Below are 115343 nucleotides of genomic sequence, written 5' to 3'. Positions count from 1 at the left end.
CCCGCCAGCCCCGGGTCGCCAGACGGCGTGCCGTTCGCGCCCAGGAGTGCCGGGTCTGGCCGCCCCCGTGCAGCAGCAGCACCGTGCCCCGCGGATCATCGGGCTGCCATCGGTCGGCGGCGATACGGATGCCCTGGGCACCGTCGAACGTGATCTGGTCGCGCAGGGCGAAGCCTGAATCGGTCACGGGCGTTCCTCTCGGCTGTTGGCACCGTTGACACCGTCGGCAGCCGAGCGTAGCTTGCCATAGGTCGGAATAGCGACATGCAGTTCGCATATACGAAACAGAACGGGTGTCGGGACGACATCCGGTGCATCACCAACTGCCGGACGAAAGCTGCCTTCTTGGCGTCCGGAGCCCCGCGGCCGATGGCCGGCGGTAAGTCATTCATCGCGTGCAGCCCGCGGATGTCCGGACCCGGCACGACCGGGCCGTCGAGACGCGCGTCGCACAGACAGGAGTGTGTCCGGTGATCGAACGCGACCAGATCTTCGTCAACGGCAAGTGGGTGGCTTCCTCCGGTGACGGTGTCATCTCGGTGACCAGCCCGGTCACCGAGGAGACAGTGGCGACGATTCCGGCCGGCTCGGCCGAGGACGTGGACCTGGCCGCCCGGGCCGCGGCGGGCGCCTTCCCCGCCTGGTCGCGGACGTCGGTCGACGAGCGCGTGGACATGCTCCACAAGATGGCCGAGCTGACCGACGCGCGCAGTGAGGAGATCGCTCGCGCCGTTGTCAGCGAGATCGGCCAGCCCCTGGAGATCGCGCGGGAATCGCAGGGGGCCGCAGCGGTCGAGGACCTCCGGAGCATCGCCGAGAGCCTGGCCGGCATCACCTGGGAAGAGCGGGTCGGACCCACCGTGGTGGCCCGTGAGGCGGCGGGTGTGGTCGGTGCGATCACGCCGTGGAACGGACCGATGCGCATGGTGTGCATGAAGGCCGGCGCGGCGATCGCCGCCGGATGCACGGTCGTGCTCAAGGGCACGGAGGTGGCACCACTGAGCTCCTTCATCTTCGCCGAGATCGTCGCCGAGGCCGGCCTGCCCGACGGAGTCTTCAACCTCGTCTCCGGCACGGGCCCGGACGTCGGCGAGGCCCTGGTCACCCACCCACTCGTCGACATGGTCTCCCTCACGGGTTCCGTCCGCGCCGGACGCCGCGTCATGGAGCTTGCCGCGCAGTCCATCAAGAAGGTCGCCCTGGAACTCGGCGGCAAGTCGGCCAACGTCATCCTGGAGGACGCCGACCTCGAAAGGGCCGTGAACGTGGGCATCGAGGACGCGTTCCGCAACTCGGGACAGGTCTGCGGCGGCCTCTCCAGGATGCTCGTGCCGCGCTCCCGGCTCGCCGAGGCGGAGGAACTGGCCGTACGCAAGGCCGAGAGCTACGTGCTCGGAGACCCCTACGACCCCGCGACCACCCTCGGACCCGTGGCCAACGCCACCCAGCAGCAGCGCGTGCGGGACTACATCCGCTCCGGCCTGGAGCAGGGAGTCCGCCTGCTCACCGGTGGCCCCGAGGCCCCGGAGGGCCTGGAGCGCGGCTACTTCGTACGGCCGACGATCTTCTCCGGCGACAACTCCTCGCGGATCGCACGCGAGGAGATCTTCGGGCCCGTCGTGGTGATCATCCCCTTCGACAGCGAGGAGGAGGCCTTCCACATCGCCAACGACACGCAGTACGGCCTCGCCGGCGCGATCTGGGCCGGCGACCCGGACCGGGCGAAGGCCCTGGCCCGCAACCTGCGCGCGGGGCGCATCCGTATCAACGGGTCCCCCGTCAACCAGCGTGCTCCGCACGGCGGATTCAAACTGTCCGGCATCGGCCGGGAGTTCGGGCGCTACGGCATCGAGGAGTTCCTCGAGTACAAGTCCATCGGCTGACCAGGACGAGGAGAGCAATGATCACCGTCAACGCACGCTCCACGGCCGGCCCGGGCGAGCCGTTCAAAGCGACCGCCATCGACCGGCGCGACGTCGGCCCGACGGACGTCCTCATCGACATCGTCTACTGCGGGGTGTGCCACACCGACGTCAGCCGCGCGCGCGGTGAGTTCGGGACGACCACGTATCCACTGGTACCAGGACACGAGATCGCCGGTGTGGTCTCGGCCGCGGGTCCTGACGTGACCCGGTTCTCGGTCGGAGACCGGGTGGGAGTCGGCTGCATGGTCGACTCCTGCCGGGAGTGCGACCACTGCCGGGCCGGCCTGGAGCCCTACTGCCGTTTTGGACACGTAAGGACGTACAACGACACCGGCCGCGACGGGCAGCCCACCCTCGGCGGATACAGCGAGAAGATCGTTGTCGACGAGGCCTATGCGGTCCGCATCCCCGACTCCCTCCCGCTGCACACCGCCGCGCCGTTGCTCTGCGCCGGTATCACGATGTACTCCCCGCTGCGGCACTGGAAGGCCGGACCGGACAAGCGGGTCGCGATCGTCGGATTCGGCGGCCTCGGGCACGTCGGCGTGCCGATCGCGGCGGCGCTCGGGGCACCTCCGACCGTGCTGGACCTGACACCGGACCGACGTGACGACGCACTGCGGCGGGGAGCCCGCGACTACCGGGTCACGACCGACCCCACGACGTTCACCGACCTCGCGGGAGCCTTCGACCTGATCGTTTCGACCGCCCCGGCCAACCTGGACTACGAGGCCTACCTCCAACTGCTCGCACTGGACGGCACGTTCGTCAACCTCGGCGTGCCGAAGAATCCGATCAGCCTCGATGCCTTCTCGCTCTTCCACAACCGGCGGTCGATGGCGGGCACGCTGGTCGGCGGCATCGAGGAGACACAGGAAATGCTCGACTTCTGCGCCGAGCACCACATCGAGGCCGAGGTCGAGGTCATCCCGGCCGACCAGATCGACACGGCTTTCGACAGGCTCGCGGCCGGCGACGTCCGCTACCGGTTCGTCATCGACATCAGCACGCTGGGGGCCGACTGACCGAGCAGCGGACGCCGACTCAGGTCTGCCCCGCACCGTCCCGTCGGCCACCGGGACGGTGTACCGGTGGAACTGGAATGACCCGGACCTCGCACATGAGCAGGATGACACCCGCGACGCGTTCACCGCGGCCTTCCCCGACATCGAGCTGAACATGATCGTGGACTACAGCAAGTATCACGACGGCCCCGGTGACGGTCCGGCCGACCCGCAGAACCTGGTCGATCCCGAGAGGAAGGGCCAGATCCTGTCGTCACCGCGGCACCAACAGCCCTGGCGAGGCCGTGGACACCGGCGTCAAGCGGATCGGGCCGGCCGGTGCCGAGACCGGTGGCGCGGACTCCACCGTGTGGGGCACCCCGGACGACGACCACCCGTTCCTTGCCTGGGGGCAGCGAGCCGCACTGCTCAAGGGTGCCCGGCATCCCGCGGCCGCCAAGTCGTACCTGAACTGGCTGCTGACGCCCGAATGGCAAGGCGCGGGGCAGCACGGCTGGGGCGCGCGCACCGACGTCACCCCGACCGGCACCGGCGTCTGGGACCTCCCCAACGCCCACAGTGCCGACTTCGTCGCCTTCATGGCCGACCGCGCCGCCGTGAAGCGTTGGCGGCAGACGATGGTGCGGTACTTCGGCGAGGCCGACAGCCCGCCCACCCCCGGCTGGTTGGGCTTGGCGCCCACCGTCCACGTGTGACATTGCCGTCGCGGCGCATTACCCGCGACGGCCCGCTGGAAACCGAGGCCCCGGCTTTCGCCGGGGCGCTCGGTTCAGCTGTCCAGACGTCGCGCGCTGAGCCACTTGACGATCTCCGGGTCGTGGTGATCGAAGAACAGCGAGGCTCCGGTGTCCAGGGTGGCGACGGACGCCATCTCGGTGTCGGTGAGCGCGAAGTCGAAGACGTCGAGGTTCTCCGCCATCCGCTCGGGACGTACCGACTTCGGGATCGAGGCGACGCCGCGCTGGACCGCCCAGCGCAGTACCACCTGGCCGACCGACTTCCCGTACTTCTTGCCGATCTCGCTCAGCACCGGGTTGGTGAACAGATCGTTCTTGCCCTCCGCGAAGCCGCCCCACGCCTGGAGCTGCACGCCCTGCTCGCGCATCAGCTCCTGGTAGTCGGCACGCTGGAAGAAGGGGTGGGTCTCGATCTGGTTGACGGCGGGCGTGACCTCGTTGTTGATGATCAGGTCCAGGAGGCGGTCGGGGTAGAAGTTGGAGACGCCGATGGCCTTGGCGCGGCCCTGCCGGTTCAGCTCCTCCATGGCCCGCCACTGGCCGTACACGTCGCCGTAGGGCTGGTGCATCAGGTACAGGTCCAGGTAGTCGAGCCCGAGCTTGGTCAGCGATGCCTCGAAGGCACGCTTGGTGTTCTCCTCACCGGGTGTGTCCTGGACGTACAGCTTGGTGGTGATGAAGAGTTCCTCGCGCGGGATGCCGCTGTTCTTGATCGCACGGCCGACGGACTCCTCGTTGCCGTACGAGGCCGCCGTGTCGAGCAGCCGGTAACCGGCCGCGAGGGCCTCGGTGACCACCTGTTCGGTCTCGTCGGCCGGGATCTGGAAGACGCCGAAGCCGAGGATCGGCATCTCTACGCCGTTGTTCAGGGTGACGTTCTGCATGGGTTCTTTCCTTCGGTGCGGGAGGATCAGCGTTCGAGCATCTTCAGCTGGGCCTCGGTATGGGTGGCTCCGGCCGCGGGAGGCAGGCTCGTCAAGCGGTCGAGCTGGTCCGCGGTGAGCCGGACGGCGTCGGCGCCGGCGTTCTCTTCCAGGCGGTGGACGCGCTTGGTGCCGGGGATGGGGGCGATGTCGTCGCCCTGCGCGAGCAGCCAGGCGATGGCGACCTGGGCCGCGCTCACGTCGGCTTCGGCGGCGACTGCCTGGACCTCGTCGGCCAGACGCAGGTTGAGCTGGAAGTTCTCGCCGGTGAAGCGCGGGTTGTCCCGCCGGAAGTCGTCCTCGGCGAAGCCTTCGGTGGAACGGATCGCGCCGGTGAGGAAGCCACGGCCCAGTGGCGAGAAGGGGACGAAGCCGATGCCGAGCTCGCGCAGCGTCGGCAGCACCCGTGCCTCCGGATCGCGCGTGAAGAGGGAGTACTCGGACTGGACGGCGGTGACCGGTGTGACGGCGTTCGCGCGGCGGATGGTGTCGGGTCCGGCCTCGGACAGCCCGAACGCGCGGACCTTGCCCTCGGCGATCAGCTCGCCCACGGCGCCCGCCGTCTCCTCGATGGGCACGTTCGGGTCGACCCGGTGCTGGTAGTACAGATCGATGTGGTCCGTGCCGAGACGCCCCAGCGAGCCCTCGACGGCGGTGCGGATGTTGGCGGGGCTGGAGTCCAGGTTCCCCGGCCCGCCGCCCGCGTGGGAGACCAGGCCGAACTTCGTCGCCAGCACCACCTGGTCGCGGCGTCCCTTGAGGGCCCGTCCGAGCAGTTCCTCGTTGGCGTACGGACCGTAGATCTCGGCGGTGTCGATGAAGGTGACGCCCAGCTCCAGGGCGCGATGCACGGTACGGATGGACTCCGCCTCGTCGGTCCCCGCGCCGGTGTACCCCTGGGACATGCCCATCGCGCCGAGACCGATCCGGGAAACATCCAGGTCACGCAGGTGAATGTGGTGCATCAGTGCTCTCCGCTCCGTTGTCTTCGGGCCGGCTCTTTGCGTTGCCCTGGCCGGTTTCACTCTGGCCCAGGCGTCCGGCTTCCGCTGTCGCGTGCCTCGGCGCACGGTGGCAGGGCCGGACCGGGCACGGCACCACGCGCCGTACGGCACTGTGGTTGCGGGGGCTCGTGAGCAGCGTACGGGCGGGGCGTACCCATCTTGGTGCCTGAGAGCTTCTGGTGACGGGCCGAGTTGTTCAGGGGAATGACAGGTCCCCCCACCGCACTCCTGGGCACGCTGCACCCGCCGTTCGCCGCGAGTTCGTCGATGGAGAGGGATTTACCAACCGCATCCGCTCCGCGTAACGTCCTTATCCGCGAATCTTGGATCGCATATATGAACTGTGTAGGGTGGGCTGTGAGTGCATGGGGGAGCCCGGCGGCCCGAGGACGCTGATGGCCGCCTCGGTCGGGGGCACCGACACGGCGAGCCGTGTCTTGGCGCCGAGCGCCACTTGCTCCGCGACCGCGGATGATGTCCACCGCCCAGGGGGCTGATGTTGCCGCAGAGGAGGTCGATGAGCCCGACGCGCCGCTGGCTCACGGACCCGGCCAGGTCTCCATCCCCACCCTGTCCAAGGTCATCAACGGCCGGTCCGAAGTCGCTCCGCGCCGCGATCACGCGCCGAATCCGTCCTCAAGGAACACGGTTGTGTCCGTCCGGCGCCGCGCGAGCCCGGCGTACTCCGCCAAGGGCCGCGCGAGCATGATCGTCTGGAGCAGGGTGCGGACCCAGACACGGCGGCCCCAGGGGCAGGGGGCGAAGTCGGGGAACGTGCGTCCAGGCCGGCAGGACGGTGCGCTACCTGACTCTGCCGGACGTCAGCAGCGGCACCCTCTCCGGGCTCTCGATGCAATCGAACGCGCACCGCCAGTCGCGGCCGCCGTCGGCTACTCAGGGAGGGCGGCGGTGGATCGGCGCGGCACCAGCGCGGGCGACAGCTTGACCTGGACCGTGGGTTTGTCGCGGTCGGCGATCCGCTCGAGCAGGAGGCGGGCGGCGTTGTCGCCGATCGCGCCGCCGGCCTGGTCGACACTGGTCAGTGAGATGGGACCGAACGCGGCGAAGGTGGTGTTGTCGTAGCCGGCCACGGAGATGTCGCTCGGCACGGAGATGCCCGCGTCGCCGAAAGCCTCCAGGACACCCATGGCGACGATGTCCGCCCCGGCGAAGACGGCGGTGGGCCGGCGAGAGCGCGCCAGCAGTTCTCGGGCACCTTGGAATCCGCCCTCCTGGGTGTAACTGGTGGAGACGACGTCGATCTCCTCGCCGAGGCCACGGGACCGCATGGCACGTCGATATCCCTCGGCACGCTGGGCGTTGGGCATCTCCGCGATGCGCGTGGGATCGGTCTCGTGGTGCTCGATGTGAGCGATCCTGCGGTGCCCGAGGTCGGCGAGATGGCTGACGACCAAGGAGGCTCCGGCCACGTCATCGTCCGTGACGGTGTCGTAGGACCGGGAGTGTCCATGGCGACCGACGACCACGGTGGGTACGAGGGAGGCGATGCGCTCCAGCCGGGAGCGCGGTGACACGGGCGCGACAAGGATCAGGCCGTCCATACGCCGGTCGATCATCGCATCGGTGACGCGTGCCTCCTCCTTCTCCCCGTTGCAGCCCGGCCCCAGAAAGACCTGGTAGTCGGTGTCCTCGAGGCGGCCGGTGACGCCGTCGAGGATCTCGGGGAAGAAGGGGTTGCGGATGTCGGGCAGCATCACCCCGATGGTGTACGTCCGGCCGCGCAGCCCCCTGGCGGCGGCGAGGGGTCGGTAGCCGAGTTCGTCGATCGCGCGGCGCACCTTGGCGCGCATCTCGGGGCTGGCCCCGTAGGCGTTGTTGAGCACCTTGGACACGGCGGTCGTGGACACCTGGGCGTGTCGTGCGACGTCGACGATGGTGATGCGGCGGCGCGATGCAGGCGGCTCCATCCGGTTCCTTTCCGGCAACCCGGGAAACGTTCCCGGAAAGTGTACGGACGAAGTCCTGGTCGTAGTAGGTGTCGACGGGTCTGCCCGCGGCCCGCTCGCCGTAACAAGCACGCAGTGTGCGCGGCATCTTGACGTCACCCGGGAGCCTATCTAGGGTCTGGCAGCACGCTTTGAGAAACGTTCCCCATCCAGACCTGGGTCCGCTGACCGCGGCCCGGGCCACACACCCCCGGACACCGAGTCGGCACGATGCGAGAGTCCCTTGCGTCGGGCTGCCCCCCTTGAGTCGGCACTCGCGCTGAAACGTTTCAAGGAAGGTTCGCCTGTGACCCTCGCTCCCCATGGCCGGCTCTCGGACCACCACCGGCCGCCCAGTCCCGTTTCGGTCGCCCGTGTCCGGCGTGCGCGCACGGCACCGCCCTGGTGGTTCGCGTTGCCCGCCCTGTCGCTGTTCGCCTTCGTCGTCCTGGTGCCGAGCGCCCGCGGCGTGTACTACGCGTTCACCGACTGGGACGGGCTCGATCCCCACTACTCCCTGGTGGGCCTGGGCAACTTCGCCGACATGTTCCATGACGCGGACGCGGTCCAGGCCATCTGGCACACGCTGTTGATCGCCGTGTCGATCACGGTCGTGCAGAACGCGGTAGGCCTGCTGCTGGCGCTCGGAGTCAATTCGGCCATCAAGTCCCGCAATCTGCTGAGGGTGCTGCTGTTCGCCCCGGCTGTGATCACCCCGATCGTGACCGCGTACCTGTGGCGGAATCTGCTCGGTCCCGAGGGCGCGGTGAACAGCCTGTTGGGCGCGGTCGGGCTGGACGGCTGGCGGCAGGACTGGCTGGGCAGCCCGAACGTGGCCCTCTGGGCGGTGGTCGGAGTGATCGTGTGGCAGTTCGCGGGCTACTCGATGGTCATCTTCCTGGCCGGCCTGCAGTCGGTACCCCAGGAGATCCACGAGGCAGCGGCCCTCGACGGCGCCGGTCCCCTACGGCGCTTCTGGTCGGTGACCCGCCCGCTGCTGGCCCCGGCCTTCACCATCAACCTGATGCTGTCGATCATCGGCGGGATCAAACTCTTCGACCAGGTCTACGCGTTGACCGGCGGCGGACCCGGGCACGCGACCGACACCCTCTCGACCCTCATCTACAAAGATGCCTTCACCCTCGGCGAGTTCGGCTACAGCATCGCCCTGGCGGTGGTCCTGACGATCATCGTGGCGGTTGCCTCCACAAGCCAGTACGCGGTGCTCTCCCGCAGCGAGAGGGCCGCGTCATGAACCGCTACCGTCGCCGCACGCTCGCGCTGGAGCTGGCGATGATCGCCGTTGCCCTGATGGTCGGCTTCCCGGTGTACGTCCTGGTCAACCTGGCCGTTCGGCCGGCGTCGGACACCTCCTCGCCCCTGCGCCCGACCGGTTCGCCGACCTTGGAGAACTTTTCCCACGCCTGGCAACAGGGCTCGCTCGGCGGGGCACTGGCCAACAGCGTGCTGGTGACGGCATGCAGCGTCGTCATCGTCCTCGCCGTCTCCTCCCTTGCCGCCTATCCGCTGGCCCGCGTCACGGCGAGTTGGTCACGGGGGACCTACCTCCTCGTCCTTCTCGGGCTGGTGCTGCCCTTCCAGCTCGCTTCACTGCCGCTCTACCAGACCATGCGCGACCTCGGCCTGCTCGGCACCCCCTGGGCCCTGGTCCTCTTCTACTCCGGCCTGCAGGTGCCGTTCACCGTCTTCCTCTACGTCGGCTTCCTGCGCGCCCTGCCCCGCGACTTCGAGGACGCGGCGCTCATCGACGGCTGCACCCCGCTGCAGGGCTTCCGGTACGTGGTCCTGCCCATGCTCAAACCGATCACCGTCACGGCACTCGTGCTCAACGTGGTCGCGATCTGGAACGACTTCTTCACCCCACTGCTGTACCTCAGCGGCAGCGCCCAGCAGACCATGCCGGTCGCGATCGCCGGTTTCGTCGGCCAGTACGTCACCGACTGGAACCTCATCTTCGCCGCCCTGGTGATCAGCATCCTGCCCGTCCTGCTCGTCTACTTCGTCCTGCAACGCAGCATCATCAACGGCTTTGCCGGAGGGCTTCGGGGATGACATCCCGCCTTCTGCTCCGCAAGGGAGACACCATGCAGACACGCACACTCACGGCTGTGGTGGCCACGACGGCGGCCGCCGCTCTGCTGGCCGCCTGTAGCGGCGGCACGAACGCGGGGGGCTCCGGTGGCGGCGGTTCCAAGACGCTGACGCTGGCCTCGGTGGACCAGGGCTCGGTCGAGGACGTCGTCAAGGCGTTCGAGAAGGCCAACCCGGGCGTCAAGGTCCGCTACACCACCAGCGGCGCCGACCAGTACCAGCAGCAGATCCGCACCCAGCTCTCCTCGGGCACCGCACCCGACGTGATGTCGGTCTGGCCGGGCAACGGCAACCCCGGAGCCACCTACGTCCTGGCCAAGCCGGGCTATCTGCGTGACCTTTCCGACCAGCCCTGGGCCGCCAAGATGCCCCAAGCGATCAAGACGGTCGCCCAGTACAAGGGCAAGACGTACGACGCGATCTTCGGCCAGAACGGCATAGGCGCCGTCTACAACCAGCAGGCCATGGCAAAGGCCGGCCTCACGCCACCCGACACCTGGACCAAGCTGCTGGCCTTCTGCCGAGCCGCGAAGGCCAAGGGCACCCCCGCCTTCGCGCTGGGCAACCAGGACAACTGGGTGACCCAACTCGTCCTGTACGCCCTGGTGGCCACCACCGTCTACGGGCCGGACCGCGACTTCGACCAGAAGATGCAGGCCGGACAGGCCACTTTCGCCACGTCGCCGTGGACCACGGCCCTGGACAAGTACCTGACGATGGAGAAGACCGGCTGCTTCCAGAAGAACCCGCTCGGCACCAACTACGAGGCCAGCCAGCAACTCGCCGCCACCGGAAAGACCCTCGGCATCATCCAGGGCAACTGGGTCATCGCCCTGCTCGAGCAGAAGAACCCGCAGGGCACGTTCACCCTCAAGCCGGTCCCGGCGACCGAGGACCCCTCCCAGACCCTCATCCCGGCCGCGGCGGGCGCCGGCTACGGCGTCAACGCCAAGGCGAAGAACCCCCAACTGGCCCTGAAGTTCATGAACTTCGTGATGTCGCCGCAGGGCATGAACCTGTTCGTCAAGAAGCAGGGCGGTCTGCCCTCCCTCCCGGACACGGGTTTCAAGGTCGACTCCGCTCTCACCGAACTGTCGAAGTTCATCCAGGCGAACCGCACCGTGCCGTTCATGGACCAGCGCTGGCCCAACGCCAAGGTGCAGCAGACCATGCTCAGCGGCCTCCAGGAGATCTTCAGCGGGCAGTCCACGCCCTCGAAGCTCCTCAAGGAGATGGACACCGACTACAAGGCCGGCTCCTGAGAGCGGCGCCGGCGACCGAAAGGACTACGGAGTGAGCCATGACGAGCGGAACACGGGCGGCGTGCCGCCGGACAGGACAGGAAACGAAGACGACGGCAGACAGCGCACGACAGGACCCCGCCGCCGGAGCGTGCTCGCGGCGACTGCGGGCGCGGTGCCGGTAGTGGCGGGCCTGACCGGCGGCACGACGGCCCAGGCCGCACCGAATCGCCCCGTGGAGGACGGCGCTGTGTACGGACTGACGGTGGAGCACCGCACCGACCCGCTCGGCGTGGACGCCGCCCACCCCCGCTTCGGCTGGCGCATGCGGGCCGCCGGACGCGGGCGGAACCAGGGAGCGTACGAGATCCTCGTGGCCGGATCGCCGGGGAAGCTGACCGGTGGCCGCGCGGACGTCTGGAGCAGTGGCCGCGTCGCGTCCGACGAGTCGGTGGCCGTCCGCTACGGGGGCAGGCCCCTCACCGCCTCGACCCGCTACTACTGGACCGTCACCGTCTGGGACACCGAGGGCCGCCGGCTCGGCAGCGGACCCGTGGCCTGGTTCGAGACGGGCCTGATGAGCACCGACGGCGTCACCGGTTGGGACGACGCGCAGTGGATCGGCATGCAGGGCAAGACACCCGACTCGCCCGGCGCACCCATGCTGCGCACCGAGGCTCCGCTGCGGGGCCGGGTCCGCGAGGCGCGGCTTTACGTCTCCGCCCTCGGGGTCTACGACGTACACGTCAGCGGCCACCGGGTGACCGTCCCGCAGGACGGCGCCGCCACCCTCGAACTGCTCGCCCCCGGCTGGACGAACTACGACGCGCGAGCCAACTACCTCACCTACGACGTCACGCACCTCGTGGCCCGGGAACCGGCCGTCACCCTGGCCGCCGTCCTCGGCAACGGCTGGTACAACGGCCGTATCTCCGACGGCAGTACGTACTACTCCCAGGACGGCAACGAACTCGCCCTGAAGGCCAGGCTGCTGATCCGCCACACCGACGGAACGACCCAGTCGGTCGTCACCCGGGCGGACGGCTCCTGGAAGGCCACCGACGCCGGCCCCTACCGGGCCGACGACATCTACGACGGACAGACCTACGACGCCCGCAGGGAACTGCCCGGCTGGGCCTCGTCCGGCTTCGACGACTCCGCCTGGTCGGACACCGAACGCGTCCCCTACGAGACCAGGTACCCGGACGCCCAACTCCTCGCCTACCCGGCCGAGACGGCCCGGCTGATGAGCCGCTGGGACCGCCGACCGCAGTCGATCACCGTGTACACGGGAGTGACCGGCGACGGCAGGGGCCGTGTCGTCGTCGATCCCGGCCGGACCGTGACCGACCCGCACCGGGCTGCCGTCGCCCACGTCACCATCGGTGCCGGCGACACCGCGATCTTCGACCTGGGCCAGAACATGGTCGGCGTGCCCCGCTACAGCCTGCGCGGCCCCGCCGGTGCCCAGGTCACCTTCCAGTTCGGCGAGATGCTCAACGACAGCAGCGCCGGCGCCGACGGCCCCGAGGGCTCCCTCTACCGGGCCAACCTGCGCAGCGCCAAGGCCACCAGCACCTACATCCTCAAGGGCGACCGCCACGGGGAGACCCACCAGGACTCCCTCACCTTCTACGGTTTCCGCTACGCGTCCGTCACCGCGACCGAGGCGGTCACGATCATCGGCCTGACCGGCAGGGTCGCCACCTCCGCGACCCACGAGATCGGCACCGTCACCACCAACGACCCCGACACCAACCAGCTGATCGGCAACATCCGTTGGGGCCAGCGCGGCAACTACCTCTGGGTGCCCACCGACTGCCCACAGCGCGACGAGCGCCTCGGCTGGACCGGCGACACCCAGGTCTTCTCCACCACCGGCCTGTACAACGCGGACGCCGGCCCCTTCCTCGGCCACTTCCAGAACACCGTCATCGACTCCCAGGCCATCTACGGTGAGGACAAGGCACAGTTCACCGGGGTCGCCCCGAGCGGCCGCTACAACTTCCCCGGCGGCGGCAGCGGTTGGGCGGACTGCGGGGTCATCCTCCCGTGGACGCTGTGGCAGATGACCGGCGACCCGGCCGTCGTCGAGGGCAGCTGGCCCGCCATGACCCGCTACCTCGACTGGATCCGCCGCCAGACCGGCGACACCTACGCCGGCCAGGGGTCCCTCACCGGCGACTGGCTCGCCCCGCAGAAGACCAGCGCCCAGCTCATGAGCGACGTCTACTACGGCTATGTCGCCCGGCTCATGGGCCAGATGGCCCGAGCCGTCGGCCGCCCGACGGAGGCCGCCGCCTACGAGCAGCTCTTCAGTGACATCAAGAGGGCGTTCATCGCGAAGTACCTCAGCACCGAGGGCGGCACGGTCACCGTCAGGTCCAGCCTCGGCGACGCCTCCCCGATCGAACCCGGCTCCGACCCCCATCAGAAGACCGAGGACAACAGCCAGACCGCCCTGCTGTGGGTGCTGAAACTCGGCTTCTACGACACCGATGCCCAACGCCGGGCCCTCGTCGGCCACTTGGCGGACAACATCGGCAACGACGCGGCCTACAAGGCGGCCCACCCCAGCAGCAGCCGGGTCAGGTACGCCGAGAACACGCTCTCCGTGGGCTTCCTCGGCGTCAACGTCCTCGCCCCCGTCCTCAGCGACGAGGGCCGCGCGGACCTGGCGTACAAGCTGCTGCACCAGGACGCCCTGCCGTCCTGGCTGTTCTCGGTGCGAGGCGGCGCCACCACGGTCTGGGAGCGCTGGAACTCCTACTCCAAGGACGCCGGGTTCGGCCCCGTCAGCATGAACTCCTTCAACCACTACGCCTACGGCGCGGTCATGGAGTGGATGTACGCCTACATGGCCGGCATCGCCCGCGACCCCGACAGCCCCGGCTTCAAGCACTTCGTCCTGCAACCGCACATCGACCCCACCGGGAAGATCACCCACGTGGCCGGCGCGCACGAGTCGCCGTACGGCGAGATCAGGAGCGAGTGGCGGGTGACGGACGGCGGTGCCTCGCTGACGTACGAGGCGGTCGTGCCCGCGAACAGCGAGGCCACCCTGCGCCTCCCGGCGAACTCCGCCGACTCCGTCCGCGAGGGGTGCACCCCGCTGGCCCGCGTGGACGGCGTGCGGTTCCTCGGGCACGCGGACGGCGTCGCCTCCTACCTGCTGCCCTCCGGCTCCTACCGCCTGAAGTGCCACCTGCGCTGACCCCGCGCGGCGCTTTTCCATCTCCTCGAATGAAACGATTCACAGCACTTGAAGGGAAGCCCCTGTGAGAGGCACCCACACCACTGCGCTCGCGGTCGCGGCCGCACTGGCGCTCACCGTCTCCGGCGTGGCCCAGGCCGCGCCGCGGACGTCCGGAACCACCCGTCCGTACGCCGTCGACCTGAAGACGGAGAACAAGGTCGACCCGATCGGCATCGACGACCGTGCACCCCTTCTCTCCTGGCGGCCGGCCGGAGCCGAGCAGACCGCCTACGAGATCAGGGCGGCCCATTCGGCGGACGCGCTGCGCACAGGCCGAGCAGACGCCTGGCGGACCGGCAAGGTCGTGTCGGCTGCATCCGACAACATCCCCTTCACCGGCACACTCACGGCCCGGGAGCCGGTCGCCTGGCAGGTGCGGGTATGGGACAGAGCCGGCCGCGTGTCGAAGTGGAGTTCCCCGGCCACCTTCGAGATGGGCCTGCTCAACGCCTCGGACTGGTCCGCCCGTTGGATCGAGAACTCCTCCTACGACTACACCCGCCCCGACGGCACGGTCTCGCCGCTGCCCGTCTTCGGCAAGGCGTTCGCGGTACGCGGCAAGGTGGCGAAGGCCCGGCTCTACATGACCGGTCTGGGCATGTACGCCACCACGCTCAACGGCAGACCCGTCAGCACGAACGTGCTGGAGCCCGGCCAGACGACGTACTCCGCCGAGGTCGACTACCGCACCTACGACCTCACCCGCCAACTGCGCGACGGCACCAACACCTTGGGCATCGCGACGGGCAGCGGCGCCTACCAGCGGGTCAAGACGCCCGGGCACTACTTCTTCGGCGGCGGCCTGGAGACGTACACGGTCTACGGCGAGCCGAAGGCGATCGCCCAGCTGGAGATCACCTACACGGACGGCCGGCGCGAGACCTTCGGGACGGACACCTCCTGGCGCACCGCCCTCGGCCCGACCACCTACTCCTCGTGGTGGAGCGGCGAGGAGTACGACGCCCGCCGGTCCGCGACCGCTCCCACCTCCGCGGCCCGTCTGGACGGACCTGACTGGCAGAACGCGTCCCTGGTCAAGCTCTCCTCCTCCACCACCCCACGGGACACCACACCGTTGCGGGCCGACCCACGGCCCCCGGTCACGGTCGCCCGGACCATCGAGCCGGTGTCCATCACCCCGGACGGCACGGGGTCGTACATCCTCGACTTCGGCGCCAACCGCTCCGGCTGGCCCAGCGTGAAGGTGTCCGGACCCGCCGGGAACACCGTCTCCATGATCCCGGCGGAGAAGCTCAACGCGGACGGGACCATGGACATCTCCTCCACCGGGGCGACGGCCACGAACCAGATCGCCTACCGCTACACCTTCTCCGGTCACGGCACGGAGACCTGGCACCCGCGCTTCACCTACAGCGGCTTCCGCTATCTGAAGGTCGACGGACTGCCCACCGCGCCGAAGGCCGACACCATCACCATGCAAGTGATGCACGCCTCCAACCCGCGGGCCGGCGACTTCACCTCGTCGAGCCAACTGGTCAACGAGATCCACGCCATCACCTTGCGTTCGATGCAGAGCAACATGATGTCGGTCCTCACCGACTGCCCGGACCGGGAGAAGGGCCCCTACACGGGCGACAACCTGCACAACATCGACGCCCTGCTCACCGACTACGACCTGTCCTCCTACGAGCCGCAGCTGGTGCGCAACATGGCCACCGCACAGCGCCAACCCGGCGACGAGTCACCGGGGTTGATCGCGAACATCGCGCCGGAGTTCCACCGGGTCGCCCCCGTCAAGCTCCAGTATCCGCAGGGGACGATCGAGTTCCTCGACGAGGTCAACTGGGGCAGTGCCGTCATCCGCATCCCCTGGCAGCTCTACAAGACCTACGGGGACACCCGGACCATGTCGCTGTACTACGACAACATGGTCAAGTGGCTCGCCTACGAAGCCGCCAACAAGGCCGCGAACAAGGGTGACATCCCGGGCCTGGGCGACTGGTCGGCCGGCGACAACACCACGCCCATGCAACTGGCGATCCTCGCGGGTTACTTCACGGCCGCGCACGACATGGCGCAGATCGCGGGAGTGCTGGGCAAGGAGTCGGACGAGTCGAAGTACGACGCGCTCGCCTCAGGCCTGGCCGGCGAGTTCACCACCAGGTTCCGTCACGAGGACGCCGAGGGCGTCTACTACGGCAGCGACAGCGAGACCTCGAACGCGATGGCGCTGGACGCGGGCCTGGTGCCCGTCGCCGACCAGCAGCAGGTCCTCGACCGGCTGGTCGCCTCGGTCCGTAAGGCGGGCGACCACATCACCAGCGGTTCGGTGGGGCTCGGCCCGCTTTTCCGGTCCCTGCACGCGGGAGGACGCGACGAAGTCATCTACGACATGGTCGTGAACCGCACCTCACCCGGTTACGGCTCCCTCGTCACCAGCGGTCACACCACCCTCTCCGAGTCCCTGGACGGCTCCGGCTCGCAGAACCACCACTTCCTCGGTCAAGTGGACGCCTGGCTCGTCAACGGGCTCGCCGGCATCAACCAGGCGGCCGGATCGGTCGGTTACCGGGAGCTGGAGATCGCCCCCGCCGTCGTCGGTGACCTCACCCACGCCTCCGGCAGCTACCGCACTCCGCACGGGGTGGTGACCAGCGCCTGGCAGAAGGACGGCAAGGGCCGCTTCATCCTGAAGGTCAGCGTCCCGGTCGGCAGCACGGCAGTCGTGCGGGTGCCCGCGACCACGCAGGACCACCTCACTGCCAACGGCTCCACGCGACCGTTCCTCCAGGAGCGGACCGCGTCCACGGTGACGTACCGCGTCTTCGCGGGTAGCTACACCTTCACCGTGGTCTGACCTCGCTCCCCGCAGGGGCTCGGGAAGAGCCTCACCTATTTTGCTGGCGCCAGGCCTACTGGCCTGGCGTCAGCATGTCCGGCGGGGCGACCTGCAGTCCGGTGACGTCGAGCGAGCACAAGCCCCTAAGGCGTCTGCCAGAAGAGCCGACTCACGGATGGAATACCGACTCCGCCTCAGTGACAGCCTTCTCACCAGGACCGAACTCGACCTTCAACCGTCCATCACGTACGGAGACTATCCACGCGCTCACGGCCTGGTGGTGTATCCCGCCAACCCTGGCCTGTCCCGCGCCAGGATCCGATGCCACAAGAGGGTTGCGCAGGAATTTCTGTGCCCCGCCAGGGCTCTCGACGCCGCATCCCAGGTCCCAGACCCAGGCCAGTAGCCACGAACGCGGGACAGTCAAACGAGTGTTGTAACTGCGCGGGTCTGTCAAGGCCCTGTCTCGCATTCGGTGGTGATGGAGGGTGCCGCTATCCGAGGGGGATGCGGTGGCGGAGCAGTGTGAAGCCTGCTCGGCCGTGCATCTGGCGTGCGATCCGTTTGGTCTTGGTGTTGACGCCCTCGGTGGGGCCGTTGCTGTACGGAAGAGTGAGCGCGGCATCTAGGGCGTCGTGGTCTCGTTCCAGACCCCGGGTGAAGACGTGCAGGTGGGGCAGGTCGGCGCCGCGGACCTGGGTGGTCCAGTGCGTGAGCACGTCGGCATTGTCGGCGTGAGGTGCAAGGAGTTGGGTGCTCGGCCGCGGCGGGCCTGCGCGTGCGGCCGACCGTCTGGAGAAAAAGTCCGGAGTCTCAGACTCGTGGCTCGTGGAACGCGTCGAATGCCATGGGAGTCGCGGGCGGAAGGGGACTGGCGCCTTCGGGTGAGAGAGCGTCAAGCATGAGAACGACGTAGCGCCGCCAGTCCTCCCCTTTCGAGTCGACGGTCCACAGCATTCCGACAAGCATCACCAGCATGCGCCGTATGTCGTCCAGGACCACGTCGTCCCGAATGAGACCGGCTTGCTGGCCGCGTTCGATCAGGGGTGCCAGCGCATCGAAGTACCGTGCGCTCATCTCCACGGTCACGGCGCTGGAGACTTTGGCGGCGGCGATCAGGTTGTACTCGTGGGCCGCCGAGGACACCGCGGCCTCCACCGCCGAGGCCAGGCCGCGCCTGGGGTTCTCGTCACCCAGGGCCTGTTCGACGACCGGAGCCAGGTTTTCTGCGTAGTGCTGGCTGAGGACAGCCCGGATCAGGGCCGTCTTGTCGGGGAAGTGCCGGTACAGCGTGGAAAGACCCACGCCGGCGCGGCGGGCGATGTCCTCGAGCAGGGCGTCAGGTCCCTCTTCGGTGAAGGCCTCCCGCGCGGCTCGGACGAGCTTCTCGGCGTTGCGGACGGCGTCGGCGCGGAGTGGCCTGGCGGCCCCAGGAACTCCCGTGGACATGGCGGAAGCCTAGCAATGCGCCAGTCCCCCTGGTGCAGCCGCTCGCCGCATTAAATGGGAGTCGACTTCCAGTATAAGTGGAAGTCGACTCCTGGTTGTGGGAGGATGTGAACGCCCGTCGCGCCGGAGCGACCCAGTTGGTGACGCCTGCATCGGCCATCGCTGCCGATGTCGGATTCCTCCACGTCGGTCTCGGCGCAGTCCGACAGGGAGGCGCCCATGAAACTGACGCATGGCCAGGACGATGCAGTAGCCGGTGCGGTGCGAGATCCGGCCGTGTTCGTGTCGGTCGACGCCCGGATGACGACGTCGTGAACCGGATCCTCGTTCGCTGCTCGGTAGCGGAAGGGCCTCCTTGCTGGGCGCTCTCCACCACCAGCGTGGAGTTCGGGTGCACATGGGTGCCTGGCTGTAGAAGGTCTGGACGGTGATCCGTCACCGGGACGACTTCCGGGCACCCGCCGCCCCGGACGCCGTCGGGGCGGTGCGCTTGCGATGGGCAGGCCGCCCGAGTTCCTCCGGAGCCGGCGGACACTCCGTGCGGCTCCCGCCTCCTGGACAGGGGCGGTGACGGACGCGGTCGCAGCCTCTGCGCGATCCGAGCGATGCAGAACCTCCACACCCCCACTGGAGCATCATGAGCATCACCACTGACGGAACGGGTCTGCCCGGCTACCCCGGTGTGCGTTCCCGGCCATGCCCCTTTGATCCCCCCACCGAGTACACCGACTGGCGTGAGTCCGAAGGGCTCCGGCGGGTCAGGCTGGGCAACGGCAACACGGCATGGGTCGTGAGTCGGTACGAGGATGTCACGTCAGTCTTGACCGACCCGCGCATCAGCGCGGACTCCAAGCGATTCGACTACCTCATCCCGCACGCGAAGAACCAGCCTCCGGCGTTTCCGCGGATGGACGTCCCCGAGCACGGCCGCCGTCGCCGCATGCTCACCCGGGACTTCACGGTGAAGCGGGTGGAAGCGATGCGCCCTCAGATCCAGGAGATCGTGGACGATTTCCTGGACCGGATGATCGACAAGGGGCAGCCGGCCGACCTGGTGCAGGAGTTCGCGCTGCCGGTGCCGTCCCTGGTGATTTCACTGCTGCTCGGCGTCCCGTACGAGGACCACGAGTCTTTCCAGCAACACGCCCGCACGCTGAATTTGACCCAGTCCTCCATCGAGGAAAAGCAGAGGGCGCAGGGAGCGCTGACCGGCTATCTGCGCGAGCTTCTGGACCGCAAGGAACGGGAACCTGGTGACGACCTGCTCAGCCGCATGATGATCGAGGACGTCGGCACGGGGAATCTCACCCGCGATGAGGCGGCCCTCAACGGCCACACCATCCTGTTTGCCGGGCACGAGACGACGGCGAACATGATCGCGCTGTCCGCGGCCGCCTTGTTGGACAACCCCGGCCAGGCCGCTCGGATCCGGGACACCGACGATCCCAAGGTGGTCGCCAAGGCCGTCGAGGAGTTGCTGCGTTACCTGTCGATCGCCCAGGACATGATCTCGCGGGTAGCCACCGAGGACCTGACGATCGGCGGGCAACGGGTACGGGCCGGCGACATTCTGACGATCAACCTGCCCGCAGCCAACCGGGACAAGTCCTTCCTGAAGGATGCCGACCTCCTCGACGTCGACCGTGACACCCGTCGACACCTCGCCTTCGGGCACGGTGTCCACCCATGCCTGGGGCAGCACTTGGCGCGGACCGAACTCCAGGTGGCTCTGCCCACGCTGCTCCGCAGACTGCCCGACCTGGCCCTGGCCGTTCCGCTGGAGGAAGTGAGTTTCCGGCACGAGATGGCCGCGTACGGCGTCCACGAACTGCCGGTCACGTGGTGAGGGAACACCACGCCCCACCTCGCCACGGCGATTGATTGATTGTTCGACCCTTCGAGAGAAAGGCAAAAGCACTATGGACGAGATGCATCAGAAGCGCCTCCAGATCGTCGTCAATGATCTTCGCAAGGCGGTCAACGACGTGATCATCAAGCACGAGGTGACCCCCATGGAACTCATGGAGTCGATCGGCTGGGTCCAGAAGGCCGCCGATGCAGGGGAGTTGATGACCGCGGGGCTCACCTTGTTCATCAAGCCCGTGCTGGAGGGCACCGAGGGTGCCACCTACGCCCATCCGGAGAAGGACGGAGCCAGCGAATGGGAGATGAAGGGGCCGGCCCATGTTCCCGGCGCCCCGTTGCTGGAGAGCCCCTGTGTGCTGCCCATGCGGCCGGACGAGCCGGGCGAGCCCATCGTCGTGTCGGGCATGGTGCGGTCCACCACAGGGGAGCCTTTGGCGGGGGCGATCCTGGACCTCTGGCAGCCGGACGCCAACTGTGTCTATTCGGGATTGTCGACGGAGAGCTTCCTGCCGCTGAACATTCCCAACGACTCCTCCGACATCCCCAAGTTCAATCTGCGCGGCAGGGTCATCACGGACAGCGAAGGGCGCTACGAGTTCCGTACCGTCGCCCCGGGTATCGAACCGCTCGGCCTCGGTGAAGGCAACCCGGTGACCGAACTGGCGGACAACCTGGGGCTGGCCGGTGTGCGCCCCCTGCACATCCACTACATCATCTCGGCCGAGGGCCATCACGAACTCATCACCCAGCTCTACTTCGACGGTGACCCACTGGTCAACGCCACCATCGAAGGCCCGATGCCGGCGTCGGCGATCAAGACGAGCGAGTTGCATGACGACCCCGCCGACTACCAGGCCCGCGGGCTCGGTGTGCCCTACCGCGCCATCACCTATGACCATGTCCTGCGCCCGGTGACTGCTGCGGCGACCGCTCCCGCAGCAGCCTAGGCGGGAGGCGCCGCGACAGAAGCGGGGGCTTGGACGCGAGGCGTCGCACCGCGAGGTTGAGGCCGACGCCCATGACGACCCGCAAGACCCCGGAGCTGCCGATCGACGCGCCGTATTGGATGGCATCGAGGCGACCGCCACCATCGTGGGCGGGTTCCCGCAGGCTCGCGTCCTGATACTGACCACCTTCGACCTGGACGAGTACGCCTTCGCCGGGCTCAAGGCGGGAGCGTCGGGTTTCCTGTTGAAGAACGGGCTCCCGGAGGAGCTGTTGGCCGCGATCCGCTGCGTGGGGGGGGGGGGGGGGGGGGGGGGGGGGGGCCCCCCCCCCCCCCCCCCCCACGCCTCCTGGACGCCCTCGCCCATCAGTTGCCCGGTCCGGCGGGCAGGGCCGACCCTCGTCTGTCGCGGCTGACGGCACGCGAGCGCGAAGTGCTGACCGAAGTCGCTCGGGGCCTGTCCAACACGGAGATCGCCACGCTCCTGGACATGGCTGAAGCGACAGTGAAGAAGCACGTGACCCGCATCCTGGACACGCTGGATCTCCGCTATCGGGCGCAGGCCGTCGTCTTCGCGTACGAGGCAGGCGTGGTCCGTGCCAACGGTGGGTGAGACAGTGCCGCAAAAGAACAGGTGTGTTGACGGGCGCCTATTCCTCGGGCGCACCCAGCGCGCGGCGGGCGCGGTCCTCGACGGAAGCATAGTCCGGATCGATGGTGCGCAGCATGCGGTGCGCGATGACACCCATCTGGCGTTGCTGCGCTTTGGTCAGCGGATCGAAAACGATGCGACGGACCTCTGCGACATGACCCGGAGCGCTTTCGGAAACCTTGGCCCAGCCGTCCTCGGTCAGACTCGCGAGGGTGTAGCGGCCGTCGGTGGGATCGGGGGCACGATGCACCCAGCCGCGCTTCTCCAGCCTGCCGACGGCGTTGGACAGCCGGGACAGCGTGCTGGCGGTGAGTTCTGCCAGGTCGCTCATCCGGAGTGTGCGATCTGTCGCCATGGAGAGCGCGGACAGCGCGAGGTACTCGAAGTGGCTGATGCCCGCGTCGCGTTGCATCTGCGCTTCGAGAGCGGCCGGCACGCGGATCAGCGCGTAGGCGAACTGGAACCAGTTCCACTGTTCCTCGCTGTCGAGCCAGTTCGGTTCCCCCAGGTCAGTCATGCGGCAAGTGTACCGATGAAGTGATCCGCACGATCGATCACTTGTCGTGTGAAGTGAAGCAGTGCTACTGTCGCTACAAGCTTGAAGTAATCAGATGTGTGGTGGCGGGTGCTGTGCGCAGCTCTCTTCCTGCTGCGGGCGAGCTTGCCCCCGTTGTCCCACGTTGCGGGCCGTACGTGGTCGAGCTGATTGCCGCCCCGTAGCGCCACATGAATCCCCTCGAACAGGAGCTGACGAGCTCGAATGTCTTCCTTTGCTCAGACATCTGATGCCAGACGCAATCCGTTGACCGTCGTGGGTGGCGTCCTTGCGGTGATCGTTGCGGCCAGTGCGGTCAATGCCGTTGTCGCTGTGATCGCCCGAGCGGTTGCGGACAAGCCTGATGACTTTGGACCCCTCGACCCCGGCTCGTACATATTCCTGACCGCCGTGGGGGTGATTCTGGGCGCCGTCGGCTGGGCCGTGGTGCGCAGGGCGTCGAAGCGCCCTGCCGAGCTTCTCCACAAGCTCGTGCCGGCCGTGATCGTGGTGTCCTTCGTGCCCGACTTCTTCCTGTTCGGTGACGGTGGAGCGGCAGGCGTGATCGCCCTGCTGGTCATGCACGTCGCTGTCGCGACCATCGCCGTGCCCGTCTTCCGCAGGGTCATGCCCCTCACCACCCGGTAATGCGTAGGGCTCGGACTCATTACTGACGTCAAGCCGGCTTCCGTCGTGGTCGATGCCGACCGGCCGGAGCCGCGCCGGGCGGCCCGGCGTCGAATCGCACAGAAAGGAACGCGACAATGAAGACGAGGATCACCACACCCTTAACGGCTCAGTCCACCGCTGCCGAGGTGGTGGCCGGCACCGGCCTACCTGGTCGCCGGATCGTCGTCACGGGCGCGACGTCCGGCATCGGGCTCGAAACCGCCCGAGCGCTGGCCGGTGCGGGCGCCGAGGTGACCCTGGCGGTTCGCGACCCCGCCGCGGGTGAGAGTGCTGCACAGGACATCGTCGCCTCCACCGGCAACAAGGAGGTCCACGTCGCCTCGTTGGACCTTGCGGACCAGGCGTCGGTCGCCGCGTTCGTCGCAGGCTGGACGGGGCCGTTGCACGTCCTGATCAACAACGCCGGAGTGATGGGCCCTCCGTTGACCCGCACCGCGGAGGGTTGGGAGCTGCACTTCGCCACGAACCACTACGGTCACTTCGCGTTGGCCACCGGGCTGCGCTCTGCGCTCGCCGCGGCAGGTGACGCCAGGGTCGTCTCCGTCAGCTCCTCGCAGCATCGACTCTCCCCGGTTGTTTTCGACGACATCCACTTCGAACAGCGGCCGTACGACCCGCAGTCCGCGTACGGGCAGTCCAAGACGGCCAACGCACTGTTCGCGGTTGAGGCCGCCCGTCGGTGGGCCCCAGACGGCATCACTGTCAACGCGGTGATGCCCGGCGTGGTTCGCACCAACCTGATGCGTCATGTCGATCCCGCCCTGCTCGCTCAGTACGAGGAGAGCGGCGCCCCGGAGCTGCCGTGGAAGACGCCGGAACAGGGGGCGGCCACCTCGGTCCTCGTGGCGGCCTCTCCGCTGGTCGAGGGAGTCGGCGGCCGCTACTTCGAGGACTGCAACGAGGCCGAGCCGCTGCGTCCTGACAACCCCCATGGAGGTGTCGCCGACTATGCGCTGGACCCCGACAACGCCTCTCGTCTGTGGGAGATCTCGGTCCAGGCCGTGGGTGGGCGATAGCTGCCGAGTCGACAAGCCCGACAGCCCGGCTCGGGGAGACCGTCTCGGAGCACCACGGTGCTTGCGTTCCTCATCGGGCGGGTCGCCGGTCCCGGCGATCCGCCCGATGGGCTCGGGAGGGCGGGCGGGCTCAGAAGGAGTAGGGGCCGAAGCGCCCCCAGGCCAGCACGGCGGCCAGAACCAGCAGGACCACGTTCATCATCGGGTTCTCCTTGCGCCGTCCATGCGTGACGGCCGCACCGACCATCAACAGCACGAGGCCGACCGCGGCGAGTGGCACCAGTGTCTCCGCGATATCGAAGGCTGCCGGGAGGATGAGCCCCAGGGCGGCGAGGACCTCGAGTGCGCCGATGGCCTTGACCAGGGCAGGGGGGAACTCTGGGGCCCACTTCATTCCGGACTCGGCCAGCTGTTCACCGGTGCGGCTGAGCTTCATCACGCCAGTCAGCAGAAAGAGGGCGGCGAGCAGGCTCGCGAGGATCCACAAGAACACGTTCATCGGACGTCGTCGCTTTCGCTGGATACTTCAAGGTTGGAGTGAACATTATCACCGGTTCACTTCATGATTTAAGTGATCCCAGACTTGTTTGACTTCATTCTTGAAGTTACAGTGGCGGGTATGGACGATCCCCGGGACCTTCAGGAGCCGCGCTGGCTGGATGCGGACGAGCAGCAGTGCTGGCAGGCATTCGCCTATGTGCTCACTCTGCTCCCGGCAGCGCTGGAAACGCGGATGCACCGGGATGCGGGCATCAGGCACTTCGAGTTCGTGGTGATGTCCGCACTGTCGATGGCGCCTCAGCGGACGCTGCGAATGAGCGAGGTCGCCCAGTACACGGGCAGCACGCTCTCCCGGCTGTCCAACGTGGTAAGCAGATTGGAGAAGCGTGAGTGGGTACGGCGCAGCACTGATGCGACCGACGGTCGCTACACCCTCGCCACCCTCACCGAGCAAGGGCAGGAGCAGGTGTCCGCCGCCACCCCCGCTCACATCGAAGAGGTCCGCCGCCTGGTCTTCGACCCGTTGACCCGGGGACAGCAGCGCCAGTTGGACGCGGCGGCCCAGTGCATCCTGCGCGCTCTGAACGCCCCCTGCCCCTCCGACTGGACACTCCCCGACGGCACCTTTCCTGCCGCCCGGAAGTGACTGTGCCGCACACGACCTCCGATCTCGTCATGGTTCTCCCGCAGGAGGACACGGTCGAGAAGCGCAGAGTGCGGATCGGCGAGGTCCTCTACGGCCGACAACCTCAACATCGCCCAGGTCGGGCGGCACGACTGGGCCCGTAACCGCCACGACACCGTCGTTGGCCAAGGAGTGTGTGCCGCCACCGTCGACATCAACGTGATGATCGGCGGGCGGGCGCCCGAGGGCGTGCCGCGCCCCGGATGACGTCGCGAAGACGTTCCGGGACATCCGTATCGAGCGTGACCGGGTGGAACACGTCATCAGCCACTGATCGACCCGATCGCGCACATCAATTCGACGGCGACGCACGCACATGATCGTGTCGCCGTTCCTGAAGGAGCTTCATGAAAACCATCCTCGTCAGTGGCGGCAACAGCGGCGTCGGTCTGCGAGCGGCGCAGGAGTTCGTCGCACGTGGTCACCGTGTCGTTCTCCTCGGCCGTAACCGGGCCAAGGGGGAAGCGGCGCTCGCGTCCATGGGGAGCGGGAAGGACCGGGCGTCCTTCCTCTCCGTCGACGTTTCCACTCACGACGGTGTCAGGGACGCGGCGAATCGGGTCCTGGCGGAACACGACCGGTTCGACGCGATCGTGCACACGACGGGCGTGCTGATGATGAAGGAGATGCGCACGTCGGACGGACTGCATCCCTTCTTCACGGTCAACTACCTGAGCCGGTACCACCTCACGCAGTTGCTGCTGCCGACACTGCGCGGCGCTGAGCGTCCTCGCGTCGTCATGATGACCGCGGCCGTGCCGCCCGGTGAGGCCGACTACACGCCGTTCCCCGAGTTCAAGCCGTTCAGCTTCGGGAAGATGCGAGAGGCGATCCAGCTCGGCAACCACCACTACGCCGCACACCTCACCCGTACGGAACCGAACTTCGTTGCCGGAGTGGTGAATGCGGGCGCCGTCAAGACGGACATCATGCGAGAGACCCCCTGGTTCATGAAGGTTGGCAGCAAGGTCGTGGGGCCGTTCATCTTCGACTCCGTCGAGAAGTCCGCCCACAACGTCGTCGAGGCGAGCCTGCGCGATGACTGGCTGCTGCCGACGTACTGGGGAAAGGTCGGCAACTTCGACAAGCAGACGCCGATCGTCCTGGACGAACTGACCACGCGCGACGTCATGGACAGGTCGCGGGAGATCACGGGCGCCTGACGTCCGAGGCGACGGGCTCCGTTCGTCTCGGACGCGAGGAGTGGCACAGGTGTCCGGCCATGGGACGCGGTGCCCGCGTACACATGATCGGTGTCGACGCGGCCGCTGGTCTTGGACCAGTGGCCGCGTTCGCCGTGTACGGGGAGACGCCTCTGACATCGCGAACTCGGTAGGAGCGGTTTCGAGCCGGTCCGTGCGCCAGGACGGCGCCGTGAGGGCGAAGTCCCTGTCAGACACGGCCGTCGGGTCGGGAGTGGAATCATCTCTTCCGAACAGTGGTCGGCAGGTCGATACGTGGGTATCGCGCGCACGGGCGTCGGTGTTGTCGATGGATCCTCGTGAGCTTGTCGCCTGCGGCGTTGGCATCGCTCGTCCTGGCCCGCACGCCAGTAACCGGAGATGGACGGGTCCTCCCGCGCCACGTTGCCACGTTCCGCTCCTTGCGCAGCAGTCCGCGCAGCTCCTTCACGAAGCCGGCCTCGCCCTGCACGAAGACCTGACGCCCGACTGGCACTGCACGCCATGACAACTCCTGATCTGAGGTGTCCGCCCGGCGTTCCGAGTATTCCTGCACGACCCACCAGCAACGCGCCGGTCCGCATCACCATCGTTCGCTCCGCCGGCACCGTCAAGAACCACCCGGCCGTCGACCAGGCCCTCAGTGAGGCAGCCGCACGACTTGCCGACGCCGGATACGAAGTGGACGAAGCCCCCGGTGACATGCCGCTGCTGGCCGAGGCGCACCGGTTGTGGACACTGCTGGTGCTGGAAGACTTCCGCACCATCCTGCCGATCGTCGAAGAATTGGGCGATGACGCCATCCGAACCGTGTCGAAGCACTACTTCGCCGCTGCAGCGACGATATGGGGCGAGCAGCCGTCACTGCCCACCTACATCAACGGTTGGGCCCGCCGCGGTCTGCTGATCCGTCGCCTCCAGGAACTCCTCGGCTCCAACCGGATGCTACTCACCCCCGTCTCAGCCGAGCTTCCCTTCGAACAGGACGCCGACCTCGTCGCCCCCGAGCGGACCGCGGAAATCCTGGCCGCACAGTGGGCGATGACATCGGTCCCCATACTCGGGTTCCCCGCCGTCAGCGTGCCCACCACACTGACCGACGGCCTGCCCATCGGCGTGCAGCTCATCGGCGGCCGCTTCGAGGAGGACCTCCTCCTGGACGCGGCCCAGGCGATCGAGGAGCGGACCCCGCTGTTCCGATCTTGGACCTGACCGCTCCAGCCACCGCCTGAGCTTGACTCTGAAGCTCCTCTAGACCGTCAAGTGGCTGGAGATGCCGATGGTCCGCTCCTGAAGGCGCCGGCGAGGTGACGGTAGACCTCGCGTGCGACGAAGCGCTTGACGCATCTGAGGATGTCCTTCATCTGGAGACCTTCGAGGGTGCGTCGTGCGACATAGTCGCGGGTGCGTGGGTCGTAGCGCATGCGGACCAGTACGACGGTCTGCTGCGCGCGGTTGGCCTGCTGGTCGCCGCCGCGGTTGAGTCGGTGGCGGTCGGTGGCGGTCGGTGCGGCCGGAGGAGACCGGGACGGGTGCGGCGGCGCACAGGTGGGCGAAGGACGCTCCCGAGGCGAGCCTGTCGGGGTTGTCCCCGGCTGTGACCAGCAGTTGCCCGGCGGTCTCGGCTCCCACGCCCGGTAGCGCGAGCAGGCCGGGCGCGGTGCGGATGATCCGTGCGCGCAGTTCGGCGTCCGCGTCTGCGATCTCCGCGTTCAGGTGCTGGTAGCGCTTGGCCAGGCGCTTGAGCGCGGAGTTTGACGGCGGCGGAGCTCGACTACGACGAATCGAGCAGACTGCCCTGCCACGTTGGGCGGCCCAGCTGGTGGCATCGCTTCTTCGGCATCTTCTGATGATCACGGCGAGAGGGTCAGGCCGGTGCCCGCCAGGCAGCCGGCGATCACTGTCGGCCGGTACTGAAGCATCTTGAGCTTGCCCCTCACGGCGCGGGTGACCTGGCCGAGGTCAGCGGCGGCAAGGTTGTCGATGTCGCGTTTGACCAGGGACCACATGCCCTCTGTCGGTTGAGGTCCGGAGCGTACGTCGGTAACGGGAACACAGTGAGCCAGTGGGCTTTGGCCCCGAACGGGATGACCACACCCCCACAGTCCCGGACCAGCACGATGGGGCCGCCGAGTTGCTGGTGGGCGGCCCGAAGAAGAACTCGCGTCGCTCGTTGACCCAGTTGACGCGTCGATCTCGGTTTGAGCTGTGGACTGCGTCAGGGTGAGGTGTTCGGGTTGAGCCCGGAGGACATCGACTATGCCCGGGGGTCCTGCATGTCCGTCGCCAGGTTCGGCGGTCAACGGGAGGTTGTACTTCGCCCTGCCGAAGGGGGGGGGCGAAGACGTGGCAGTGGCAGGCGGCGCCGCAGAACGGCTTCCACGTCCTGCGGCACACCTACGCCTCGAGCCTGTCCGTGGTGACGCTGCCGCGGTGGCTCGGACGCTCCTCGCCCGCGATCACCCTCGGTTACTATGATCACTTCATGCCGGAGGCCGGAGGCAAGGGGCGCACCGCCATCGACGGACTGCTTGGGGAGCGGAGAGATCGGCATACGGGTCGAAACTCCCCCGATTCTCCCCAGGCCCGTTGACGGGTGATTCCCACTGCTCCACCCCTCCAAAGGTGACCGTGGATTGCAAAGTTGAAGAGACGGGTGGCCTGGGAAAATGCTGAAAGAGGTCACCGTGACCCGCTACATCACGCCGCTGCGTGAGGGCGGCTCGCTGCCGGGGCTCGTCGAGGGCGACGATCTCGGGACGTACGTCATGAAGTTCACCGGTGCGGGGCAGGGGCGCAAGACGCTCGTCGCGGAGGTCGTCTGCGGTGCACTCGCCCGTCGACTCGGCCTGCGTGTGCCCGGCCTGGTGACACTCGGCCTCGACCCGGTCCTGGGGCTCGGGGAGCCGGACCAGGAAGTGCAGGAGCTGCTCAAGTCGAGTGGCGGACCGAACCTCGGGATGGACTTCCTCCCCGGCGCGATCGGCTTCGACTCCCTCGCCTTCGAGGTGAGCCCCGAGGAAGCCGGGCGGATCGTCTGGTTCGACGCGCTGGTCAACAACGTCGACCGTTCCTGGCGCAACCCCAATCTGCTGATGTGGCACGGCGACCTGTGGCTCATCGACCACGGCGCCACCATGATCTGGCACCACCACTGGCCGGGCGCGGCGACCTCCGCGGCCAAGCCCTACGACGCCTCCGACCACGCGCTCGCGCCCTTCGGCCCGGACATCGCCTCGGCCGCGGCCGAGCTGGCGCCGCTGGTGACCGAGGACCTGCTGGCCGAGGTGACCGCGGAGATCCCCGACGCGTGGCTGGTCGACGAACCCGGCTTCGACTCGCCGGACGCCCTGCGGCGTGCCTACGCGCAGCCGCTGCTGGCGCGGGTCGGCGTGATCGAGGGGCGCATCAAGGGCTTCGAGGGGGACAAGTGAGCGAGCGGGACGTCTTCGAGTACGCGCTGCTGCGCGTGGTGCCGCGGGTCGAGCGCGGCGAGTGCTTCAACGCGGGCGTACTGGTGTACTGCCGCGCCAAGTCCTTCGTCGGGGTGCGCACCCATCTGGACGAGACCAAACTGCTGGCCCTGGACCCGGAGGCCGACGTGGCTGGCGTACAGGCCGCGCTGCGGGCGGTCGAGGGGGTCTGTGCGGGTGGTAGAGCGGCAGGTCAGGCGGCTGGTGACGATGCCGGGCGGCGTTTTCGCTGGCTGATCGCGCCCCGCTCGACGGTCGTGCAGCCGGGGCCCGTGCACACCGGACTCACCGCCGATCCGGAGGCCGAGACGGAGCGGTTGCTCCAGTTGCTGGTCAGGTAATGGATCACACCCGCGTGGTGTGCCGTTGACACCGGGTGCCAGGGCTTCTAGCGTCACGTCTACTGAAGGTACTAAGCGGTCGCTCACTGGAGGGGCGTACCGTGTGAGCCGCAGGACATTCCACCGCAGGACATTCCACCGCAGGACATTCCACCGCAGGGCATTTCAAGCCGCAGGGCTTTTCAAGGGCGAGGAGAACCAGCAATGTCCACCACTGAGCAGCGTGTCGCCGTAGTCACCGGTGCCGCGCGCGGCATCGGCGCCGCGACCGCCGTACGACTGGCCGCCGAGGGCCGCGCCGTCGCGGTGATCGACCTCGACGAGGCCGCGTGCAAGGACACCGTCGAGAAGATCACCGCCGCCGGTGGCAAGGCCCTCGCGGTCGGCTGCGACGTCTCCGACGAGGCCCAGGTCGAGGCCGCGATCGCGCGGATCGCCGAGGAGCTCGGTGCGCCGACCGTCCTGGTGAACAACGCGGGCGTGCTCCGCGACAACCTGCTGTTCAAGATGGCCGCGTCCGACTGGGACACGGTCATGAACGTGCACCTGCGTGGCGCCTTCCTGATGGCCAAGGCCTGCCAGAAGTACATGGTGGACGCCAAGTTCGGCCGGATCGTCAACCTGTCGTCGTCCTCGGCGCTCGGCAACCGCGGCCAGGCCAACTACTCCGCCGCCAAGGCCGGTCTCCAGGGCCTCACCAAGACCCTCGCCATCGAGCTCGGCAAGTTCGGCGTCACCGCCAACGCCGTCGCGCCCGGCTTCATCGCCACCGACATGACGGCGGCCACCGCCGAGCGCGTCGGCATGGGCTTCGAGGACTTCCAGGCCGCGGCCGCCACCCAGATCCCCGTGCAGCGCGTCGGCAACCCCGACGACATCGCCAACGCAATCGCCTTCTTCACCGGTGAGGCCGCCGGATTCGTCTCCGGCCAGGTCCTGTACGTGGCCGGCGGACCGCTCAACTGACGCCGGAGGGCACGACATGACCACACTCCCCGAACTCTCCGGCAAGGTCGCGCTCATCACGGGCGCGAGCCGCGGCATCGGCTACGGCGTCGCGGAGGCCCTCGTCGCGCGCGGTGACCGCGTGTGCATCACGGGCCGCAACGAGGACGCCCTGAAGGAGGCCGTCGAGGCACTCGGTGCCGACCGCGTCATCGGCGTCGCCGGCAAGGCGCACGACCTGGCCCACCAGGCCACCGTCGTCGAGCGCACCATGGAGGCCTTCGGCCGCGTCGACTACCTGGTCAACAACGCGGGTACGAACCCCGTGTTCGGCCCGATGGCCGACCTGGACCTGGACGTGGCACGCAAGGTCTTCGAGACCAACGTCGTCTCGGCGCTCGGCTTCGCCCAGCTGACCTGGAAGGCCTGGCAGAGCGAGAACGGCGGCGCGATCGTCAACATCGCGTCCGTCGCCGGCATCGCCCCCTCGCCCTTCATCGGCGCGTACGGCATGAGCAAGGCCGCCATGATCAACCTGACCGTGCAGCTGGCGCACGAGTTCGCGCCCAAGGTGCGGGTCAACGCGATCGCGCCCGCCGTCGTCAAGACCAAGTTCGCGCAGGCCCTGTACGAAGGCCGGGAGGCGGAGGCGGCCGCGTCCTACCCGCTCGGCCGGCTCGGTGTGCCCTCCGACATCGGAGGCGCCGCCGCGTTCCTCACCTCGTCGCAGTCGGACTGGATCACCGGTCAGACGCTCGTCGTCGACGGCGGCATCTTCCTGAACGCCGGAGTGGGCTGACCGGAGGCCCGAGACGGGACGAACGGAGCATCGACGCGGGCGCTGATGGACGAAATCGGCGCTCGCGTCGACGTATGAAGACGTACAGCCAAATGACAACGTAGTCACAAACGCGCTGATCAAGTGCCCTGCCAGGAACACGGATCCACCGGTGTGGCGCTGCGGTATGGTCTGCCGACCCTTGGTACGGCAGATCGAGGAGCGTGCGCGTGTTCAACCGGAACCCATGCCTGCGGCACCTGGCGGCGGTCACGTCCATCACCCTGGTGGCCGGGTGCGGCGTCCTGTCCTCGGCGTCGTCCGACGACAAGGGACCGATCGTCGTGGGCACCACCAGTGCCCCGAGCACGCTGGATCCGGCCGCCTCTTGGGACGGCTCCTGGGAGCTGTTCCGCAACATCTACCAGACGCTGCTGAGCTACCCCTCCGGGGCCACCACGCCCGAGCCCGACGCCGCCCAGAGCTGTGGGTTCGCGGACACCTCGAACCTCGTGTACCACTGCAAGCTGCGCGCCGGCATGAAGTTCTCCGACGGCGACACCCTGGACGCCCAGGCCGTCAAGTACTCGATCGACCGGATCAAGAAGATCAACCTGCCCGGCGGCCCCGCCGGTCTCCTCGGCAGCCTCGACCGGATCCAGGTACTGAACGCGCGTGAACTCGTCTTCCACCTGAACAAATCGGACGCGACCTTCCCGTTCGTCCTCGCCACCCCGGCCATGTCGATCGTCGACCCCGACGACTACCCCGCGCACTCGCTGCGCAAGGACGGCAAGGTCGTCGGGTCCGGGCCGTACAACCTGCGCTCCTACGAGGACGGCAAGCAGGCCGAACTCGTCAGGAACGACCACTACAAGGGCTTCGCCGAGCTCAAGAACGACGCGGTCACGATCCGCTACTTCCAGGACTCGGGGCAGATGGTCGACGCCCTCAAGGACAAGAAGATCGACGTCACGTTCCGCGGCCTGGCCTCCAAGGACATCGTCTCGCTCCGGAGCAAGGGAGCGGACAACGGCCTTCAGCTCGTCGAGGGCGCGGGCATGGAGATCAGCTACCTGGTGTTCAACCCGAAGGATCCGTGGGCCAAGAAGCTCGCGGTGCGCAAGGCAATCGCCCAGGTCATCGACCGTGCGGCGATCGCCCACAAGGTCTACAAGGACACGGTCGACCCGCTGTACTCCATGGTCCCCGCGGGCCTGACCGGTCACACCACGGGCTTTTTCGACGACTACGGGGACCCCAGTCCGTCCAAGGCCCGGCAGATCCTCTCGGAGGCGGGCATCACCGGGCGCGTCCCCCTCACCCTCTGGTACACCACGGACCGCTACGGCTCCGAGACCGCCCCGGAGTTCCAGGAGATCAAGAGGCAGCTCGAGGACTCCGGTCTGTTCCGCGTGTCGCTCAACGGGCGCCCCTGGAAGACGTACGAGGAGGGCTACCGCAAGAGCGAGTACCCGGTGTTCGGACGCGGCTGGTTCCCGGACTTCCCGGATGCCGAGAACTTCATCGCGCCCTTCGTGGGCCTGCAGAACGCGCTCGGCACGCCCTATCCGGCGCCCCGGATCACCGACACTCTGCTGCCCGCCTCACGCCGCGAAAGCGACCGTGGAGCGGTGGTCAAGGAGTTCGAGGCGGCCCAGCAGATCCTCGTCGACGACGCACGGCTGCTGCCGCTGTGGCAGGGCAAGCAGTTCGTGGCGGCGAGCGAGGAGATCTCGGGCGGGGAGCAGGCCCTGGACCCGTCGACGATCATGATGATGTGGGAGCTGCACCGCAAGACCAGCTGGTAGGTCACGGCCAGGACCCGGCGGGTAGCGTGGTCCTACGGGGTGCGGGGCCGATTGTCAGTGGTCGCCTGTAGGTTCTGAGACCTGGAAGTGACCGCACATCGGAGGAACTTGACGTGACCGACACCGCCATGCTGCCCGAGTCCTGGCGCGGCGTCCTGGGTGACGAACTGCAGCAGCCCTACTTCAAGGAACTCACCGAGTTCGTAGAGGAGGAGCGTGCCAACGGTCCCGTCTACCCTCCGCGCGAGGAGGTCTTCGCGGCGCTGGAGGCGACTCCGTACGAGCGGGTGAAGGTGCTGATCCTCGGCCAGGACCCGTACCACGGCGAGGGCCAGGGCCACGGCCTGTGCTTCTCGGTCCGCCCGGGGGTGAAGACCCCGCCCTCGCTGCGCAACATCTACAAGGAGATGAAGGAGGAGCTGGGCACCCCGATCCCGGACAACGGCTATCTGATGCCGTGGGCCGAGCAGGGCGTTCTGCTGCTGAACGCGGTGCTGACCGTGCGCTCCGGTGAGGCCAACTCGCACAAGGGCAAGGGCTGGGAGAAGTTCACGGACGCGGTGATCCGTGCCGTGGCCGACCGGCCCGACCCGGCGGTCTTCGTCCTGTGGGGGAACTACGCGCAGAAGAAGCTCCCGCTCATCGACGAGAAGCGGCACATCGTGGTGAAGGGCGCGCACCCGTCGCCGCTCTCCGCGAAGAAGTTCTTCGGCTCCCGCCCCTTCACGCAGATCAACGAGGCGGTTGCCGGGCAGGGCCACGAGCCGATCGACTGGCGGATTGAGAACCTCGGCTGATCTGGGACCGGGACCGGGACCGGAAAGCTGTCGGGCCGGGTGGGGCGTCCGGTCCGGCCGTCACCGGGGCGGATCAGTGGTGTCCGGGGGCGCCTGAGCGTCATTGTCAGTGTGTCCGGTTAGCGTCGGAAGGGACAGCGACGAGCCTGGAGGACGCGGTGGCGGAGCAACAGGAGCAGGCGGCCCCGGACGCCATGATGACCCGGATCGGCCAGGTCGTCATGCTGCACCACGGTGGCGACCGTGAGGAGGCTCGGGGGCGTTTCCTGGACCTGTGGGGGGAGATCGGCGAGGACGGCGACCCCCTGCACCGTTGCACCCTGGCGCACTACCTGGCGGACACGCAGGACGACCCCTCGGACGAACTGGCCTGGGACCTGCGGGCGTTGTCGGCCGCCGAAGAACTCACCGACGGCGACGTCGCCGAGCGCCACCGGTCGCTCGCGGCGCGCGCGTTCTATCCGTCGCTGCATCTGAATCTGGCGGCCGACTATGTGAAACTCGGCCGCTCCGAAGCCGCCCGCAGCCATCTGCGCCGCGCCCGAGGCGCCGCCGGAGCCCTCGGGAACGACCGTTACGGCGACGGCGTACGCGCGGCGATCGGCCGCCTGGAGTTGAGACTCGACGGGGCGGGCTCGTCGCACGGAGGGCCGTGGGAGGACCCCGGCGCCGTCGAGGGGCCCGGCACCGTCGAGCGGCCCGGTCCCTTCGGCGGGTCCGGAGGGGAGACCCTGGGGCCGCCGAGACAGTGCCCCTAGAGCATGCGGACACCGGCTGTGGTCAATGCCCGTACGACCCCTTGCAGATGACCGCCTCCGGGCTGTCCGCCTTCCAGCCTCCGTACTTCCGGCCGAGGGCGCACACGTCCGTGTTGTTCGGCTGCTCGGAGGCGACGGGCGGGACATCGGTGCGAGGCGCGGGCCCATGGGGCCCTGGGTGGGGGTGAGGCCCTGGGTGTGGGTGATGGGCGGCGCCCGGGTGGCGCGCAGGGGCCAGCGGGGCGGCGGGCGCAGGGACGGGTCTACGGTGCGGCGCCGGAGCGCTCGGTGACGGCTTCCGGGACGGCCCGATGAGTTCCAGCGCCTCGCGCGCCGGTGCCTGCACGACCTGCGGCCCGGTCTTGCCGTCGGGACGCGGCGGCGACGGCCGGGACGGCGCGGCCGGCAGGGTGGGAGCGGGCGGTCGCTGGACGGTCACACAGCCGGAGAGCGCGGCGGTGGCCACGGTGACCAGGAGCGTTGCGGCGGTCGTCGTTCGATGCACCCGCTCAACTCTGCTGCGTCCGGCCCGCTTTGGGGAGCTGACAAGCGGAGGTTGCCCCACACGGGTGATCCTTCCGCCCCTGCGGAGGGCGCCGGTGTCCGCAAGGTGACCCGACGCCGAATCACCCTGCCTCACTCACCCGTGGCGCCGTCGATCCGCTCCCGGATCAGATCCGCGTGACCGTTGTGACGCGCGTACTCCTCGATCATGTGGGTGTAGATCCACCGCAGGTTGATGGGGTCCTCGGTGAACGTGCTCTTGCCCTCACAGGCGTCGTCCAGCGCGAAACGAGCCGCGTTGCGCCGGGCGATCCCGATCTCGGCCTGCCAGGTGGCGTACGCCTCGTCCCAGGTGTCCGCGTCCGTGAGATGGAACTCTCCGTCCCGGTCCTCCTCGCTGTAGTAGATCGGCCCCGGATCGTCGCCCACCAGAACCTTGCGGAACCAGCCGCGCTCCACGTCCGCCATGTGCCGCACCAGACCGAGCAGGGACAACTCGGAGGGTTCGACCGAGGCGGTCTTGAGCTGGGCGTCGTCGAGGCCCGCGCACTTCATCTCCAGGGTCTCGCGATGGTAGTCGAGCCAGCCCTCCAGCATGGACCGTTCGTCGGCGTTGGTGGCGGGTTTGGTGCGCTGCTTCGGCATGCCCGTATTTTCGTCCAGCGCACGGCCGTTCACCAGGGATTTTCCTACTCCCGACTGTCGCCGAGCCCCTGCCCGCCTGCCACGGCGGCGCCGGGTCGCGCTCTTCCCGCGGAGCTTCGACGGCATCGTCGACCGGCGGCCGCCGCAGCGGCCGTATGCTTCCGGCGAGGCCCGCGTCGTCATTGAAGGAGACCCCCGTGAAGGTCGGCTGCATCGGACTCGGCGACATCGCGCAGAAGGCGTACCTGCCGGTGCTCGCTGTCCAGCCGGGGGTCGAGCTGCATCTGCAGACGCGGACGTCCGCGACCCTGGCCCGGGTCGGCGACAGCCTCCACCTGCCGTCGGAGCAGCGGCACACCGTCCTGTCGGATCTGCTGGCGCAGAACCTCGACGCGGCTTTCGTGCACGCGGCCACCGTCGCGCACCCCGAGATCGTGACGCGGCTGCTGGAAGCGGGCGTGCCGACCTTCGTCGACAAGCCGCTCGCGTACGAACTCGCCGACTCCGAGCGTCTGGTGCGACTCGCGGAGGAGCGGAACGTCAGCCTCGCCGTCGGCTTCAACCGGCGTCACGCGCCCGGGTACTCGCAGTGCGCCGATCACCCCCGCGACCTGATCCTGATGCAGAAGAACCGCATAGGGCTGCCCGAGGACGTGCGCACGATGGTCCTCGACGACTTCATCCACGTCGTGGACACCCTGCGGTTCCTGGCGCCGGGGCCGATCGACGACGTGACCGTGCGGGCCCGGGCCGAGGGCGGCCTGGTCCACCATGTCGTGCTGCAACTCGCCGGGGACGGCTTCACGGCGCTCGGCGTGATGAACCGGCTGAGCGGCTCGGCGGAGGAGATCCTCGAGGTCTCGGGGCAGGACACCAAGCGTCAGGTGGTCAACCTCGCGGAGGTGATCGACCACAAGGGGCAGCCTTCGGTGCGGCGGCGCGGGGACTGGGTGCCGGTGGCCCGGCAGCGCGGCATCGAGCAGGGCGTGCTCGCCTTCCTCGACGCGGTGCGCGCCGGCAAGGTACTCAGCGCCCGTGACGCGCTGGCGACTCATGAACTGTGCGAGCGGGTGGTACGAGCGGTTCAGGAGCGGTCCGCCGGGGCCTGAACGCCCGGAAGCCCTCCGTCGCGCACAGTCCCGCCAGGATCAGCAGCGCCGCGTGCACAGGCCAGTCGCCGAACCGGACGTACGGGGTGACACCGCGCGCGAGCGGTACGTCGTACACCACTGCCGCGCTCGCGTCCGTGCCGAGCCAGGAGCCGATCCGCTCGCCGCTCGGGCCGTAGACGGCGGAGACGCCGGTCAGCGTCGCGTGCACCATCGGGCGGCCGGTCTCGGCGGCCCTCAGCGCGGCGAGCGAGGCGTGCTGCTCGGGGGCCCAGCTGTGCTGGAAGGTCGAGGTCGAGGACTGTGCGAGGAGCACTCCGGCGCCGTCCTGGGCGAGATGACGGCTCATGTCGGGGAAGGCGGTCTCGAAGCAGATCAGCGGGCCGACACGCAGTCCGTGCCCGACGTTCATCACGACCTGCTCGGTGCCCTTCCTGCGGTCCTCGCCCGCCGCTTTCCCGACCGAGGTCGCCCAGCCGAGGAGGGAACGCGCGGGTATGTACTCGCCGAAGGGGACGAGCCGCATCTTGTCGTAGCGGTCGCCGGTCGGACCCTGCGGTCCCACCAGGACCGAACTCTTGTAGATCCCGGGCCGGTCGGAGCGGTGCGCGTCGACGTTCACCATGATGTCGGCGCCGGTCAGCCGGGACAGCGCGGCGAGCCGCTTCGCCAGGTCGGGGCGGTCCGCGAGGTCGAAGCCGACGCTGCTCTCACCCCAGACGACGAGGTCGGGATCCTGTCCGGCGAGGGTGCGGGTGAGGGCCTCCTCGCGTGAGAAGCGCGCCTCGGCACTGTCCGCGCCGCCGATCACCCCGGGCTGTACGACGGCGATCCGGACCTGCCCCGTCACGTCCGGGCGCGGCGACCACACCCAGGTCGCCGAGGTCACGGCGGCCGTCGCGACCAGTCCGGCGACGGCGGGCACACGGGACTCACGCACCGCGACCAGTACCGCGACCGCCACATTGACGGCGACCACCAGGAAGCTGACCAGCCACACCCCGCCGACCGACGCGAGCCGCAGCGCGGGCCCGACCTGCCACTGGCTCGACCCGAGCAGTCCCCAGGGCCCGCCGAGGCCCTGCCAGGACCGGACGAGTTCGACCATCAGCCACCCCGACGGCAGGACGAGGAGCGCGGCCCCGACCCGCCCCGCCGAGGGCACCCCGCCGAGGAACCGCCGGACGAGCCAGCCCCAGGGCGCCCACAGCGCGCCGAGCAGTGCCGCTATGACGACCGTGAACACATTCAGACTCGGCAGCAGCCAGTGGTGCACGGCCAGCATGAAACCCAGCCCGCCGAACCAGCCGTCGTAGGCGGCCCGCCTGCCCGTCGGGGCCGCGCGGGCCAGCAGGATCCAGGGCACCAGGGCGACGTACGCGAACCACCACCACGAAGGGGCGGGGAAGGCGAGCATCGGCAGCGCGCCGGCCAGTACGGCGACGATCGCGCGCCGCCACGGGGAGGCGAGCCACAGATCGGGTCCACTGCCCAGCCAACGCTCGGGCCGACGCTCGGGCAGCTTCATACAGGGCCTCCCTCCCCGGGGGATGCCTCCAGTGTGCGCGTCGGCGACGATCTCCGACAGAGGGCATCCCGTCAGGGCTTTCCGGTCCGAGGGCGTTACTCGGGCGGCTTGCGGTCGGCGCGTCCGGTCAGGTGGCGGCGGGTTCCCGGCCCGGCTGCGGCGCGCGGCGCCATTTCTCCCGGACGACGACCTCGCGCAGGCGCCAGCCCAGGTCCGTACGCACCAGTCCGAAGGCGTACCGGCCGCCGCACACGAAGTCGGGCGCGGTGGACCCACCGTCGTGGCCCGCGAACCGCATCGGATTGATGTAGTCCGCCTGGACCCGGGCCGTGTCGCCCGTTTCCTGGTCCAGCGACCCGAACCGCAGCCGCCGGTTCACGATCAGATGTTGGCGCATGGGGAAGAGTTCCATGCTCTGCGCGAGCCATCCCGCGACCTCGTCGGCGCCGCCCTCGATACCGCCGGCCGAGCGGTAGTCGGCGCGTCCGTCCGGTGCGAACAGCCTCCGATACGCCTCCCAGTCGCCGTCGTCGACGGCCACCGCGTACTCGGTGACGAGTCCGTCCACGGCGAATCGGTCCATCACGGTCGCGAGCTCCACACGCTGCGTCATCGGCTCAGTGTTGGCCACGGGGGGTGCGCAGCCAAGGGGTGTGCGCCAACAGGTGCATAACTCCGCCTCGCAAGCAACGGGAGTTGGTGCGGATGGGCGATTTCTATACTGACCGGATGATCACCGTACCGCTCAGCGCGCTCGAAGTGGCCATGGTCCAGACGGGCACCCGAGCCGCGGACACGTTACGAGACACCACCGAGTTCGCCCGGCGCCTGGAAGACCTCGGTTACCTGCGACTCTGGTACGCCGAGCATCACCATTCTCCGGCCATCGGAGCGTTCCCGCCCGTCGTCCTGACAACCCATGCGGCCGCGTTGACGTCGTCCATCCGTCTCGGCTCGGGGGGCGTTCTCGCTCCGAACCACGCCCCGATCATGCTCGCGGAGCAATTCGGCACGCTGTCCGCACTGCACGCGGGCCGGATCGACCTGGGCATCGGTCGTGGCCCGGGTACCTTCGACGATTCCACGGCGCGGGCCCTGCGCCGCGGGGCCGGTCCGACAACGGACGACGAATACCACGACGACGTGTCGTCGACTCTGCGTTTCCTGGTGGACGAAGTCGCGCTCAGCCCGCTCCCGGAGCCATGGCTGCTGTCCTCCAGCACGGCCGGCGCCGCGCTCGCCGCGGAACTCGGGCTGCCGATCGCCTTCGCCCATCACATTCGTCCCGACCACACCCTGGCCGCGCTCAGCCACTATCGCGAGCGCTTCTCCCCCTCCCGCTGGTGCGCTCGCCCGCGCGTGCTGATCTGCGTGGAAACGGTGTGCGCCGAGACCGATGAGGAGGCGGCCCGGCTGGCCGGCCCGATGGATGTCGTCAAGGCCGGCCTCCTCGAGGGGCGAGGCGACATTCCCTTCCCCACGCCCGAAGAAGCAGCGGCCCACTCGTTCACCGCGCAGGAAGCGCGGGTGCTGACGAGCTTCCGTGCTCATCAGGCACACGGCTCACCCGAGACCGTCGCGCAACACCTGAAGGACCTGGCGGACCTGACGGGTGCGGACGAACTCATGCTGGTGACGCCCGTCTACGCGTTGGCCGACCGACTGAGGTCGTACGAACTCGTCAAGCAGCACGTCATGGAGGAACCTCATGCCGACGGGCGACGTTCATGAAGTATGGCTGTGATCTACAAGACCACGATGACGCCCAGCAAGCTGGAGCTCCTCGCCGCCTGGCTTCCCAGGCAGCCGTGGTACATCGGCACGGCGAGTGAGCCGCACCTGACCAAGGCCGGTGGTTTTCGGCTCGATGATCCCCAAGGGGAGGTGGGAATCGAGTTCATGGTGGTCACGGACAACTCCGGCGAGCGACCGCGTTCCTACCACGTGCCGCTCAGCTACCGCGGGGCGCCGCTCGACGGAGCCGATCGGGCGCTCATCGGCACGTCCGAGCACGGGGTGTTGGGACGGCGGTGGGTGTACGACGGGACCCATGACCCGGTCCTCGTCGCTCAACTGCTCGATCTCCTCCAGGGCCGCGCCGAGCCGCAGGCGCAGAGCGAGACCGACACTCCCGCCCCCTCCGTCACGAGTCACTTCACTGGAGTCGGCTTCTCCACGGTGATCGCGTCGACAGCCGTCGACGACCGGCAGCACGGCACCGCCATCGTGGTGGAAACCAAGGAAGAAGCCGGGCCGCACCGTCAGCCGGCGGGCGCCGTGACCATCGACGTGACGCGTGTCCTCCGGTCCGACGCACAGGCTGCCCATTCCCCTGCGGCCAGGGCGGCCCGAGGACATGTCGTCGCCGACTGGCGCGCGAAGAACGGAGACGAGAGCCGCGGCCTGTTTGTCGTCCTGCGCGACACGACGCGTTGACCGGACTCCCGTACGCCGACGTAGTCCCCTCTCCCACCCGGAGTGGCCGGTCGAACGCGATGCTCGCCCACTCGGCCGGGCTTCGGCCAAGTGGTGGTCAAGACCGCGCATTCTCGAACTCTCGCGTATTGACCTCGCGTTCCGCCCGGAGTTGGATCTTGCCTGCCCGTGGGGGCGTCCGGGTGGTGAGAGGGGTACGACGGTGGCTGGTGACGCGCGCGACGGGCTGATACGCGTGGTGTATGTGGAGCGGATCTCCGCGCTGATGATGGCCGCGGGCGCGGTGCTGTCCGAAGCGGTGCTGCTTGCCCTGGTCGGCACGGCTCAGGACCGCGCGACGCTGATGGTGGGAGCGACAGCGATCGTTTTCGTGTCCGTGCCGCTGCTGCCGATGTGTCTTCGTCTCCCCTCCCGGCTGCGCCGCACCTACGACGATGCCGTGCCGATCGAGAGCGTCGCCGCACCGCGCGACGGGCAGGACGCGGTGCGGCGGCTGTCGCTGCGGCGCACGGCGGGATTCGCGGGTGCCATGGCCTGCTGGTTGCTGTTCATCGGCCTGGCGTCCCATCAAGTGCTGCCGCCGATCATGCTGGTCACCTTTGCCCTGGCCCAGTGGGCGCGGTCCCGGGCGACCGCGGGCTGGGAGCGCGCGCACGAGGCCGTGCTGTGGCAGGGCGTCCCCGGGGTGCGAGGTCTCCGAGGCCGTGTGTTCCGCGTGCCCCGCGTCGCTGCGGACCCCGCCGCCTAGGACGTATCCATGAGGGCGTGTTGGCGCACCCGCACCCCTTGCCCGGAGGCGCGTCCCCGATCGTAGAGTGATCGAGGACGAGTACGGGCTCGCTACGGACCCGGGTTGTCCGTTCGCCACCAGGAGGCACGTATGACACGCCATGTCACTGTCGTCACGGGTGGCAGCCGGGGGATCGGTGCCGCGACGTGCGTGCGTCTCGCGGCGGACGGACACGACGTGGCGGTGGGGTACGTGCGCGACGGCGCCGCCGCGGAGCGGACCGCGAGCGCCGTCCGCGCGGCGGGGGCCCGCTGCGTGACGGTACGCGTGGACACCTCCGACGAGGACGACGTCGAGCGGCTCTTCGACACGGCTGCGGACCGGCTCGGGCCGGTGACGGGATTGGTGAACAACGCCGGTGTGACCGGTCCGCTCGGCAGTCTCGCGGACACCGACCCCGCCGATCTACGCCGTGTGGTGGACGTCAACCTGCTGGGCACGCTGCTGTGTTCGCGGCGGGCCGCCCGGTCCATGGCGGCCTGGGGGAGCGGCGTCATCGTCAATGTGTCCTCGGCGGCGGCCACACTCGGCAGCCCCGGTGAGTTCGTCCACTACGCGGCCACCAAGGCCGCCGTCGACGCCCTGACGGTGGGCCTCGCCAAGGAACTCGGCCCGGACGGCATCCGCGTCAACGCGGTCGCACCCGGCATGATCGCCACGGAGATGCACGCGAGCAGCGGAGATCCGGGCCGCGCCGAGCGTGCCGCCTCGTCGATTCCGCTGCGCCGCGTCGGTCAGGCGGAGGAAGTCGCCGCGGCCATCGCGTGGTTGATGTCGCCCGATGCCTCGTACACGACGGGGGCGGTGTTGCGGGTGTCCGGGGGACGGTGAGCCCCGACAGGGGTGCCAGTCACCGGCCCTTGGGGTTCGTGCGGATCCCCAGGCCCGATCTCACGCGGCCTCGACGACCTCTCCCCGTATCGCTTCCGCCCACTTCACGACCAGCAGCTCGTACTCCGCGCGCTCCTGGGCGGAGAGGGAGCCGCCCGCGCGCATCCACAGGGCACGGATCTGCTCGTTCAGCGCCGCAGCGGACCGCACGGAACCAGAGGACATTAAATCGGGGGACATGCGCACCAGCCTAGGGGCAAGGACTGACACTGCGCTACCGGGCGGCTACTCATCCCGTATGCGGTTCGTCACGGCCGACGCGGAGTGACGCGAACGGGCTCAGTCGGTCCGTACGACGGCACACCGGCCCCGGAGTTGAGCGCCCCGGAAGGCCTCGTCGATCACCGCCGTGCGGCCCAGTCGTGGGACCAGTCCAGCAGCGGTCCCATCGCGGTGACCAGGTCGTCGCCGAGTGCGGTGAGATGCCACGCCGGCTGCGCCGCCGTCGATGTCGGCGCGGCGATGCCCGCCTCGCGCAGTTCCGTGAGACGCGTGGACAGGACGCTGGACGACATGTCGTCGCAACGGCGCTGGAGGTCCCGGAAGCCGACCGGGGCGCCGTTGCGGTGCAGTTCCCAGATGACCCGCAGTGTCCAGCGCCGACCGAGCAGGTCCAGTGCCGCCATGACGGGACGGCCGCCGGCCGAGCCGCGCACGGGGCGGCCGGGGACGGGAGCGCTCGATGCGGGGCTGACGGAGGCGGGAGCGTCCGCGTCCTGATGGGGGTTGGCGGGAGCCGAGGCGCCTGTGCCCTCGAGAGCGCTGCCGGGGCCCGGGCCGCCTCGCTGCGGAATGCCGGAAGGCGCATCGTCCGGCGCGGGTGTCGTGCCCAAGTGCGTACCTTTCGCTGGGAGTCGCTCGCCTCTCACTCTTGCGCTTCGATTTCAGAAGCGCAAGGCTGCGAGCCATGAAGCAGCGCATCGACGGCGTCACGCCGCCCTACGAGCCCGGGACCGACCGCGCGTTGCACCGGTGGATGCCGCCCGGTGTCGCCCGCGATCCCCTGATGCTGTTCAAGGTGCTGGAGCGCCACCCGGAACTCGCCTCACGCATGCGGGCACTGGGCGCGGGCCTCCTCGTCCATGGCCGGCTGAGCGACGCCGACCGAGAACTCGTCATCGCCCGCGTCGCCGCCCGCTCCGGATGCGCGTACGAGTGGGGCGTCCACATGGCGACGTACGCCGAGGCGGCCGGACTCACCCCGGGGCAGGTGACGCTCACGGCGACCGGCGGACCCGGCCATCCAGCCTGGTCCGGCCGACAGGCGGCGCTGCTGCGTGCCGTCGACGAACTGCACGACACGGCCCAGGTGAGCGACGCGGCCTGGAGCGGACTGCGGGAGCACCTCGACGAGCCCGAAGTCCTCGAACTGCTGGTCCTCGCGGGCTGGTACCGCACGATCGCGTACGTGGCCAACGGCGCGCGGATCGAGCCGGAACCCTGGGCACTCGCCCTGCCGGGGACGGACCGCCCGGGCGGCTGAGGGGCTGCCTTTGGTGAGCGTCAGCCCGCGGACTCGGCCGCGTGGGGGCTCAGGCCGCCGGTCGAGACCAGCGCGATGATGACGATGCCGAGCGCGATCCGGTACCAGACGAACGGCATGAAGCTCTTGTGCGAGATGAACTTCATGAACAAACCTATGACCACTTAGCCTTGGCGGTCTTGACCTGCAACGCCATCCAGCCCGAAAGATCAACTGGGAGAGGACTGGGAGACGGGGGCGGCTCCCACCCCTCGGGGAGTGTGAGCACGAAGTTCTCCCACCGCGCCTGCAGCGTCTCCATGATGGCCTTCTCCATTGCCGGTGTCACGTTGGAGTACAACCCCTCGACACCGGCCAGCTCGTGGCCCATCCGGGATTCAGTGGCGACGCGGCTGTGGCCGTCCTCATCGATCCACTCCTTGTGTCCGTGACGCATCAGGTACTGCCGCTTGTTCTTCCAGCGCTCCACGGCCGGCAACTCCGGCAGGGGACGCCGCGAGTCGACGGTCTGCTTCTGCCCGAGCCGTACCCGCTCGAATTCCTCCCTGGCGTCGCGCCCGTCAGCGAACTTCCTCCAGTAGTGGTAGGGGAAGTTCGCGTTGATGAGCGGGCCGTCATTGATTGAGGTAAAAACCCACTCGGGCTCCCGGCCTGCGAGCAGCATCTCCAGCAGCTCGGCCAGGAACGGCGGCACGACGAGTGTGCGCCGGCTCTCGTACTTCGGCACGTACAGGCCGGGCTTTCCTGTTCCTTCAAGGCGCTGATGCTGCCACTGCACGCGGATGGCCGGCATGAGGTCGGGGCCGTACCGTTCCAGGTCTTCGGCGTGCCGGTCCTCGCGGTCCTCCTCGTCGGGATCGTCCAACAGGTCGGAGGCAGGCCAGTTGGGGTGGCAGTACTCGGGGCGCAGCCCGTACAACTCAGCGGGCCGCATGCCGGTCATGGCAAACGTCCACACGTACACGTAGCCAGGGAACCCCCAGAACGAGAGGGCGTTGCAGGCGAGCTGGTGGACGTCCTCGATGCGCAGGTTGCGCTTCCGCTCGCGCGGCTTCTTCTTGTACTTGCCGCGCCGCCGCTTCTTCTTCTGTACGGGCGACGTCAGCCGGAGACCGTCATCGACGGCGTCGTCCATCAGCATGCTGAAAATGAGCAGGATCTCGCCGCGGTAGCGGTAGCCGATGTGGTCCTGCTCCTTCAGCCAGATCTCCCAAGCCCGGCACAGAGATGGCTTGATGTCGGCAACGGCCATCTCGCCCCAGCGCGGCTCGATGTAGAGCCGGACGATGGACTCGATGTTCCTCTTACGGAGGTGGCCGACGTCGAGAGTCTGCTGCCACGTCTTGACGTATTCGGTCATGAGGACCGCGCCGTCGCGACGGCTGATGTACCGGTCGTTGCGGATGTCCGACTCACGGTCCAAGCCGTACTCGAGGGCTTCTTCTTCGGTGTCGAAGCCGCCCTTGCTGTCGAAGATCCACCGGCCTTTGTCGTTCTTCTTGCCGGTGTTCCAGCGGACGCGGCAGAAGTTGCCGCGCCACTCGATGTAGGGCATCAGGTGTCTTTCTTTCTGGGCGGTAGGGGCAGAGCTCGGGCAGCTGAATGAGGCAGAAGTGTCGCGGGGTGTGGGACTGCGGGGATCAGGCATGCACCCCTTGGACGCGGCACGGCGCCTGGCGTGGAACGGCCTGGATACCCCCGCGACTCGGACCGTCCGCAACGGACACACCACCACTTGATGGGTCACGCAAGCCGCGTGGGGGTGACGCACAGGTTGCCGGGCATGGGAAAACCCGCCCTGGTCCGGGAGTTTTCTCACGTCAGGGCGGGTCCGGCGGAGCGAGCCGACCTATGCGCTCCTTCGTCTGGGAGAAGTAAGTGGGGGTGAGGCTGCAGGTCGCGGCATCCCCTTACGGATCGCCTCACGCGGCGGGCTTGAACCGGACGGTGGACGGCGTAGCCGGGCCGCTGCCAGTGGACTTACGTGGAGTGGCCTTGCGGCGGCGGGCCTTGGCCAGTGCCGACGGCCGGGTCATCTTGTGATGAATCTCCCGGATTTCGCGGCAGTCCTGGAGGCTGAACCGCAGAAATTTGCCGAAGCGGTGGTGAGGGAAGCCGCGCTGGTTGGCCCCATCTCGTAGCCACCTCTCGCCGCAGCCGATGACGCGGGCCGCCTCCCCTGGGTCGAGCGTCACCTCGCCCTGCTCAAGGGCCCGCATGGCCGCATCGATCATGGCCTTGCGCTCGGCGCCGGTGCGGTTCGTTTCGGGGCTAGTCATGGCACCTCTTCCGTTTGGGCTGTTGGGGTGCTGCGTCAGCTGGGAGGCACCCGGGCATGAAGCGAGCGCAGGAACTCGTACGAACTTGTAGACGGCTGGTCCTCACGTGTCAGCGCGGAGCGCACCTTAAGCTGCGGCACTGCCGACGCTGTGCTGCAGCGATGATGTCGAGTCGGTTCCCGGTGTGTGTCAAGTCCTCATGGGTGGTGCACCGGTTCGCCTATCAAGGCTCACTCTGAAAGCCTAGCGACTGGCGTATCGACTCGTCAATCAGATCTTCTGTCCTTCGGGGCGAGTTGCTACTCCCTCGCTCAGTCGATCGCTATTGGCCTCCTGTTGAATCCCTCGGCTTCCGAATCTCTGTAGCTCGCCATGCATGTGAGCCTCGGTCGCATGCTGGTGGGCACGGCGCGCCGTGGAGTGACCTTTGGGGTCTATGTGATCGCGCCCTGTTGCGGGGGTTCGCCGAGGGGCTTTGTGGGGGCGCGGGGGGAGCGGCGGGCGATGTCCTGGTGCACGGTGTGGCGACTGACACGGGCCGGCCGCCCACCGGACGTCTGACCCGCCCGGGCCTCCGTAGGTGCGCGTCAGCCGACGGCGGCGATCCGTTCGCGAGAACTTGAAGATCGACGTTGCCGCTGGCCGTCCCCTGGACTGCCTCGTCATCTACACCAAGTCCACGACGACCTGCCAGCATCGAGTACCCCGGCGGCACCACCGGCGCCGCTCCGGTCCAGAACGCCGGGCCTACGGCCGGGACTTTGTGTGGAACGGGGCGCCGAAGGTCGACGAGGCACGTGGTCACGGTCTGGACGTGGGCCGACCCTCACTGCGGTCGGCGTGCCAGTTCACCGGTCACAGCCAGCGAACCGGACAGGAACTGCGCGGATCCGGCCGGGCCGGCCGGAGCTTCACGCCACGGCGGTGGAGATGCCATAGCGTCCACGTCATGGCGAGGACATTTCGGCTGGCTGTCGCGCAGAGCACTGTGTCGGAGGATCCCACCGACCGAGGCGCGCTGCGAGCGGCCGGGGAGGAGATCCGGGCCCTGATGGCTGAGGCCGTCGGCGCGGGCGCGCGCCTGGTGCAGTTCCCTGAGGGGGCGATCACCTACCCGAGCAAGCACGTGATGGCGGCCGCCCCGGACGGCGGCTTGACCCCGGCCGACTGGAGCCGTGCCGCTTGGGACGTCCTGCGCGAAGAGGCCGAGTCGATCGCTGCGCTGGCGGGGGAACTGCGGCTGTGGACGGCGTTCGGGTCGATCCACCCGCTCACACCCCCGAACCGGCCCCACAACAGCCTGTTCATCGTCTCAGACCGTGGCGAGCTGGTCGCGCGATATGACAAGCGCTTCCTGTCGCACACCGAGGTCTCCTACCTGTACACCCCGGGGCGTGACCCCGTGGTCTTTGAGGTGGACGGCATTCGCATCGGCTGTGCGCTGTGCGTCGAGGTGAACTTCCCGCCGCTCTTCGCCGAATACGAACGCTTGGACGTCGACTGCGTCCTGCTCTCCGTGATGGTCGACGACGCGCCGCGGGCGCGGGTCGCCCAGGCCTACGGAACGCTCTACAACTACTGGCTCGGCTACTCCATCCCAGCCCAGTACAGCGCCACGGTGCCTTCCGGGATCGTGGCACCCGGCGGCCGGTGGTTGGCGCAATGCCCCGCCGACGGGCAACCCGCTCTCGCGGTCGCGGACATCGACCTCGACTCGACCGACCCGGACATCGACGTGGCCCTCCGCTACGCCCGGCCCTGGCGCCGTTCGGCACAGAACGGGCTCTACGACGAACATCTGGTAACCGGGGACCCACGAAGCGACACCCGCATGGCCTTCTGACACCGCCCCGCCCACCTGCCAGTCATACCGCGTACAGAATCAGGGCCTCGACACATGAGGGTCCGCTTGAACACCGCGACCGTCTCCAGGGGACGCGTGAGTTCTGCTGAAGCGGCTCTGGGCGGTGGCGCTCGCCCGTAGCGTGAGGCGGCATGACTGTGCTGATCATCGGCGGCAGCGGCTTCCTGGGGGCCGAGCTAGTACGCCAGGCGGTATCCGCGGGCCGTCACCCGGCCGCCACGTACCATTCCCGCCCCGGCGACTACGACGGGGCGGCATGGCACCATCTCGACCTTCGCGATCCCCTCCACCTGGAGGAGGTGCTCACCACGGTGGCTCCGGACGCGGTGATCAACGTGACGAGCGGCGGAGCGGACTGGACTATCACCGCCGAAGGCGGCATCCGCCTCGCCCTGACCGCGGCCGAGGCTGGCAACAAACTCCGCTCACACCTGCGCGAGTACTTCCCCGGCTTCCTCGCCGCCTTCCAGCGCACCCGCGACGGAGTTGAAGGAAGACGTGCTCCCATTCGACATCGAAGTACATCAGGGCCGGCAGGCCAGCCACCCACGTCCTCTTGTTGGGCTTCCCTGGCTTGATGGCGAGGGGCAGGACGTGTGGATCGCAATCCCATAGGTCCTTCCATTTGCGGGCGTACGCGAGAACGGCTTCGTCACACACCACTTGGACGACTCCGCGGCAGCCGGTGGCTGTTCCCGGCGCCGCGGACGCCGCTGCGAGGCTGCCGGGGACGACCGGTTCGACTTCCGGCCGCTGGAGGGGAAACGGCAAACGGGTGCTGATGCCCGACTCGCCGCTTGAGTCGTGGAAGGGCACGAGTTCCGCGGGTACTCCTGGTGGATGACAGCCGGGCTGCTGCGGGACCGGTTCTTGTTCGCGCTGCTGTGGGAGACGCCGCCCTGTTCCCACGCCCACGTCCATGAGCCGTCGATGCCGCTGATGACGACGGGTTCTTCATCGTCGAAAAGGTCGTCGCCCAAGTCATCCGACAGGTCTATGGCGTCGCGGAGCGCCAGGGTCTGCGGATCTACCCCCATGCGGGTGAGCAGCTCGCCGGGGGGCAGGTCCCGCACGAAGGTCAGCGTGTAGATGGGGAAGTCTCCCCGCCGGAACATGTCTAGACCGCCGCCTGCATCCGTACTTGTCATGCCGCGGATGCTGCCACACGCTACTGACACCCCTTCCGGACCTCCGCCCTTGACAGGTCAAATGCATCGGATGTCTACCTGCACCAGCGGTGGGCCGAGGGCTGCACCGTCGCCCGCCGCCTGTTCGAGGAAGTACGCGAGCGCGGCTACCCCGGCGGCGAGAACGTCGTGAAGGTCTACGTGGCCAAGCTCCGCACGGACTTCCCGCCCGCCCCGCCCCGCAAGGCTCCGTCCGTGCGGGACGTGACCAACTGGCTCACCCGCCATCCCGACCGGCTCACCGGCGACCAGGCCCAAGCAGCTCAAGGCGATCCTGGCCCACTGCCCCGCCCTCGACCGAACCGCCCACCACGTCCGCGCGTTCGCCGAGTTGATGAACGACCGCCAGGGCAAACACCTCGACCAGTGGATCACCCAGATCCAGGCCGACGACGACCTGCCCGCTCTGCACACCTTCGTCACCGGCCTGGGCCAGGACCTCGACGCCGTCGTCGCCGGGCTCAGCCTCCGCTACAGCTCCGGCGCCGTCGAGGACCAGAACAACAAGATCAAGATGCTGAAGAGGCAGATGTTCGGCCGCGCCAACTTCGACCTCCTCCGCAAACGGGTCCTCCTCACCGCGCGAGGCCGTTCATGATCGCGGTTGTGGTGACCCTCCGTGGCTCCGGCACTGAAAGCGATCCAGAACCACGGTTCACGGAACGGCGACAGTGCGACCTCGGTGTATGTCCGTGGCCGGGAGACGGGGCGGGGGAGAGGTTCGGACCGCAGGCTTTGCATTGACCGGTCCGTGCGCTCGGTCGGCGCGCGGCCGAACCTCTGAGCTGCCGGGGCGACCTGCAGGCGGGCGCGGTCGGAACAGGGTCGTGCATGTCTCGGGGGGACGACGTGTTGCGCTGGGTCCGGTCAGTCGTGAGCCCTCGTAGCTTCCCCGGTTGTGGACCGCAGATCGCGTTCCTGGCCAAGTCATCCACATCTCCGCCGCATCGGCATGGCCAAGTGTATACAGCGCACCTCAATCGGGCGAGCTGGAGCCGAGTGAACGTGAGCCCTGTTCGCGTTGCCTCGGTGCATGTAAAGGCGCTGTTGAGGCAGCGTGATGGCTTAGATCGACCGAGAGTTCGAACCCGGAGCGATTGACCTGTGGCGTGGCATCTGCATACAGTCACTTTGAAAAATAGTTGGCCAACCAATGGAGGCGAGCCGGCCGTGGCAAGTGAAACGGAACCTGATGCCCTGAACACGGGCAGCGTCGACACCGCCGAGGTGGCGTTCGACGAGCTCTGCGGGGCGCTGGCCGCTCGAGATCTGAAGGGGCTGTGGAGCAGGCCGCCGCTGCAGCCGGAGCCGCGGCCGATGACACGGGCCCACCTGTGGCAATGGGATACGGTCGCCCCGCTCGCGAAGCAGGCGGGGCAGGTCCTGGACCTCCACAGCGGTGACGGTCAGCGGCGCGCGCTCCAGTTCTGCAACCCAGGCCTGCGTGCGGGGACCACTGAGGCGCTGTTCGGCGCGTATCAGTACCTGGAGGCGGGTGAGACCGCGCCGGCCCACCGTCATTCCCCGGCGGCGATCCGCTTCATGATGACCGGCTCGAGTGTTTACACCACGGTCGACGGGGACGCCTGCTGGATGGAGCCCGGCGACCTGGTGCTGACGCCGAACTGGGCCTGGCACGACCACACCAACAAGAGCGATCAGCCGGCGATCTGGCTGGACGTGATCGACGTGGTCCTGGTCGCGACGCTGGAGTCGGTGTTCTTCGAGGACCACCCGGTCGGGATGCAGGAGCTGACAGGCCACGGTGTCTCCGAGCGGCGGTTCGGCGGCCCCGGCCTCCAGGGCCCCTCGGCGCCCGCCGACACGAAGCCGCACTCGCCGTTGCTGCGCTACCCGTACGCGCAGGTCGCCGCCGCGCTCGAGGCGCTTTATGAGCAGGACGGCGGGCAGAGCGTAACGCTGGAGTACAAGAACCCGGTCACCGGTGGCCCCGCCATTCCGACCATCACCTGCCAGATGACGCGCATATATCCCGGAGGGCTCACGCCGCCGAGCCGCCAGACCGGCGGCCGTATACACACGGTGTTCCGCGGTCGCGGGCGCTCGGTGATCGGTGGCACGGAGTTCGAGTGGGGTCCGGGGGATGTCTTCGTCGTCCCGTCGTGGGTTCCCGTCGAGCACGAGGTGACCGAGACGGCGGATCTGTTCATCGGCAGTGACCGAGCCGTGCTGGAAGCTTTGCATCTCTATCGCGAACAGGAGATGTCCGAGCGCCAGGAGGTGACCGACGTGTTCAAGCCGCGCGTCGCGGCGGACGCGCCGGGCGCGGCTCGACTCGACCAGGGGCCTGCGTTGCGTGTCGGCGTCCCGGCCACGCCCCGCCCGGAAGGAGCGAACCGATGAAGGTGGCGATCGCCGGTGGCGGGATCGGCGGACTGACCACGGCGCTGATGCTGCACGGCGCGGGCATCGACGTGACCGTGTACGAGGCGGTGCCCGAGCCGCGACCGCTCGGCGTGGGCATCAACCTGCTGCCGCACGCCGCCCGTGAACTCAGGCGCATCGGCATTCTCGAGGAACTGCTCCCGCTGGCGGTGGCGACCGAGGAGCTGTGCTACGCCAACCGGCACGGCCAGTTCGTGTGGCGCGAACCCCGCGGACTGGCGGCCGGCTACGGCGTACCCCAGCTGTCGACCCATCGCGGGAAGCTCCAGATGGCGCTACTGGACATAACTCGGCGGCGTCTGGGCGAGGGCGCGGTGAAGACGGGCCGCAAGGTCACCGGCTTCGTGCCCAACAGCCACGGGCCGGTCACGTTCCATCTGGAGGACGGCGTCAACGGCCGCTCCTACGACGAGAAGGCGGACGTGCTGGTCGGGGCCGACGGCATCCACTCGGCCATCCGGGCCCAGATGCATCCCGGGGACGGGACACCACGCTGGAGCGGTGAGCTCATGTGGCGGGCGACCACCCTCGCGCCGCCCTTCCTCGCCGGCAAGTCGATGGCTCTGATCGGCACGCGCGGGCGCAAGGTCGTTGCCTATCCCCTCTCGGCGCCCGACGCGCAGGGCAACGCGCTGATCAACTGGATCGCCGTACTCGACAACACCTCACAGCGCCTGCCCGGAGCCGAGGACTGGAACCGCCCAGGCCGGCTCGAGGACTTCCTCCCCGAGTTCGCGTCCTGGTCGTTCCCCTGGCTCGACGTGGTGGAGCTGATGCGAGGTGCGGAAGACACCTACGTGTACCCGATGATCGACCGGGACCCGCTGCCCACGTGGACATCGGGACGGACGACCCTGCTGGGCGACGCCGCGCACGCCATGTACCCCGTGGGATCGAACGGCGCCTCCCAGGCGATCCTCGACGCCCGCGCGCTGACCCGGGCCCTGGCCGAGGAGAACAGCCCCAACGCCGCTCTGGTGCGCTACGAGAGCGGGCGCCTGCCGGCGACCGCCGCTGTCGTCGCGGCCAACCGCAACCAAGGAGCGGCCAGGATCCTCGACCTGGCCGAGGAACGCGCACCCGGCGGATTCGACGACATCAGCCTCGTGTTCGAGCCCGGGGAACGGGAGGCGATCGCGGCCGACTACCAGCGGGTCGCCGGATTCACCCCCGTCGGCGCCGCCGCGGGCACGGCGGGCCACCTTCGATAGCGCTTACAGGGCTGAGGGACCTACGCCGCGACGCGAGCGAGATCCTTTCGATACGGCGGTGACCACCGTCCGCACCGTGTGATCGTGAGCTGTGCGGTGTGTACGGAGGTGGCCGCCGTGAAGGTCGTTCGCGACCGCTCGCACGGGTCGGCTGCGGGCCTGCCCTCAGGAGTCCGGCCTGTGTCTCCGCTGGCTGCTCGGTCTAGGAGCTGTGGAAGCAACCCAGCTCTCTGCCACGGGGATATGTGTCTGTTATCTTGAGCCCGCGCGAGCGTGTCCAGCATGTGTGTGAAGCGCTCTGAAGTTCCCCCAAGTTCCGTGGTGGATGCGGTTATCTGCCGCCGTCCAACACGGAAGGGGCGGATACGTGGTGCGCGTACAGAGTGCGAGGGGATTGACAGGCCAACTGATCCCTCACGTCAAGCACATCAAGGGAAGTGGGCCACCCGGCTCAGGCGTACGGGTCGAACGTGATGTCGCTCGGCTTCGCCTTGTTCAGGTGGTCGCCGAACTTGGAGTCCTGGAGCGGGAAGTTCGCGTCGCCCCAGTCGGAGGCGTTCAGGATGCTCTTGAGGTTGCTCGCCAGGTTGTCCCAGGAGAGCAGGTTCTCCTGGTGCCAGGCGCCGGTGTCGTTCTCCGGGGTCTCGCCCCACTTGGCGAAGCGGAAGGTGTGGGTGCTGGCGCCGTCCTTGTGGTAGACGGCCTCGACGCGCTGGCCGTCCATCGGGACGTCGGCGATCGGGTGGGTGCTGAAGTCGCCGTGCCGGGAGGCGGAGAGGTACGACGGCATGTCCGCGCCCTGCTTGACCCAGACGACCATGCACTCCCAGTCGTGGCGGTGGCCGATGCCCGGGGACGCCTCGTCCTTCTCGAAGTAGCTCGCGTAGATGATCCCGCACCAGCCGTTGTTGCACTTGGCCCGCGAGTAGGTGTTGGCGTGGTTGAGGTGGTCGGTGCGGCACCCGCCGGTGACCGAGCCGGTCGGCTTCAGGCCGCCGTTGAGGTTGCCGTTCGGGTCGATGGCCGCCGCCGGGTAGCAGCTGTCCGAGTCGTAGTCGTACACGGGCTCGAAGTTCTTCTGGAACGCGGTGGCGTTCTCCGGAAGGTTCTGCAGCACGCCCGCGGAGGCGCTGCCGGAGAAGGTGAGGGCGAGGGCGGCGGCGCTGCCCGCGACGGCGGCGGCTCGTCCGAGGCGGTGGGTCCTGGTTCGGGGCATCGGGGGGCTCCAGTCGACGGTCGCTTGATTCGTTCCGGACATGACATCTGGGTCGTCGGGGAGAGGGTGGCGCGCCCAGAATGGAGTGGAAGGGCTTTCTGTCAAACGGAGGACGGCATTTCGCCGAACTGATCAAGCCAGCCGGAAGCCGCCGGGGGACGGGGAGGGTCCTGCCGGCGGCTGTGGGGGGAGAGGGGGTCAGGCCATGGCCCGGGACACGGTCAGAGCTCGTCCTTCGGGTTGGGGTTGGCACCGTCGTTGAGGGCGGTCGCCAGCAGGCTCGCGGCGACCCGGATGTCGTCGATCTCGGCGCCGGCGACGCTGGTGCTCGCCTGGGGGTCGGTGCCGTTGTTGCGGCCGACCAGGACGTGGCTCACCCTGGCCCAGCTCCGCATGAGAGCGACCTGCTGGTCGGTGATGAAGGTGGTGGACCCTTGGTCCATGGAACCCGCGATCCGGTCGGCGATGGGGCGGAACCGGGCGGCCTCGGCGATGCCGATGATGTACCGCAGCATGGCCTGGGCCTGCTTGGTGCGGTTGGTGCCGCGGTTACCGAGCTCGTACAGTGAACTCCCCAGGCTGTTCTCGCCGAGGGTGACCTGGGTCAGTGACTGGCCCGCGACACGGGCGAGCGCGTCGTAGCCCTCCTTGCCGACGAACCAGTTGTCGTCGGAGCCGGCCGCGTTCGGGATGCCGGAGGCGAGGTTCAGGACGAAGTTGTTCGGGCTGCCGACGGTGTAGAACCGCACGACGTAGAAGTCGCTGAGCCGTACGATCGCGTGCACGGTGGGGGCACCGGAGGAGCTGATGACGACGTCGGCGAAGCTGTTGGTCCTCGTGTTGTCGGTGATGACGACCGACACCCGATTGCCCTTCGAGTTCACGATGATGCCGGTGTGCCGGGCGTTGGCGGTGCTCTCGGCCAGGTTCCTCAGCTCGTTGAGCATCTCGCGGTAAGCCGCCGAGCCGGCGAACGGGTTCCAGTGGATCTGCGGGAAGTTCACCTGCTTGTCGGCGACGGTCTCGGCGTTGATCGCCGTCGACTGGCCGGCCGCCTTCGAGGCGGATACGGCGGCGGTTCCGGACATGAGGCCGGACACGGTGACTCCGGCGAGCGCGGCCGTGGCTGCCGCGGTGAGGCCGAAGCGGCGCAGGGAGGTGGTGAACATGGGGTTGTGCTCCTCTGTCGTGAGGTCGTGAGGTCGTGAGGTCGTGAGGTCGTGAGGTCGTGGCGCCCCGTGGTCGCGGGGAGCGGACCGATGGGGTGCCACCACCGACGTTCACCGGTGAGGAGTTGATTGACAGGTCCCTTTTGGTCGCCCAATCAATTCCGGAACGCTAAGTTCCGCGATGTTTGTCCGGACGTCATGTCGTCGTCACATCGGGCCTTTACGAAAGCACTACGAAAGCCGTCAGTCGTACGGAGGTGGGCGCACCGTGGCCCGACCCGAAAGGCCCGTGGACCCCGAAGCCGGTCCCGTTCAGCGCCTCGCCCATGAACTCCGCGGGCTGCGCCGCGTCGCCGGCGGCCCCTCGTACCGGACCATGGTCAAGGTGGCCGGCTTCTCCGCGACATCGCTGTCACAGGCCGCCGCCGGCGAACAGCTGCCGTCCCTCGCGGTCGTCCAGGGCTATGTCCGGGCCTGCGGCGGCGACCCGGACGAATGGGCGCGGAAGTGGAAGGAGGCCGACGCCGAGGCGAGCCGGTCCCCCGCCGAGGACGTCGAGGACGCGCCGCCGCCGTATCGCGGGCTCGCCCGGTTCGAGCCGGCCGACGGGCATCTGTTCTTCGGCCGGGACCGGGTGATCGCCGAGGTGAACGAGCTGGTGGCCGAGCACCGGTTCGCGGTGCTGTTCGGCCCCTCCGGCAGCGGAAAGTCCTCGCTGCTGCGAGCCGGGCTGATCCCCCGCCTCCAGGAGGAGATCGGCACGCGCGGCTGTGCGGCCAGGCTGAGCATCCTCACCCCCGGGCCGACCCCGGCGCAGACCTACGAGCGGCTGCTCACCCCGGCCGAAGGGGATCCGGAGAGCTGGGTGGTGGTGGACCAGTTCGAGGAGGTCTTCACCCTCTGCCGCGACCAGTGGGAGCGCTCCCGCTTCATCGACCTGCTGCTCACCGCCCGCGACCAGGGCAACCGGCTGCGCGTCCTGGTCGCCGTACGGGCCGACTTCTACGCCCGCTGCGCCGAGCACCGCGGCCTCGCGGACGCGCTGCTCGGCTCCGGGCTGCTGCTCGGCCCGATGACGGCCGAGGAACTGCGGGAGGCGGTGGTCGGCCCGGCCCAGGAGGCCGGTTACACGGTCGAACGGATCCTGACCGCCCGCCTGGTGGAGGAGGTCCTCGACGAGCTCGGCGGGCTGCCGATGCTCTCCCATGTCCTCCTGGAGACCTGGCGCCGCCGCAAGGGCCGGATGCTCACCCTCGCCGGGTACGAGGCGGCCGGCGGGGTGCGCGGCGCGATCGCGGCCACCGCCGAGGAGGTGTACGCCGGTCTGTCCCGGCCCCAGGCCCGCGCCGCCCGCCATCTGCTGCTGCGGATGGTCGAGCCGGGGCAGGGCACCCCCGGCAGCCGCCGCCCCCTCACCCGCGCCGCCCTTGAGGCCTGGGCCGACCCGGATGTCGACGTGGTAGTGGAGCGGCTGACCCGGGCCCGGCTGCTGACCGCCGACGAGGACGGCGTCCAGCTCGCCCACGAGGCGCTCCTCACCGGCTGGCCCCGGCTGCACGGCTGGGTCGAGGCGGACCGCGAACGGCTGCGCCACCACCGGACGCTCACGGACGCGGTCGCCACCTGGCTGGAGCACGACCGCGACCCCGGCGCCCTGTACCGGGGCACCCGGCTGGCCCGCGCCGAGGAGATCTTCCCCGACCATCCGGCCGACCGCGCGCTCACCGAGCCGGAGCGGGACTTCCTGACCGCCGCCCTGGCGGCCCGGGAGGCCGAGCGCCGTGCCGTGGCCGGCGCGGTCCGCCGGCAGCGGATCCTCACCGGCTCGCTCTCCGCCGTGCTGGTGGTGGCCCTGCTGACCGCGGCCGCGGTCTGGTACGAGTACCGCGACAACCGCCAGCGGCGCACCCAGGACGCGGCCCGCCGGGTCGCCGAGGTCGCCGAGGCCCTGCGCACCACCGACCCGCGCACCGCCCTGCTGCTCGGCGCCGCCGCCTGGAACATCGCCGAGCTGCCCGAGACCCGCCGCGCACTGCTCGGTTCCCTCGCCCAGCCGGAGACGGACACCTTCACCGATCCCACCCCCGGCTACGGACCCACCCGGGTGCTCACCGGCACCGGCCGCACCCTGCTCAGCGCCACCGGCACCGGCTGGCGCACCTGGGACGTGACCGCCCACCGCCGGACCGCCTCCGGCCGGGTACCGCAGGGCACGGTGACGGAGGCCGGCCCGGACGGCAGGGTCCTCGCGGTCACCGGCGACGACAACGCCGTACGGCTCTGGGACACCACGGCCGGCCGCTGGACGACCGGCCCCCTGGCAGACGTCGGCGACCTGCGCTTCACCGCCGACGGCCGCTCGTTCCTCGCCAGTGAGGGGAACCGGGTGCGGCTGCGCTCGGTCACGGACGGGCGGGTGCTGTTCGAGGCGGAGGCGGGGGACTCGGCGGTCGCGGAGGTGAGCGTGGACGGACGGTGGGCCGCCACCTGTTCCCCCGGCGGCAGGCCCCAGCTGTGGGACACATCCTCCGCCCGTCAGCTGTCCGGCGCCTGGCAGCACGAGCGTGCCTGCGGCGAGCGGGCCGGGCTGGTCGCCGTCGGCACCGGCCGGCTGGCCGCCGCCGACGACACCAGCCTGCACGTCTGGGACACCAGGACCGGCGGGAAGACCGCCGACCTCGACGTCCCCGGCGCGCAGTACGCGTCCTTCAGCCCCGACGGCACCTTCCTGGCGACCGGCGACGGCAAGGAGATCCGCGTCTGGCGGCTGAGCGACCCCGGCGCCCCCGTCCTGCGACGGGCTCTCAACAACCAGCACCTCTACGGCGGCCTGGTCTGGGACCGCGACGGCCGCACCCTGCGCTATCTGGAGGGAGGAACCGTCCACACCCTCGACCTCGGCCCCGCGGTCACCACCGCCTGGCGCTCCGGCGCGCTGAGCGACGTACGGTACAGCCCGGACGGCCGGACGTACGCGACGGCCGAGCGCACCGGGAGCCGGTACGCGTTCACACTCCGCTCGACCTCCGGAGACCGTCTCCTGCGTGCCTTTCCGCCGGTCGCCGTCCCCGTCTCCACCACCCCCGCCTCGCCCGTAGACGCGGCCGAGACCTTGTCGGTGATGGCGTTCAGCCCGGACGGGACCCGGTTCGGGTACGGCGTCTCGGCGCCCGGCCAGCAGGTGGTGGCGCAGCCGCTGACGGTCTGGGACGTGCCGCAGGGGCGGCCCGAGGCCACGCTGGACCTGCCGGGCGCGGCGGTGCTGGGGATCGCCCTCGGGCCGGGCGGCCGTACCCTCGTCGCCGCCCGCAGCATGCCCGACCGCGCGATGGCGGACGAGGCGTGGGACACCGTCCGCCGGCGCCGCACGACGGTACTGACCGGTGTGACCTCCGGTCAGCTGACCGTCCGCCCCGGCGGCCGGCTGCTGATCGGCGACGGCCGGGCGGCCCGCCTGCCTTCCGGCGAGGCGGCGCAGCACGACCTCGTGCAGGGCGACGAACTCGGCGCGCTCACCTTCACCGACGACGGCTCCCTGGTGGCGGCCGGCGACCAGACCGGCCGGGTCGCCCTGTGGGCCGGGGACCTCTCGGCGCGCGCGGGTGTCCTGCGGGACGTCTTCCCGGTCCCGCTCGACGGCACCGCCCCCGACGGCGTGACCGCGCTCGCGTTCAGTCCCGACGGCCGCACCCTCGCGGTCGGCGGCGCGGCGGGCAGTCTGCAACTGTGGGACGTCGCCACCCAGCAGCCCCTCGGCAGCCCCTTCACCACCCCCGGCGACGCCATCGACTCCCTCGCCTTCGGCCCGGACGGCACGACGGTGTACGCGGGCAGCGACCACGTCCCGCTCCAGCGGTACGACATCGACGCCGGCCACGCGGTCGACACGGTGTGCGCCCGTGCGGGCGGCACCGGCCCGACGCGCGGACTGTGGCGGACGTATCTCCCGGACGTGCCGTACCGAAGGGTGTGCGGGTGACCCCTTATCACCGAATTACCGACCGACGGTGTGCTGGCCGTGGCCGGGGCGGCGGGGGAGTCGTCCGCCGCCCCGGCCGGGCCGGCGTTGACGGCTGACAGCGCACGCCCCTTGAAGACGCGTCCCCGGAACTTGTAACGGGTCCGGCCGTCCTCGCCGGTCCCCGTGAACGCGCAGTCGGGCCCAAGTTCGCGCACTTCAGCGCCCCGCATGCCACTCAAGAAGGACAGCACCAGCCAGCAGGCCGTCCGCAGGAACCCGATCTCCTCCCGCAGCTCTCTGGGACCAAAACCCGCATGCCACGGCTTGCCGGTGTCGGGCCACAACGACACCGCGGTGTGCAGACCGCCGGGCCCGCAGCCGAGTTCCTCCGCGGCCTCGGTCAGCATCCGCCGAAGGGCCGGGTTCGTGTCACTCACTCCGCACTGGTTATCTCGGGCAGCTGTTGGCCGTCTGACATATGGGGCAAGTGGTGTGATCTAGTACTTGCCTGAACGATATTCAAGGGGTTCAAGGCAAGTTGGTTTTCTCTTCTCTCTCTTCTCGTCCCTTCCGTGCGGAGCGTGCTGTCTCTGCTGATGGATCTTTCTACTGGGTCGTTGTTGACGAGTCCTTCGCGTTGCACACTGAGGCGTGTGCCTGGCTGGCCTGCGCCGTGGGGACCGCGCGTACAACACGGAGCGGACGCACGCGGGTCGGATCGCCCTGTACCTGTCGTACTGCGCCGAGTTCCGTCCCCGGGCCGCGATGGACAGCAGCTTGTCGCCGATCGCGAAACGGTTGTCACGGCCGTCGTTCATCAGCCGACGGCCCTCGTTGACGTCCTTCTCCGTGTAGCTCATGCGCGACTTCCTCATCAAAGACGATCGAATGAGCACGCAGAGTAATGATCTGATCGCTTTCGGCTTATCCGTCAACTTCCCCTCCATGGAGCGGTGTTGACGTCCAGGGAGGCTGGGCTGCGGAGTGATCCCGTCGGGTTCCGGCAGGTAACACCCATACGAGTGAGGGGAGAGGCTTCGCTGGCGGAGAGAGCGAACCGTCGAACGAACCCCGGCAATTCAGATCTTGAGAGTCAAAGGCTGATTGGTGCCGGTCACGCCTCGAATGCGTGCTGTTGGCCCTACTCCTTCGTGGCCGTGCTGGGTGGTTTCGGCAGGCGCATGACGCGGTCGGGCCGGACACGGCCGACCAGCTCGACAGTGAGGTCGCGCAGGACCCAGGCCAGTCGGGTGACGTCGTAGCCGGCGTCGCTGACGATCACGATGTTCGGGGTTCCCGACCTGCCAGTGGCCGGCTGTGAAGAGCCATTCAACGACTCCTCGGAGCTGGGCGGCGGTGATCGCGGTCGCGTCGTCCGCCGGGCCGAGCCGGACCGCGTCCAGGATCGCGGTCCAGGACGTGGCACCCGGCGGTGTCTTACGCCGCTGGTACGCCGCTGGCCAGGATGGACTGGCCCGATACCCAGTGGGAGTCGGCGCCGGCGAGGAAGGTGACGATGTTGGCGATGTCCTCGGGGCGGCCTGCGAGGCCCCGGCCGGCGGGGGGAGCGACGCTGGGGCGGGTGCTGGCGCTGCCGAAGAGGCCCGCGGCGCGGGTGCCCTCGGTGTCGATGAATCCGGGGTTGACGCTGTTCACGCGGATGTCGCGGGGTGCGAGTTCCTTGGCCAGGGTGGCGGTGATGCCGTCCACGGCGTGCTTGGCGGCGGTGTACACGACGGCGCCGGGCGGGTTCAGTGTCGACACCGACGAGCCGATGTTGATGACGCTGCCGCCGTCGTTCATGCGTGCCGCGGCTTCCTTGGTGACGAGGAGCACTCCCAGTACGTCGACGTTGAAGACGCGGTGGAAGCTGTCCTCGGTGAAGTCGGCCAGACCGCCGTACTCGTAGACGCCGGAGTTGTTCACGAGCACGTCGAGTCCGCCGAACTCGCGTACGGCGGCTTCCACGAGTTCGCGGGCGTCGTCGGCCTTGCTGACGTCGCCTCGTACGGCGACTGCTGTGCCGCGGGCCTTGGAGATCCGGGCGACCACGTCCTCCGCCGCGTCACGCGAGCGCGCGTAGTTCACCACCACGCTCGCACCTTCGGCGGCCAGCGCCTCGGCGATGGCCGCGCCGATTCCCTTCGAAGCACCGGTGACGACGGCTACCTTGTTCGAGAGCCTCATGGGTTCTTCCGTTCTCTTGCTGTTTCTTGTGTATTGGTGTTCATGGCTGGTTCGTGGTGCGGGGGCGTGGCTCCCGACGTGGACGGATCGCCGGGTGGCTCGCCCCGTCGCGGTATCTGTGGAACACCGCGACCTCACGGCGCGGCGGAGTTCACCCCATATTTCACGCGTCACGAAACACGGAGGGGAGGGAGGACGGTCTCGCCGCGATGATCGGGCGTGGCGGAGTCACCGGGGACGAGCGGGCCGGACGTGATGGTAGAGGGTGGCTGTCCGCGCTGAAGGGACGCTCATCGTAGGCAGGGGTGGGTTTCACCCCTGCGGAGATCAGGCGGGGTCTTCGGTGTCCGGGTGGCCCGCGTCCTGTGTCTTGTGGCGGGCGAGGTTCTGTTCGAAACGGTCGAGCACCATCAGGGTCTGCATGCGTTCGTCCTCGCCCACACCCTCGGTGCCGAGGTCCTCCAACTCCAGCCACAGCTTCCCGACCTTCTCGCGCAGCGCCAGGCTGGCGACGGTCGGTTCCACCAGAATGGAGCGCTTGTCGGTGGGCGAGGGGATGCGTCGTACGAATCCGGCCTGCTCCAGGCGGCGCACGGTACGGGTGACGGTCGGCGGGTCCGCGTCAAGAAGTTTGGCGAGGTCCACCTGCCGCAGCCGGCCGCGTTCCCACAGTTCCATCATCACCAGTTCCTGGGAGGGGTGGAGGCCGACCTGGCGCAGGAGCTGTCCGGCGAGTATCCGGTGCATGCGGGCCGCTCGGAAGACCGCGTAGCCGATCTGGGTGTTGCGGGCTACGCACGGCAGCGTGCTGCTCTCGGCCGTTTCCCTGTCCATGTCGTCCACGCCGTCCACGGTGTCGCTCCTGCATCTCTCGTGCCTGGTGGGCTTCTCCCTACAGTGTCGCCGGACGGTTCCGGCGCCGCGGCGGGCGCCGGGTGGAGGCTCCGTCCGGGTGGCCGGTTCGGGTCAGCCGGTGAGGGCGGGGTAGTCGGTGTAGCCGCGGTGGTCTCCGCCGAAGGACGTGGCGCGGTCCGCGGTGTTGAACGGGCCGCCGGCCTTCAGGCGTGCGGGCAGGTCGGGGTTGGCCAGGTAGAGGGCGCCGTAGGCGATGAGGTCGGTGGTGCTGTCGTCGACCAGCGCCAGCTCCCCGGGGCCGGTGGGCTCCGTGCCGGTGAAGGGGTTCAGGATGAAGGTGCCGGGCCACTGCTTGCGCAGGCGCACCGTCAGGTCGCGGATCTCGGGGGCCTCCATCTGGTGCAGGTAGGCCAGGCCCAGCGGGGCGAGTGCGTCGACGAGCGCGGTGTAGGTCTGCTCGACGTCGGTGCGGTCGCTCTCGTCGATGTCACCCAAAGGGTTCGCGGGGGAGATACGGATGCCGACCTTGTCCGGGCCGATCGCCTCGGCGACGGCCTTGGCGACCTCGACGGCGAAGCGGATGCGGGCCTTCGGCGAGCCGCCCCACGCGTCGGTGCGCTGGTTGGAGTTGGGGGCGAGGAACTGGTGGATCAGGTAGCCGTTGGCGCCGTGCAGTTCCACGCCGTCGAAGCCGGCCTTGACGGCGTTGCGTGCGGCGGAGACGAAGTCGGCGATCGTGGCGGTGATGTCCTGCTCGGTCAGCTCCGTCGGCGTGACGAAGTCCTTGGGTCCTTCGTGGGTGTAGATCTGGCCCTTCGCCGCGATCGCGGAGGGGCCGACGGGCTGCAGGCCCCTCAGGCTCGGGTGGCCCACCCGGCCGGTGTGCATGATCTGCAGGAAGACGGCGCCGCCCTCGGCGTGCACGGCGTCGGTCACCTTGCGCCACCCGGCGACCTGCTCGGCGGAGTGGATGCCCGGGGTGTCCGGATAGCCCTGGCCGACCTCCGAGGGCTGGGTCCCCTCGGTGATGATCAGGCCGCCGTTCGCGCGCTGCGCGTAGTACGTCGCCATCAGGTCGGTCGGGCTCTGCCCGGGCCCGTAGGCGCGGCTGCGGGTCATCGGCGCCATCACGATGCGGTGGGCCAGGCGCTTGCCGCCCAGCTCGTAGGGCTCGAAAGCCTTCGACATGGTCGTACTCCTCTGAATCGTCCAGGCGTAGGGGCCGGGGTGTGGTGTAGAGAGGGCCCAAAGGGAGCCTTGGGCAACTACCGTACTTGATTGCTCGAACAATCAAAAATCGCGAGGTGTTCCTGTGGTGTGCCCTGGCCTGCCTCGCCGCATCTGTTCGAACCGCTGGGCTGCGGGCTCGATCTGGCCGTGGTGACTGCTCGGACAGCTAGGCGTCAGGGGGCTTAATGCGGGCATGGCGTGTGGTCGGTCCGGCCAAGGGGGTGCAGGCGAGGCGGGAGGGCTGCGGGCGGGGAGTGGCCCGCAGGCCCTGGCAGGTGGAGATGCTTACGTGGTGCGCCGGGTGAGGCGGACGACGGGCAGTTCGCGGTCCGTCTTTTGCTGGTACTGAGCGAAACGTGCGGAGCGCTCCGCAATCCCCCGCCAGACCCGCTCACGCTCCTCGCCGTGCAGTTGCTCGGCGACGACGGGCACCGTCTCGCCGTCCACGGTGATGCTCGCCTCCCTCGGGTGCGCGGCCAGGTTGAAGTACCAGGCGGGATTCTTGGCCGCACCGTTGGCCGAAGCCGCGATCACCCAGCTCCCGTCCTCGCCGGGGAACCAGCAGACAGGGGATCTGCGAGGCCGGCCGCTCTTGCTGCCGAGGGTGGTGAGCACCAACGCGTCCAGGCCGCCGAGCATCTTGCCGCCGCCTTTGCGGAGGACGCGCCGCATCATCAACTTGTTCAGCCATCTAACTGCCACTCCCGGTTGGGAAGCGCCATACGTTCCAGGGCGAGAAGTAAAGCTCACGGCATCTCCAGGGCGTCGTCGTGCTAGATTGTTCGAACAATCATAGGTTAGTGGTCATCAGTCCAGCACGCTCTCCGGTGCGCAGAGGCACCCGCCGTCTCACATGCGGCAAGAAGGTGAGCCGCGGCGCGTCAAGGCCGAAACCCCGGTACGGGTGCATACAGTCGCGATCCGGACAGAGGTGTGCCTCCCGTGCCGCCGGAGGCTGCGTGGACAGCCGTCACCAGGAGGAGAAATCATGGTCAACGCACTGGTCGCAGGCGGGACCGGCATGCTCGGCGCCCGTATCGCCCACCACCTGCTGAACGAGCCGGCTGTCGCTGAAGGGGGCGAGCTCCGTCTCCTGGTGCGCACCGACTCCCTCGCCGATCCGGCCAAGAAGCGCCTGATCGACGCGCTGGTGGACCAGGGGGCCGTGATCATGCCCGGCGATCTCCACGACGACAAGGCCCTCACGGACGCGGCCTCGGGCATGGATGTGGTGGTCAGCGCGGTCCAGGGGGGCCGCAACGTCATCGTGGACGGCCAGGTGAATCTGGCGCGGGCCGCCGAGCGGGCCGGAGCACGCCGGTTCGTACCGTCCGACTTCGCGATCGACCTCTTCAAGGCCCCGCCGGGTGCCCTGATGTTCGATCCCAGGCGCGAGGCCGACGAGATCATCAGCGCCCTCGACCTCGACGTGATGCACGTCCTGACCGGCGGCTTCCTCGACATGGTGCTGGACCCGAGGGCCAAGGGCATCGTGGATGCGAACAACGCAACGGTCACCTGCTGGGGCACCGGCGAGGAGCCCTTCAACATGACCACCGTCGACGACACCGCACGCCTGACCGCCTGCCTCGTCCTGGACGACACCGCGTCCGCGGGCGTGCACATGTTCGCGGCGGCCGAGACCAGCCCGTCGCAGCTCGCCGAAGAGCTCAGCAAGGCGACGGGCCGCACGTTCACCCTGAACAGGCTCGGTTCCGTCGACGACCTGCGGGCTGCGATCAGCCGTGAAACCGACCCGGGCGTCGCGTTCCGTCTGTGGTACATGCTGTCCCTCGCCACCACACCTCCCTTTGCGGCGCTGGAAAACGACCGGTACCCCGACATCGAGCTGACCACCCTGAGCGAGCAACTGCGCAGGTACTACGGCGACCGCGGATGACAGACCGTGGCCACGCCCACGTGAAGAAAGAACCGCAGCCCGACGAGCTGTGGTTCGGCCGAGCGCCGGGCACGGGACGCGCTGTCCAAGCACCTCTCCTTACTGGGCGTTAAGTTCGATCTTCCTCGGTTCGTGATCGCTCGATCGTGGTACGACCGTCCGGCGCCGCTGGGAGGCGGCGATGAAGGTCAACATCAAGGGCGAGCACGTCGCACTCGACACCCACGGGGCACTCGGTCAGACCCAGTGGGCCAAGACCCGCTACGGCATCGCCACCCAGACCCTGCCCAACGGCTACTGCGGGCTGCCGGTCCAGAAGTCCTGTCCGCATGCGAATGCCCCGTTGCCTGCTCGGTCTTCCTGACAGGGCCCGAGTTCCTGCCCGAACTCCGCGAACAGCACACTCGCACTCTGACGTTGATCGACAACGCGAAGAGTTGCGGTCATGCCCGTGTCGCCGAGATGAACCAGCAGGTCGCCGACAACCTCGACCGCATGATCGGTGAATTCGAAGGCGGCCATGGCGAGGAGGCCGCAGATGCCGGCTGACAACTCTCGTCTGATCGTCGCCGCGGTCCGTCGCCGGTCCGCGGCGACCCGCCGGCGGGCGGTCTCCGCCTTGCGGCGGGTGGATGCCACCGGCACCGTGATCAGCTTCGAGACCGTCGCCCGCGAGGCGGGCGTCTCCCGCTCCTGGCTCTACAATCAGCCGGACCTGCGTGCCGAGATCGAACGCCTCCGGGCTCGCCATCGCGTCCCCGCCACCCGGCAGGTTCCCGACCGGCAACGGGCCTCAGACGCCTCCCTGCTGCGGCGCCTCGAAGCGGCCGCCAAGCGCAACCAACAACTTGAGGCCGAAAACAGGGAGTTGACGAGGCACTCGCCCTTGGGGGAAAGACGCACCGCCGACCTGCCCAGCCGCCCCGGCGACACGCCGAAGAAGAAATTTTCCGCGGTCATCGGACCCTGCTGACGGAGCGTCGCGGACACCGTCCACCACACATCGCCCCAGGTCAGCACCCCGCGAATCGCAGCAGCTCAAGATAACGGCAGGAAAGCGGACTGCGCGGCTGACCGAGTGACTATCACTCGGTCAGCCGCGCGCTACGTTGCGCAAGCCCGCGGGCGCCTGAACGCGTTCCTCGAACCAGCGGTCAGTGCACCGTCGAAGTGACCGGGATCGTCAGCGTGGGAAGGTCCGAGACGGTCAGTGCCAACTCGTCGCCAGGCGTCACGGGGCCAACCCCGTCGGGAGTGCCGCTGGCGATGATGTCGCCGGGTTCGAGGGTCATCGCCTCGGAGTACACCTCGATCAGCCGAGGAACGTCGTAGATCAGGTCGGCGACGCGCCCCGACTGACGGACGATCCCGTTGAGCGTGAGCTCGATCTCCAGGGTCGAAGGATCCGGGATCTCGTCCGCCGTGACGATCGCCGGCCCCAGTGGCGTGAACGTGTCGAAGCTCTTGCGGTACGGCCGGTCCTCCTGGCCCCGCAGGGTGATGTCCACGAGCGGGACGTATCCGAAGACGTGGGTCAGAGCCTCCGCACGTGACACGCGCCGGGCGCGCCGGCCGATGACCACGCCCAGTTCGCCTTCGTAGTCGACTCGACGCCCTGGCGCCGGGTGCTCGATCGAACCGTCCGGTCCGACGATGGAGGAGGGCGCCTTGAGGAAGCCGACGTACGTCTCGATGGTCCCGGCCGTACCACTGGTGAACGCTCCGGCCGCGATCATCTCGTCGCGGTGCGGGCCGTGGTTGACGGGCGCGGCCACGATCTTGGTGGGCCGGGGTTGAGGCGCTCGGAAGATGACGTCCGAGCGAGGTATCCCAGTTGTGGCAGAGGCCTCGCGAACCTGCGATGCCAGTCGCTCCCAGTCCTCGATCAGCGCGTTCATGCGATCGGTGGGGCGGATCGAGCCGTCGAGCACGCTCGTCACGTCCACGATCGTGTCGTCACGGCCCCAGACGCCCAGCCGGTGGTCGTCGAACAGACTCAGCTTCATGGTCCTCCGCTCATCGTCAGTCGTCGGGATCGCCCTGCCGACTGCATACAGTTCATCGGAAACTCTTGCGCATTCTTCGGTAAAACGAGCCCCGTAGCGTCGTTACTGTATACTCTTTTCAGAGAGCGGCGGAAGCTCGGAGGTCGAGCGCCCGTGTGTGGCACGATGCTCACCGCAAGATCAGTGGAGGTGCAGGTGTCCGACGTGGCTCTTGAGCGAGTGGTGGTGTGAGCGTGGATTCCTGGCTCGACAACCTCACTCCGATCCCGCGTGAGGCGGGGGATCACGCCGCTAACGCCGCCCACGCCTACCTGCGGACTCTGGTGCTGAACGGGGCTGTACCGCCGCACGCCGAGCTCAACCAGGTCGAGTTGGCGGAGCGCCTCGGGATCAGCCGCACCCCTGTGCGCGAGGCCGTGCGCATGCTCCAGGAAGAGGGTCTGGTCGAGGCCGAGCCGTACAAACGGGCGCGGGTCATCGGCTTCGAGGCGAGCCAGTTCGAGTTCGTCTATGTGCAGCGGATCATGCTCGAGGGTCTGGGTGTCCGGTTGACGGTGCCGTTGATGAGCGACGAGGAACGGCACGAGGTCCGCGAGTTGGCGGCCGAACTGGCCCGCCTGTCCGACGACGCGGGGCAGACCCAGGAGTGGAACGACATCCACAGCCGCTTCCACCTGGCGCTCGTGGCCGGAGCCGGTCCTCAGCTCCTGCGCAGTATCGAAGGGCACATGCAGCGCTCGGAGCACTACCGCCTGCAGTATCACTACCGGGGCCCGCGGGCATCCCTCCGTCACCTCGGCGAACACGAGCGGATCGCCGAGCTGTGCCAGGCGCGCGACGCGACGGGTGCGGCGAGTGAGCTCGCGTCTCACCTGGCGCGCACCGCCCTGTCGATGATCGGGGAGCTTGCGCCGCGCCATGACCCGGCCGCCGTACGCGCGGCTCTGGGGCTGTTCCACTCTCAGGGTTCCCTCTGACCACTTGACGGGCGGGGCGGGCTCGTCCGACGGTATTTGGGTGGCCAACGAGTGACGTTCGCGGCGGCGGGACTCCTGCGCCGGATCGGCCACCGGGGCCGCTGAACGATTGGATACACGCCCATGTCCGAGCCGATGTCACCCGCGGGCGCGGGCAACTTGCCCGCCGCGGTCACCACCTTTGTGGGGCGGCGTCAGGAGGTCGCCGAGGTGCGCCGGCTTCTCGGCGTCGCCCGGCTGGTGACACTGACCGGCGTCGGCGGGGTGGGCAAGACACGGTTGGCGACCGAGACCGGCGCCGAGGCGCGCACCGCGTTCGCCGACGGTGTCTGGCTGGTGGACCTCGCGCCCGTGCGGCAGCCGGAACTGGTCGCGCAGGCCGTGGTGAGCGCGCTCGGGATTCCCGACCAGTCCACCAAAGCACCAGTCGGCCAGCTCATCGACCACCTGGCCCGGCGCCAAGCCTTGATTCTGCTGGACAACTGCGAGCATCTCCTCGAAGCCTGTGCCGTCCTCATCGACCGGCTGTTGCGTGGCTGCGCCCGGCTACGAGTGCTCGCCACCAGCCGGCAGGTGCTGGGCATCGCCGGCGAGCACGTCTATCAGGTGCCGCCGCTGACCGTCCCCGACCCGAGCGCTCCGCCCGAGGTGGAGGAGCTCGGCCGGTTCGAGTCGGTGCGCCTGCTGGTGGACCGCGCGACCGCGATCAGACCCGGCTTCGCCGTGTCCGACGCCAGCCGTGTGCCGGTCGCACGGCTCTGCGCCCGCCTCGACGGCCTTCCGCTCGCCGTCGAACTGGCCGCGTCCCGCCTGCGCTCGCTGTCGCTGAGCGAGGTGGTCGACCGGCTGGAGGACCGGTTCGCGCTGCTGACCGGCGGCAGCCCGGCCGCCCTGCCCCGCCAGCGCACGCTGCGCGCGCTGATCGACTGGAGCCACGAACTGTGCTCGGCGCAGGAGAGACTGCTGTGGGCGCGCCTTTCCGTGTTCGCCGACGGCTTCGACCTCACGGCCGCCGAAGGAGTGTGCGCTGACGACAGCCTGCCGCGCGAGAGGATCGTGGATCTCGTCGACCAGCTCGTCGGCCAGTCGGTCGTGCAGGCCGTGGAACAGTCGGGCCAGGTGCGCTACCGGATGCTGGAGACCATCCGCGAGTACGGCTGGGAAAGGCTTGAGGCCTCCGGTGAGCTCACGGACCTGCGATCCCGGCACCAGGAGTTCTTCGGCCGGCTGGCCGCGCACATCGCGGACTCCTGGTACGGGCCCGGCCAGGAGGAGGGCCTCGCCAGACTCCGCGCGGATCACCGGAATCTGGAGGCGGCACTGGAGTGGTCCCTCGGCAACCGCGCGGCGCAGCAGGCCTTGTCCCTGGTGGCGGCGCTGCGTCATCACTGGTGCGCCGACGGTTTCCTGAGCGAGGGCAGGCGCTGGCTCGACCGGGCTCTGGACCTGCCGGGACCGCCGCCGCCCGAGCGGGTCACCGCGCTGTGGGTGGCCGGCTGGGTCATGCTGCAACAAGGTGACCACGACGGAGCCGAGGCACGGCTGGCAGAGTGCGAGAAGCTGGCCGCCGAGCTGGGTGACGAGTCGGCGCCGTACATGGCGCTGAGTCTGCGGGGTACTGCGGCACTGTTCCGGGGGCACCTTCCCGAGGCTCTCGACTGCTTCGAGACCGCCTCCGCCGGCTTCAGCAGGATCGGGCCCCCGGGCGGCACCCTGTTCACGGATTTCCAGGCCGCCATCGCGCACGCCCACGCGCACGACGAGCGGGCGGCGGAGCAGGGCGGGCGTGCCATCGCCCTCAGCGAGGAACTCGGCGAGGGCTGGACCCGCTCGTACGCGCTGTACGCCCTCGGTCTGCACGCCTGGGCACAGGGCGAGCTGGACTCGGCGGCCGCCTCGGCCCGAACCGGCCTGCGGATCCAGCGTGGCTTCAACGACCACGTCGGCGCCGCCGTACTGATCGAACTGCTGGCCTGGACCGCCGCCTCCGAGAAGGAGTTCGGCCACGCCGCCCGGCTCCTCGGCGCGGTCCGCTCGGTCTGGCGCTCCCTCGGCACGTCGCTGTCCGCGTTCGGGCCGCATCTGGAGGGCCACCGCGCCCGGTGCGAGCGGCAGGTGTTGCACGCGTTGCGGACGGAGGCCTGGCAGGCCGCGCTCGCCGAGGGCGGACGGATGGACCGTGACCAGGCCATCTCCTACGCGTTGGACGGCCCCACGCCTGCCCAGTCCGCGGCCGCGCCCGCTCCGGAGCCCGATGTTCTGACCCGGCGTGAACGCGAGGTGGCCGCGCTGGTGGCGCAGGGGCTGAGCAACCGACGGATCGCCGAGTCACTCGTGCTGTCACCGCGCACGGTCGACGGGCACGTCGAGCGCATCCTGGCCAAGCTCGGCTTCGGGTCCCGTGCGCAGGTGGCGGCGTGGGTGGCCGCCTCGGAGGACAGGCACCGGGTGGAACCACGGGTATTGCGGAACGGGTAGGTCCACCCATGTCCTCGGACCGCCTCCCCGGGTGACGCTCTGCGGCACACCAGGACGAGGAGGTCCTCATGGAAACGATGCAGCAGGCGCGTCCCCGCCTCGACGTGACGCCGGGAAGCCTGTTCATCGACGGGCAGTGGGAACCGGCGACGGCGGGCGTCACCCGGGAACTGCTGGACCCCGCGACAGGCCGGGTCGCCGCCACGGTCGCCGAGGCGGACGAGCGCGACGCCGAGCGCGCGGCCGCCGCGGCCCACCGCGCCTTCGAGCACGGGCCCTGGGCCCGTATGAGCCCGCGCGAGCGCGGCCGGATCCTTCTGCGAGCCGCCGAACTGCTGCGCAGCCGGGCGGAGGAGTTCGCCGAACTCGAGTCGTTCGACGTCGGCAAGCCCCTCACCTTCACACGCCGGGTCGACGTGCCGATGACGATCGACACCTTCGAGTACTACGGCAGCCTCGCCGCCGGCATCGAGGGCGCCACGCGGACGACGGCCACGCCCACCCTGGCCTACACCCGCCGCGAGCCGATCGGCGTGGTCGCCGCGATCACCCCGTTCAACTTCCCGCTCGTGCTGTCCAGCAAGAAGATCGCCCCCGCCCTGGCCGCCGGCAACACGGTCGTGCACAAGCCTGCCGTGGAGACCCCGCTGACCGCGCTCCGGCTGGCGGAGGTGCTGCAGGACGCCGGCGTGCCGGACGGAGCGTTCAACGTGGTCACCGGGGGAGCGGCGGCCGGCCAGGCGCTGGTACGCGACCCACGGGTGGGCAAGGTCGCGTTCACCGGCTCGACCGCGGTCGGCAAGCAGGTCGTCCGGGACGGCGTCGACACGATGACCAAGGTGACTCTCGAACTGGGCGGCAAGAGCGCGAACCTCGTCTTCGCCGACGCCGATCTCCAGGCCGCCGTGACCACCGCGGTCAGGGCCTTCACCTTCAACACGGGCCAGTTCTGCATGGCGGGCACCAGGCTGCTCGTCGAGCGGCCGGTGTACGAGGCCGTGCTGACGGGTGTGGCCACCGCACTCGCCCACGTGACCATCGGCGACCCGTTCGACGAGCGGACCGTCATAGGGCCCATGGCCGGGCCGAACCACCGGGCGAAGGTCCGGTCCTACGTGAACCGTGCCCGGCAGGAGGGAGTTCGTGTCTTCGGCGGCGACCATCCGGACGGGCCCGGTTTCTACATCGCGCCGACGGTGCTCGCCGACGTCGACCAGCACTCGGCGTACGTGCAGGAGGAGATCTTCGGTCCGGTGCTGACGGTCCAGCCCTTCGACACCGAGGAGGAGGCCGTCCGGCTCGCCAACGACACCCCGTACGGCCTTGCCGCAGGGATCCAGACCCGAGACGTCTCCCGCGTGCACCGGGTCGCCGCGGCCCTGCGGGCCGGAACGGTGTGGGTCAACACCTGGGCCGCCATGGACCTCTCCATGCCGATCGGCGGCTACAAGCAGTCCGGGTACGGCCGTGAGAACGGACCCGAGGGACTCGACGAGTACCTGCAGACCAAGTCGGTCGTCGTCGCCCTGTAGGCCCCGGCCACGAAGTCACGGAAAGGTAGGACATCATGAGCACTGTCACCACTGCCGCCGTGGTTGAGGAGCCCGGGGCGCCCTTCACCCTCACCGAGGTCGTCCTGGACGAACCACGTGTGGACGAGGTTCTCGTGCGGATGGTCGCCACAGGGCTGTGCCACAGCGATCTCGGCGCACAGGCAGGCAAGATCCCCTTCAGACTGCCGGGCATCCTCGGCCACGAAGGAGCAGGAATCGTCGAGCGGATCGGCTCGGCGGTCACCAAGGTCGAGCCCGGCGACAAGGTGCTGCTCAGCTTCACTTCCTGCGGGCACTGCACCGGCTGCCGCAACGGTCATCCCGCCCTGTGCGACACCTGGGTGCCGAGCAACGTGGTCAATGGCGCTCGGACCGACGGCAGTTCCACGGTCCAGCGTGACGGCACACCGATCGGCGGTCACTTCTTCGGCCAGTCCTCCTTCTCCGGCATGGCCCTCGCCGATGAGCGCAGCGTGGTGAAGGTGGACCGTGAGGCCGACCTCTCGGTGCTCGCCCCGCTCGGCTGCGGGGTGCAGACGGGAGCGGGCGCCGTCTGGAACGTGCTGGCGCCCAGGCCCGGCACGAGCCTGGCGGTGTTCGGGACGGGCGCGGTCGGACTGTCCTCGATCATGGCCGCGAACCTGCTCCCGCTCGGCGACATCATCGCCGTCGATCGGGTGCCGAAGCGGCTGGAGCTGGCACGCAGCCTGGGGGCCCGGCACACCATCAACACCGCCGCGGTCGATCTGGCGACCGCGCTGGCGGACATCACCGGAGGCCGTGGCGTCGACAACGTCGTGGACACCACCGGCCATCCCGCCGTCCTGCGCACCGCCGTCGACTCGCTCGCTGCGGGCGGGGCGTGCGCGGTGATCGGCGTGGCGGCTCCGGGAACCGAGGTGTCGCTGGAGATCCACGGCCTGCTGACGGGCAAGCGGATCCTTGGCGTGACACTGGGCGACGCCGAGCCGGAAACCCTGCTGCCGCGCCTGGCCGCCCTGCACCAACAGGGCCGGCTGCCGCTCGAACGGCTCATCCAGCACTACACGTTGGAGGACCTCAACAGGGCAGCGCACGACATGCACACCGGTGTGACCATCAAGCCCGTGGTGCTCTTCTGACAAGAGCGGCACCCGTCACCGCAGGGCGGGAGGACCCCAGCGTACGGACCAGGAGCACCACCATGACCTCGCGGGCCCGCAGGCGGTCGTCGCGCAGTCGCCACCCACAACGGCCGCCCTACTCAAGGCCGTCGCCCTGTCCGTGCGACGGCGGCAGCTACCAGCTGGCCCCGCAGGACGCGGTGGCAGTCAAGGCCCGTCCACTGATGCCCCTGCGCGAAGCGGCCCGCCCGGGCAGATCCGTTGCCGAGCCATGTGGCGGTATCAGCTCACAAGAGAGGTGTTCATGTCCGCAGCTTTGACACCGCTGCTCTTCCTGCACGGCTACTGGCACGGTTCCTGGTGCTGGAGCGAGGTCCTCACCCATGTGGCCGGCGCCGGCCGCCCAGCCGTCGCGGTGGACATGGCGGGGCATGGGCTGCGCGCACGCCGGCCCGCGTGTCTCGCCAGGCGCCCGTACGCTCCCGAAGCGCTGGCCACCGAGGTGTCGCCGGCAGCCGACGTGGACCTGGACCAGGCGGGTGAGCTGCTCGTGTCCCAGATCGAGGACGTCGGCCGTGGCGGCCCGGTCACGGTGGTGGCCCACAGCATGGGCGGCACCGTGCTGACCCGGGCAGCCCAGCTCGCGCCAGAACTCGTGGCGCACGCCGTGTACCTGGCCGCCTTCATGCCCGCTTCGGGCACGCCGGCCGCCGGATACCTGCGCCTGCCCGAGAACGCGGGCTCTCTGGTGGGGCCGGCCCTTCGCGCCGACCCCGCCGTGGTCCGAGCGCTGCGTCTCGACCCCACCTCGGACGACGCCGCCTACCGTCAGCACCTGCGCGACACCTTCTACGCCGATGTCGGCCCCGCCGTCGCCGACGCCGCCCTCGGGCTGCTCACCCCCGATGCCCCGGCCGGTATCGCGCTCGGGGCCACCGCCCTCACCTGCGAGGGTTGGGGCTCGGTGCCCCGCACCTACGTCACCTGCGCACAGGACAGGGCGCTCCTCCCGGCGGTGCAGCGGAAGTTCGTCGACGACGCGGACGCCGCCTTCCCCGACAACCCGACGTCCGTGGTGGCCCTCGACGCCTCCCACTCGCCGTTCCTGTCCAGGCCCCACGACGTGGCCGACATCGTCGTGAAGCTGGGCTGACGGGCGGCCGCCAGGGCGCGGGTGGGTCACGAGACCCGGCCACAGCACCAGGCAGCGCCGGGCCGCACCAGGGGCGTCCTCCGGGATGTCCTGCTCGGTCCAGATGCATTTGCCGTCCTGGAGGTAGCGGGCGCCCCAGCGCTGGGCGAGGGCGGCGACGAGCTGCAGGCCGCGGCCGCCCTCGTCGGTGTAGGCGGCGTTACGGATGCGCGGGGTGCTGAGGCTGCTGTCGTAGACCTCGCAGATCAGAGAACGGCTGCGCAGCAGGCGCAGCCGCACAGGCCCTCGGGCGTGCCGGACCATGTTGCCGACCAGCTCGCTGACCAGCAGCTCGGTGGTGATAGCCAGATCCTCCAGCCCCCAGGCGGCCAGTCGTTCGCGGACGTGTTCGCGGGCGTGTCCGGCAGCTCGCGGATCGTGAGGGAGGTCGTACGTGACGACGTTCTCGGCGGAGGTGCCCCGGACATGGGTGATGAGCAGGGCCGCGTCGTCGTTGGTCTGCTCGTGGTCGGGCAGCAGCGCGTCGGTGACCATGTCGCACAGGTCCTCCAGGGCCCCGTCGTCACGTGGGCGCGGTGCTCCGAAGTACCCGGTCCCGGCCAGCAGCCCGCGGAGCTGGGCCAGCCCCTGGTCGGCGTCACGGGTGGCGGATTCGATCAGGCCGTCGGTGCACAGGACCAGCAGGCTCTCGGCGGGCAGATGCACCTCGCGTGTCAGGAACCGTGCCGTCGGGATGGACGATCACCGGCGGAAGATGCCCGGCCTGCGAGTACGCACAGGTCCGCGAGACGGGGTCGAAGACGGCGTACAGGCAGGTGGCGTAGAAGTCCTCACCAAGATCGCTGACCAGGCCGTTGAGGTGGGCTAGCAGTTCGTCCGGGGGCATGTCCAGGAAGGACATGGTGCGTACCGCGGTGCGCAGCCGGCCCATGGTGATCGCCTCGGTGATGCCGTGTCCCATCACATCACCGATCACCAGGGCGACCCGGTCACCGGACAGCGGGATCAAGTCGTACCAGTCACCGCCCACCTCCTCACCACGACCCGCGGGCAGGTAGCGGGCGGCCGGCAGGCGGGGCAGCTCCCGGGGCAGCAGTCCGCGCTGCAGTTCCTGTGCACGAGCGTGCTCCAGGTCGTACAACCGGGCCCGCTCCAGTGCCTGGCCGACCAGACCGCTCAGCGCCGTCAGCAGCGCCCGCTCAGCGTCGCTGAAGGGTCGCGGATTGCTGAAGCCCAGCACACACATGGCGATGGGTCGGCTGGACGCCGTGAGTGGGAGGAAGGCCAACGCGTTCTTCGGCGTCGCCGCCCAGAAGTTCTCCATCGAGGGATAGCGCCGAAGACCCTCGGCCTTCGATTCGACGAACCGGGGAGTACGAGTCTCCAGTACGTCGGAGGCCACGAGGTTTGCGGTGAGCGGAAGGCCACTGACCTGGCGCAAGAAGTCCTCGGGGTATCCCACGGCGCCGACCGGATACTGTTGCCCGCCTTCGAGCGCCCGTCGGCGCCGAACGGTGGCAGGACGTGCCGCGCGACGGCTTCCAGGACGTCTCGGGAGATGACGGCCTCCGCGAGCGCCGTGGTCAGCTCACCCATGCGGAGCGTCCGCCCGGCCCCGGCCGCGGTACTGAGTCCCGACGGCGTGCCGGGCAGACCCTCCAGACGTGCCGCGATCCATTGCGCGACCGCACGCAGGACCGCCTGCTCCAGGTCGTCCGGCTCGCCAGGCCGGGTGGTGAACACAGACAGCGCACCGACCGGTCCGTCGGTGCCCGGCAGGGGCACCGCGGCGGTGCCCGGCAGGGGCACCGCGGCGGTGCCCGACGCCCCGATGCCCAGGCTGTCGCCGGCCGCCCAGACGAAGGCCCGGCCCTGCACGGCACGTGCCGGTGCCGCTTCCTGGTCCTCGCGCAGCTCGCCACATGCCTCCACGGCGTCGAGGGTGAGCCCGACGCCCACCGCCAGCCGTAGCCGGCCGCTCGCGGGTTCAGCCAGGTGCACCAGGGCGCCGATCCCGTCCAGACACGTCCTCGCCTGGTGGAGAGCCGGCGCCAGCGTCCGCCCCTGTGCGTGGGCGGTCCAGAGGGTGCTCGCAGACGCCCCCTCCTGCTCGGCCGCAGAAACGTTTCCAGTCGCCCGGATGGGGTCCATGTGAACCACCAGGTGCTTCATTCATGTGTGGGCCAACATGAACAACGGTAGACCCGAGCCCCGCATCCCGTTTATGGCTGGGACGGCGCGCGGCCCGGTGCAAGGTGCAAGGGGCCGCGCGCCGCGTTGGGGGTGCTCAGACCCGCACCGAGTCCAGCGGAATCGCCTGATACATCTCCGGCTCCTGGTCGGGTCTGAGCGCCGTGGGACCGTAGACCCAGTCCATGAAGGAGTAGTCGTACGTGTCGCGGGCGCGCATCACCGCGTTGCGCTGGTTCCTTTCGACCCCGACGTGGTGCCACAGCCGGCCCCATGAGCGGGCCGTGAGGACCACACGCCGACAGTGTTCCGGGCGTACGGCCTCATACGCGGCGAGTGCCGCCTCCCAGTCGACCCCAGAACCGGCCCCGGACCTCTTCGCGAGCTGTGCGCCTACGTGCTGGGCCAGCACCCAGCCGTCCTCGACGGCCATGACGGCGCCCTGGGCCATGTACTGCAGCGGCGGATGGGCCGCGTCGCCGAGCAGGGCGATACGTCCGGCGACCCACTTCATGAGCGGCTCGCGGTCGAACATCCGCCACCAGCGTTCCCGCCACATCAGCGGCAGGCCCTTCTGGACCTGGTCGCACGTCCCCTCGAAGGCTCGGTCGAGTTCGTCCGGCGTGCCCCAGTCCTCCTCGCCGGCCAGAGCCTTGGGCGACTCGAAGACCGCGACCTGGTTGAACATCCGGCCGCCGCGCAGCGGGTACTGGACGAAGTGGCAGCGGGGGCCGACATACAGCACGACGTCCTTCTCGTGCACGTCGTTGGCGCGTACCTGCTCGAAGGGGACCGCGCCGCGGTAGGCGACATACGCCGAGTTGACGGGCTCGTCGTCCACGATCAGCTTGCGTGCGACCGAGTGGAGCCCGTCGGCGGCGAGGACGACCTCGGCCTCGTCGGTCCGTCCGTCGGCGAAGGTGACCCGCGCGCCGCCCTCGACGTTCTCGTAGGCCGTGCAGCGTGCCCCGGTCACCAGCTGCACCCCCGCCCGCTCGCAGCCGCGCAGGAGGACGCCGTGCAGGTCGCTGCGGTGGATCACCAGGTACGGGAAGCCGAAGCGGCGTTCCAGGTCCTTGAGGTCCACCCGGGTCAGTTCGCTCGCGTCGAGAGCGTCCTTCATGATCATGTGCTCGGGCAGCACACCGAGCTGTACGGCCTCCTCCAAGAGCCCGTACTCGTGCAGGATCCGGGTGCAGTTCGGGGCGATCTGCAGGCCGGCGCCGACCTCGCCGAACTCGGGGGCCTGTTCGTACAGGCGGACCCGCAGGCCTTGGAGGCTGAGGGCCAGCGCGGCCGAGAGCCCGCCGATGCCGCCACCGACGACCAGGACGTCGGGACGGTGGATGTCTGTGGTGTTCATGGGTCTCTCCCGCGTGGTCACAGCCACGGAGTCAGGGGCTCGGCCGGGGAGCCGTCCCGTTGGGTCACACCGGTGTACGGGCGGCCCGCCAGGTAGGTGGTGATGTCGGCGGCGCTGCCCTGTACGGCGGGGACGGTGTCAAGACCGCGCTTGCCGAGGATGTCGTGGCGGAGTTCGGTGAGGAACGTCTCGGGCAGGTCCGTGAACCGGATGCCGGTGTCGAGGTCGACGGCGTGCACCATGACCTCCCTCGTGCGCATCCACGGGACCTCGCTCGCCGGCACGGTCCGCCCCTGGGCGGTCAGCACCTCGGCCCGCCACTGCTCCTCGGTCAGCTCGGACATCGCGTAGGCCAGCAGCTGCGCCGACTCCTCGAACCAGGCGGTGACCCACGCCGCGGGAAGTTGGGCGCCCGACTTGATGTCCGCCAGGCGCTGCTCCGGCGAGTTGTACATCGGTGTGGGCTCGCCGGTGCGCGCCCAGTGCATGAGGTTCCTGAGCGCCCGGGCGTTGGCGGCCACGTGGGCCACGACGTGCTTGCGGGTCCAGCCGGGGAGCAGCGAGGGCGCGTTGTACGACGCCTCGTCGAGGTCGGCGACGGCCTTGCGGCACAGGTCGGTCCCCTCGACCGCCCAGGCCAGTGTCGTCTCAAGGGTCCTCATGACGCACCCTCGGCAACGACGCGGTTCTCCAGGCGGCCCAGCCCCTCGATCTCGGTGACGATGGTGTCGCCCTCCCGGAGAAACACCTGCGGCTTGCGGGCGTGGCCGACGCCGCCGGGGGTGCCGGTGGCGATGATGTCGCCGGGGCTCAGCCGGATCATCGTGGAGACGTAGCGGACGAGGTGGACCGGGTCGAAGAGCAGGTCGCCGGTGTTGTCCTGCTGCATGACATGCCCGTTGACCTCGCAGCGGATGTCGAGGGCGGGACGCGGGCCGCCGACCTCGTCGGTGGTGACCAGGAACGGTCCGAGCGGCGTGGTGGAGTCCCAGTTCTTGCCCTGCAGCCATTCACGTGTGCGGAACTGCCAGTCGCGGCAGGTGACGTCGTTGAGGACCGTGAAGCCCGCGATCGCGGCCTCGGCCTCGGCCTCGTCGGCGCGCCGGACCTGCCGGCCGACGACCACGGCGAGTTCGGCCTCCCAGTCGAACTGCTCGGTCTCGACCGGGCGCCGGACGTCGTCGAGGGCGCCGACGAGGGTGTCGGCGAACTTGCAGAAGAGAGTGGGGTATTCGGGCAGGTCGCGGCCCATCTCCTTGATGTGCTTCTGGTAGTTCAGGCCGACACAGACCACCTTGCTGGGGCGGGGTACGAGCGGGGCGAACTCGGCGTCGGCGCCCGCGTACCGCTGACCGTCGGCCACCGCCGCCGCGTCGAGGCCGCCGGCCGATGCCAGTACGGCACCCACGTCGGGGAGCCCCAGGTCGACGAGCCGGTCGCCCTCGACACGTACCGCGGTGGTGGTGCGGTTGCCGAGACGGATGGTTGCGAGCTTCACGCGGTCTCCTCGATATGGGTGCGGAAGAGGTTGAGCTTGGTGAACAGGGGTGCGTCACTGAACTGGAACAGGTCGAGCGCGCCGGAGTCGGAGTCGGACGGCGACGCCTCGGACCGGATCGACAGGGGCTGCCAGGAAGGGACGACGAAGAGGTCACCGCGCTGGACCGACCAGGAGAAGTCGCCCACGGTCACCCGGCCGGAGCCGTCGAAAACCTGGTACACCGACGAGCCCGTCTCCCGTCGCGGGGCGATCTCCGCGCCGCTGACGAGCCGGTGGAACTGGGCCCGGACGGTCGGCAGGACGTCCTGCCCGGTGGTGGGGTTGGTGTAGCGCACCAGCGCGTGGCCGGGCCCGACGGTGCCCGAGTGGCCCTCGCGCTCCAGCTCCAGCTGGTCGGTCAGAGCGGCGTCGGTGTCCGCCCAGCGGTAGCAGAGCAGCGGAGTGCCTTCCCTGCGCCCGAACTGCGAGACCGGAACCAGGCCCGGGTGGCCCCAGAGCCGCTCCGAGCGCGAGCGGTCGGGCGTCGCGTGCTCCGCCTCGGACAGCTCGTTCCGGCCGAAGTCGAAGAACTGCGCCTCGACGTCGTACTGGAAGGGGATGTCCAGGCCGTCGATCCAGGCCATGGGCGTGCTGGCCGAGTTGTGGTGGGCGTGCCAGTTCATCCCGGCCTGCGGCAGGAAGTCACCTCGGCGCATGGGCACCGGATCGCGCTCCACGACCGTCCACACGCCTTCGCCTTCCACGACGAACCGGAAGGCGTTCTGGGTGTGCCTGTGCTCAGGCGCGTCCTCGCCCGGCATCAGGTACTGGATGGCGGCCCAGAGCGTGGGGGACGCGTAGGGCCTACCGCCCAGACTCGGGTTGGCCAGGGCTATCGCCCGCCGCTCCCCGCCGCGGCCGACCGGCACGAGCTCGCCGGAGCGGCCAGCCAGGTCGAGCAGCGTCTTCCACTCCCACCGGTGCGGCCGCGCCTTGGACCTCGGTTGCTCCGGCATCAGGTCGCCGATCCGCGTCCACAGCGGCACCAGCAGGGCTTTCTCGAAGCCGCGGTAGAGGTGCTCCAGCTCGGGAGTCACCGGGGGCTGGTCCGGCCGGTCTTCGGCGGTCAGTGAGACGGGGGAGACCACGTCGTCGTGTTCGCTCATACGGGAACGGTGCTCCGTGTGGTCTGCTCTGGAATAGTAGATTCTGATAGACAGAACACGCGAAGGGCGGCCGTCATGGCCAAGTCGATGAAGAACCCGCCGGCCTACGGCGTGACGAGCGTGGATCACGCGCTGCAGCTGGCGGTGATCTTGCAGGTAGAGGGATCTCTGACCGTCTCCGAGGCCGCTCGGCGCATCGGGGTGGCCCGCTCCAGCGCCCACCGTCTCCTCTCCACGCTCGTGTACCGCGACTTTGCCGTGCAGAACGATGATCGAAGCTACGGTGCCGGCCCGGTACTGGAGATAGCCGCGCAGGCACAGTCCAACGTCTCGGTGATCCGTGCCGCCGCCCTCGACCCGTTGCGCACCCTCGTCGACACCCTCGACGAGACGGCGAACCTCACCATCCGCACCGGTCGGACCGTGCGGTTCATCGCCTCCGTCGAGTGCTCACAGGCACTGCGGGTCGGAAACCGCGAGGGCATGGTGTTCCCCGCACACCAGGTGACCGGAGGCCTGGTCATGCTGGCCGCCCTCAGCGACGAGGAACTCGCCGCTCTCTACGCTCCCGCCCCTGCCGACACCTCCGAGGAGCGCCCGGACATGACCAAGCTGCGTGCCGACCTGCGCGCGGTCCGGCACAGCGGTGTGGCTCTCAACCTGGAGCGCTCCGAGCGCGGAGTCGTCGCCGTCGGGCGCGGCGTGACCGACTCCGGCGGTGACACGGTCGCCGCCGTGTCCGTGTCCATGCCGAGCGTGCGCTACGCCCCGGAGCGGGTGAAGGGGATCGTCGCGGCTCTGGGCCTCGCGGCGGAGAGGATCTCGGCGGCGCTGTGATGCGCCGGCTGGCGAGTCCGGTCACCCTGGCGCGCGACGAGGGAGCACTCGGAGCACAGGCCTGGTGTCGGCTCAGGTGCCGGGTCCGCGTCAGCGGTGCGTTCCGAAAGCGGGTGGATGGCCGATCTCCGCCATGCGCCGGGCCAGATGGGACAGCCGGTCAGGTGTGTCGTCGACCAGGAGCACCAGTCGCGGCGTGGCGCTGTCGTCGCCGGCGGCCTCACTCAGGACGTTCAGGAGAGTCGCCAGCACGTTCGGCGGCTCGTCGGCGAGGAGGTCGCCCGCTTCACGGACGACTACCGTCAGCGGCGGCGAACTCCCCTGATCGCCTTCGTCATTGCTGATGTGCGGCACGAGGTCGTGGAGGCTGTCGAGGAAGGCGTCCCAGTTGTGGCCGAAGTAGTCCGGGAACCCGAGCACGGCGGCCCATTCGGTGAACAGGGCCCGGCTGGTACGGGAGTGGGAGCCGCGCACTTCCGCGCGGGACGGGGTGCCGGCGGCCGCCTCGGTCAGCGGACGGATCCAGTGTGGCGTGTTGTCGGTCATGTCATGGTCTCCTCGGGATCGCCGGGGCAGTGTGGCGGACGGGTCCCGTTCGTCACACCGCCCCGGCCTGTGTGCCGCCCCAGTGGCTAGAAGCGGCCCAGGTAGTAGAAGGACTGGTAGTGGTCGTAGGTGACGAAGGCGTTGCCGGTGTTGGGATTGCGTATGAGCCGCCGCGAGTTGCGTGAGCTTCCCGGCGCGTTGTAGTAGTCGATGTCGTACTCGACGTACGGGGAGTAGTGCGTGACCCCGTTGCTGTCGGTGTAGGTCGAGTACGCCTGGGAGGACGAGGCTCCGTGGGCCACCTGCTCGAAGTTGGCGACCTGGACCCGGCGGCGCCCCCGCAGCCGGGGCCTCTTCGGGTTCTCCGCGGGGGCGGGCGACTGCGCAGGTGTGGGGGACAAACTCGTGCTCCCTGGCTCGTACGGATGCGTCACCGAGGCCGTTCGCCTCGGTGACCGGCGTCGTGGTGGCGCCGTGGCACAAGGTTCGGTCGGGGCGCGGCCCCAGTTCATGGGTAGTGCTACTGAGCGGCTACCTAATTTGCGGCCCCACACTTCGGTGATCTGGCACGCGGAGAAGAAGCCACGCTGGGGCATGAGTTGATCGAGGCGGCTGTCGGCGACGGGCGGGGACAGCCGCACCTCGGCGGTGATGCACCAGGTGCCCGCACTGCGGGGCGACGTGCTCGTTCAGGCGAGTGACCGAGTCTCTGGGAGTGCGCGTCATGGAGTCGGACACGGCCGTCACCCGATACCGGTTGCTGGGGGCGTCGGTGGCCATGGACGAGCGGACCACGATTTCCCACGTCCGGCCGCGGTCGGCACGTCTCATCGCCCCGCTCGACTCCGCGTCGTCGTGCTCACCGTGGCCCGAACGCGCTGTCCGTCACCCGGAACCTTGCTCACGACATGGGATCTTGATGTGAGGTCCACCAGGCCTCGATCTGAGCACGGGAGGAGAAGTCGAGTTTGGTCAGGATGTGGTCGACGTGGCTGTCGACCGTGCGCGGCGACAGTACGAGTTCAGCGGCGATCTTCCCGTTGGTCATGCCGCTGGCCACCAACGCGGCGACCTGTTGCTCTCGACGGGTCAGCGGGGCCGGGGCGGCTGGGGCGGGGAATGAGCCGGCCTCGGCTTCTGTGCCCAGGGCATAGTCGATGGCCTGCGCCGCCCCGTCGACCCTGCCGCCCTCGGCGAGGGCCTGTTCGTACCCGCTTCGGCCGAGGGCCCGCAGGATCCCCGCCTCGCAGCGGGCGCGAAAGTCGGCGGCTCGACGGTCGCCCGCGCTGACCTCTGTGCCGACACCTCGCTCCAAGGCGTAGGCGACGCCCAGAAGGCGTCCGGCCCGCTGGTGCTCACCGCCGGCGGCGCTGAGCCAGGCCAGTTCCGGGCCAGGGTCGGCTCCGGCGCCGCCTCGAGTGCCCGGTCGAGTTGCCGTCTTCCCTCGCCCAGGAATCCTCCGGCCACCCAGTGATAGAGAAGCGAGGCCGCCAGTACGAGGGCGTCCTGACGGTCTTCTGGCTCGGAGTCGCTCCGGACAGGCCGGTCTCTCCCTGAATCCGCGGTCCCTGAGACACCTGGCTTCCAGCGCCGCGAGCAGGTTGCCGTGCTCCGTACGCAGCCGGGTCAGGATGTCGGCTTGGCGAGGCCCGAACCAGTCCTGAGCAAGGCGTTGCGTCAGGGTGAGGAAGAAGTCGCGGTGCAGACGCAGCAGCCGTTTCTCCTCGCCGCGCTCCACCAGCCGTTCCCATCCGTACTGCCGGATGGTCTCCAGCATGCGATAGCGCGGCAGGCCCTCGGACAGGGTGGGTTCCACCAAGGACTGAGCGACCAGTCTGTCCAGGAGGTCCAGCACCTCGTGCGGCTCGACGCCATCGTGCGCGCAGACGCCCTCCAGCGCGTCGAGACCGAAGCCGCCGGTGAATACCGACATCCGGCACCACAGCAATGCTCCTGGGGGCTGCACAGTTCCCAGCTCCAGTCGATCGTCGCGCGCAGTGTGCGCTGATGCGGCCGGGCGGTTCGGCTGCCGACGGTGAGGAGCGCGAATCGGTCCTCCAGGCGCTCCGTCGCCTGTTCCACGGTGAGCGTCCGTAGCCGGGAAGCAGCCAACTCGATCGCCAGCGGCAGTCCGTCCAGACCTGTGCACAGCCGGTCGACCACCGCCTGGTTCGCCTCGGTGATCTCGAAGTCCGGCCGTACCGAGGCGGCGCGCTCCCGCAGCATCTCGACCGCCTCCGCCGGCGCGAGAGCCGGTACCGCGTAGACGTGCTCGCCCGTCAACCCCAGCACCTCCCGGCTCGTGGCGAGTACGCGCAGGTCGGCGGCGGCCGACAGCAGAAGCTCCACCAACTCCGCACAGGCGTGCACCAAGTGCTCGCAATTGTCCAGTACCAGCAGCATCCGGCGTGTGGAGACGTGCAGCGCCAACTGCTCCACTATGGGCTTGGTGCCTTGATCCGCCACTCCCAGCGCGGCGGCCACCACACCACGGCCGAAGGCTCACGCGCGGGAGTCAGGTCCACCAGCCAAACCCCGCCCGGGAACGCCTTGGCCGACGCGGCGGCCACCTCCAGGGCCAGCCGTGTCTTGCCCACCCCTCCCGTGCCGGTGAGAGTCAGCAGCCGTGTGGTTCCGAGGAGCCGCCGGACCTCGCCCTTCTCGCGCTGTCGAGCCACGAAACTCGTGAAGGGCGCCGGCAGAGTGCCCGTGGCTACCACGCTCGTGCTGGTCACGTTCTGCTCCCACCTGCTGTGTGCGTGCGAAGGCGCAGGCATGCGGAGACCCGGCACGGTCGGTACGGCGTTGTCCCATTCGCTGGTGAGTCTCGCTGTGTGTGCGATCGCGCGCAGCTAGCTTGGTCGGCCAATCTTTACGCGGTGAGTCTACTGCTTCGCTAGACCGTGAACGGAGGTCGGCGGACGCCCGCCAGAGCCCGGCTGTGCTCAGCCCCACTCCGAAGGAGTCCGGAGCCAGGGGCTCGCAACGCCTGCTGGCTGTGACCGGAGGCTCTGTTCGGCCCAGATGATCTTGCCCCTGGTGGTGTGGCGGGTGCCCCAGCGTTCGCTGAGTTGCGCGACTAGGAGCAGCCCGCGACCGCCCTCGTCGTAGGTACGGGCGCGGCGCATGTGAGGTGCAGTGCTGCTGGTGTCCGAGACTTCGCAGATGAGGCTTCGGTCGTGGATGAGGCGGAGCTGGATGGGTGGTTCGGCGTAGCGGATGGCGTTGGTGACCAGTTCGCTGACGACGAGCTCGGTGACGAAGACGGCGTCGGTCAGACCCCACTCCTCCACCTGGCGGACGGCTGCCTTGCGGACCTCGGCGACGGCGGCGGGGTCGGGTTCCACCTGCCAGGTGGCGACGTGCGAGGCGTCCAGTGCCTGGGTGCGGGCGATGAGAAGGGCCACGTCATCGGCCGATGGCTCGGGCAGCAGGGTGGCGAGGACGGTGTCGCACAGGGCGTCCAGTGAGAGCGCCGGACGGTTCAGGGCCTGGGACAGCCGGGAGATGCCGTCGTCGATGTCGAGGTCACGTGATTCGACCAGGCCGTCGGTGTAGAGGGCGAGCAGGCTGCCTTGTGGTACGTCGACCTCCGCGACCTCGAATGGAAGTCCGCCGAGGCCCAGAGGGGGGCCTGCGGGGATGTCGAGCAGTTCCGCATTGCCGCCCGGGCGCAGTATCAGCGGGAGCGGATGCCCGGCGCGAGCGAGTGAGCAGCGGCGTGAGACCGGGTCGTACACCGCGTACAGGCACGTTGCGCCGACATCCCCCGTGGTCTCCGCGTTCCCTGCGTTCGCCTCGGTGGACAGGCGGCTTACCAGGTCGTCGAGGTGGGTGAGCAGTTCGTCGGGGGGCAGGTCGATGTCGGCCAGGGTCCGAACGGCGGTGCGCAGGCGCCCCATGGTGGCTGAGGCGTGAATGCCGTGGCCCACGACGTCACCGACGACCAGCGCCACCCTCGCCCCGGACAGCGGGATCGCGTCGAACCAGTCCCCGCCCACCCCGGCCCGGCCACCGGCCGGCAGATAGCGGGACGCGACGTCCACTGCGGCCTGTTCGGGCAACCTCTGAGGCAGCAGGCTGCGCTGAAGGGTGACCGCTGTGTCGCGTTGTCGCGCGTAGCGCTGTGCGTTGTCGATGCAGACGGCCGCTCTGGACGCCAGCTCCTCGGCAAGGACTAGGTCATCCTGCCGGAACGGTTCGGGGTGGCGGTGACGGATGAAGGCTGCGACGCCCAGGGTCGTTCCACGAGCGGCCAGGGGCACCATCATCATCGAGTGGGTGCCGAAGTCGCGGACGCTGGCGGACCGGAGCGGATCGCGGGCGATCCACTCGGCGGCCCCGGGATCGGTCATCCGGTACAGAGCGGAACGTCCCGATCGAATAGTTTCCGCAGGTGGGGATCCTTCCGGGTACGCGTCCACCTTGCCCAGAGCGATGACGGCCTCGGGGCTGCCCGGCTGCACGGACTGATGGGCGACGCGCCGAAGCATGAGCGTTTGGCCCGCTGGCGGCACCATCGGGGGCGGCTCATGCATGTCGTTGAGGGACGTCAGCAAGTCGACGCTCATGAAGTCCGCGAATTCCGGGATCGCCATGTCGGCCAGTTCCTGCGCTGTCCGTGTCACATCGAGGGTGCTGCCGATGCGCTTGCTGGCTTCGGCGATCAGCTGGAGGCGTTTGCGGGCCCAGTGCTGCTCGGTGATGTCGTGTGCGGTGAGACAGACACCGCGGATTCGGCCGACGCTGTCCTGCAGCGGTGACAGGTTGATCGCCCATGCGTGTTCGCGGGTTTCCCCGAGGGTGCGCAGGTAGTGCTCGCGGTAGTGCGGCTCACCCGTCTTCAGCACCCGCTTCATGTCCTCTTCGTCCACCTCTCCGGCCTCGTCGCCCAGGATTTCCGGGAGGCGCAGCCCGCGGAGGTAGTCCTCGGTGAGGCCGAGTGCCTGTTGCGTGGCCTCGTTGGCCCTTCGCACGCGGCACCTGGTGTCGTACAGCGTCAGTGCGCAGCTCGGGGACTGTGCGAAGCTCCAGCCCACCAGGGCCACGTCGTCCGGCTGGGGAGGCAGTCCGTACAGGGCGGAGACCACCAGCCATTCGCCGTCGCCGCGCTCCGGCGATCTGTGGTGGGCGACCACCCTCTTGTCCAGATGGTGGCCGTCCCGGTGTCTGAGCGTGAGCGTTCCGTGCCATCGAGGAAGTTCGGAGAGCGCAGGCACGTCCTCTGTACGAGGCTGCTCGGCGAGCAGGGTGGCCGCCGGCCGGCCCAGGATCTGGGCCGACGAATACCCCAGCAGACGTTCGGCACCTTCGTTCCACCCGGTGACGAGTCCGTGTTCGTCGATGTCGACGCGAGCGGTGAGTGCCTCGCCGACCACGTCGCGGTCATCGCGGGGACTCGTTTCCTGACCGGCGGTGACGCGCCGCTCCATGGGCCGCTCACCTCGCTCTCGTCGAGATCTTGAGATTCTCACCGCGCTGAGACCGTCATCGCTTGGGACGGGCGCCGCCCGACTCCCGCAGCCTGCGGGAATGCACACACACAGACATACTCACATCGCGTGCACACGTACTCACGTACTCGCCATTATCCCGCCAGAGCAGCCCGAGGCTGGACGAAGCGGAGGCGGCCGCTGGACGGACCTGGTCGCCGGGCGGGGTGGGGGCCGCCGATAGCCGAGCCCATCTATTCCGCTCGTCGAATCGGCGTTGGGCTGAGTCCACCTTGTGCATGTGCCGTGATAGCTGCGGGTGACGTGGCCGTCGCGTTCAAGCTTAAGCAGGGCAGGCGTTCGGTCAGCATCTTGGGCGTGACACCAGGCAGCAGGGTGCGCATGGACGGCATCATGACCCACGGGACCTGCTGGGGCGCCGACCGGTTCGTTGGCCAGTTCGCCCCTGGCATGCTCGAGAGCCTCGTCCAGCGCAGACCGCGTCGGCGTTCATCACCTCGCTCGGGATCGCCCCCGTATTGATCGGTCCGCTCAGCGTCGGCACCCTCCTGAAGCCGGGCGGCCCCGCCTTCGGGACCACGCTCAACAGCGTGGAGCTCAGCACGCTCGCGGCGCGATGACGGCGAGGCGGAGGTTCAGAGCTTCGACGGGGCTATGGCTCTTCCAGAGGTGGCCTGCTCAGCCGTCAAGGCCCCGGACCAGGTACTCCCATACCTGACGGAGTGCGCCCTCGGAGTAGATGTGGCCGCGCTTGGAATGGGACTCGACCTGGTCGGACCACACCGGCCAGCCCCCGAAGCCGTGGGTCAGCAACTGCTGTCGGCAGGCCTGTTCCAGCAGGACGGCCGTCACGGTGGCGGTCTCCAAGTCCGGGCCGACAGCCACGATGCCGTGGTTCACCAGGAATACGGCCTTGGCGTCCCCGAGGGTGGTGGCGACCTCCTTGCCGAGTTCCGGGGTCATGATGAGGTCGGCCGTTCCCGTGTAGGCCGGCACCTGCGGCGGGACGAAGAAGTTCGCGGCATGGCTCACCGGTCGCAGCGGCTGGCCCGTGGCGGCGAGTGCGACCGCATGGGGCGAGTGGACGTGGACCACTCCGCCGACGTCGGGACGGGCGGCTAGAATCTCGGTGTGGATCGGGTATTCGCTGTGACGGGGCCCGTCACCCTCCAGGATGTCGCCGGACTCGTCCACCAGGTGCACTCGCTCCGGCGTCACCTCCTCCAGCCCCCATCCAGCGGCCTTGATCCATGCGCCCCTACCCTGCGGGTCCCGGGCCGAGGTGTGGCCCCAGACGAGGTCGCCGTGTCCGTCGGCGGCCAGGATCTGTGACGCGGTGGCCACGAGGGCGCGCAGGTCGTCTGTCATGGGTCTCCTTCGATCAAAAAGTGGGTCTGCAAGACAGAATTGAGTTCTAAAAGAGAGCGTAAGTGGCGGGAGCGGCGAGGGGTAGGCCTTTCTGGGGAGCAGAACGAGATGGGTGGTTCTCAGCCGATCCGACCGGCCATGTCCCCCATGAGCCGAGCCGCTCGAGCGATCTGCTGCTCTCCGAGCCGTGCGCTGGGCGCGGCGACGCTGAGGGCTGCCGGTGGCCGGCCGTCGCGGATCACCGCCACGCCCACCGAGCTGACGCCTTCCTCGCTCTCGTCGTGGTTCACGGCGTACCCGCGCTCGCGAACGCGGTCCAGTTCCGCGAGCAGTTCCGAGCGGCGCCGGATCGTGTGCGGGGTGACCGGCGCGAGTGACTCGCCCGGATACAAACGCAGTACGGCATCGGTCGGCAGTTGGGCCAGCATGGCCTTTCCCAGGCTGGTCGCGTACGCCGGCAGTGCACGCCCGACCCGGCCGGCCACGCGGAGCGCGAGTTCACTCTCCACGCAGTCGAGGAAGCGGACTTCGCCTCCTTCGAGGGTACCGAGGTGGACGGTCTCGCCGGTGACGGACGCGAGATCCTCGAGAACTGGGCGGGCCAGGGCGCGGATGTCCATCCGGGTCGCGGCGGCCAGGCCCATCTCCACGAGCGCGGGACCCAGGCGGTAGACCCTGGTCTCGGGGTCCTGTGCGACGAAGCGGTGGTACATGAGCATCGCCAGCAGCCTGTGCGCCCGGGACTTGCCGATGCCGAGTTCCTCGTACGCCTCCGTCAGCCGCAGCTGATTTCGGTCGCGGAACAGCAACAGCAGGCGCAGGGCCTTGTCGACCGTCTCGATGGGGTACTGGGGGACCTGCTCCGCGTCTTCTGAGTTCCTCATGGCAGAACCCTAACGTCCCCTTCTCGGCCAAGGTTGGCTGAAATGTTATTGGTCGACCATATATTTTCGTTCTGTTGTTGACACGCAAGTTCTGCAAAGAGAAAACTCGCCGAGCGCCAGCAATCGTTGGAGTGCCAATGAGTGATCTCGAATCCTGCCTGCGGCTCGGCATCGTGCTGCCTCCCTGCCCTGCTCCACACGACACGGCCTCGTACGCCGACGAGTGGAATCCACTCCTTGTGGGTGACCGATCGGAGCGTAGCGGGCATGCCTTGGTTCGACGCACCGACGGTGCTCGGCGCGCTGGCCGCCGCGACCCGTCATGTCCGCATAGGAACGTCGGCGCTTGTGCTGCCGCGACGGGATCCCATCCACGTCGCACACGCCCTGGCCACCGTCGACCATCTCTCCGAGGGGCGGCTCAGCACCGGGGTGGGAGTCGGCAACAGCGCGATGTCCGCGGCCGAGTTCGAGATCGCCGGGGTGGACGCGGCCCAGTGCGGTCGGCTCACCGACGAGTACCTGGACTTGCTCCGCGGACCGTGGGCGACCGACAGCGTCGATCACAAAGGCGACGGCTGGCGCTGCTTCGGAGTGAGCCTTGCGCCGAAACCCGCCCGCCCCGTGTCGGTCTGGGGCGGCGGGTCCATGCCTGCTTCCCGCTGGCGTGCCGGCCGGGCCGGTGACGGATGGCTCGCCGTCTTCAGTTCGCCCGCGAGGTTCGCCGCGGAGCGGGCCGAAGTAGGGGAGGCCGCCAGGAGTCACGCACGGGACGCCGCGTCGCTCGTCCCTGCGGCCTATCTCTTCGGCGCGATCGGCGAGGACGGCACGACGTCCCGCTACGCCCTGGACAGGGCGTAGCGCGGCTTCCTCGGTTCACCTCTGGAAGCCGTCGCGGATGCCTCTGTCTGGGGCACGCCCGAGCAGTGACTGGGCCGGCTGACCGTATGGGAGGCCCGGCACATCAACGTCGCACTGTTCACCGACCGGCGGGAGCACGACGTCCGGCTGATCGGCGAACACGTCGTGCCCCACCTGTCCCGCGCACCGGCGGGCACCGCTGCACACATCACCACACATCCGCACCCCTAGAAAGAAGAGTCACCGTGTTCGACTTGAGCAGGGACCTCATGACCCTTCCCTCGCGCGCCCAGGCACTTACCGCGCGCGGGGCACGCGAACTGGACGCGCCGCCGCCCCCGGACGTCCAGCCCCGCTGGGACATCCCCGACGTGGTGGTGGTGACCGCCGCGGTCTCGGGCAGGGTGACGAGGGAAGCGACCACCGGCACACCGCGCAGCTTCCCGCTGGACTTCGACAGCTTCGTGCAGACCTCGGTCGACGTCATCGAGGCCGGTGCCGCCGGTGTGCACATCGACTTCGGAGGCATCGCCGCCATCCAGGAGTCCGGACTGTCCGTCCCGGACTGCTACGACAAGGTCATCGGCGGCATCCACGAAAAGACGTCGCACGACTGGATCGCCGACTGCAACGTCCTGCGCGGCGAGAACCTGTACGAGAACGTCTATCCGATCACCTCCGGGCTGGCCGAGACCGTGCCCATCGCACCGAACTTCCCGGTCGACTGGATGGAGACCGTCGCCATCCTCGTCGGCCAGTTCAACCGGCGCCTGTTCTTCTCCATCCACTCCGCCGCCGAGGTGGACCTCGCCAACCGCTACATCTACTCCCGGGGCCTGGCCGGCACCCCCGCCTGCTGGCTGATCCTCATCGGCTACCAGTACGACGACGCCACCGACCGGCTCGCCACCTACCTCGCACACCCGCGAGCGATGCTCGACGAACTCACCCTCATCGTCGACCGCATCCGGGAGATCGACCCGCACGGCTTCATCCAGGTCTGTGCCGCCGGACGCGCCGGCCACTACCTGGCCACCGCAGCCATGCTGCTCGGCCTGCACGTCCGGGTGGGTACCGAGGACACGGTGTGGCGCTACCCGCACCGCGACGAACTCGTCGAGAACAACGTGGAGATGGTGCACCGCGTCCGCGCCACGGCCGAGTCGCTGGGCCGTCGTCTTGCCACGCCGGCCGAGTTCCGCGAGCTCATCGGACTGGAGCAGCCGAAGTCCGCCGGTACGGCCGAAGGGACGCGGTGATGGCGGACAACGCGAACGGAGGGCGCCCAGGCCCGCCGCCGAACGCCCACCTGTGGAGCCGCGACGGCTTCAACGGCGACATGTGTGTCACCGCCCGGCCTTACCCCATCGTCGAGTACACCCGAGTGCAGGGACGGCATGTGCCCCACCGCCTCGACATCCACGACCTCGACCTGCCCGACCGGTCCGATCCCGAGGCCCTGCCGACCGTGTTCGCCGCGAGCCGCAAGGACGTCTCCCTCGCGGCCTCCGCCCGGTCGACGCCCACGCCCTTCGCATGGCGCAACGCCGAGAGCGACGAACTGCACTTCGTGCAAGACGGTGAGCTGGACTACGTCACCGACTTCGGCACCCTGCGCGCCGAACCGGGCGACTTCGTCTGCCTGCCGCGAGCGGTCACCTACCGCGTCGTGCCGGTCACCACCCCCACGCTTCGCGTGATCGTCGAGACGCCCGAGCAACTGCGGCTCGACCCGCCGGCACCGTTCGGAATGATCAGCTTCGGGCGGGACGTCAAGTACCCCGATCCCGCCCTGAGTTCGGACGCATCCGGTCCCACCGAGCTCCTGGTCAAGGCCTTCGACGGCATCACCCGGTTCAGCCTCCCGCACGACCCGCTCGCGCTCCTCGGGATCGTCGGCGGGCAGGTCCCGGTATGGAAGCTCAACCTCGCGGACATCCAGCCGCTGACCTATGTGCCGCATGGCGGACCGCCGGGATCTTTCGCCGCCAGCACCAGCCGGGACCTGCTGTTTTACACGCTCAGCGCACGCCCGGGTACCCGTCCGCCCATGCATCACAACGCCGACTACGACGAACTCATCTTCTACTTCCGGGGACCGGGCGCCTATGGAGCCCTCGACCAACCCGGCCAACTGGCCTGGACTCCCAAGTCCGTCGGCCACTGGGGCCCGCCCGAGGACGTCCCCGAGGGATACCTGGCCTGGCTCATCGAGAGCACGGGCACCTTCCGGCTCACCCCCGTCGGCCACGCCGCGGCCCACCTCATGGAGACGGGGCAGTTCGGCCGCCAGCCCGAGTCCGCCGATGCCGAGCAGGCGCCCGTCTCGGCCTGAACACGTCGGTCCGCACCCTGGTTCGTGCACGAAGGAAGAGAGAACGTATGGACCTCACGGAACCGCAGCGCGCTGTCCGCGACGCCGTACTCGCCGAACTGGAAGGATCATTCGGCGGTGAGCTGATCACCGAGGACTCGACGGGATACGACCAGGCACGCACGCTCTGGAACGCGGTGATCGACAAGCGCCCGGCCCTCATCGCGCGCTGTACGAACACCGAGGACGTGGTCGCCGTCGTGAACGCGGCCCGAGTTCACGACGCACTGCTGTCGGTGCGGGGCGGGGGTCACGGCGTCGTCGGCAAGGCCCTGGCCGACGACGGCGTCACACTCGACCTCGGCCTCATGAACGGGGTCACCGTCGACACCGAGCGCAAGCTCGTCCACGTCCAGGGCGGATGCCGACTCGGCGATGTCGACGCGGCGACCTCCGAGCACGGGCTCGCGGTGCCGGCCGGCATCGTCGCCGACACCGGTGTCGGTGGCCTGACGCTCGGCGGCGGCGCCGGCTGGCTCTCCCGCAAGTACGGCCTGACCAGCGACAACGTGGTCTCATTCGAGGCGGTCACCGCATCGGGCGACGTGCTGGAGGTCTCGGCGACCGAGCACCCGGACCTGATCTGGGCCCTGCACGGCGGCGGAGGCAACTTCGGCGTCGTGACCCGCTTCACCTTCCGCGCCTACGCCTTCGGACCCGACGTCCGCTTCGGCGCCGCCCTGTACACGGCCGACACGGCTGCTGTCGCGCTGCGGGCGTACGCCGACATCTACCCCACGCTGCCCTACGAGGTCGGCTGGCACGTGACGATGAAGCAAAGCATGCCGCCGCTGCCCTTCGTGCCCGACGAACTCGTGGGCAAGCGGCTGGTGATGATCTTCTGTCTGTGGGCTGCTGACGTCGACGACGCCGAGGGCACCGAGACGATCAAGCGTCTCGTCGGGACGGGAGACCCCGTCGTCAACACGGTGGCCGCGATCCCCTTCGGCCTCGGTCTGCAGCGCTTCCTCGACGCCGAGTACTCGGACGGCCTGCGCAACTACACCAACGAGGCCCATCTGACCGAGCTGTCCGACGACGTGATCGAGGCCCTCCTCGACTTCTGGGAGGTCGAACTGGCCGGCCCCGAGTCGTCGATCGGCGGTGAGCCGACGATCTACGGTCTCGGCGGTGCCGTACAGGACGTACCCGAGGCCGCGACCGCGTTCTCCCACAGTGAGAGCGTCTGGTGGGTCAACTACGCCTGCCACTGGAAGGACGCCCGGGACGACGAGCGGAACATGGCGGCGATCCGTTCCTCCTGCCGTGACCTCACCCCGTGGCTCGGCGCCGGCATCTACGTGAACATGCTCAACGTCGACGAACTCGACCGTGTCGTCGAGGCCTACGGAGGCCCTGAGACGTACGCTCGGCTGGGCGTCGTGAAGGCCAAGTACGACCCGGGCAACCTCTTCCGGGTCAACCACAACATCGTTCCCAGCACAGCCTGACGTGCAGCCGAGTCCAGCAGGAGCAGGACCGTGACCGAGGACAGACTGCAGTGGCTCGTGGATCGCACCGAGATCTCCGAGACCATCACCCGTTACTTCAACGCGCTCGACCTGCGCGACTGGCAGGCGATGCGTGCCACCCTGGACGAGACACTCGACCTCGACTTCTCCGAGTTGTTCGGGGACCCGCGGGCGGTGCTTGACTCGGACGCCTTCATCGAGTTCGCCCAGCCGCTCATGGGCGGCTTCCGCGCCACCCAGCACCTCAGCCCCAACCACGTGATCACGATCGACGGCGACAGCGCCGAGGCCACGGCGTACATGTACGCGTGGCACGCGGTCGAGGCGCCTTCAGGAGTGGAGAACACGTACACGCTGCGCGGCTCGTACGACATCTCGATGCGTCGCACGCGGAATGGCTGGCGGATGAGCCGGCTGCGCATGCACGTCTGGGACGAGGCGGGCAACAAGGACGTCTTCCGCCTCTCCCGTGAGCGCTACGACGCCCTGCATGCGGCGCCGAGCTGACCTGATCTGTCAGGCTGCCGCAGCCTGCGTGGGAGTGTCACCCCCACCCCGCGTCTGCGCGAGGCCCTCGGCGAGGTCCTCCGCAAGCACCCGCTTGGCGATCGAGTCGAGGGCTCCGCGCAGTTCCGGGGTGGCGGGGCGGCCCTGGTCGCGTTCGAGCTGGTCGGCGAGCCAGTTCTCCCAGCCCTGTGCGATGGCGTGAGCCTGTTCGTCGCCCTGTGCGGTGAGCGAGTAGAAGTCGTCTTCGCGGCTGAGATCGCCAGCCCGGATCGCATCGTCGAAGGTCGGCCGCAGGATCTCTTCGGGCACGTGATGACGGGAGGCGATCCGGCTGAGCTTGGCATAGCCCAGCAGCCTCGTCCACAGCGCGACCTGCATGACGGTCCAGGCGCGCCCCGGGTCGAGCCCTGAGCCGGACAGGGCGAGGGCGTCCGCGAACGGCATGGCGCTTGACTTCCGCAGCAGGGCGGAGATCTGCCGGTCCAGGGGGATGCGGACTCCGTCGACGGGCGCGCCGAACGCACCGTCGAGGTCGGTGGAGGCCATCCGGGCACTGTCGCGCAGGGTGACCTGGCGCAGGAAGAGCGCCACGACGAACCCGAGCAGGGCCACGGGCACGGTCCACAGGAAGATCCTGCTCATGGAGTGCGCGTAGGCGTCGATGACGGGAATGGCGGCGGCGTCCGGGAGTCGGTGCAAGGGCGTGCGGGGACTGGGCCGCACGCGCGATCTGCTCGGCAGGTGCCGCGCCGGTCGTGGCCGCCTGCCGGATGCCGTGCGCGAGGTCAGACCTGAGGGAGTTGGCGTAGATGGTGCCAAAGACCGCCGTGCCGAAGGAACTGCCGAGCGTGCGCATGAAGGTCACGCCGGACGTGGCGGTGCCGAGGTCCTTATAGTCGACGGTGTTCTGCACGACGATCGTCAGGATCTGCATGCTCAGGCCGAGACCGGCGCCGAGGACCAGCATGAACAGCGACTCCAGCCAGGTGGAGGTCGACCGGTCCATCAGCGACAGCAGATAGAGCCCCAGCGCTGTCACGAGGGTGCCCACGATGGGGAACACGCGGTACCGGCCGGTCTTGCCCACGACGTTGCCGCTGTACAGCGACGTCGTCATGAGGCCGACCACCATCGGCAGTGTGCGGACACCGGAGAAGGTCGCGTCGGCACCGTCCACGTACTGGAGAAACGACGGCAGGTACGTCATCGCGCCCAGCATCGCGAAGCCCACGATGAAGGACAGGACGGCGCAGACCGCGAAGACGGAGTTCTTGAACAGGCGCATCGGAAGCATGGGTTCCGGGGCCTTGATCTCCACCAGGCAGAACAGCACCAGCGCCAGCAGGCCGCCCGCGAACAGGCCGATGATCACGGGGGAGGACCACGCGTACTCGCTGCCGCCCCAGCTGGTCGCCAGGATCAGGGCGCTCGCGCCGATCGCCACGAAGGCGATGCCCAGGTAGTCGACGATCGGCTTCACGACCGCCTTCACCTGCGGGATGTTCCTCATCGTCAGGATGACGACGACGAAGGCGACCGGGACGTTGACGTAGAAGCACCAGCGCCAGGAGACGTGGTCGGTGAAGAACCCGCCGAGCAGCGGGCCGAGGACCGTGGAAGCAGCGAACACGGCGCCCATCGCACCCTGGTACTTGCCGCGTTCGCGCAGCGGGATGACGTCCGCGATCAGAGCCGTGGCGGTAACCATCAGGCCACCCGCGCCGATTCCCTGCACCGCTCGGGAGGCGATGAGCATCGTCATCCCGTTGGCAAGGCCGCAGAAGAACGAGCCCGTGATGAACACGATCGTCGACACGGCGAAGACGGTCTTACGGCCGTACATGTCACCGAACTTGCCGACGAGCACGGTCGAGACCGTCTGCGCGAGGAGATACGAGGTCACCACCCAGGACATGTGCGTGCCGCCGCCCAGGTCCGCGACGATCGTCGGCAGTGCCGTGCCGACGATCGTCTGGTCCAGGGAGGCCAGCAGCATGCCCGCGGCGATGGTGACGAAGATGACGGTGCGTTCGCGGGGGCTCAGAAGCGGGGGCGCGGACGGGTCCGGGTCCGGGTGTGTCGCTGTCCGAGGCGAGGTGGCTGGTGCAGTCATGGGAACCGTCTCGGTAGAAGGTGCCACCGGTACGAGGAGACTATAGATGGTCGGCCTATGAAGGCTGGACGTCCGAGCGGCAGAACTGGGCGAATCCAGTTCATTGTGGCCGATGGGCCCTCGTTTGTCAGGACAACCCAAGGTTAAATTTGTCGACCAAGGAAAGCAGGGGTCGGGAGGAGTTCCCGCAACCCCGACCCCTGCTGAGGTGCCCTATTCCGTTCGGTCGGGCACCGGTACCGGACCAGGCGGAGTAACCCCACTCGAGACCTGGACCGGAGTCCGTGAACCGGCGAGGGCGAGTGTGCGTACGTTTGGGCAAGAAAATCAACAGCTGTCTACTTTCTCTGGCGGCGCCGCCCGGGTCACGGAGAACGTCGCTTGTAGCATCGAAGAAAGCGAGGAGAGGGGAGGCGGAGCGTGGTCGCCGCCGACGGGACGGAAGGAGCGACGCAGTCGAGGCCCTCTGGTCGCGGACAGCCGAGGAAGCAGTCATCTGCCGGTGACGCGCAGGCATTGCGCAAGGGTGAGCGCACCCGGCAGCGCATTCTGGACGCTGCGCGCCGGAAGTTCGCCGAGGTCGGGTATGAGCGGGCCACCATCCGGGCCATCGCGGCCGAGGCCGAAGTCGACAAGTCGTCGGTGATCCAGTACTTCGGCAGCAAGGATGCCCTGTTCCGTGAGTCGGTTCGCTGGCACATTCCCATCGCCGAGATCACCACCGAGGATCCCGGCGAGACGGTCGAGAACTACCTTCGCGGCATGCTCGACGCCTGGGCGGCCGACCCGCACACCCCCATGGCCGTGCTGCTACGGGCCAGCATGACCAGCGAGGATGCGGCTGAGCTGCTACGGCAGCACATCACCGCGGAGTCCGTGGAAGCGATGGCCGCCACGGTTACGGCCGGTGACGCACGTCTGCGTGCCGCGCTGGTCAGCGCGATGCTGATGGGGATCGCCAGCCAGCGCTACCTGCTGCGTTTGCCGGACCTCGCCGCAGCGGACATCGAGGACGTCCTGCGTCTCGCCGTGCCTGTGTTCCGTGACCTGATCGCGCCCGAGGAGCCCTCCGGGCGGTCGATGCAGGCCGAGGGCTGATCACCTGGCCGCATAGCCCTTCTTTCGCGCGCCCCGGTGGGCCCGCCGTCTCTGCGTATTGCAGGCGGCTCGCCACCGGGGCGTTTTCGTGTGTTCAGCGACCGGCGGATCCTCCGCGCACCCTACCTCGGAGCATTTTCTCAACGCTTGTATATTTTTCTCGACGGTGCACGGCACGCAGCCCTGACCCTGGAGCCCCCTTGCCCAGCAACAGCCCAGCCTCAGCCACCAACCAGCGATCCCCGCTGTCAGGCGGGGCATCGCCCGGCCGCCACCTCGGACTGGCTCTCCTCGTCATCGCGACCGCCCAGCTGATGGTCGTCCTCGACGCCACCATCACCAACATCGCACTGCCGAGCATCCAGACCGACCTCGACGTCTCGGCCTCCAACCTGGCCTGGGTCGTCAACGCCTACGCGCTGGCCTTCGGCGGCCTGCTGCTCCTGGGAGGTCGCGCCGGCGACCTCTACGGCCGCCGCCGGATGTTCCGAGTCGGCATAGCGACGTTCATCCTGGCTTCGCTGCTGGGCGGGCTGGCGCAGAACGAGGGGCTGCTCATCGGCGCCCGCGTCCTGCAGGGGATCGGCGCGTCGATCGCCGCGCCCTCCGCGCTGTCGCTGATCGCCACCAACTTCCCCGAGGGCAAGCACCGCAACCGGGCCATGGGTGTCTACGCGGCCATGGCGGGACTCGGCTCCACGGTGGGCCTGCTGCTGGGCGGCGTGCTGACCGACTATCTGAACTGGCGCTGGGTGTTCCTCGTGAACATCCCCATCGGCGCCGCCGTGCTCGTCGGCACCAAAGTACTCGCCGAGGGCGAGCGAAACACCGGCCGCCTCGACGTGCCGGGAGCGATCACCGGAACCGGCGGTCTGATCGCCCTGGTCTACGCCATCACCCGCGGCGGCGAAGACGGCTGGACCGACGGCCTCGCCCTCGGCTCATTCGCCGGGGCGCTCGTCCTGCTGCTGCTTTTCATCATCCTTCAGACGCGGACCACACATCCCATGCTCCCCCTGCGCCTGTTCAAGGACCGCAACCGCGCCGGGGCATACGCGAGCATGCTGCTCGTGGGCTCCGGCATGTTCGCCACCTTCTACTTCCTGTCGCTCTACATGCAACGAGCCCTCGACTGCAGCCCGGTCCGGGCCGGTCTCGCCTACCTGCCGTTCAGCGTCGGCATGGGCGCGGCAGCGGGTATCAGTTCGCGGCTCGTGTCCCGTATGGCACCCAGGAAGATCGCCGGTCCCGGCCTGGCGGTGGCGGCCGTGGGCATGTTCTGGTTCTCCACGCTCAAGCCGGACTCCTCATACACGACCCACCTGATGCCCGCCATGTTCGTTACGGCCATCGGCCTCGGCATGACCTTCGTTCCGTTGACCCTGGGCGCGGTGAGCGGAGTGCGCGACCAGGACTCCGGCATCGCCTCGGCCCTGCTGAACACCTCGCAGCAGATCGGCGGTGCGCTGGGGCTGGCGGTGCTCTCCACGATCTCCACGACGGCGGCGAACGACCGGCTTCCGGACGCGGCGGCAACCATGTACCGCGCCCTGGCCATGAAGGACTTCAGGCTGGTGGCCGAGGCGGCCGACGCCCTGACCCACGGCTACACCACGGCGTTCGCCGTCGCCGGGGTGTTCTTCATAGGCGCTCTGCTGATCACGCTGCTCGCCGTCAACGCGGGCAAGCAGGAGCAGGGGGAACAGGCTCCCGCCGCCCACTTGAGCTGACCGCGCTCCCGCGCTGACCAGCCCTTGCGGCAGTAGCGACCACCTCCGAGCCACCGCCGTGACGTTCCGCGCCGCACGGAAACCAACGACCTCAGGGAGGACGACATGCACAAGCCTCGTGTCCTGTCGGCCGTCACGGACATCGACACCCACAAGATAAGGACGCAGTTCTCGGCGCGCGGCTCGCGCTTTGCGGTTGACCTTGATCCCTTCCTCAACATGGACCTGTTCGAGATCACCGGACCGACCTTCGCGCCGCACCCGCACGCCGGTTTCTCCGCGGCCACCTACATGTTCGACGATTCCGTCACCCGGCTGTACAACCGCGACAGCCTCGGCGACAAGGGTCTGATCGAACCCGGCGGCCTGCACTGGACGGTCGCGGCATCCGGGATCGTGCACGACGAGGTGGTCGAGGAGACCGGCCGCCTCGGGCACGGCGTGCAGATCTTCGTACGGCTGCCGGAATCCGCCGAGGAGGCCGACCCGTACGGCATGCACTTCACCCCGAATGACCTGCCCAAGGGCGATCTCGCCGAGGGCGCGACAATTCGGGTCGTGGCGGGTGAAGCGTTCGGAATGCGCTCGCCCGTCCGTGAGGCGGCCGAATCCCACATGTACGACCTGCTGCTGCAGCCCGGCGCGCGCGTCGAGATCCCCGTGGACCCCGACCACCGCGGCTTCGCGATGACGGTCAGGGGCAACGGACGCATCGCCACGCCCACGAGCAGCGGTGAACTCGGCCCGGTCGGCCTGGCGGTGTTCGAGCAGGGCGAAGGGCCCGTGGAGATAGAGGCCGGCGAACAAGGAGCGCAGTTCCTCTTCGGAGCGGGTCGGCCACTGCGAACTCCCGCCTACATGTACGGCGGTTTCTGCATTTCGAGCCAGTCGCGCGTCATCGACGCCGTGGAGCGCTACCAGTCGGGCGCCATGCACGGCCTGCTGACAGCACCGTGACCCATCCCCGGCAGGCCCCGGTATCGGCCTGTGCCCAGCACTCGCAACTCGCACAGCAGTTGAGGAGAATCTGATGCCCAACAAGGTAGTGGTATTCGGCGGCAGCGCCGCGGCGAAGGCGCTGGACGGCGTCGCCGACGTCGTCCTGGTCGAGCCCAGGGAGGCCTTCTTGCACGCCGTGGGCGCCCTGCGCGCGGCGGTGGACCCCGACTTCCTGCCCAGGATCTTCTTCCCGTATGACACGTTGCTCACCCACGGCCGTGTGGTGCGGGACCGCGCGGTGCGGGTGGAACCGGGCCGTGTGGCGCTGGCCTCCGGCGAGGAACTCACCGCCGACTACATAGTGCTGGCCACCGGCTCTGGTTACCCCTTTCCGGCCAAGATCGAGGTGGACGACACCGCGGCGGCCCAGCAGAAGTACTTGGAGGCCCAGGCCGGCCTCCATGCGGCGGAGCACATCCTCCTGCTCGGTGCGGGACCGGTGGGGCTGGAGTTCGCCGGGGAGATTAAGCATGTCTGGCCGGAGAAGAAGGTCGTGATCGTCGACCCCGTGGCTGACATCCTCAGCGAGTACCAGCCGGAGCTGCGCGAAGAGGTCCGTCGTCAGCTCGGGGAACTGGACATCCAGCTCGTCCTCGGCTCCGCGCTGAAGGAGGATCCGCCCACCGAGCCGGGCGAGCGTGGCACCTTCCACGTCAGCACCACCTCGGACGTCGGCATCACCGCAGACATCTGGTTCCGGTGCTTCGGCGTCACCCCTCAGACCGGCTACCTCGCCGGCGCCCTGGTGGACGTACGCCTGCCGAACGGCCAGGTGGCGGTGACCGAGACTCTCCAGGTCAAGGGGCAGGACGCGGTCTTCGCCCTCGGTGACATCACCGACGTCGCCGAGCCCAAGCAGGCCAGCGCCGCGAACCGCCACGTCGAGGTCGTCGCTGGCAACATCAAGGCACTGATCGAGGGCAGGAGGGAACTCGCCGCGTACCAGCCGGGTCCGGCCGCCATCATCCTCCCGCTCGGCCCGACCGGGGGAGCGGCCCAGTTTCCGGGGAGGGGCATCGCAGGGCCTGACGTCACCTCGCAGTTCAAGGGGCAAGACCTGCTGACGGGCCGCCTTGGGCAGTTGTTCGGCGTCGGTGGTGCATGACCATGACCTTCACCCACGAAGAGATCAGCTATTTGCGCTCACAACGGCTGGCCCGCCTCGCCACGGTCTCGGCCGACGACCAGCCGGACGTCGTACCGGTCGGGTTCGAGTACGACGGAACATACCTGTACGTGGGCGGCGTGGACCCCGCGAAGACGCGTAAGTGGCGCAACGTCGAGGCAGGGAAGACCAAGGTGGCCCTGGTCATCGACGACCTGGTCAGCACGGATCCGTGGACACCGCGCTATCTGCGCGTCTACGGCACCGCCGAACTCGTCGAGCGCCGAGGCCGCTTCGGCATGGCGCCGTACATGCGGATCACACCCACCATCTCGTGGAGTTACAACCTGGCGGGCGAGCCGTTCACCCATGACCGAACGGTCAGTGTCCGACGGACCGTCCACGAGAGCGACACCGGGGACGGTGCGTAGTGGGACTGCGGAGCCGAATGGCGGAGGAACTCAAGGCCACCGTGCACGGCGGAGAGCTGAAACTGGAGCGTTACGCGGGACCGCCCGGTGATCCCGGCCTGCTCGGGATCGCCCCGGATAGCCCCGGGTGGCGCGTGCACGGCCACCCGACGGGGATGCTCACCGGCGGGTTCGCGGCGCTCATGCTGCAGTCCCTGCACCCACTGGCGATGGCCGGGGTCGACCAGCACTCCGACTTCCGTACCGACCCCGTCGGCCGCCTCGTCCGCACCGCGCGGTTCATCACCACGACCACCTTCGGCTCGCAGCAGGCGGCGTGGGAGGTGATCGACCTGGTACGGCGGATCCACACCCATGTGCACGGGACCGCACCGGACGGCCGGCCGTACCGTGCGGACGACCCCGAGCTGCTGACCTGGGTGCACACCGCTGAGGTGTACAGCTTCCTGACGGGCTATCAGGCCTACGCGCAGCGCCGCTCCCGGCTCACCCCGGCCGAATGCGACACCTATTACGCGCAGGCCGCCCCCGTCGCCGAGGCGCTGGGCGCGGTCGACGTGCCGCACAGCACACACGAGATCAACCGCTATCTGGCCCGCATGCGCCCTCAACTACAGGTCACCTCGGCCGCGTTGGAGGCCTTGCGATTCCTTCGCGGCTTCGGCCGCACCGGCCGGGAGCGGCTAGTCGCGCGCCTGCTGATGAACGCTGCGGTGGGCCTGCTCCCAGGCTGGGCACGGGCAGAACTCGGCATCTGCCGTCCGGTCCTGGTGCGCGCCGACTGGGACAGGCCGGTGGCCACCGTGATCGGCCGCGGCCTCGAATGGGCGCGCGGCCCGTCCGAGATCCACGCGGCCGCGCGGGCCCGTCTGGCCGCAGTGGCGCCAGGGGCACGCAGCAGGGATTCCGGCAGTCGCCTTTCTCGAGAGGACCAAACGTGACCAACGTGTCGAACGATCCGAAGGCCGTCGTCAACCGGCTGATCGAAGACGTCATCAACGCCCACCGCCCTGACCTCGCCCACGAGGTACTCCACCCGAACCTGCAGATCAAGCGCATGGGCATGCAGGGATCGGTGCAGTACTTCGGCAGCCGCGCGACTGCTTCGCAGGACGGCCTCGGCGGGCACAGCGCACCCCCGGCGGACCCTGTCGAGGGTTTCAAGGCTGTCTACGCCGTTCTGCTGAAAGCGTTCCCCGATCTACGCAACAACGTCGTCGGACCGCAGGTGGTCGCCGACGACCTGGTGATCACACATGTCACCTTCTCCGGCACCCACGAGGGCGAGTTCCTCGGGCTCGCCCCGACACACCGCAAGGTCGAGTTCGACGAGGTCCTGTTCCAGAAGGTCACCGACGGCAAGGTCAGCGAGGTCTGGGCGGTGGGCGACGAACTCGGCTTCCTGCAGCAGCTCGGGGTGCTGGCGAGATCCGAGAACCGACAAGACGCCAGTGCCCGTGTCGTGACACTCACGCAGAAAGGAGACCAGCAGTGAGCAGCAACTCCGCCGCTCTTGGCGGCCCCGCGTTCGATCCGGAGGCGATCCGCCGCAAGTACCAGGAGGAGAGCGAGAAGCGACGGTCGGCGAAGCCGACGGCGGCCCGGCCGGTCGCGGAGAGCAAGGTGCCGTCCGTCGAGGACCCCTTCGTCGAACCGGGATTCGAGCGGGAGCCGCTGCACGACGAGGTCGACGTCGTCGTGGTCGGCGGCGGACACACCGGACTCGTCACGGGCGTGAATCTGCGCAGGGCCGGCGTGCCGCGCGTACGCGTGATCGAGAAGGCCGGCGGCTTCGGCGGCGTCTGGTACTGGAACCGCTACCCCGGCATCCGCTGCGACGTCGACGCCTACTCCTACATGCCGATGCTCGAAGAGGTCGGCACGATGCCCAGCGAGAAGTACGTCCAGGGTGACGAGATCCGTGCGCACGCCCAGGCGCTCGCCGAGAAGTTCGGCCTGGACGAGCCAGCGCTGATGCAGACGCAGGTGACCGGCATGCGCTGGGACGACCACGTCGACCGCTGGATCGTCACGACGGACCGAGGAGACGAGATCCGCGCCCGGTTCGTGTGTCTGGGCAGCGGAACGCTCGACAACCCGAGCATCCCCGACGTGCCCGGCCTCGACGAGTTCGAGGGCCGTGTCTTCCACTCCAGCCGCTGGGACTACGACTACACCGGCGGCAACGAGCGCGGCGGCCTGACCAAGCTCGCGGGCAAGCGAGTGGCGGTCGTGGGCACCGCCGCGTCCGCGATCCAGTTCATCCCCGAGGCGGCCAAGTACGCGGAACAGGTGGTCGTCGTCCAGCGCACCCCGGTGGTCGTTATACCGCGCAACAACGAGGCCACGGATCCCGAGTGGTACCGCAACCAGCCCCCGGGCTGGCAGAAGGAGCGGGTGGAGAACCTCACCACGATCGTGCAGACCCCTCCAGGAAGCAAGCCGCCCGCGAGGGACATCCTCAACGACTCGCTCACCGGCATGTCCAAGATGTCGCGCAACGTGTCCCCGCAGCTCGCCGCCTTGCTGTGGAGGGCGCCGACCCTGCCACGCGGATGCTGATCGGCAACTACGCGGCCATGGAGAAGATCCGGGCCGGCATGGCCTCGGTCGTCAACGACCCGAACACGGCCGAGAAACTCCTGCCGTACTACAACCTCGGCTGCAACCGCCCCCAGTTCAGCGACACCTACCTTCAGGCCTACAACCGGCCCAACGTCACCCTGCTGGACACCGAGGGCCGGGGTATCGAGCGGCTCACCGCGAAGGGGATCGTGGTCGACGGCGTCGAGTACGCGGCCGACTGCGTCGTCTTCGGCACCGGCTTCGCGATCGACGCCTGCCGCTTTCCCGTGGCCGGACGCGACGGCGAGCTGCTGTCCGACAAGTGGGCGGACGGCGTCCGGTCCCTGCACGGCATTCTGACCGCGGGCTTCCCCAACCTGTTCGTGGTCGGCGGCATCCCGCAGGCCACCCATGCGATCAACTTCACACACCAGCTGTACGACCAGACGAGCCACGTCTCGACCATCATCAGGCGCTGCCTCGACCAGAACCTCGCCAGCGTCGACGTCCGCCCCGAGGCGGAGGGCCGCTGGGCGCAGCAGATCAAGGACAAGGCCGCCGCCCTTCCCCGGCCGGACCTCAGCTGCGCGCCCAACAGGCAGACGGAGCTGATCCACTCCGGCTACCCAGGAGGACCCATCGCCTACGCGCAGGCGTGCCGGGAGTGGCTCCAGGGGGGGCGGGTTCGACCGCGACCTCGTCATCGGGCGCCCGACCGGCGCAGCGGAGTGACCACAGCGAACGCAGACGAAGGACCGTACATGGACGCCACAGCCACCATCACCGCACACACCCAGGTGACCACGCTCATCAACGTGTTCACGGTGAAGCCGGAGAACCAGCGGGCCCTGGTCGACCTGCTGGTGAAGACCACCGACGAGGTCATGCGACACCGCGAGGGCTTCATCTCCACCGCCGTACACGCCAGCACCGACGGCACCCGGGTCGCCAACTACGCCCAGTGGGAAACCGAGGCCCACCTGCGCGCCGTGCTGGCCGATCCCGCGGCCCAGCGGCAGCTGGGTGAGGCACAGAAGTTCGCCGAGAGCTTCGAGCCGAACATCTACACCGTGGAATCGGTACATCATCGTTGAGACAAATACATGGTCGGCTCGGAAAGTAGGGCTAGCAATGCAGGAGACCGCAGATAGATAGCACTGAAATGGTTCATGGGCCGACCAAGGAAACTCTTGAGTTTCGCGCCTGAGTCCCTTAGGGTCGATGCCATGGCTGGACCTGAGGCGGCCGAGGGGCCGGACGAAACAAGACGCACCCGGCTCACGCCGGAGCGGGAGAAGGAGATCTACGAGGCCGTCGTCGAGCTGTTGAACGAGGTCGACTACGACACGCTCACCATGGACGACGTCGCCGCCCGGGCGCGGGCGAGCAAGGCCACCTTCTACCGTCAGTGGAAGAGCAAGTCGCGCCTGGTGGCCGCTGCCGTACGGCATTACAAGCACTACGACCTGGCGTCGGTGGACACCGGTTCGCTGCGCGGCGACCTGCGGGAGATCGCGCGGATCGTCGGCGACGCCACGGGCAGGAAGGACACGGCGCCGGTCCGGGCGTTGAGCCGGGCCATGCGGAACAACGCGGAACTGGCCGACGCCGTACGGGAATCCAAGATCAAGCCCGAGACGGAGATGCTGCACCGCGTGATCGAGCGGGCGCTGGAACGCGGTGAGATCGCACCGGGCAACCCCGCACTGGCCTTCGTGGGGCCGCTGATCACCGGGGCGGCGCTCGCCCGGCCCACGTTCGACGGCGTCGAGGCCGACACCGACTACCTCTCCCGCTACATGGACGCCTGCGTCCTGCCGGCACTGCTTCAGCGCTGAAGCAGCCGTATTCCGCACCCCGTATCGAGGTGCGTCAGCTTTCGTCTCCCTGCCGCGCGAGCATGCCCGCGCACGTACGGCACCGGGGCAGGGCGAGCAATTCCCGAAGAGAGCGCGATGAATACCAGAAAACCTCCCATGATGAAGCGGCTCACTGTCGCCGCGGCGATCGCCGCCACTGCAGGCGTCCTCACCACGGCGCCACGCGCGTCCGCGGAGACCCCGGCCGACCATCACAACCAGGTCGTCACCCAGGTGAAGACCGCGGCCGCGTTCGACTTCGCCGCCGGTGATTCGCCCGAGAACATCACCGTCAACCCGGACGGCTCGCTGACCCTGTCGATGCTGGGCATCTCGGCGGGCAAGGCGCCGGAACTGGTGCGGATCTCCGAGCCCGGGCAGCGCACGGTGCTCGTCACGGGGCACGCGGGTGACGCGATCACCGGGAACACGCGCGACCACGACGGCACCGTGTACTACAACGTCCTGTCCAGCGACGCCTCCCGTTCCGGTGTGTGGAAGCTCGCACCCGGCGGCATTCCCGAGCGCGTCGCGGCCCTGCCCGTGGGCACCTTCCCCAACGGCCTGGCCATCGACCCGTCCGGGCACACCCTTTACGTGGCGGACAGCTACAAGGGCACCGTGTGGTCCGCTCCGGCCTCCGGCGGACCGGCGACCGCGTGGCTGACCGGCGCCGCCCTGGCGCCCGACACCTCCTCGGCCCGGCCGCTCGGCGCGAACGGGCTCCGTTTCCACAACGGCGCGCTGTGGGTCTCCAACCTCAGCAAGGGCACGCTGCTGCGCGTTCCGGTGAACGCCGACGGCACCGCCGGACGGATCCATGTCGTGACCACCGGTGTCGTGGGGATCGACGACTTCAACTTCCTGAACAGGCGTTCTGACGTGGTGTTCGCCGCGCTGCACGCCTCGAACCAGATTGCCGTCGTCTATCCGGACGGCGCCAAAAGGATCGTTCTGACCAAGGCGGACGGTATCGCCGCACCCACCGCCACCGCGGTGCGCGGCAACCGCCTGTACATCACGGACAGCGGCATGGACGAGGCGCCGCACGACCCGAAGCTGCAGGAGGGGAAGATCGACTTCCGCGCCCTGTTCGGTGACGCGGCTTCCTGACCGCAGTCACCCCGGCCGCCGCACGCCGTCGCTTTCAGCCAGTGCGGCGGCCGGGACTTTCCGCTGCCCACATCGCAGAACGACCCTTCCCAAAAGGAGTGCACCATGACATCCGTACCGACCGATGCCGAACTTGCGAAGTCGCTGGACGGCCACTTCGAGAGCCGGCACGCCGAGGTGAACGGCATCGACCTGCATTACGTCATCGGCGGCCAGGGGGACCCGCTTCTCCTGCTCGGCGGATGGCCGCAGACCTGGTGGCAGTTCCACAAGATCATGCCGGCGCTCGCCCAGCAGCACCAGGTGATCGCCGTCGACCTGCGCGGGATGGGCTCCTCCGGCAAGCCCGAATCCGGCTACGACAAGAAGACGATGGCCACCGACATCCTCGCCCTGGCACGCCATCTCGGACACGAGCAGGTGGATATCGCCGGCCACGACATCGGCGCCATCGTCGCCTACAGCTTCGCCGCCAACCACCCCGAAGCCGCACGCCGCATCGCGCTGCTCGACGTGCTGCATCCGACGGAGAGCTGGTTCCAGTTCAGCGTGCTGCCCCGGCCCGGGCAGTTCGTCCCGTGGTGGTTCGCGTTCAACCAAGTCCGCGGACTGCCCGAACAGTTGCTCGAAGGGCGTTCGCGCTACCTGGTCGACGCGATGCTGGACCTCCTGACGGCCGACCCGGCGGCCATCAGCGACTTCGATCGCGCCGTCTACGCGCAGGCGTACTCCACGCCGGAGGCGATCAGGGCCGGAAACGGCTGGTACCAGGCGTTCCCCCAGGACATCGAGGACGAGAAGGGCTATGGCTCGCTGACCCCGCCGATCCTGGCTCTGACCAGCGCACAGACCTACGAGCCCGCGCGGGCCATGTTGTCCCGTACGGCGCTGGACGCCCAGGTCGTCAAGGTTGACGGGTCCGGGCACTTTCTCGCCGAGGAGCAGCCCGAAGCCGTCGTCCAGCACCTCACCAGCTTCTTCGGAAATTGACGTTCAGCATGGGCGATGTGGGCGTGGAGTCGGCGGAAGCGGACGAGAAAGAGCGCCATGCCACCTGGCTGGAGCTGTTCTTCGACCTGATCGCTGTCGCAGGTGTCTCCCAGCTCGCGCATCTGCTGCACGGCGAGCCGCGAGCAGGGGACTTCGCGTACTACGCGGTGCTTTTCTGCGCGTTCTGGATGACGTGGACGTGCTTCACCCTGTACGGCAACGTCGCCGCCGACGGCACCCGCACCCGCATCCTGCTGGCCGGTATGTTCGGCATGGCGGTGATGGCCGCTGCGGTGCAGGGCGTGCGCGAAGGCCGGCACATGCAGGCCTTCGCCGTGGTGTACGTCCTGATGCGGATCCTGGGCAGTCGTGTCTGGCAGGCGCGCGGCCAGGTGCTGCTGGACTGGCCGACGGCCCAGTTCACCCTGGGCGTCGTCCCCTGGACCATCTCCATCTGGGCCGACGCGCCCGCCCGGTTCTGGCTCTAGGCGGCCGGCATCGCCCTGGACCTGTGGGCCACCTTCGGCATGAACGGCCGGCGCTTTCTGGAGCGGGTACAGCAGCGGGCTGCCGAAAAGCAGGGGAGAGCGCGGGGCCGTAGCGGCGCCGGAGAACGGGATCGGCGCCGTTCCGGCAGGCCGCTGCGGCTCACCGCGGCCTACTCCGACCCCGCGCATCTGGGCGAACGCCTGGGCCTGTTCGTCCTCATCGTGCTCGGCGAGGGCGTCGCCCAGCTGGTCGCGGCCTCGGCCGGGACCGAGTGGGACCGGGAGCTGTACGGACTGGCCCTCGGCTCCTTTCTGCTGCTCGTCCTGATGTGGTCGCTCTCCCTTCAGTACGGCTACGGCGGCGTACCCGGTCTGGTGCCGCGTGCCCTTCGCACGCAGACCGCGCTGCACCTCCTCACCACTGGTGCCTTGGCCGGCGTCGCGGCGGGACTGGGCGCCGCGGTCGAGCACCGTCATGACGAACTGCCGCCGAGCGTCCGTTGGCTGCTGTGCGCCGGCTTCGCCGTGTACGTGCTCATCGGCGCCGGCGTCTCCATGGCCGCGCACGCGACCAACTGGACCAGCGCCCTCCGCTCCACCGTTCCTGCCCTCGTGCTGCCCCTCTTCATCGGCGTGTTCGGGAACGAGCTGCCGTCGGTCTGGGCCGTATGGTTGCTCATTCCGTCCGTGGCGTGGCCTCAGGGATGGCACACTCGGCAGGCGAACGGGAGCCTCACGGACGCTTGAGACATCCAGGGCCTGAACTTGGATGCCGGATGCCAGGTGTCGTGGTCGCAATCCGGTGAGTGGCGCGACGAGAGGGTGATGGCCTTACGGGCCATGTTCCGGGTGCGCGCAGCCGGCAGCAGGCCGACACATCTCAGCCTGCCGTACCGCTCAGCAGCGGTCCGGCAGCGGGCGCACGGTGATCTCCCGGTATCCGGGGGCGGCCTTGTTCAGCAGCGCGGGCAGCCTGCGGACCGGCACGTCCAGGAAGGGCTCCAGGCGCCGGGCCAACTGCGCCGCGTCCCCTGCCAGTCCGTGCCGCGACAGGACAGCGGCTGTGCGCCCCCAGAGGACGGGGGCCTTCTTACGCCGATTCCGAACTCACGGCGGAGGATTTGCGGCGGGCGAGCGTCGAGTCGTTCACGGCGATACTGGACAGTCTGCGCTCGGACGGCACCACGAGCGTCCTGACGGCCATCGCCGAGTCACTCGGTACCCGGCGCGCCCGGCAGGCCGTTCCGCTGGACAGCCGGCTGCGCGCCGTCCGCCTCGACTTCACCGTGCTGTGGGACCACCTGGCGGACCCGGCCCCCGGGGTGGACCCGGCACTGCTGGTGCGGGGCGCCAGACGGGTGTGGACCACGGTGGACGAGTTCGCGGCGCGCGTGCAGGAGCACTACCTCGCCGAGCAGCTGGCCATCGAGCAGGCCGACGCCGACCTTCAACGGCAGTACCTCTCCCAGCTGTTCGGCACCCGGAGACCGACCGAGGCCGCCCTCGAACGCATCGCCGGGGCGCTTCGCGTCTCCACGTCGGACAACTTCTGCGTGGCCGCCGTCTCCCGGGACGACGGAGTGGTCGTACGACGGCGGATCCGCGGCGCCGCACGGCCCGGCGGCCCCTTCTTCGACTACGACATGGGCCATCACACCCTGTTCCTGTGGGCCACGGCGGATCCCGCCCTGGGCAGGCTCCCTCAAGGAGTGAAGGACCTCTTCGCCGGTATGGCGGTCGCGGTCGCGCCGGTGGCCAGAGGACTGGCGCGCGTCCGCGATGCGGCCAAGGCCGCCAGAGAGATCATGATCGACCTGCCGATGGACAGCTCGGGCGTCGCCACGCTGTCCGACCGCTGGCGCTCGGTCACCCGGCATCTCCTGGCCGGAGTCGGCTGCGACCTCGGGCAGATCGTCTTCCCGTACCTGGAGAAGTGCACGGAGCTGGAACGCCGGAAGATCCTCGAAACCGTCAGTACATACCTGGACACGGGAAGCCTCGCCGACACGGCTCGGGTGCTGAACGTCCACCGCAACACCGTGCTGAACCGGCTCAACGCGTTCGAGAAGTACACCGGCCTCGACGTGCAGCGGCCCTACGACGCCGCCGCCGTGATCATCGCCCTGGAATGGCAGGGCGCCCGACCCTGAACAGGCTGTTACGGGGCGGGCTCGATGCCGTCCCAGGCGGCGGCGATCCGCAGGTAGGGGGCAGCCTCGCCCGCACGGCCCTGCCGTTCCAGAGTGCGGCCCAGCAACAGGTGCGCGTAGGCGTCGGCCGGGTCGCGCTCGATGAGCGTGCGAAGCGTGGCCTCGGCACGCTTGAGCTGCGCCGAGTGGTAGTAGGCACGGGCGAGTAGCAGCCGGGCCGCGTTGTCCGTGGGGAAGTCCTGGACGAGTCGGTCGAGGATCCGCGCTGCGCCCGTGTAGTCCTTCGAGGAGAACAGGAACTTGGCGCGAGTCCACAGAGCGTCCGGAGCGTCGAGGATGTCGTGGTTCGGGTTCGGGTTCGAATTCATGTCGTGTCCCATGCGTGCTCGGGGCCGGTCAGTCACAGGGTTCGTCGGCGCAGGCCGGACAGGTGGCGTTGCCCACGTGTTGGGTCAGGTTGCGTTCGAGTCGTTCCAGTACGACGAGCATCTCGGCCTGTGCCGCCTCGCCGAGGCCGTCGGTGAGCCGGTGCTCCAGATCGCTGCGGATGCACTCGACCTTCCCGCGCAGCGCCAGGCTGGCAGCCGTCGGCTCGACGATGACGGACCGCTTGTCGGTGTCGGAGGGAACCCGTCGCACCAACCCGGCCCGCTCCAGTCGCTGTACCGTCCGGGTCGTCGTCGCCGCGTCCGAGCCGGTGAGCTCGCCGAGGTCCACCAGACGCAGGCTGCCGCGCTCCCACAGCGTCCGCATCACCGGCTCCTGGCTCGGGTGCAGCCCCACCTCCCGCATCAGCTGGCCGGCGAGCACGCGATACAGCCGGCCCATCCGGAAGATCGCATGGCTGACCGGCCCGTGGTGCGCGGCCGACGGGACGTCCCCGGCGTCGCTCCCTGAGGGTGTCTTCATGCGTTGCGGACCTCCAAGCCGGCGCTTTCGGAGTTCCGTCCGGAAAGCGCCGCGGCGCCCCCGGGCCGTAGGCCGATGGGCGCCGCGGTGTGCCAGTCGTGATGACCGGCCGGGTGTCAGTCGAGGGTGGGGTAGTCGGTGTAGCCGGTGTGATCGCCGCCGAAGGAGGTGGCGCGGTCGGGGGTGTTGAAGGGGCCGCCGACGGCGAGGCGCTTGGGCAGGTCGGGGTTGGCGAGGAAGAGGCCGCCGTAGGCGAGGAGGTCGGCGGTGCCGTCCTCGATCAGGTCCAGCTCCTTGTGACCGGTGGGCTCCTGGCCGGTGAAGGGGTTCAGGATGAACGTGGTCGGCCAGGCCTTGCGCGCCTGCGTGGTGAAGTCGCGGTAGCCGGGAGCTTCCATCTGGTGCAGATAGGCCAGGTTCAGCGGGGCCAGTCCGTCCACCAGGGCGGTGTAGGTCGCCTCGACGTCGGCACGGTCGCTCTCGTCGATGTCGTTGAACGGGTTGCCCGGCGACATGCGGAAGCCGGTCCTGTCCGCGCCGATCGCGTCGGCGACGGCCTTGGCGGTCTCGACGGCGAACCGGGCGCGGGCCTCGGGTGAACCGCCCCAGCGGTCGGTGCGGGTGTTGGAGTTGGGGGCGAGGAACTGGTGGATGAGGTAGCCGTTGGCACCGTGCAGTTCCACGCCGTCGAAGCCGGCCTCGATCGCGTTGCGCGACGCGGACACGTAGTCGGCGATCGTTGCCTCGACCTCGGCGTCGGTCAGCTCCTGGGGAACCTCGAAGTCCTTGAGGCCGTCGTGCGTGTAGATCTGGCCCTTGGCCTGGACGGCGGAGGGGCCGACCGGCTGCACGCCGGTCCAGCTGGAGTGCCCGACCCGGCCGGTGTGCATGATCTGCAGGAAAATGACACCGCTCTTGGCGTGGACCGCGTCGGTCACCTTCTTCCACGCCGCGACCTGCTCGGCGGAGTGGATGCCGGGGGTGTCGGGGTAGCCCTGGCCGATCGGCGACGGCTGGGTTCCCTCCGTGACGATCAGGCCCGCGCTCGCCCGCTGCGCGTAGTACTCCGCCATCAGGTCGGTCGCCGACTCCCCGGGACCGTACGCACGGCTGCGCGTCATCGGGGCCATCACTATGCGGTTGGACAGGCGGGTGCCGCCGAGGTCGTAGGACTGGAAGGCCGTCGACATGATCATCATCCTTGCTGAACGAAAGAGACGGGCCGCATGGGGGCGGCCCCTTTCCGGCAGGGCGCTGGTTTGGTGCACTGCGCCGTGCCGAGCGGTTAACTGTCCGAACAAGTAAACCCCATGGATCCATTCCCTTGCACATGTGACCCCGGTCACGTCGGGCATGTGAGCCCGGAATGTACTGGCTGTTGGGCCGTTACGGCGGGTTGCGCTGCAGAGGGTTTGATTAAGTGCCCGAGCTGTGGTGCCTCCTGCGCGACGGTCGCCTCCGGTTCACCGACCTGCGGCGCCGGCTGCCCCAGGTGGGCGCGAAATTGCTGGCCCAGCGCCTCCGTCAGCTCGAACGCCACGGGTTCATGACCCGTACGTCATACGGGAGGTGCCGTCGTGGGTCGAGTGCGAGACCCGGGCCTGGCCGTGTCGCCGGGTCCCGTGTTCGCCGCGTTCGGGGAGTGGTCCGGGCGGCATATCACCGAGGTCGAGGCGGCCCTCGCCGCCTGTACGGGCCCGTTGGTCTCAAGGTGGAAGGACCGCCATCCGAGCGGTGTACATTTGTCGGCCAATGAAGCGTGATCGGTACGACTTCCC

At 68.9% G+C, this 115343-nt stretch carries 105 protein-coding genes and 5 pseudogenes (1 of these 110 running past the window's edge); 67 read left to right on the top strand and 43 right to left on the bottom strand.

Going from position 1 to position 115343, the window contains the following annotated elements:
- Positions 1–187, bottom strand: the start of a protein-coding gene (locus ACIRA5_RS42745) for an alpha/beta fold hydrolase (protein WP_403700715.1). 701 nt of this gene lie to the left of the window's left edge; 187 of the gene's 888 nt are visible here — the first part of the coding sequence; the start codon lies at positions 185–187; its stop codon lies off the left edge, out of view.
- A 283-nt stretch (positions 188–470) separates the two neighbouring features.
- Here ACIRA5_RS42745 and ACIRA5_RS42740 point away from each other — a divergent pair, with 283 nt between their 5' ends.
- The 3 genes from ACIRA5_RS42740 (at position 471) to ACIRA5_RS42730 (ending at position 3645) form a co-directional block, all read left to right on the top strand.
- A complete protein-coding gene (locus ACIRA5_RS42740; protein WP_403700713.1) occupies positions 471–1883 on the top strand; it encodes an aldehyde dehydrogenase family protein in 1413 nt (470 codons plus the stop codon).
- 17 nt (positions 1884–1900) lie between these two features.
- Positions 1901–2950 carry an NAD(P)-dependent alcohol dehydrogenase gene (locus ACIRA5_RS42735; protein WP_403700710.1) on the top strand — a complete coding sequence of 350 codons (1050 nt, stop codon included), beginning with the start codon at positions 1901–1903 and terminating at the stop codon, positions 2948–2950.
- Positions 2951–3234: 284 nt separating this feature from the next.
- Complete coding sequence (locus tag ACIRA5_RS42730) at positions 3235–3645, top strand: hypothetical protein (protein WP_403700708.1); 411 nt, start codon at positions 3235–3237, stop codon at positions 3643–3645.
- 74 nt (positions 3646–3719) lie between these two features.
- Here ACIRA5_RS42730 and ACIRA5_RS42725 read toward each other — a convergent pair whose 3' ends face one another.
- The 3 genes from ACIRA5_RS42725 to ACIRA5_RS42715 form a co-directional block, all read right to left on the bottom strand.
- On the bottom strand, positions 3720–4571 hold the full coding sequence (locus ACIRA5_RS42725; RefSeq protein ID WP_403700706.1) for an aldo/keto reductase: 852 nt from the start codon (positions 4569–4571) through the stop codon (positions 3720–3722).
- Between the two features lie 26 nt (positions 4572–4597).
- A complete protein-coding gene (locus ACIRA5_RS42720; RefSeq protein WP_403700703.1) occupies positions 4598–5575 on the bottom strand; it encodes an aldo/keto reductase in 978 nt (325 codons plus the stop codon).
- Between the two features lie 929 nt (positions 5576–6504).
- Entirely contained in the window at positions 6505–7542 is a 1038-nt protein-coding gene (locus ACIRA5_RS42715; RefSeq protein ID WP_403700700.1) for a LacI family DNA-binding transcriptional regulator, read from the bottom strand.
- A 325-nt stretch (positions 7543–7867) separates the two neighbouring features.
- On the opposite strand from ACIRA5_RS42715, the gene ACIRA5_RS42710 reads away from it, so the two are divergent.
- From ACIRA5_RS42710 to ACIRA5_RS42690, 5 genes are all read left to right on the top strand, one after another.
- Positions 7868–8815: a carbohydrate ABC transporter permease gene (locus ACIRA5_RS42710; RefSeq protein WP_403700697.1), complete on the top strand. Its 948-nt coding sequence runs from the start codon at positions 7868–7870 to the stop codon at positions 8813–8815.
- Positions 8812–9633: a carbohydrate ABC transporter permease gene (locus ACIRA5_RS42705; protein WP_403700694.1), complete on the top strand. Its 822-nt coding sequence runs from the start codon at positions 8812–8814 to the stop codon at positions 9631–9633. Before ACIRA5_RS42710 ends, ACIRA5_RS42705 begins: the two co-directional genes overlap by 4 nt.
- 32 nt (positions 9634–9665) lie before the next feature.
- Entirely contained in the window at positions 9666–10934 is a 1269-nt protein-coding gene (locus ACIRA5_RS42700; protein WP_403700691.1) for an ABC transporter substrate-binding protein, read from the top strand.
- A gap of 154 nt (positions 10935–11088) precedes the next feature.
- Positions 11089–14127 (top strand): family 78 glycoside hydrolase catalytic domain, encoded by a 3039-nt coding sequence (locus ACIRA5_RS42695; RefSeq protein WP_403700891.1) that lies wholly within the window; start codon positions 11089–11091, stop codon positions 14125–14127.
- 64 nt (positions 14128–14191) lie between these two features.
- On the top strand, positions 14192–16987 hold the full coding sequence (locus ACIRA5_RS42690) for a family 78 glycoside hydrolase catalytic domain (RefSeq protein ID WP_403700688.1): 2796 nt from the start codon (positions 14192–14194) through the stop codon (positions 16985–16987).
- Positions 16988–17463: 476 nt separating this feature from the next.
- On the opposite strand, the pseudogene ACIRA5_RS42685 reads toward ACIRA5_RS42690, so the two are convergent.
- Together ACIRA5_RS42685 and ACIRA5_RS42680 are read right to left on the bottom strand one after the other, a co-directional pair.
- Positions 17464–17733: pseudogene (locus ACIRA5_RS42685) on the bottom strand (transposase); the annotation flags it as partial.
- A gap of 49 nt (positions 17734–17782) precedes the next feature.
- On the bottom strand, positions 17783–18418 hold the full coding sequence (locus tag ACIRA5_RS42680) for a TetR/AcrR family transcriptional regulator (RefSeq protein ID WP_403700685.1): 636 nt from the start codon (positions 18416–18418) through the stop codon (positions 17783–17785).
- A 637-nt stretch (positions 18419–19055) separates the two neighbouring features.
- Between ACIRA5_RS42680 and ACIRA5_RS42675 the strand changes: the two genes are divergently transcribed.
- From ACIRA5_RS42675 to ACIRA5_RS42665, 3 genes are all read left to right on the top strand, one after another.
- A complete protein-coding gene (locus tag ACIRA5_RS42675) occupies positions 19056–20264 on the top strand; it encodes a cytochrome P450 (RefSeq protein WP_403700682.1) in 1209 nt (402 codons plus the stop codon).
- An 82-nt stretch (positions 20265–20346) separates the two neighbouring features.
- Positions 20347–21231: a catechol 1,2-dioxygenase gene (locus ACIRA5_RS42670; RefSeq protein WP_403700679.1), complete on the top strand. Its 885-nt coding sequence runs from the start codon at positions 20347–20349 to the stop codon at positions 21229–21231.
- Between the two features lie 432 nt (positions 21232–21663).
- Entirely contained in the window at positions 21664–21843 is a 180-nt protein-coding gene (locus ACIRA5_RS42665; protein WP_403700676.1) for a response regulator transcription factor, read from the top strand.
- 37 nt (positions 21844–21880) lie between these two features.
- Here the strand turns inward: ACIRA5_RS42665 and ACIRA5_RS42660 are convergent, their stop codons facing one another.
- Complete coding sequence (locus tag ACIRA5_RS42660) at positions 21881–22399, bottom strand: MarR family winged helix-turn-helix transcriptional regulator (protein ID WP_403700673.1); 519 nt, start codon at positions 22397–22399, stop codon at positions 21881–21883.
- 243 nt (positions 22400–22642) lie between these two features.
- On the opposite strand from ACIRA5_RS42660, the gene ACIRA5_RS42655 reads away from it, so the two are divergent.
- A complete protein-coding gene (locus tag ACIRA5_RS42655) occupies positions 22643–23065 on the top strand; it encodes a DUF6069 family protein (RefSeq protein ID WP_403700670.1) in 423 nt (140 codons plus the stop codon).
- A 116-nt stretch (positions 23066–23181) separates the two neighbouring features.
- Positions 23182–24123 carry an SDR family NAD(P)-dependent oxidoreductase gene (locus tag ACIRA5_RS42650; RefSeq protein WP_403700667.1) on the top strand — a complete coding sequence of 314 codons (942 nt, stop codon included), beginning with the start codon at positions 23182–23184 and terminating at the stop codon, positions 24121–24123.
- 130 nt (positions 24124–24253) lie between these two features.
- Here the strand turns inward: ACIRA5_RS42650 and ACIRA5_RS42645 are convergent, their stop codons facing one another.
- A complete protein-coding gene (locus tag ACIRA5_RS42645; protein WP_403700664.1) occupies positions 24254–24622 on the bottom strand; it encodes a DoxX family protein in 369 nt (122 codons plus the stop codon).
- A gap of 120 nt (positions 24623–24742) precedes the next feature.
- On the opposite strand from ACIRA5_RS42645, the gene ACIRA5_RS42640 reads away from it, so the two are divergent.
- The 3 genes from ACIRA5_RS42640 to ACIRA5_RS42630 all read left to right on the top strand — a co-directional run bounded on the left by ACIRA5_RS42640 (position 24743) and on the right by ACIRA5_RS42630 (position 27702).
- Positions 24743–25270: a MarR family winged helix-turn-helix transcriptional regulator gene (locus tag ACIRA5_RS42640; RefSeq protein ID WP_403700662.1), complete on the top strand. Its 528-nt coding sequence runs from the start codon at positions 24743–24745 to the stop codon at positions 25268–25270.
- Positions 25271–25656: 386 nt separating this feature from the next.
- Positions 25657–26472: an SDR family NAD(P)-dependent oxidoreductase gene (locus ACIRA5_RS42635; RefSeq protein WP_403700659.1), complete on the top strand. Its 816-nt coding sequence runs from the start codon at positions 25657–25659 to the stop codon at positions 26470–26472.
- A gap of 522 nt (positions 26473–26994) precedes the next feature.
- Positions 26995–27702, top strand: a complete 708-nt coding sequence (locus tag ACIRA5_RS42630; RefSeq protein WP_403700656.1) for an amidase family protein — start codon at positions 26995–26997, stop codon at positions 27700–27702.
- Positions 27703–27741: 39 nt separating this feature from the next.
- Here ACIRA5_RS42630 and ACIRA5_RS42625 read toward each other — a convergent pair whose 3' ends face one another.
- Together ACIRA5_RS42625 and ACIRA5_RS42620 are read right to left on the bottom strand one after the other, a co-directional pair.
- Positions 27742–28122 carry a transposase gene (locus tag ACIRA5_RS42625; protein ID WP_403700888.1) on the bottom strand — a complete coding sequence of 127 codons (381 nt, stop codon included), beginning with the start codon at positions 28120–28122 and terminating at the stop codon, positions 27742–27744.
- Positions 28123–28343: 221 nt separating this feature from the next.
- The gene (locus ACIRA5_RS42620; protein ID WP_403700653.1) at positions 28344–28499 is read right to left on the bottom strand and encodes a hypothetical protein; all 156 of its coding nucleotides are present in this window, start codon (positions 28497–28499) and stop codon (positions 28344–28346) included.
- Between the two features lie 660 nt (positions 28500–29159).
- Here ACIRA5_RS42620 and ACIRA5_RS42615 point away from each other — a divergent pair.
- The 7 genes from ACIRA5_RS42615 (at position 29160) to ACIRA5_RS42585 (ending at position 35393) form a co-directional block, all read left to right on the top strand.
- Complete coding sequence (locus ACIRA5_RS42615) at positions 29160–29924, top strand: HipA family kinase (protein WP_403700650.1); 765 nt, start codon at positions 29160–29162, stop codon at positions 29922–29924.
- Complete coding sequence (locus tag ACIRA5_RS42610; protein WP_403700647.1) at positions 29921–30304, top strand: DUF3037 domain-containing protein; 384 nt, start codon at positions 29921–29923, stop codon at positions 30302–30304. Before ACIRA5_RS42615 ends, ACIRA5_RS42610 begins: the two co-directional genes overlap by 4 nt.
- Positions 30305–30508: 204 nt before the next feature.
- Positions 30509–31270, top strand: a complete 762-nt coding sequence (fabG, locus tag ACIRA5_RS42605) for a 3-oxoacyl-ACP reductase FabG (protein ID WP_352051825.1) — start codon at positions 30509–30511, stop codon at positions 31268–31270.
- 16 nt (positions 31271–31286) lie between these two features.
- On the top strand, positions 31287–32048 hold the full coding sequence (locus ACIRA5_RS42600) for an SDR family oxidoreductase (protein ID WP_352051826.1): 762 nt from the start codon (positions 31287–31289) through the stop codon (positions 32046–32048).
- 209 nt (positions 32049–32257) lie between these two features.
- On the top strand, positions 32258–33838 hold the full coding sequence (locus ACIRA5_RS42595; protein WP_403700643.1) for an ABC transporter substrate-binding protein: 1581 nt from the start codon (positions 32258–32260) through the stop codon (positions 33836–33838).
- A 113-nt stretch (positions 33839–33951) separates the two neighbouring features.
- On the top strand, positions 33952–34635 hold the full coding sequence (locus ACIRA5_RS42590; protein ID WP_403700640.1) for a uracil-DNA glycosylase: 684 nt from the start codon (positions 33952–33954) through the stop codon (positions 34633–34635).
- A 158-nt stretch (positions 34636–34793) separates the two neighbouring features.
- On the top strand, positions 34794–35393 hold the full coding sequence (locus ACIRA5_RS42585; RefSeq protein WP_403700637.1) for a hypothetical protein: 600 nt from the start codon (positions 34794–34796) through the stop codon (positions 35391–35393).
- 22 nt (positions 35394–35415) lie between these two features.
- Here the strand turns inward: ACIRA5_RS42585 and ACIRA5_RS42580 are convergent, their stop codons facing one another.
- Entirely contained in the window at positions 35416–35898 is a 483-nt protein-coding gene (locus ACIRA5_RS42580) for a hypothetical protein (RefSeq protein WP_403700635.1), read from the bottom strand.
- Between the two features lie 131 nt (positions 35899–36029).
- A complete protein-coding gene (locus ACIRA5_RS42575; protein ID WP_403700632.1) occupies positions 36030–36542 on the bottom strand; it encodes a DinB family protein in 513 nt (170 codons plus the stop codon).
- A gap of 197 nt (positions 36543–36739) precedes the next feature.
- Between ACIRA5_RS42575 and ACIRA5_RS42570 the strand changes: the two genes are divergently transcribed.
- Positions 36740–37651 (top strand): Gfo/Idh/MocA family protein, encoded by a 912-nt coding sequence (locus ACIRA5_RS42570; RefSeq protein ID WP_403700630.1) that lies wholly within the window; start codon positions 36740–36742, stop codon positions 37649–37651.
- Here the strand turns inward: ACIRA5_RS42570 and lnt are convergent.
- Together lnt and ACIRA5_RS42560 are read right to left on the bottom strand one after the other, a co-directional pair.
- On the bottom strand, positions 37569–39179 hold the full coding sequence (lnt, locus tag ACIRA5_RS42565; RefSeq protein WP_403700627.1) for an apolipoprotein N-acyltransferase: 1611 nt from the start codon (positions 39177–39179) through the stop codon (positions 37569–37571). The two genes, ACIRA5_RS42570 and lnt, sit on opposite strands and share 83 nt — an antisense overlap.
- Positions 39180–39306: 127 nt before the next feature.
- A complete protein-coding gene (locus ACIRA5_RS42560) occupies positions 39307–39792 on the bottom strand; it encodes a nuclear transport factor 2 family protein (protein ID WP_403700624.1) in 486 nt (161 codons plus the stop codon).
- A 116-nt stretch (positions 39793–39908) separates the two neighbouring features.
- On the opposite strand from ACIRA5_RS42560, the gene ACIRA5_RS42555 reads away from it, so the two are divergent.
- From ACIRA5_RS42555 to ACIRA5_RS42540, 4 genes are all read left to right on the top strand, one after another.
- A complete protein-coding gene (locus ACIRA5_RS42555; RefSeq protein ID WP_403700885.1) occupies positions 39909–40910 on the top strand; it encodes an LLM class flavin-dependent oxidoreductase in 1002 nt (333 codons plus the stop codon).
- Positions 40911–40913: 3 nt separating this feature from the next.
- On the top strand, positions 40914–41615 hold the full coding sequence (locus ACIRA5_RS42550; protein ID WP_403700621.1) for a 1,4-alpha-glucan branching protein: 702 nt from the start codon (positions 40914–40916) through the stop codon (positions 41613–41615).
- Between the two features lie 202 nt (positions 41616–41817).
- Positions 41818–42363, top strand: a complete 546-nt coding sequence (locus ACIRA5_RS42545) for a hypothetical protein (RefSeq protein ID WP_403700618.1) — start codon at positions 41818–41820, stop codon at positions 42361–42363.
- Positions 42364–42495: 132 nt separating this feature from the next.
- Complete coding sequence (locus ACIRA5_RS42540) at positions 42496–43236, top strand: SDR family NAD(P)-dependent oxidoreductase (protein WP_403700615.1); 741 nt, start codon at positions 42496–42498, stop codon at positions 43234–43236.
- Positions 43237–43296: 60 nt separating this feature from the next.
- Here the strand turns inward: ACIRA5_RS42540 and ACIRA5_RS42535 are convergent, their stop codons facing one another.
- Together ACIRA5_RS42535 and ACIRA5_RS42530 are read right to left on the bottom strand one after the other, a co-directional pair.
- Complete coding sequence (locus tag ACIRA5_RS42535; RefSeq protein ID WP_075032584.1) at positions 43297–43476, bottom strand: hypothetical protein; 180 nt, start codon at positions 43474–43476, stop codon at positions 43297–43299.
- A 161-nt stretch (positions 43477–43637) separates the two neighbouring features.
- Positions 43638–44129 (bottom strand): winged helix-turn-helix transcriptional regulator, encoded by a 492-nt coding sequence (locus ACIRA5_RS42530; protein ID WP_403700612.1) that lies wholly within the window; start codon positions 44127–44129, stop codon positions 43638–43640.
- A gap of 74 nt (positions 44130–44203) precedes the next feature.
- On the opposite strand from ACIRA5_RS42530, the gene ACIRA5_RS42525 reads away from it, so the two are divergent.
- Positions 44204–44779: a carboxymuconolactone decarboxylase family protein gene (locus tag ACIRA5_RS42525; RefSeq protein WP_403700609.1), complete on the top strand. Its 576-nt coding sequence runs from the start codon at positions 44204–44206 to the stop codon at positions 44777–44779.
- A gap of 20 nt (positions 44780–44799) precedes the next feature.
- On the opposite strand, the pseudogene ACIRA5_RS42520 reads toward ACIRA5_RS42525, so the two are convergent.
- The 3 genes and pseudogenes from ACIRA5_RS42520 to ACIRA5_RS42510 all read right to left on the bottom strand — a co-directional run.
- A pseudogene (locus ACIRA5_RS42520) lies at positions 44800–44940 on the bottom strand (UDP pyrophosphate phosphatase); the annotation flags it as partial.
- Positions 44934–46334: an integrase gene (locus ACIRA5_RS42515; protein WP_403700606.1), complete on the bottom strand. Its 1401-nt coding sequence runs from the start codon at positions 46332–46334 to the stop codon at positions 44934–44936. The pseudogene ACIRA5_RS42520 and the gene ACIRA5_RS42515, both read right to left, overlap by 7 nt.
- Positions 46335–46701: 367 nt before the next feature.
- The gene (locus ACIRA5_RS42510; RefSeq protein ID WP_006378952.1) at positions 46702–47058 is read right to left on the bottom strand and encodes a DNA-binding protein; all 357 of its coding nucleotides are present in this window, start codon (positions 47056–47058) and stop codon (positions 46702–46704) included.
- A gap of 949 nt (positions 47059–48007) precedes the next feature.
- On the opposite strand from ACIRA5_RS42510, the gene ACIRA5_RS42505 reads away from it, so the two are divergent.
- From ACIRA5_RS42505 to ACIRA5_RS42485, 5 genes are all read left to right on the top strand, one after another.
- Complete coding sequence (locus ACIRA5_RS42505; protein WP_403700603.1) at positions 48008–48901, top strand: carbon-nitrogen hydrolase family protein; 894 nt, start codon at positions 48008–48010, stop codon at positions 48899–48901.
- Positions 48902–49053: 152 nt separating this feature from the next.
- Positions 49054–49500 (top strand): NAD-dependent epimerase/dehydratase family protein, encoded by a 447-nt coding sequence (locus ACIRA5_RS42500; RefSeq protein ID WP_403700600.1) that lies wholly within the window; start codon positions 49054–49056, stop codon positions 49498–49500.
- Between the two features lie 835 nt (positions 49501–50335).
- Positions 50336–50707 carry a transposase gene (locus ACIRA5_RS42495; RefSeq protein WP_403700883.1) on the top strand — a complete coding sequence of 124 codons (372 nt, stop codon included), beginning with the start codon at positions 50336–50338 and terminating at the stop codon, positions 50705–50707.
- 506 nt (positions 50708–51213) lie between these two features.
- A complete protein-coding gene (locus ACIRA5_RS42490) occupies positions 51214–52473 on the top strand; it encodes a cupin domain-containing protein (RefSeq protein WP_403700597.1) in 1260 nt (419 codons plus the stop codon).
- A complete protein-coding gene (locus ACIRA5_RS42485) occupies positions 52470–53726 on the top strand; it encodes a flavin-dependent oxidoreductase (protein WP_403700595.1) in 1257 nt (418 codons plus the stop codon). The genes ACIRA5_RS42490 and ACIRA5_RS42485 overlap by 4 nt, the downstream gene beginning before the upstream one ends.
- Before the next feature lie 451 nt (positions 53727–54177).
- Here ACIRA5_RS42485 and ACIRA5_RS42480 read toward each other — a convergent pair whose 3' ends face one another.
- Both ACIRA5_RS42480 and ACIRA5_RS42475 read right to left on the bottom strand, forming a co-directional pair.
- Positions 54178–54942, bottom strand: a complete 765-nt coding sequence (locus tag ACIRA5_RS42480; RefSeq protein WP_403700592.1) for an NPP1 family protein — start codon at positions 54940–54942, stop codon at positions 54178–54180.
- A 221-nt stretch (positions 54943–55163) separates the two neighbouring features.
- Positions 55164–56111 (bottom strand): ribosome-inactivating family protein, encoded by a 948-nt coding sequence (locus ACIRA5_RS42475; RefSeq protein ID WP_403700589.1) that lies wholly within the window; start codon positions 56109–56111, stop codon positions 55164–55166.
- Between the two features lie 268 nt (positions 56112–56379).
- Here ACIRA5_RS42475 and ACIRA5_RS42470 point away from each other — a divergent pair, with 268 nt between their 5' ends.
- The gene (locus ACIRA5_RS42470) at positions 56380–60090 is read left to right on the top strand and encodes a hypothetical protein (protein WP_403700586.1); all 3711 of its coding nucleotides are present in this window, start codon (positions 56380–56382) and stop codon (positions 60088–60090) included.
- Between the two features lie 1147 nt (positions 60091–61237).
- Here the strand turns inward: ACIRA5_RS42470 and ACIRA5_RS42465 are convergent.
- From ACIRA5_RS42465 to ACIRA5_RS42445, 5 genes and pseudogenes are all read right to left on the bottom strand, one after another.
- Positions 61238–61505: pseudogene (locus tag ACIRA5_RS42465) on the bottom strand (transposase); the annotation flags it as partial.
- A 4-nt stretch (positions 61506–61509) separates the two neighbouring features.
- Positions 61510–62259 (bottom strand): SDR family oxidoreductase, encoded by a 750-nt coding sequence (locus tag ACIRA5_RS42460; protein ID WP_403700583.1) that lies wholly within the window; start codon positions 62257–62259, stop codon positions 61510–61512.
- A 327-nt stretch (positions 62260–62586) separates the two neighbouring features.
- Positions 62587–63006: a MarR family winged helix-turn-helix transcriptional regulator gene (locus ACIRA5_RS42455; protein ID WP_403700880.1), complete on the bottom strand. Its 420-nt coding sequence runs from the start codon at positions 63004–63006 to the stop codon at positions 62587–62589.
- A 219-nt stretch (positions 63007–63225) separates the two neighbouring features.
- A complete protein-coding gene (locus tag ACIRA5_RS42450; RefSeq protein ID WP_403700580.1) occupies positions 63226–64302 on the bottom strand; it encodes an alkene reductase in 1077 nt (358 codons plus the stop codon).
- Positions 64303–64629: 327 nt separating this feature from the next.
- Positions 64630–65046 carry a nitroreductase/quinone reductase family protein gene (locus ACIRA5_RS42445; protein ID WP_403700578.1) on the bottom strand — a complete coding sequence of 139 codons (417 nt, stop codon included), beginning with the start codon at positions 65044–65046 and terminating at the stop codon, positions 64630–64632.
- Positions 65047–65332: 286 nt separating this feature from the next.
- Between ACIRA5_RS42445 and ACIRA5_RS42440 the strand changes: the two genes are divergently transcribed.
- The 4 genes from ACIRA5_RS42440 (at position 65333) to ACIRA5_RS42425 (ending at position 67217) form a co-directional block, all read left to right on the top strand.
- Complete coding sequence (locus ACIRA5_RS42440) at positions 65333–66244, top strand: NmrA family NAD(P)-binding protein (protein ID WP_403700575.1); 912 nt, start codon at positions 65333–65335, stop codon at positions 66242–66244.
- A 181-nt stretch (positions 66245–66425) separates the two neighbouring features.
- Complete coding sequence (locus tag ACIRA5_RS42435; RefSeq protein WP_403700572.1) at positions 66426–66608, top strand: hypothetical protein; 183 nt, start codon at positions 66426–66428, stop codon at positions 66606–66608.
- Between the two features lie 53 nt (positions 66609–66661).
- Positions 66662–66793, top strand: a complete 132-nt coding sequence (locus ACIRA5_RS42430) for a hypothetical protein (protein WP_403700569.1) — start codon at positions 66662–66664, stop codon at positions 66791–66793.
- Positions 66783–67217 (top strand): DUF6262 family protein, encoded by a 435-nt coding sequence (locus ACIRA5_RS42425; RefSeq protein ID WP_403700566.1) that lies wholly within the window; start codon positions 66783–66785, stop codon positions 67215–67217. Before ACIRA5_RS42430 ends, ACIRA5_RS42425 begins: the two co-directional genes overlap by 11 nt.
- A 181-nt stretch (positions 67218–67398) precedes the next feature.
- Here the strand turns inward: ACIRA5_RS42425 and ACIRA5_RS42420 are convergent, their stop codons facing one another.
- Positions 67399–68250, bottom strand: coding sequence for a fumarylacetoacetate hydrolase family protein (locus tag ACIRA5_RS42420; RefSeq protein WP_403700563.1), 852 nt, complete (start codon positions 68248–68250; stop codon positions 67399–67401).
- A 233-nt stretch (positions 68251–68483) separates the two neighbouring features.
- Here ACIRA5_RS42420 and ACIRA5_RS42415 point away from each other — a divergent pair, with 233 nt between their 5' ends.
- From ACIRA5_RS42415 to ACIRA5_RS42395, 5 genes are all read left to right on the top strand, one after another.
- Complete coding sequence (locus ACIRA5_RS42415; protein WP_403700559.1) at positions 68484–69227, top strand: GntR family transcriptional regulator; 744 nt, start codon at positions 68484–68486, stop codon at positions 69225–69227.
- A gap of 123 nt (positions 69228–69350) precedes the next feature.
- Positions 69351–71705 (top strand): ATP-binding protein, encoded by a 2355-nt coding sequence (locus ACIRA5_RS42410; RefSeq protein ID WP_403700556.1) that lies wholly within the window; start codon positions 69351–69353, stop codon positions 71703–71705.
- Positions 71706–71773: 68 nt separating this feature from the next.
- The gene (locus ACIRA5_RS42405) at positions 71774–73237 is read left to right on the top strand and encodes an aldehyde dehydrogenase family protein (protein WP_403700553.1); all 1464 of its coding nucleotides are present in this window, start codon (positions 71774–71776) and stop codon (positions 73235–73237) included.
- A 35-nt stretch (positions 73238–73272) separates the two neighbouring features.
- Positions 73273–74379, top strand: coding sequence for an NAD(P)-dependent alcohol dehydrogenase (locus ACIRA5_RS42400; protein ID WP_403700550.1), 1107 nt, complete (start codon positions 73273–73275; stop codon positions 74377–74379).
- Positions 74380–74665: 286 nt separating this feature from the next.
- Positions 74666–75514 (top strand): alpha/beta fold hydrolase, encoded by an 849-nt coding sequence (locus ACIRA5_RS42395; RefSeq protein ID WP_403700547.1) that lies wholly within the window; start codon positions 74666–74668, stop codon positions 75512–75514.
- Positions 75515–75631: 117 nt separating this feature from the next.
- Here ACIRA5_RS42395 and ACIRA5_RS42390 read toward each other — a convergent pair.
- A pseudogene (locus tag ACIRA5_RS42390) lies at positions 75632–76942 on the bottom strand (SpoIIE family protein phosphatase); the annotation flags it as partial.
- A 96-nt stretch (positions 76943–77038) separates the two neighbouring features.
- On the opposite strand from ACIRA5_RS42390, the gene ACIRA5_RS42385 reads away from it, so the two are divergent.
- Positions 77039–77485 (top strand): hypothetical protein, encoded by a 447-nt coding sequence (locus tag ACIRA5_RS42385; RefSeq protein ID WP_403700544.1) that lies wholly within the window; start codon positions 77039–77041, stop codon positions 77483–77485.
- A gap of 316 nt (positions 77486–77801) precedes the next feature.
- Here the strand turns inward: ACIRA5_RS42385 and ACIRA5_RS42380 are convergent, their stop codons facing one another.
- From ACIRA5_RS42380 to ACIRA5_RS42365, 4 genes are read right to left on the bottom strand one after another with little or no spacing between them, the layout of a single operon-like run.
- Positions 77802–79067 (bottom strand): FAD-dependent oxidoreductase, encoded by a 1266-nt coding sequence (locus ACIRA5_RS42380; protein ID WP_403700541.1) that lies wholly within the window; start codon positions 79065–79067, stop codon positions 77802–77804.
- A gap of 17 nt (positions 79068–79084) precedes the next feature.
- The gene (locus ACIRA5_RS42375) at positions 79085–79729 is read right to left on the bottom strand and encodes a maleylpyruvate isomerase family mycothiol-dependent enzyme (protein WP_403700538.1); all 645 of its coding nucleotides are present in this window, start codon (positions 79727–79729) and stop codon (positions 79085–79087) included.
- Positions 79726–80565 carry a fumarylacetoacetate hydrolase family protein gene (locus tag ACIRA5_RS42370; protein WP_403700535.1) on the bottom strand — a complete coding sequence of 280 codons (840 nt, stop codon included), beginning with the start codon at positions 80563–80565 and terminating at the stop codon, positions 79726–79728. Before ACIRA5_RS42370 ends, ACIRA5_RS42375 begins: the two co-directional genes overlap by 4 nt.
- Entirely contained in the window at positions 80562–81713 is a 1152-nt protein-coding gene (locus tag ACIRA5_RS42365; RefSeq protein ID WP_403700532.1) for a cupin domain-containing protein, read from the bottom strand. The genes ACIRA5_RS42370 and ACIRA5_RS42365 overlap by 4 nt, the downstream gene beginning before the upstream one ends.
- 75 nt (positions 81714–81788) lie before the next feature.
- Here ACIRA5_RS42365 and ACIRA5_RS42360 point away from each other — a divergent pair, with 75 nt between their 5' ends.
- Complete coding sequence (locus tag ACIRA5_RS42360; RefSeq protein ID WP_403700529.1) at positions 81789–82550, top strand: IclR family transcriptional regulator; 762 nt, start codon at positions 81789–81791, stop codon at positions 82548–82550.
- Between the two features lie 90 nt (positions 82551–82640).
- Here ACIRA5_RS42360 and ACIRA5_RS42355 read toward each other — a convergent pair whose 3' ends face one another.
- The 7 genes from ACIRA5_RS42355 to ACIRA5_RS42325 all read right to left on the bottom strand — a co-directional run bounded on the left by ACIRA5_RS42355 (position 82641) and on the right by ACIRA5_RS42325 (position 90801).
- Positions 82641–83096 carry a barstar family protein gene (locus tag ACIRA5_RS42355; RefSeq protein WP_403700526.1) on the bottom strand — a complete coding sequence of 152 codons (456 nt, stop codon included), beginning with the start codon at positions 83094–83096 and terminating at the stop codon, positions 82641–82643.
- 86 nt (positions 83097–83182) lie between these two features.
- A complete protein-coding gene (locus tag ACIRA5_RS42350; protein WP_403700523.1) occupies positions 83183–83497 on the bottom strand; it encodes a hypothetical protein in 315 nt (104 codons plus the stop codon).
- Positions 83498–83997: 500 nt separating this feature from the next.
- Positions 83998–85029 (bottom strand): LuxR C-terminal-related transcriptional regulator, encoded by a 1032-nt coding sequence (locus ACIRA5_RS42345; RefSeq protein WP_403700520.1) that lies wholly within the window; start codon positions 85027–85029, stop codon positions 83998–84000.
- A 505-nt stretch (positions 85030–85534) separates the two neighbouring features.
- Entirely contained in the window at positions 85535–85831 is a 297-nt protein-coding gene (locus tag ACIRA5_RS42340; RefSeq protein ID WP_403700517.1) for a hypothetical protein, read from the bottom strand.
- A 210-nt stretch (positions 85832–86041) separates the two neighbouring features.
- Entirely contained in the window at positions 86042–88528 is a 2487-nt protein-coding gene (locus ACIRA5_RS42335; protein WP_403700514.1) for a SpoIIE family protein phosphatase, read from the bottom strand.
- Positions 88529–89227: 699 nt separating this feature from the next.
- Entirely contained in the window at positions 89228–89917 is a 690-nt protein-coding gene (locus tag ACIRA5_RS42330; protein WP_403700511.1) for a class II aldolase/adducin family protein, read from the bottom strand.
- 119 nt (positions 89918–90036) lie between these two features.
- Complete coding sequence (locus tag ACIRA5_RS42325; RefSeq protein WP_403700509.1) at positions 90037–90801, bottom strand: IclR family transcriptional regulator; 765 nt, start codon at positions 90799–90801, stop codon at positions 90037–90039.
- A gap of 141 nt (positions 90802–90942) precedes the next feature.
- On the opposite strand from ACIRA5_RS42325, the gene ACIRA5_RS42320 reads away from it, so the two are divergent.
- The 5 genes from ACIRA5_RS42320 (at position 90943) to ACIRA5_RS42300 (ending at position 96015) form a co-directional block, all read left to right on the top strand.
- Positions 90943–91662 (top strand): LLM class flavin-dependent oxidoreductase, encoded by a 720-nt coding sequence (locus tag ACIRA5_RS42320; RefSeq protein ID WP_403700506.1) that lies wholly within the window; start codon positions 90943–90945, stop codon positions 91660–91662.
- Between the two features lie 254 nt (positions 91663–91916).
- Entirely contained in the window at positions 91917–92921 is a 1005-nt protein-coding gene (locus tag ACIRA5_RS42315; RefSeq protein WP_403700503.1) for a 3-keto-5-aminohexanoate cleavage protein, read from the top strand.
- A complete protein-coding gene (locus tag ACIRA5_RS42310; protein WP_403700500.1) occupies positions 92921–93997 on the top strand; it encodes a homogentisate 1,2-dioxygenase in 1077 nt (358 codons plus the stop codon). Before ACIRA5_RS42315 ends, ACIRA5_RS42310 begins: the two co-directional genes overlap by 1 nt.
- Positions 93998–94044: 47 nt before the next feature.
- The gene (locus tag ACIRA5_RS42305; protein WP_403700497.1) at positions 94045–95487 is read left to right on the top strand and encodes an FAD-binding oxidoreductase; all 1443 of its coding nucleotides are present in this window, start codon (positions 94045–94047) and stop codon (positions 95485–95487) included.
- Positions 95488–95517: 30 nt separating this feature from the next.
- Positions 95518–96015, top strand: coding sequence for a nuclear transport factor 2 family protein (locus ACIRA5_RS42300; protein WP_403700494.1), 498 nt, complete (start codon positions 95518–95520; stop codon positions 96013–96015).
- A 9-nt stretch (positions 96016–96024) separates the two neighbouring features.
- Here the strand turns inward: ACIRA5_RS42300 and ACIRA5_RS42295 are convergent.
- Positions 96025–98128: pseudogene (locus ACIRA5_RS42295) on the bottom strand (MDR family MFS transporter).
- Positions 98129–98548: 420 nt separating this feature from the next.
- Between ACIRA5_RS42295 and ACIRA5_RS42290 the strand changes: the two are divergent.
- The 15 genes from ACIRA5_RS42290 (at position 98549) to ACIRA5_RS42220 (ending at position 112656) form a co-directional block, all read left to right on the top strand.
- Positions 98549–99226 (top strand): TetR/AcrR family transcriptional regulator, encoded by a 678-nt coding sequence (locus ACIRA5_RS42290; RefSeq protein WP_403700491.1) that lies wholly within the window; start codon positions 98549–98551, stop codon positions 99224–99226.
- A gap of 200 nt (positions 99227–99426) precedes the next feature.
- Positions 99427–100956, top strand: coding sequence for an MFS transporter (locus tag ACIRA5_RS42285; protein WP_403700489.1), 1530 nt, complete (start codon positions 99427–99429; stop codon positions 100954–100956).
- A 105-nt stretch (positions 100957–101061) separates the two neighbouring features.
- Positions 101062–101913, top strand: coding sequence for a pirin family protein (locus ACIRA5_RS42280; RefSeq protein WP_403700486.1), 852 nt, complete (start codon positions 101062–101064; stop codon positions 101911–101913).
- Between the two features lie 73 nt (positions 101914–101986).
- On the top strand, positions 101987–103060 hold the full coding sequence (locus tag ACIRA5_RS42275; RefSeq protein WP_403700483.1) for an FAD-dependent oxidoreductase: 1074 nt from the start codon (positions 101987–101989) through the stop codon (positions 103058–103060).
- 2 nt (positions 103061–103062) lie between these two features.
- Positions 103063–103491, top strand: a complete 429-nt coding sequence (locus ACIRA5_RS42270; RefSeq protein ID WP_403700480.1) for a PPOX class F420-dependent oxidoreductase — start codon at positions 103063–103065, stop codon at positions 103489–103491.
- 17 nt (positions 103492–103508) lie between these two features.
- The gene (locus tag ACIRA5_RS42265) at positions 103509–104432 is read left to right on the top strand and encodes an oxygenase MpaB family protein (protein ID WP_403700478.1); all 924 of its coding nucleotides are present in this window, start codon (positions 103509–103511) and stop codon (positions 104430–104432) included.
- Entirely contained in the window at positions 104429–104986 is a 558-nt protein-coding gene (locus tag ACIRA5_RS42260; protein WP_403700476.1) for an ester cyclase, read from the top strand. Before ACIRA5_RS42265 ends, ACIRA5_RS42260 begins: the two co-directional genes overlap by 4 nt.
- The gene (locus ACIRA5_RS42255; protein WP_403700474.1) at positions 104983–106053 is read left to right on the top strand and encodes a flavin-containing monooxygenase; all 1071 of its coding nucleotides are present in this window, start codon (positions 104983–104985) and stop codon (positions 106051–106053) included. Before ACIRA5_RS42260 ends, ACIRA5_RS42255 begins: the two co-directional genes overlap by 4 nt.
- Entirely contained in the window at positions 106047–107150 is a 1104-nt protein-coding gene (locus ACIRA5_RS42250; RefSeq protein WP_403700471.1) for an antibiotic biosynthesis monooxygenase, read from the top strand. Before ACIRA5_RS42255 ends, ACIRA5_RS42250 begins: the two co-directional genes overlap by 7 nt.
- 132 nt (positions 107151–107282) lie before the next feature.
- Positions 107283–107894: a TetR/AcrR family transcriptional regulator gene (locus tag ACIRA5_RS42245; RefSeq protein ID WP_403700468.1), complete on the top strand. Its 612-nt coding sequence runs from the start codon at positions 107283–107285 to the stop codon at positions 107892–107894.
- A 138-nt stretch (positions 107895–108032) separates the two neighbouring features.
- A complete protein-coding gene (locus ACIRA5_RS42240) occupies positions 108033–109028 on the top strand; it encodes an SMP-30/gluconolactonase/LRE family protein (protein WP_403700465.1) in 996 nt (331 codons plus the stop codon).
- A 105-nt stretch (positions 109029–109133) separates the two neighbouring features.
- Positions 109134–110018, top strand: a complete 885-nt coding sequence (locus tag ACIRA5_RS42235) for an alpha/beta fold hydrolase (RefSeq protein ID WP_403700463.1) — start codon at positions 109134–109136, stop codon at positions 110016–110018.
- Between the two features lie 8 nt (positions 110019–110026).
- Positions 110027–110506, top strand: a complete 480-nt coding sequence (locus ACIRA5_RS42230) for a low temperature requirement protein A (protein ID WP_403700460.1) — start codon at positions 110027–110029, stop codon at positions 110504–110506.
- Positions 110507–110545: 39 nt separating this feature from the next.
- Positions 110546–111253 carry a low temperature requirement protein A gene (locus ACIRA5_RS42225; RefSeq protein ID WP_403700457.1) on the top strand — a complete coding sequence of 236 codons (708 nt, stop codon included), beginning with the start codon at positions 110546–110548 and terminating at the stop codon, positions 111251–111253.
- Positions 111254–111627: 374 nt separating this feature from the next.
- The gene (locus ACIRA5_RS42220; RefSeq protein ID WP_403700455.1) at positions 111628–112656 is read left to right on the top strand and encodes a PucR family transcriptional regulator; all 1029 of its coding nucleotides are present in this window, start codon (positions 111628–111630) and stop codon (positions 112654–112656) included.
- A gap of 8 nt (positions 112657–112664) precedes the next feature.
- Here the strand turns inward: ACIRA5_RS42220 and ACIRA5_RS42215 are convergent, their stop codons facing one another.
- From ACIRA5_RS42215 to ACIRA5_RS42205, 3 genes are all read right to left on the bottom strand, one after another.
- Positions 112665–113024 (bottom strand): tetratricopeptide repeat protein, encoded by a 360-nt coding sequence (locus tag ACIRA5_RS42215; RefSeq protein ID WP_403700453.1) that lies wholly within the window; start codon positions 113022–113024, stop codon positions 112665–112667.
- Positions 113025–113052: 28 nt separating this feature from the next.
- Positions 113053–113565, bottom strand: coding sequence for a MarR family winged helix-turn-helix transcriptional regulator (locus ACIRA5_RS42210; RefSeq protein ID WP_403700450.1), 513 nt, complete (start codon positions 113563–113565; stop codon positions 113053–113055).
- 116 nt (positions 113566–113681) lie between these two features.
- Complete coding sequence (locus ACIRA5_RS42205; RefSeq protein WP_403700447.1) at positions 113682–114755, bottom strand: alkene reductase; 1074 nt, start codon at positions 114753–114755, stop codon at positions 113682–113684.
- A gap of 230 nt (positions 114756–114985) precedes the next feature.
- Here ACIRA5_RS42205 and ACIRA5_RS42200 point away from each other — a divergent pair, with 230 nt between their 5' ends.
- Positions 114986–115321, top strand: a complete 336-nt coding sequence (locus ACIRA5_RS42200; RefSeq protein WP_403700444.1) for a winged helix-turn-helix transcriptional regulator — start codon at positions 114986–114988, stop codon at positions 115319–115321.
- The last annotated feature ends 22 nt before the right edge of the window (positions 115322–115343 follow it).

It is taken from the genome of Streptomyces sp. NPDC096311, assembly GCF_044763085.1.
Classification (GTDB): Bacteria; Actinomycetota; Actinomycetes; order Streptomycetales; family Streptomycetaceae; genus Streptomyces.
Note: the sequence above shows the minus strand (reverse complement) of the source record. Positions and strands in the feature narration are given on the sequence as shown.

Coding starts and splice junctions, on each gene's coding strand:
- ACIRA5_RS42550 (WP_403700621.1), top strand. CDS start 40,914: ATGGCTGTGATCTACAAGACCACGATGACGCCCAGCAAGCTGGAGCTC.
- ACIRA5_RS42275 (WP_403700483.1), top strand. CDS start 101,987: ATGCCCAACAAGGTAGTGGTATTCGGCGGCAGCGCCGCGGCGAAGGCG.
- ACIRA5_RS42600 (WP_352051826.1), top strand. CDS start 31,287: ATGACCACACTCCCCGAACTCTCCGGCAAGGTCGCGCTCATCACGGGC.
- ACIRA5_RS42425 (WP_403700566.1), top strand. CDS start 66,783: ATGCCGGCTGACAACTCTCGTCTGATCGTCGCCGCGGTCCGTCGCCGG.
- ACIRA5_RS42330 (WP_403700511.1), bottom strand. CDS start 89,917: ATGACAGACGACCTGCGCGCCCTCGTGGCCACCGCGTCACAGATCCTG.
- ACIRA5_RS42270 (WP_403700480.1), top strand. CDS start 103,063: ATGACCTTCACCCACGAAGAGATCAGCTATTTGCGCTCACAACGGCTG.
- ACIRA5_RS42325 (WP_403700509.1), bottom strand. CDS start 90,801: ATGAGGAACTCAGAAGACGCGGAGCAGGTCCCCCAGTACCCCATCGAG.
- ACIRA5_RS42435 (WP_403700572.1), top strand. CDS start 66,426: ATGAAGGTCAACATCAAGGGCGAGCACGTCGCACTCGACACCCACGGG.
- ACIRA5_RS42475 (WP_403700589.1), bottom strand. CDS start 56,111: ATGTTCACCACCTCCCTGCGCCGCTTCGGCCTCACCGCGGCAGCCACG.
- ACIRA5_RS42205 (WP_403700447.1), bottom strand. CDS start 114,755: ATGTCGACGGCCTTCCAGTCCTACGACCTCGGCGGCACCCGCCTGTCC.
- ACIRA5_RS42420 (WP_403700563.1), bottom strand. CDS start 68,250: ATGAAGCTGAGTCTGTTCGACGACCACCGGCTGGGCGTCTGGGGCCGT.
- ACIRA5_RS42620 (WP_403700653.1), bottom strand. CDS start 28,499: ATGTGGTCCCTGGTCAAACGCGACATCGACAACCTTGCCGCCGCTGAC.
- ACIRA5_RS42670 (WP_403700679.1), top strand. CDS start 20,347: ATGCATCAGAAGCGCCTCCAGATCGTCGTCAATGATCTTCGCAAGGCG.
- ACIRA5_RS42705 (WP_403700694.1), top strand. CDS start 8,812: ATGAACCGCTACCGTCGCCGCACGCTCGCGCTGGAGCTGGCGATGATC.
- ACIRA5_RS42725 (WP_403700706.1), bottom strand. CDS start 4,571: ATGCAGAACGTCACCCTGAACAACGGCGTAGAGATGCCGATCCTCGGC.
- ACIRA5_RS42675 (WP_403700682.1), top strand. CDS start 19,056: ATGAGCATCACCACTGACGGAACGGGTCTGCCCGGCTACCCCGGTGTG.
- ACIRA5_RS42700 (WP_403700691.1), top strand. CDS start 9,666: ATGCAGACACGCACACTCACGGCTGTGGTGGCCACGACGGCGGCCGCC.
- ACIRA5_RS42615 (WP_403700650.1), top strand. CDS start 29,160: ATGCTGAAAGAGGTCACCGTGACCCGCTACATCACGCCGCTGCGTGAG.
- ACIRA5_RS42215 (WP_403700453.1), bottom strand. CDS start 113,024: ATGAATTCGAACCCGAACCCGAACCACGACATCCTCGACGCTCCGGAC.
- ACIRA5_RS42680 (WP_403700685.1), bottom strand. CDS start 18,418: ATGTCCACGGGAGTTCCTGGGGCCGCCAGGCCACTCCGCGCCGACGCC.
- lnt (WP_403700627.1), bottom strand. CDS start 39,179: ATGAAGCTGCCCGAGCGTCGGCCCGAGCGTTGGCTGGGCAGTGGACCC.
- ACIRA5_RS42645 (WP_403700664.1), bottom strand. CDS start 24,622: ATGAACGTGTTCTTGTGGATCCTCGCGAGCCTGCTCGCCGCCCTCTTT.
- ACIRA5_RS42555 (WP_403700885.1), top strand. CDS start 39,909: ATGATCACCGTACCGCTCAGCGCGCTCGAAGTGGCCATGGTCCAGACG.
- ACIRA5_RS42245 (WP_403700468.1), top strand. CDS start 107,283: ATGGCTGGACCTGAGGCGGCCGAGGGGCCGGACGAAACAAGACGCACC.
- ACIRA5_RS42500 (WP_403700600.1), top strand. CDS start 49,054: ATGACTGTGCTGATCATCGGCGGCAGCGGCTTCCTGGGGGCCGAGCTA.
- ACIRA5_RS42410 (WP_403700556.1), top strand. CDS start 69,351: ATGTCCGAGCCGATGTCACCCGCGGGCGCGGGCAACTTGCCCGCCGCG.
- ACIRA5_RS42365 (WP_403700532.1), bottom strand. CDS start 81,713: ATGAGCGAACACGACGACGTGGTCTCCCCCGTCTCACTGACCGCCGAA.
- ACIRA5_RS42720 (WP_403700703.1), bottom strand. CDS start 5,575: ATGCACCACATTCACCTGCGTGACCTGGATGTTTCCCGGATCGGTCTC.
- ACIRA5_RS42310 (WP_403700500.1), top strand. CDS start 92,921: ATGGCGGACAACGCGAACGGAGGGCGCCCAGGCCCGCCGCCGAACGCC.
- ACIRA5_RS42305 (WP_403700497.1), top strand. CDS start 94,045: ATGGACCTCACGGAACCGCAGCGCGCTGTCCGCGACGCCGTACTCGCC.
- ACIRA5_RS42280 (WP_403700486.1), top strand. CDS start 101,062: ATGCACAAGCCTCGTGTCCTGTCGGCCGTCACGGACATCGACACCCAC.
- ACIRA5_RS42345 (WP_403700520.1), bottom strand. CDS start 85,029: ATGTCGGTATTCACCGGCGGCTTCGGTCTCGACGCGCTGGAGGGCGTC.
- ACIRA5_RS42485 (WP_403700595.1), top strand. CDS start 52,470: ATGAAGGTGGCGATCGCCGGTGGCGGGATCGGCGGACTGACCACGGCG.
- ACIRA5_RS42460 (WP_403700583.1), bottom strand. CDS start 62,259: ATGAGGCTCTCGAACAAGGTAGCCGTCGTCACCGGTGCTTCGAAGGGA.
- fabG (WP_352051825.1), top strand. CDS start 30,509: ATGTCCACCACTGAGCAGCGTGTCGCCGTAGTCACCGGTGCCGCGCGC.
- ACIRA5_RS42380 (WP_403700541.1), bottom strand. CDS start 79,067: ATGAACACCACAGACATCCACCGTCCCGACGTCCTGGTCGTCGGTGGC.
- ACIRA5_RS42355 (WP_403700526.1), bottom strand. CDS start 83,096: ATGACCGACAACACGCCACACTGGATCCGTCCGCTGACCGAGGCGGCC.
- ACIRA5_RS42660 (WP_403700673.1), bottom strand. CDS start 22,399: ATGACTGACCTGGGGGAACCGAACTGGCTCGACAGCGAGGAACAGTGG.
- ACIRA5_RS42240 (WP_403700465.1), top strand. CDS start 108,033: ATGATGAAGCGGCTCACTGTCGCCGCGGCGATCGCCGCCACTGCAGGC.
- ACIRA5_RS42635 (WP_403700659.1), top strand. CDS start 25,657: ATGAAAACCATCCTCGTCAGTGGCGGCAACAGCGGCGTCGGTCTGCGA.
- ACIRA5_RS42535 (WP_075032584.1), bottom strand. CDS start 43,476: ATGTCCCCCGATTTAATGTCCTCTGGTTCCGTGCGGTCCGCTGCGGCG.
- ACIRA5_RS42230 (WP_403700460.1), top strand. CDS start 110,027: ATGGGCGATGTGGGCGTGGAGTCGGCGGAAGCGGACGAGAAAGAGCGC.
- ACIRA5_RS42655 (WP_403700670.1), top strand. CDS start 22,643: ATGTCTTCCTTTGCTCAGACATCTGATGCCAGACGCAATCCGTTGACC.
- ACIRA5_RS42375 (WP_403700538.1), bottom strand. CDS start 79,729: ATGAGGACCCTTGAGACGACACTGGCCTGGGCGGTCGAGGGGACCGAC.
- ACIRA5_RS42360 (WP_403700529.1), top strand. CDS start 81,789: ATGGCCAAGTCGATGAAGAACCCGCCGGCCTACGGCGTGACGAGCGTG.
- ACIRA5_RS42225 (WP_403700457.1), top strand. CDS start 110,546: ATGAACGGCCGGCGCTTTCTGGAGCGGGTACAGCAGCGGGCTGCCGAA.
- ACIRA5_RS42335 (WP_403700514.1), bottom strand. CDS start 88,528: ATGGAGCGGCGCGTCACCGCCGGTCAGGAAACGAGTCCCCGCGATGAC.
- ACIRA5_RS42235 (WP_403700463.1), top strand. CDS start 109,134: ATGACATCCGTACCGACCGATGCCGAACTTGCGAAGTCGCTGGACGGC.
- ACIRA5_RS42400 (WP_403700550.1), top strand. CDS start 73,273: ATGAGCACTGTCACCACTGCCGCCGTGGTTGAGGAGCCCGGGGCGCCC.
- ACIRA5_RS42540 (WP_403700615.1), top strand. CDS start 42,496: ATGACACGCCATGTCACTGTCGTCACGGGTGGCAGCCGGGGGATCGGT.
- ACIRA5_RS42640 (WP_403700662.1), top strand. CDS start 24,743: ATGGACGATCCCCGGGACCTTCAGGAGCCGCGCTGGCTGGATGCGGAC.
- ACIRA5_RS42450 (WP_403700580.1), bottom strand. CDS start 64,302: ATGTCGAAGGCTTTCGAGCCCTACGAGCTGGGCGGCAAGCGCCTGGCC.
- ACIRA5_RS42455 (WP_403700880.1), bottom strand. CDS start 63,006: ATGCACCGGATACTCGCCGGACAGCTCCTGCGCCAGGTCGGCCTCCAC.
- ACIRA5_RS42525 (WP_403700609.1), top strand. CDS start 44,204: ATGAAGCAGCGCATCGACGGCGTCACGCCGCCCTACGAGCCCGGGACC.
- ACIRA5_RS42250 (WP_403700471.1), top strand. CDS start 106,047: ATGCTGATCGGCAACTACGCGGCCATGGAGAAGATCCGGGCCGGCATG.
- ACIRA5_RS42650 (WP_403700667.1), top strand. CDS start 23,182: ATGAAGACGAGGATCACCACACCCTTAACGGCTCAGTCCACCGCTGCC.
- ACIRA5_RS42210 (WP_403700450.1), bottom strand. CDS start 113,565: ATGAAGACACCCTCAGGGAGCGACGCCGGGGACGTCCCGTCGGCCGCG.
- ACIRA5_RS42505 (WP_403700603.1), top strand. CDS start 48,008: ATGGCGAGGACATTTCGGCTGGCTGTCGCGCAGAGCACTGTGTCGGAG.
- ACIRA5_RS42575 (WP_403700632.1), bottom strand. CDS start 36,542: ATGCCGAAGCAGCGCACCAAACCCGCCACCAACGCCGACGAACGGTCC.
- ACIRA5_RS42440 (WP_403700575.1), top strand. CDS start 65,333: ATGGTCAACGCACTGGTCGCAGGCGGGACCGGCATGCTCGGCGCCCGT.
- ACIRA5_RS42510 (WP_006378952.1), bottom strand. CDS start 47,058: ATGACTAGCCCCGAAACGAACCGCACCGGCGCCGAGCGCAAGGCCATG.
- ACIRA5_RS42630 (WP_403700656.1), top strand. CDS start 26,995: ATGACAACTCCTGATCTGAGGTGTCCGCCCGGCGTTCCGAGTATTCCT.
- ACIRA5_RS42515 (WP_403700606.1), bottom strand. CDS start 46,334: ATGCCCTACATCGAGTGGCGCGGCAACTTCTGCCGCGTCCGCTGGAAC.
- ACIRA5_RS42405 (WP_403700553.1), top strand. CDS start 71,774: ATGGAAACGATGCAGCAGGCGCGTCCCCGCCTCGACGTGACGCCGGGA.
- ACIRA5_RS42265 (WP_403700478.1), top strand. CDS start 103,509: ATGGCGGAGGAACTCAAGGCCACCGTGCACGGCGGAGAGCTGAAACTG.
- ACIRA5_RS42735 (WP_403700710.1), top strand. CDS start 1,901: ATGATCACCGTCAACGCACGCTCCACGGCCGGCCCGGGCGAGCCGTTC.
- ACIRA5_RS42395 (WP_403700547.1), top strand. CDS start 74,666: ATGTCCGCAGCTTTGACACCGCTGCTCTTCCTGCACGGCTACTGGCAC.
- ACIRA5_RS42480 (WP_403700592.1), bottom strand. CDS start 54,942: ATGCCCCGAACCAGGACCCACCGCCTCGGACGAGCCGCCGCCGTCGCG.
- ACIRA5_RS42560 (WP_403700624.1), bottom strand. CDS start 39,792: ATGACGCAGCGTGTGGAGCTCGCGACCGTGATGGACCGATTCGCCGTG.
- ACIRA5_RS42715 (WP_403700700.1), bottom strand. CDS start 7,542: ATGGAGCCGCCTGCATCGCGCCGCCGCATCACCATCGTCGACGTCGCA.